Here is a 115,343-nt window from a genome sequence, read left to right on the forward strand (position 1 = left end):
TCTACTCGGACTCGCCTGTTTGATCATCTTGGCTGCGGCGGCTCCGGGGAGGCATTTTGAAACGATCAGTGAGTCGATCGGGTGCGGCTTGCGCCGACTCCCGCCGTCATCCCGACGGGCCGCGGGTGGGCGGCCGGCGGATTCCGTCCTTGAGGTAACGGGGGATCCGTCTGGTCGCGGCCCGGGACGCATAGGCCCGTCGGCGCGCACAGGAGCCCCTCCCACCTGCCGAGACTTCGATTTCTCCGCCCTGGAGCGACCCTCCGCAGGGTGCGCGTGGTCACCGCCCGACCGCTCGTGTACCGCCGGTCCCGGCCCCGGAGGCGAGGTCGGCGGAATCCAGGCCGAGCAGATCCCGTGAGGGGGCGTTGACAGGTGGCCGGTGTGACCTTAACGTGCTCTTGAATCGTTTCACAGTGGTTGGTCTTCCCGGGAGATACGTTGAGTGAGCCGACAGGGCACGAGTCGCGTACCGCGCGTGCCATAGCGACGCTGAAGCAGCAGGCGATAGAGACCCCTTCGTGGGCCTACGGCAACTCGGGTACGCGCTTCAAGGTGTTCGCGCAGCCGGGCGTGCCGCGTACGGCGCGGGAGAAGGTGGATGACGCCGCGAAGGTGCAGGAGTTCACCGGTGTAGCCCCCGTGGTCGCCCTGCACATTCCGTGGGACAAGCAGGACGGCATCGACGGCTACCGCGACCTCGCCACGTACGCGGGGGAGCGCGGGGTGCGGCTCGGCACCGTCAACGCGAACGTCTTCCAGGACGACGCCTACAAGCTCGGCTCGGTCACCAACCCCGATCCCGCCGTGCGACGCAAGGCGCTCGGTCACCTGATGGAGTGCGTCGAGATCATGGGCGCCACGGGGTCGCGCGACCTGAAGCTGTGGTTCTCGGACGGCACCAACTACCCGGGCCAGGACGACATCAGCGCCCGCCAGGGCCGCCTGGAGGAGGCCCTGCACGCCGTCTACGAGGCTCTGGGCGAGGAGCAGCGGCTCATCCTGGAGTACAAGCTCTTCGAGCCCGCCTTCTACGCGACCGACGTGCCGGACTGGGGCACCTCGTACGCGCACTGCCTCAAGCTCGGCGACAGGGCGAAGGTCTGTGTGGACACGGGCCACCACGCGCCGGGCACGAACATCGAGTTCATTGTCGCCTTCCTGCTGCGCGAGGGGAAGCTCGGCGCCTTCGACTTCAACTCCCGCTTCTACGCCGACGACGACCTGATGGCGGGCGCGGCCGACCCCTTCCAGCTCTTCCGCATCATGCACGAGGTGCAGGGCGGCGGCGGTCTGGAGGAGGACTCGGGGATCGCCTTCATGCTCGACCAGTGCCACAACATCGAGCAGAAGATCCCGGCCGTCATCCGTTCGGTCATGAACGTGCAGGAGGCGACCGCGAAGGCGCTCCTCGTGGACAGGGAGGCACTGAAGGCCGCGCAGCGGTCCGGTGACGTCCTGGCCGCGAACGCCGTGCTGATGGACGCGTACAACACCGATGTGCGTCCGCTTCTCGCCACGGTCCGCACCGAGATGGGCCTCGCTCCCGACCCGGTCGCCGCCTACCACGCCTCCGGTTGGCAGCAGCGGATCGAGGTCGAGCGCGTCGGCGGCGAGCAGGCCGGCTGGGGCGCCTGAGCCCCGTACGTCCCAGGGGCTCGCGCCGGTCCGGCACCGTACGCGTACCGGCGTGACGGGCGCCGGGCGTGGTGCATGCTCCCAGCCCGAGCCGCACCGGCCGGAGCACGCCACCCCGTCCCGTACGAGCCACAGGCCCGGCCGCCCGGGGTCACGGGCACGGCCCCCTTGCCGCCCGTCGGCGTCGATCCGATTCCGGCCGCACCCGTCCTCCACGACCTTTCACGAAGGAACTCCTCTCATGGCCTCCGCCACGCATCCCGAAGTCGCCGCTCTTCTCGACCGTGCCCACCGCCTCGGTGCCGATCCGCGCAACACCAACTACGCGGGGGGCAACGCCTCGGCCAAGGGTGTCGAGACCGACCCCGTGACCGGAAACCCCACGGAACTGATGTGGGTGAAGGGCTCAGGCGGTGACCTCGGCACTCTGACCGAGCAGGGTCTCGCCGTGCTGCGGCTGGACCGTCTGCGCGCTCTCTGCGAGGTGTATCCGGGGGCGGAGCGCGAGGACGAGATGGTCGCCGCGTTCGACTTCTGCCTGCACGGCAAGGGCGGGGCCGCCCCGTCCATCGACACCGCGATGCACGGTCTCGTGGACGCGGCGCACGTCGACCACCTGCACCCCGATTCCGGTATCGCGCTGGCGTGCGCGGCCGATGGTGAGCGGCTGACTGCTGACTGCTTCGGGGACAAGGTGGCGTGGGTGCCGTGGCGGCGTCCCGGGTTCCAGCTCGGCCTGGACATCGCGGCGATCAAGGAGGCCAACCCGCAGGCGGTCGGGGTCGTGCTCGGCGGTCACGGCATCACCGCGTGGGGTACGACCTCCCAGGAGTGCGAGCGCAATGCCCTCTGGATGATCCGCACCGCCGAGAACTACCTGGCGGAGAAGGGCAAGGCGGAGCCCTTCGGTTCCGCGATCGAGGGGTACGGGGCCCTGGCGGAGGCCGAGCGGCACGCCCGCGCCGCAGCCCTCGCCCCGGTCATTCGCGGGCTCGCTTCCACCGACCGTCCACAGGTCGGCCTCTACAGCGACAGCGAGCCGGTTCTCGACTTCCTCGCGCACGCCGGGCACCCGCGCCTCGCCGCGCTGGGCACCTCGTGTCCGGACCACTTCCTGCGCACCAAGGTCCGCCCCCTCGTCCTCGACCTCGCCCCCTCGGCACCGCTCGCCGACCAGGTCGCGCGCCTGAAGGAACTGCACGAGGAGTACCGGACGGAGTACCGCGCCTACTACGAGCGCCACGCCGCCCCCCAGTCGCCCGCGATGCGTGGTGCCGATCCGGCCATCGTCCTCGTTCCGGGCGTCGGCATGTTCTCCTTCGGCACGGACAGGCAGACCGCCCGGGTCGCGGGTGAGTTCTACGTGAACGCCATCAACGTCATGCGCGGCGCCGAGGCCGTCTCCTCCTACGCCCCCATCGAGGAGTCGGAGAAGTTCCGCATCGAGTACTGGGCCCTCGAAGAGGCCAAGCTCCGGCGGATGCCGAAGCCGAAGGCCCTCGCAGCCCGCGTCGCGCTCGTCACCGGCGGCGGTTCGGGCATCGGCAAGGCGATCGCGCACCGTCTGGTGGCCGAGGGCGCCTGCGTCGTCGTCGCCGACCTCAACGGTGAGAACGCCGCCGCCGTGGCGAAGGAACTGGGCGGACCGGACAAGGCCGTCGCGGTCACCGTGGACGTGACCGACGAGGACGGGATCATCGCGGCCTTCGAGCAGGCCGCACTCGCCTTCGGCGGTGTCGACCTCGTCGTCAACAACGCGGGCATCTCCATCTCCAAGCCGCTGCTGGAGACGACGGTGAAGGACTGGGACCTCCAGCACGACATCATGGCGCGCGGTTCCTTCCTCGTCTCGCGCGAGGCCGCCCGGGTGATGATCGCGCAGAACCTGGGCGGTGACATCGTCTACATCGCTTCGAAGAACTCGGTGTTCGCGGGGCCGAACAACATCGCGTACTCGGCGACCAAGGCCGACCAGGCCCACCAGGTGCGTCTGCTCGCCGCTGAGCTGGGGGGCCACGGGATCCGGGTCAATGGTGTCAACCCCGATGGTGTCGTGCGCGGTTCCGGCATCTTCGCCAACGGCTGGGGTGCTCAGCGCGCCGCGACGTACGGCGTGGAGGAGAGCAGGCTCGGCGAGTTCTACGCCCAGCGGACCCTGCTGAAGCGCGAGGTGCTCCCCGAGCACGTGGCCAACGCGGTCTACGCCCTCACCGGTGGCGAACTGAGCCACACCACCGGCCTGCACATCCCCGTCGATGCCGGCGTCGCCGCCGCCTTCCTGCGATGAGCGGCACCCCGGCTGCGTACGCCGCCGTGGACCTCGGCGCCTCCAGCGGGCGCGTCATGGTCGGCCGTGTCGGTCCCGGCACACTGGAACTGAGCGAGGCGCACCGCTTCCCCAACCGGCCCGTGCGCCTCCCGGAGGGGCTGCGCTGGGACATCCTCGCCCTGTACGCGGGCGTCCTCGACGGGCTGCGGGCGGCGGGCCAGGTGGACTCGGTGGGCATCGACAGCTGGGCCGTCGACCACGGGCTGCTCGACGCGGACGGCGTACTGCTCGGCAACCCGGTGCACTACCGCGACAGCCGCACCGACGGCGTCGCCGAGAAGCTGTGGGCCACGTTGCCGCCCGAGGAGCTCTACGCGGCGACCGGCCTCCAGTACGCGCCGTTCAACACGCTCTACCAACTGCTCGCGGCCCGCTCCACACGGCAGTACGCGAGCGCCGCGCGACTGCTGCTCCTGCCCGACCTGCTGACCCACTGGCTCACCGGCACCGAGGGCACCGAGCTGACCAACGCCTCCACCACCCAGCTCATCGACCCGCGCACCCGCGACTGGGCGCACGGGGTGGCCGAGCGGGCCGGGGTCGACCTCGGGCTCTTCGCCCCGCTGCGGCAGCCCGGCGACCCGGCCGGGCTGCTGCGGTCCGAGGTGCTGGAGGAGACCGGGCTCACCGGGCCGGTCCCCGTGACGACCGTCGCCTCGCACGACACGGCGTCCGCCGTCGTCGCCGTTCCCGCGGGCAATGAGCGCTTCGCCTACATCTGCACCGGCACCTGGTCGCTGGCCGGCCTCGAACTGACGGCGCCCGTGCTCACCGAGGACTCCCGCGCCGCCAACTTCACCAATGAACTCGGCATCGACGGCACCGTCCGCTACCTGCGCAACATCATGGGCCTGTGGCTCTTCCAGGAGTGCGTACGCGCCTGGGGCGATCCGGACCTCGGCGCACTCCTGCGCGGCGCCGCCGCCGTGCCGGGCCTCAGATCGGTCATCGACGCGGGCGACCCCGCCTTCCTCGCCCCCGGCCGGATGCCGGAACGCATCGCGGCCGCCTGCCGGGAGACGGGTCAGCCCGTACCCGGGACGCCTGCCGAGACCACGCGCTGCATCCTCGACTCCCTCGCGCTCGCCCACCGCAGGGCCGTCCAGGACGCGCAGCGCCTAGCCGGGCACCCCGTCGACGTCGTGCACATCGTCGGCGGCGGCACCCGCAACACCCTGCTGTGTCAGCTCACCGCCGACGCCTGCGGGCTCCCGGTGGTCGCGGGGCCGACGGAGGCCGCCGCGCTCGGCAACGTCCTCGTCCAGGCACGGGCACACGGAAAGGCCGGTGACCTCGCCGACATGCGCCGCCTGCTCGCCCGTACCCAGGCACCCACCCGCTACACGCCGCAGGGAGACACCGCGCGCTGGCGGGCGGCGGAAGCGAGATTCACCGAGCGCTGAAGCCCCGAGCAGCCCCGAGAAGCTCCGGGAGAACTCGCAAACGCCCTGCCCCGCACCGACGCCCGGCCTTCCTGGGCGCCCGGTGCGGGGCCGATCCCCGCCCCGCACCGATCCCCGCCCCGCACCGAACCCTCGTGCGGCCGGACGCCGCGCGCGACACCGGCCGGACCCGTACGGACATCTCAGGAGCAGCACCATGCCGGACACCCCAGGCGCCCCGCGGACCCCGGACACAGCCGGCCGCGAGGCCGAGGCCGACGCAGCCCGTGAGGCCGTCGTTCAGGCCGCGCTCGGCGAACTCGACCTCGACACCAAAGCGCGGCTGCTCGCCGGGCAGGACCTGTGGTCCCTGCCCGCCGTCGCGCACATAGGCCTCTCCTCGCTCGTCATGTCCGACGGGCCGATCGGAGTGCGCGGGGCGCGCTGGAGCGCGGACGACACCTCGATCGCGCTGCCCTCGCCCACGGCCCTCGCCGCGAGCTGGGACCCCGCCCTCGCGCGGCGCGCGGGCACACTGCTCGCGCAGGAGGCCCGCCGCAAGGGGGTGCACGTCCTGCTCGCGCCCACGGTGAACCTGCACCGCTCGCCGCTCGGCGGGCGGCACTTCGAGGCGTACAGCGAGGACCCCTACCTCACCGGTCGGATCGGGGCCGGGTACGTGAGCGGGGTGCAGGCGGGCGGGGTCGGCGCGACCGTGAAGCACTTCGTGGCCAACGACGCCGAGACCGAGCGCTTCACCGTCGACAACCTCGTCCCCGACCGGGCGCTGCGCGAGCTGTACCTGGCGCCCTTCGAGTTCATCGTGGGAGCGGCGCGCCCCTGGGCCCTGATGACGGCCTACAACGCCGTCAACGGCCCGACGATGACCGAGCACCACCGTCTCGTCAACGAAGTCCTGCGCGGCGAGTGGGGGTTCGACGGCGTCAACGTCTCCGACTGGCTCGCGGCGCGCTCCACCGTCGGCGGCATCACGGGCGGTCTCGACCTCGCGATGCCCGGCCCCGACACCGTCTACGGAGAAGCGCTCGCCGCCGCCGTCCGCACCGGTGAGGTGCCGGAGGCCACCGTCGACGCGGCCGTACGCAACGTGCTGCGGCTCGCCGCCCGCGTCGGGCTGCTCGCGGGGGCCGCCCCGGTGGTGCCCGCGAGCGCGCTCCCCGCAGAGGTCGACGGCGAGGCCCTCGCGCGCGAGATCGCCCGCCGCTCCTTCGTGCTCCTGCGTAACGAGAACGCGACGCTGCCCCTGCGCGACCCGGCCGGCATCGCCCTCATCGGCGCGGCGGCGCGGGATGCCCGGGTGCTCGGCGGCGGCTCGGCGACCGTCTTCCCGCCCCACGTCGTCTCCCCGCTCGACGGGCTCGTCGCGCAACTGCCCGCGGGCCGTGTCACGTACGCGATCGGCGCCGACCCGAGCGACGAACTCGCTCCGGCCGAGAAGGGGTTCGCGCTGCGTGCCCGGTGCCGCGACGCGGCGGGCGAGGTCATCGGCGAGGCCCGGCTGCCCAACGGACACCTGCAGTGGACCGACGACGACCTGCCCGAGGGCGTGACGCCCGAGCGGCTCCACAGCGTCGAGATCCTCGGTACCCTCACCCCGCGCGAGAGCGGTGAGCACCCCTTCGGGACCCGGGGGGCCGGAGGCCTCACCCTCACGGTGGCGGGTCAGGTCGTCTTCGACGGCGTACAGCCGCCCGAAGAGGAGACGGACGCCTTCGGCGCGGTCTTCGGGCCCCCGGTGGAGCGGGGTACGGTCGCGCTCACGCGCGGCGAGACCGTCGACGTCTCGCTGCGGTATGTGCTGCCCGAACGCACCAAGGGCCCGCTCTGGGGCGTCGTCTTCACTCTCGTGCACCTCGAACCGCGCCGGGACGCCGACGAGCTGATCGCCGAGGCCGTCGCCGTCGCACGTGCGGCCGAGGCTGCCGTGGTCGTCGTCGCCACGACCGACCGCGTCGAGTCCGAGGGCTTCGACCGCACCGATCTGCGCCTGCCCGGCCGTCAGGACGACCTCGTGCGCGCGGTCGCGGCCGTCAACCCCCGCACGGTCGTCGTGGTCAACTCCGGATCCCCGGTGGAGCTTCCCTGGCGCGAGGAGGCCGCGGCCGTGCTCGTGAGCTGGTTCCCCGGCCAGGAGGCAGGCGCCGCTCTCGCCGACGTGCTCCTCGGTGCCGAGGAGCCGGGCGGCCGGCTCCCCACCACCTGGGGCGGTCTCCAGGACGCGCCGGTCACCGACGTCACCCCGAAGAACGGTGAACTCCGCTACGACGAAGGGGTGTTCATCGGCTATCGGGCCTGGGACAAGGCCGGTGCCAGCCCCTCGTACCCCTTCGGCCACGGCCTCGGCTACACCTCCTGGGCCTACGAGTCCCTGGAGGTCGAGGGCACTTCGGTCACCGTCGGCGTCCGTAACACCGGTGCGCGCCCCGGACGCGAGGTCGTGCAGGTGTACCTCGCCCCGGCCGCGGCCGGGGCCGTCCCTCCGCGGCCCGCCCGCTGGCTCGCCGGTTTCGCCGGTGTGACGGCGGCCCCCGATGAGACCGCCCGGGTGACGATCGACCTTCCGGCCCGCGCCTTCGAGGTCTGGGACGAGGAGGGTGGCCGCTGGCGGCGGATGACGGGCCGCTACGAGGTACGGGTGGGACGCTCGATCGAGGACATCCGGCTCGGCGCACCGCTCACCGTCTGAGCGGGTGACCGGGTTGCCGTGCTCACCCCAAGGGCCTGTCCGACCTTGATCCGCCGGACAGGCCCTTTGGCCGCCGGCCCGGGGGTGAGCCGGCCGGGCGGCCGCCGCGGGGAGCGGCTGCCCGCGCCCGCGGGCACCACGCGGACCCGCCGCCGGCGCACCGGACGCCGTCCCGCTCTTGACCATGAGCGAGTGCCGGGCTCATAGTGTTCTGAATCCTTTCACTGACATCACGGCAAGCCGTGCAACTGCCTTTTCGTGCAGATCACTTCATTTCCCGCGTGGACTCGGTACTCCGAGTCTGAATCCATTCATGCACGTGGACGCACTCCCTTCCTCACCTCCCTGTCCCCGCACACCTGGAGCGTGATCATGACCGAGGGCACCACCGGCCCGAGCCACCGGCCGAGCCGTCGCACCGTCGTCAAGACCCTGACCGCGGGCGCCGCCGCCGCGGCGGCCACCGCCGTGACCGGCGGCCCCGCACGGGCGGCCGGTTCCCCGCCGCTCGATGTCAGGACGCTGAGCCCCTTCGACCTGTCCTTCTCGGCAGCGGCGACCTCCGTGCCGTACGCCGTCGTCCCACCCCGATTCCGCACCCTGGAAGAGGAGTTCACCCGCGACAGCCTGCACCGTTACGAGCAGCTGCACCCGGACGGCAGCCCCGCGCGGCTGAACGCCGGCCGGGGCGCCCTCAAGTCCACCGGCGCGAAGCCCTACTTCACCCTGCTGCGCTCCGCCACGGCGCAACGCGCCCCGTACTCCGCCGTCGTCGTCGATGTCCGAGCGATGACGGGCGGCACGAAGACGCACGACACCGTCCTCGTCGGACTCGCCCGCGACGCCGACCGCTACCTCATGGGCTGGTACAACAACGCCACCGGCACCGTCGGCGTCGACGTGAGCGTCGACGGCGAGGTGACCACGCTGGGCAGCATCCCGGCGAAGCTCGCCGCGCCCTTCCGGCTCGCCCTCTCGGTGACCGGGCCCGGCGCCGCCGTGCTGGCCGACGAGGGCGACGGCTGGCGGCACCTGACCGACGCCGTCGTCAGCGACCACCTCGACCTGCGCGGAATAGGCGGCAGTGCCGGCAACGCCGAGTTCGACGTCGCGACGGACGTGCCGAAGAACGGCACCCTGGGACAGCTGTTCACCGCGAAGGCGCCCTTCGTCAGCGTCGGCGGAATGTTCCCCACGCACCAGACGCGCGGCACCGAGGTCACCCTCTCGCTCCACCGCGACGGCCCCGGCGGCGAGCTGATCACCCGCTCGCGGCTCACCGACATCCCCGACAACAACTGGCAGTACCTGACCGTCGAGCAGCCGCTGCCCGCCGGGACGTACTACCTGGAGCAGTCAGAGGCCGTGGGCCCGGTCGCCTGGTGGACCAGCAGCACCGACCGCATCGACTGGGGCACCGCCTACCAGGACGGCGGGCCCGTCACCGGCGACCGCACCATCCGGCTGCTCTCCGCGCCCGCCGAACCGGCCTCCGGCCTCCTCGCCGCCTACCGCAACGCCTTCGGCGTACGCGCCGACGCCGGGACCATCGTGGTGGACCGGGTCGAGGCCGGATACTGGGGCCAGGCCGGGATCCGGGACCCCAATATCGTCACGTGGCCCGACGGCAGACCGTACATCGAGGACGGTGCGCTCTACCTCACCCTCAGCAACCACGGCCTCGCCGGCGGCATCCCCGCCGCACACCTCGGCGTCTTCCGGCTGCCGCTGCGTGCGAACGGCCGCCTGGAGGAGACCGGCAAGATCTTTCTGAACCGTTCCGGGCAGGTGTACGGCGACCACGCGGGACATGTCGTCTACGACCCGGAGCTCAAGGGCTTCCGCGTCTTCGCGGTCACCTTCGGCGACTACGACCTCTACAACAGAGCGGTCACCGAGTACGCCACCACGTCCCATGACGTCCTGCACGGCGTGAGCCTCCTCGCCCCGCGCGAAGTGGCCCGGGGCATCGACCCCTTCCCCCTCCACCACGAGGGCGCGTGGTGGCTCGCGCTCAGCGACTCGGGGACCACCACGACCTACCGCTTCGCCGACGACGCCTTCGCCGAGCCGGAACGCGTGGGCGCCAACGACAACGGCGGTGTCTACTACGAGGGCACCAAGCTGAGCCGTATCGGACGGGAGTGGTACGTCCTCACCAGCAGCTCCACCGACTACCGGGTCTACGACCTGCGGGCGGAACTGCTCGGCACGCTTCGCGCACCCCACCCGGACGGATGGATACCGCACGCCATGGTCCTGCCGCTCGCGCTGCCCGGAGACCGCACGCGGTACCTCCAGCTGAGCATGGACGGAGACGGGGACCCCGTCTCCGGGGCCTTCGGCCACTTCCGCGTGAACCTCTCCGACCAGACCGTGCGCGGACGGGAGTTCCCGGGCCGCTGAGGCCGGTACGTGCCGGGGCGGGCGTGGTCACCTCCCACGCCCGCCCCGTGCCACGATCCGTGTGCGGCGTCGTCCTCAGCGCCGCGTGCGCGTCGACTCCCGGACCACGAGTTCGGGCTGGAGCACGACCGAGCGGTGCTCGTGCCCGGCCGGCGGGTCCATCTCCGTCAGCAGCAGCTCCGCCGCCATCCGCCCCATCGTCACCGCCGGCCGGCGCACCGAGGTCAGGGGTACGGCGGCCGCTGCCGCGAACTCGATGTCGTCGTAGCCGATGATGGCCATGTCCCTCGGGACGTGGACGCCGGCCGCGAAGAGCACCTGGAGCAGTCCGAGGGCGAGCAGGTCGTTGGCGCAGAAGACGGCTGTGGGGCGCGGGTTGAGCCCCAGCAGCCTGGCGCCCGCGTCGCGCCCTGCCGCCACCGTCATGTGGTTCGTGGGGAGTTCGGTCATCGCGTCCGGCGGCAGCCCGGCATCGGCGAGCGCGGAGAGCAGCCCCGCGCGCCGGTCCTGTACCTGCTGGAGGTGCGGCGGCCCACTGACGTAGGCGACGGAGCGGTGCCCGGTGGAGACGAGGTGCCGGCCCGCGAGGGCGCCGCCCATGGTGTCGTCGACGGAGACGGAGGAAACCTCGCTCTCCTTGCCCACCCTGTCCACCAGGACGACGGGAATGCCCTGCTTGCGCAGCGCGTCCAGATCGGTCCACGAGGCATCGGCCGGCGTCAGCAGGACGCCGCATACCCGGTGTTCGGCGAACAGGGAGAGATAGCGTGCCTCCTCCCGCGGGCTCTGCGCGCTGTTGCAGACCATCGCGCCGAGACCCGCCGCCCGTGCCACATCCTCGGCGCCGTGCATGATGCCGGCGAAGAAGGGGTTGCCCGCGTCGAGCACGAGCAGAGCCATGATGCGGCTGCGCCCGGCCCGCAACTGGCGGGCCGACTCGCTGCGCACGTAGCCCAGACGCTTGATGACCACGCGGACCCGTTCCAGGGTCTCCGGTGACACCGACTCGGGACGGTTGATCGCGTTGGAGACCGTGCCGACCGACACCCCTGCCTCCTGGGCCACATCCTTGATTCCGGCCATGCGTCCTACGCTCTTCTTCGGGGGGCAGCCATCGCCCCATTCAAGCAGGTGTCCATGTGACAGCGGGCCGTCGGGACAGCGGAGTTGGGGAACCCCGCTGTCCCGACGGCCCGGTTCTCTATTCGATGCCGGAACCGACCACGCCCTTGATGTACCAGCGCTGGAACACCACGAAGATGACGAGGACGGGCAGCATGCTGATGACCGCCGCGGCCATGCCCACACTGGGCGAGACCATGTTGTACTGGCCGCGCGCGAGAGGGGCCAGCGCCACCGTCATCACCTGGTGCTCGCGGTCCGGGGCGATGACCTGCGGCCAGATGTACGTGTTCCACGCCGTCAGGAAGCTGATGGAGCAGTAGGCGGCGAGCGCGGGCTTTGCGAGGGGCAGGGCGATCTGAACGAGCACCCTGACCCAGCCGGCGCCGTCGAGCTTCGCCGCCTCGATCAGCCCCGGGGGGAGCGTCGCGAAGAACTGCCGGAAGAGCAGCATCGCGAAGGCCGTCTGCCCCGCGACCGGCAGGATCATCCCGGCGTAGGAGCCCACCAGGCCGAGACGGTCGACGATCACGTACAGCGGGATGAGCGTCATGTTCGTCGGCACGAACATCGGGACGATGATCACCGCCATCACCGCGCCCACCCAGCGGAACGGGATCTTCGCGAGGGCGAATCCGGCGGGGATGGTGATGAGGAGCTGGACGAGCAGGATGCCGATGCTGAACGCGAAGGAGTTGGCGATGACCCGCGCCGACAGGAAGTGGTACGCGTCGACGTAGTTGTGCCACACCGTCGTCGGCGGCAGGAGGTGCGGGGGGTACGCCCGGATGTCCTGCGCCGACATCAGTGAGGCCGACAGCAGGTAGAACAGGGGCAGGGCCATGATCAGCCCGCACAGGACGATCAGGGTGTAGCGGGTGGCCGCCGACCATTTGCTTCCGGTCATGACGACCTCCTGAGAATGCGGGCCCCGAGCCGGAACAGCAGGACGGCGAGACCGATGAGCACCAGCTGGAAGAGACAGAGCGCGCTGGCGTAGCCCATGTCCGAGTCACCGAAGGCGGTCTTGTACGCGTACAGGGCGAGGGTCTGGGTACGGTCGAGTGGCCCTCCGTCCGTCATGATCAACGAGACTTCGAAGGAGTTGCTCATGAAGTTGATCACCTGGAGGGTCGCCACCAGGACGGTCGTCGCCCGGACCATGGGCCAGGTGATGCTCCACAGCTGTCGCCAGCGGCCCGCTCCGTCCAGTGCCGCAGCCGCGTAGATGTCGTCGGGAATCCGCTGGAGACCGGCCAGGTAGAGGATCATCACCAGGGGCACGGCCAGCCAGATCATCATGACCGACATGGCGGGGAGCGCCCAGGTGGTGCTGGACAGCCAGGCCGGGCCGTCGACGCCGAACCAGCCCAGCACCTTGTTGGCGACACCGGCCCGTGGGTCGTACATGTAGGACCAGAGCACGGCGGCGACCGCCGACGAGGCGACCATGGGCGCGAAGTACAGGATGCGGAGCGGGCCGATACCCCGCATCCGGCTGTTGATCAGCACGGCGAGCACGAAGCCGACGAGGATCGTCGGGATCACGCCGAGCACGATGAACTCGATGGTGGTCCACAGGGCGGACCACATCGTCGGGTCCTTGAACAGCCGCGTGATGTTGTCCAGACCGGCCCACTCGGGCGTCCCGAACAGGTCCCACCGGAAGAAGCTCAGGCCGAGACCGATGAGCGCCGGGAGGATCACGAACAGGGTGAAGCCCACCATGCTCGGAGCCAGGAACAACGCCGCAGCCCAGGCGTCGCGGCGTTTTTGCTGGTTGCGCGGGCGGGTCCCCGTCGCGGCCGGCGCAGGGGTACGCACCGCCGGCTCCTTGTCCAATGCCGAAACCATTACTGCACCATTCTGTTTCCGCAGGGCTGCCTCGCCCTGGGGCGGCCGGGTCGCTCACGCCCCGGGGCGAGGCTGCTGCTCGTCACCGCGACTGGAGGGCCTGGTTGACGGTCTTCTCGGCGTCCTGGAAGGCGGACGTGACGGAGCGGTGCTCGATCTCGACCTGCTGGACGGCCTTCTTGACGCTGTCGCTGAGCGCCTTCTGCGCCTTCGCGGGCAGCGCGGGGAGCAGATAGGCGTCCTTCGCGGCGGTGGCGAAGGCATCCTCGTTCTTGGGCGGGGCGGGCAGTTCGCGCCAGGTGCCGTGGTCGAGGCCCTGCTGCGTCGGCGGGACGACCTGGCCGGTGGCCTGCGCGAGCTTCATGCCGCCGTCGTTCTTGTAGAACCAGGCGAGGAAGGCCCAGGCGCCCTCCTTGTTCTTGCTGGTCTTGCCGATCGACAGACCGTAGGAGCCACCGCCGACCGTGGACTTGCCGTTGATCTTCGGCATCGTCTGCGTGTCCCAGTCACCCTTGAGGGACTGCTTCATGGCCGGGACGACCGCGCGGACGGAGAAGGCCATCGCCGTCTGGCCGTTCTCGAACTTCGGCAGACTTCCCTGGTCGGCGGCGTACTTGGGAGCCGACGTGCCGTACGCGCCCAGAAGCATCTTCCAGGCCTCGATCGCCTTGGGCTGCCCGATACCGGACTTCTTGGTCTTCGGGTCGTAGACGCTCCCGCCGTAGGCATTGATGACCGGGTTGTAGACCGAGTTCTGGTCGCCGATACCCAGCGGGGGAGCGAGCGCCGCGAACTTGTCGCCGGAGCCCTTCTTGATCTTGTTCGCGACCCGGTAGAGGTCGTCCCAGGTCCAGTCGGGCTTCGGGTACTCGGTGACCCCGGCCTTCTGGAAGAGGTCCTTGTTGTAGAAGAGCGTCGTGGAGTCCGCGCTCACCGGGAGGCCGGTGATCTCGTCCGGGTCCTCGACGGGGCGGTACTGACCGAGGAACTGGGGGAGGAAGTCCTCGCCCTTGAGCCCGCCCTTGCCCTCCTTGAGCCACGGCCCCAGGTCCATCGTGATGTTGCCGTTGGCCAGCTGGTTGGCGGCGTAGTCGACATTCATGAGGACGTCGGGGACCTTGCCGCCGAGACGCTGGGTGACCAGCTGCTGGACGTACTGGGTCGAGTCGTCGGGCAGCGACTGCACCGAGATCTTCCGCTTGGGGAACTCCTTCTCGTACGCGGCCGCGTACTTCTTGAACTGCGGCACAAGGGCGTTCTGCACCGACAGGACGATCTTGCTCCCCTCGACGCTGCCACCGCCGCCCGACGAACCGCCGCAGGCGGCCGTCAGGGTGAGCAGGGCCGCACCGGCCCCTGCGAGCAGCATGCGCCGTTCCCGGCGTCCTCTTATTCCGGCCATCTCGCTGATCCTCTCTGTCCACGACTGTCGGCCCCGGCACGTGCGGAACCTGGAGAGCAGGTCATCATGACTGACGGTCCGCTCGCCGGAATCAGCGTCTGCGGAGACTCGTCGTGCGGCCGGCTCCACGCCATGGGTGGCGGGGCGGGCTGCGAATCCCTGAGTGAAAGCTTTCACTGACGATGCGACATTGTTTCACCGGTGTCAACACTTTCTTCGGTAAAAGCCCCCCGGTGTCGCCCATCGTGCCTGCAACGCAGCTCAGGACGGTCCGTCAGGTCGTTCGCCCGGGTGCTTCGCGAGGGTGGACGCGGGGTGTCCGGTGGGTGCGGGTCGACGCTCCACGAGGTCCATGGCGCCACGTGATTGAATTGTTTCATTCCGTGTCGGTGGCCGACTTCGCTGCCCTTGGGCCCCATCATGCGCCTGATGTCCTCAGTCGCCCGGCGGGGCGTCGAAGACGACGCGGGAGCGGTACCGGGCGGCCTCGGGACCGCGCGTGAAGACGTCCCGCACCGGGGCGAGGGTGACGCCGCCACGGCGGTACACGCCGTCCACCGCCGCCTCCGCCCCGCCGAACCACCGGGCGGCCCCGGCGTCCTCCTCCCGTGCTCCTTCGGCCCCCAGCAGCAGCGTCCCGTGGTGCAGGGCCACGGCCTCTCCGTCCCCCGCGTCCCGTACGCGCGGGCCCACCGGGAAGTCCACCGTCCAGCTGTCCCCGGCGGCCGGGACCGTGAGCAGCTCCCCGAGTGCGGGGCTGACGACGGGTCCGCGCGCAGTCCAGGTGGTGACCGTCCGTGTCGGGCCGGTCCAGGACGGCAGCGTGAAGACGATCCGCAACGGCTCCCGCAGCCCGGACTCCACGACGTCGAGCACGGTCCTGCCGCCGGTGGGGTACGTGGTGCGCTGCCGCAGCACCAGCGGACCCCCGGGCAGCGCCAGCCGGTGCGTCCCGTCGCGGTAGAGATCCACGCTCAGCGTGGTCACGCCGTCGGGCCCGGGGCCGGGCAGGCTGTAGCCGCGCTCGCGGAGTTCGGCGAGGCCGACCGCCCCGCGCATCGAGCAGCACCAGGCGGCGTCGGGGTGGTGGCCGGTGAGCCACGGCCGCCCGGGGCCGGTCGTGGTGTCGAGCCCGAAGCCGCCGTGCGCCTTCTGCGCGTGCCCGAGGCCGTTGTGCTCGATGGCGTGGGCGTCGTCGAGGTAGCGGGGCTCCCGAGTGGTGCGCCACAGGCCGAGCGCGAGGATCAGCGAGTCGGTCACGGCGCAGGGCTCGGTCCATGAGTCCGGGCGGCCGAACCAGTTCCAGGTGGCGTGATTGGCGGTCCTGCCGTGCGCGGCGTACAGCTCGTAGAGCTCGCGGGCGGCCTCCAGGGCTGACGCGGAACCACTCAGCTCGTGGAAGGCGTGCAGGCAGCGGGCGGCGGTGAGCGTGGCGTGCAGCTGGGCACGCGCTCCACGCAGGTCGTCACGCACGACGAGCGCCGCCAGCGTCTCGATCGCCGCGGCGAGGGTCAGGTCGCGGGTGTGCGCGTACGCGGCCACGAGGCCCTCCAGCGTGATGAAGACGCAGTACGTGTCGGAGGAGAGCAGCCAGCGGCCGGACCTCCCCACGACCATGCCGGACGCCTGCCCCTCGCTGTCGTCGCCCGGCCGGCGCCGGGGGTAGTCCGGGGCCCGGGTCGCGGCCGGGAGGAGCAGCCGGTACGCGATGTCCAGCGCGAGCACGCGCGAGTGGTCCTCGCCGGTGAGGCCGTGATGGGCGAGCAGCCCGGAGACGAGCCAGCCGTGCCCGGCGAGCTGCTGCTCGTCGACGGCCTCGCGGTGCACGGGCCCGAGGTGGCCATGCGCGTTGAGCACGCCCGGCAGGCCGTCCACCAGCTGCCTCAGCCGACGCGGCTCCTCGCCGGTGACCGAGGCGAGGCGGGACAGGGCGAGGATCAGCCGGCCCGGGTAGTCGCCCGGCCACGTTCCCGTCGCCCCGTCGCGCAGCACCGGCTCCGCGTCGTAGTCGGCGGCCTGGAGGCGGCGCAGGGAGGCGGCGATACGCGGGTCCCCGCGGTCGTCGGGCAGGACGGTCGCGAGCCGGGAGGGAAACCAGGGGATCATGGCGCGCTTTCTCTCGTGAGGGGAGTGGGTGCCGGTCGGTGAGACTGTGGCGCAGGTGCGGCAGGTGCGGCAGGTGCGGCAGGTGCGGCAGGTGCGGCGCGGGGGTGCGGCGGTCACAGCTGTACGGGCCGGCCCGGGACGGAGGAGCAGCTCAGGGGTTTACATGCCGGGTTTGGCGTGATGCCATGGCTGCGAATGCCTGGTGAATCGATTCAAGCGGTCATCAGATCGTGCCAGAACCGTCCACGGAGGACAACACCTCGATGTCCGTGCAGACTTACCCCCGTTCGCCCGAGCGGGCCGACGCGCCTGCCCCGGTCGCCCTGCGCGCCGAGGACCAGGCTCCCGCCGCCCCCGCGGCCACCCGCTTCGTCCCGGTCCTCACCTCCGCGAGGCCCACGCTGAGCTGGGTCGTTCCCCTGGTCCGGCGCGGCCAGCGGCAACGCGCCTACCAGGTACGCGCCTGGACCCCCGGAGGGGGCGGCGAAGAGGACCGCGTGCTGTGGGACTCCGGGCGGGTCGACAGCCACGAGAACGCCTACGTGTCCTGGAGCGGCGCCCCCCTGCGGCCCCTGTCCCGGGCGCTGTGGGCGGTCCGCGTGTGGGACGAGCGCGACACGGCGTCGGACTGGTCCGCGCCCAGCGCGCTGGAGACGGGCCCGCTCGGCGAGGACGACTGGGCGGCCGTCTGGATCGAGGTGCCCGCGCGCAGCGCCGCGCGCCACCGCTTCGCCCTGCCCGGTCCCTGCCTGCGCGCCCGGCTCCACCTCACCGCTCAGGGAGTGGTGCGCGCCCACCTCAACGGGGAGCCGGTGAACCCGGATTCCAGCGACCCCTCGCGCACCGAGCGGCACCTCGCCCTCTACCGCACCTACGACGTCACGGACCTGCTCACGGCCGGCGAGAACGTTCTCGCCCTCGTCGCGGGAACCGGCAAGCGCCGCGACCGGGAGGCCGCTCCCCGCCTCTTCGCGATGCTCGTCGCCGAGTACGCGGACGGCCGCACCCTGCGGATCGGCACCGGACCCGGCTGGCGCCACGGCCCGACGCCCGTCGTCACAGAGGACAACCACTACCTGGAGCACCACGACGGCACCGCCCGCCAGGACTGGGACGGCCTCGCCTGCGAGGACACCGACTGGCCCGCCTGCGCACCGGCCGGTCCCCCCGGCCTGCTCCCGCGCGTCCTGCCCGACCCGGGCCCCGCCCTGCGCGTCGTACGGGAACGGGAGGCCGCGGAGCTGGGGCGGCCCGTCCCCGGGGTGCGCGTCTTCGACGCCGGAGAGAACCTCGCCGGGCGCACCGTACTGACCCTCGACGGGGTCCCGGCCGGCACCGTCCTGGAAGCCGTGCACGGCGAACTCCTCGACGACGGGGGCCGCGTCTGCACCACCAATATCCGGCTGCCCAACGACACCGAGCGCGAACGCCAGGTCCTGCGCCACACCGCGAGTGGCGTGGACGGCGAACGGGCCGGGGTCTGGTTCGCGTTCCACGGCTTCCGCTACGTCGAGGTGCGCGGCGTCCCGGAGGACGCCGGGCTCTCCGTCACCGCCCGCGCCCTGCACAGCGACGCCCCGCGCACCGGAACCGTGACGGCGGACGAGCCGCTCGTCGAGCGGCTGACCGAGGCCGCGCTGCACACGCAGTGGAACAACCTGCACGCGCTCCCCGAGGACTGCCCCACCCGCGAGCAGCAGGGCTGGACCGGCGACGCCTCCGTGTCGGCCGCCGCCGCCGTCGCGCACCTCGACATGGCGGGCGCCTACCGCAAGTGGCTGCGCGACCTGCGCGAGGGCCAGCGCACGGACGGCGCCGTGCCCGCCATCGTGCCGCAGCTGGAGGACGAGGCGGCAGCGCCCGACCCGGTCTGGGGCTCGGCCTACAACGTCATCGTCCGCGAGCACTACCTGCGCTACGGCGACCTGGCGGTGGTCCGAGAGCACATCGGCCCGCTGCGCCGGTGGGCCGACCATCAGCTCTCCCTCGTCGGCCCGGAGGGGCTCGTCACCGAGGTCGAACTCTCCTACGGCTTCGACTGGCTCGCCCTGCGTCAGACCCCGCCGGTCTTCCTCCAGACCTGCGCCGTCATCGCCTCGCTGCGCGACCTGGCCGACCTGGAGGACGCCCTCGGCGAGAAGGCGCGGGCGGCGGAGCGCCTGGCAGCCGCCGACACCCTGGCCAAGACGGCCCGCGCGGCGCTGCGCGACCCGGTGACGGGCCGGTGGGCCAACGGCACGCAGGCTTCCGCCGCGCTCGCCCTCGCCACCGCGCTCGCCTCCGGCCCGGAGGAGGAGGCGGAACTGCTGGCCGAACTCGCCGCCGGGACACACGAGCAGGGCGACCGCGTCACCTCCGGCTTCTCCGCGACCCAGGCCGTCGTGCGGGCCCTCGCCGGCGGACCGGTGCGGCCGGGAGCCGCCGCCGCGCACTGGCGGCCGGGGGCCGGACAGGCGCTGCTCGCCGCGCTGCGCCAGCCCGCGTCACCGGGCATCGGCGCGATGCTCGCGCAGGGCCCCGGCACCCTGTGGGAGTGCTGGTGGATCGACGCGCAGAACACCGGGACCGGTTCGCTCGACCACATCGGGATGGGCGCGCCGTTCGCCGAGTGGGTGTGGCGCCGGCTCGTGGGGATCGAGCCCGATCTCGCGGGCCCCGGTTTCGCGCGCTTCACCGTCGCGCCCCGCCCCGTACCGGGCCTGAACCGGATCCGCGGCGAGGTCAGCACGGTGCGCGGCACGGTCGCGGCCGGCTGGGAGCGCGACGCCGGGACCGGCGGCCTGACCCTGCGCGTGACGGTGCCCGTGGGCTCGGAGGCCGTGGTGCGGGTGCCGGGCGGGGCCACCGGCCCGGTCCGCGTCGACGGGCTCGTCCTCGGTGCGGAACTGCACCCTCAGCTCGACGTCTTGGGCGCCGAAGGCCCCGACCTGTGCGTACTCGCCCCTTCCGGCGTCTACGAATTCGCCTGCGCGGCCCCCGGCGACGAGCCCGGCCCCCTGCTGGGCGCGGCGCCCGCCGCCCGCCCCGGCGTTCCCGTGCGGGTGCCGCTGGTGCCGGGTGTCCGCGCGGAGACGCTGAGCACGGGGATCACGCACGGCTGGACGGCACAACCGCTCACCCACGACGGCGAGGCCGGGGCCGTCCTCGTCACCGCCCCCGCGGACGCGGCCCCCGGCACGACCGCGCGGCTGACGGCCGGTGACGGTGTGACCGAAGCGGTACGGACCCTGCGGGTGGACGTGGGCGGGAGCTGGCTCTCGGGGGGTACGGGAGCCGGCGGCTGGTCGGCCGCCTCGGAGGGGGCGACGCTGGAGGAGCTGGAGGACATGGTGTGCCGGCCGGTCTTCCACGAGCCGGTGGCCGGGACGGCGCTGCTCGTCGGCGGTGCTCCCCGCGATCCGCGCGAGTGGCGCACCGCGCGGCTCGACCTGCCCGAGCCCGCGGACCTGACCGCGGCCCGTTTCGCTTACGCCTACGTCGACCAGTGCGTCCCGACGCCGCCCGGCAGCCTCTTCGGCAAGGCGGTGCTCCGGCTGATCTCCGCCGACGGCTCGGTGCGGGAGGGGCGGCTCGACCGGCCGCTGCCGGCGGGCTGGAACCGGGTCACGGCCGACCTCGGTGAGGACTGGCCGGGACGCTCCCGCGTGGTGGCCGTCGAGGTCGCCGTGCACCGCCCCGAGGCAGACCCCGCCCCGTTCCCGGTGAGCTTCCACCTGGGCCGGGTCGGCTGGACCTCGGCCCTGCGTACCTGGTGAGACGAGGACGCCGGGCGTGCGCGCGCCCGGCGTCCTTGGGGCGCCGCCGCTGAACGAACGGGAGCCCTTCCCGTACGGGACCTGCTGGTCCGTAAGGGAAGGGCTCCCGTCGTAGTCCGTGGGGAACCGCTCGCTGCCGGCCCCACGCCGCCGGTCACTCCTTGCCCGGCACCACCCGTCCTACCCGCTCCAGCACGGCTTCCCCCGCACCGGTGCCCGAGGCGAAGACAGCGAATCGCGCACCGGTGAAACCCTGGGTCACCTCGGCGGCGAGCAGCCGGGCGAGGCCCTGACCGACGGGGAAGCCGACCCCGCCGACGGTGGCGCGGAAGCGGTAGTGCGTCCCGTCCGCTTCGATGTCCAGGCGCACGGGCCCCTCGTCCGGCAGCGCGAAGACCTCGGTGGTGGCCAGGTCGTCGACCACGCGGTGCAGAACCGCCTCGCGCCGCCCGGCCCGGACACCTACCGCGAGCCGGTAGTGGTGGGCGGCGTCCGCGTACACCGCGACCCCGGCCGACGCCCCTTCGGGCAGCGTGCGCAGCGTGGCGCCGAACGCGTCCGCGAACTCCTGCTGGCGCCACAGGAGCGCGGCGGCGGGCCACTCGCCCTCGCCGGGCGCGAGCGCGGGCAGCGTCAGCCGGTCCAGCAGGCCGGGTGCGCGGTCCTGGTCGCCGAGTACGGCCACGAGGCCCTGCGGGGGCGGCCCTGCGACGGTGGCCCAGCCGGCGGTCCACACGGTCTCGCGGAAGGAGCGCGGAGCTCGCGCGGCCCGTCCGCCGCCGGGCAGCGGCCGGGGCAGCTCCATGTCGAGCTCCACCGTGCCGTCCCTGCCGATGACCGGCCAGCCGTCGTCGGTCCACTCCACCGGTGCGAGGAAGGTCTCGCGGCCCAGCTGGTGGTGGGCGGCGAAACCGTCGTGCCGGGTGCCGAGGAACAGCGCCCACCAGGAGCCGTCGGGTGCGTCGACGAGTTCGGCGTGCCCGGTCGACTGGACGGGGTGCCCGACACGGTGGCGGTGCGTGAGGACGGGGTTGTGCGGCGCCGGGGTGAAGGGACCCCACGGAGAGCGCGAGCGGGCGCAGGTCTGCATGTGACCGCGCCCGGTGCCGCCCTCCGCGCTGAACAGGTAGTACCAGTCGTCGATCTTGTACAGGTGGGGACCCTCGATGTCGTTGGAGCAGAAGCCGGACCAGTCCGTGGTGAGTTCGCGCAGCGGGCCGCTCATGACGCCCGTCGCGGGGTCGATCTCGCTCTGGACCACGGGCCCGAGCCGCCCGTCCGGGAGCGGGTCGAGCGTGCGCCGGGTGTAGTAGCAGGTGCCGTCGGCGAAGGTCAGTGAGGGATCGAAGCCCTCCCGGTCCACCCACGCCGCGTCCGACCACTCGCCCGCCGGGTCCTCGGCGCCGACCACGAAGTTGCCCTGCTCGTCGGCGACGTTGGTGCATGCCAGGTGGAAGCGCTTGCCGTCGTGGCGCAGGGTCGGCGCGTACAGGTTCAGCGGGCCGGGGCGGCCGTCGCGCCGGTACTGCGCGGGCCGGGTGACCGCGTAGCCGATGACACGCCAGTGGACGAGGTCACGGGAGTGCCGGATGGGGATGCCCGGCCAGAAGTCCATGGTGGACGTGGCGAGGTAGTAGTCCTCGCCGACCCTGCACACCGAGGGGTCGGCGGCGATGCCGCGCACCACCGGATTGCTCAGGCGCGCGGGGAGCGCAGTCCGGCGCGCGGTCTCCTGGACGTGAGGCATTGCGGCTCCTGATGAGGTCGAGGTGGGGCGGGCGGCGCCACGCATGTGACGTGCGGGGGAAGGAAAGGGCGGGCCGCCCCGTCACGCCATCGTGAAGCGGTAGCTGCCCGAAGAGATCGCGGCGACCGCCGCGTACTCCGCCGGTCCGTCGAGCACCCGTACCCCCGGCGCCTCGGCGAGCGGGCGGCCGGACTCGGTGATCCGCCCCGCCGCGCCGGGCAGTGCGGGGAGACGGACCTCGGCGGTGACCCCGGGCGGCAGCGTGATGGAGAGGTCCCAAGCTTCCTTCTCCCTCCGCCAGTCGACGGTGATCGTCCCGTCATCGGTGCGCAGGGAGGTCGTGGCCCACGTGAGGCCCTCGGGTGGGCGAGGCGCGACGAGGGCCCGGCGGTAGCCGTCCGCCACCGGGGCGAGTCCGCCGACGTTCCGGTAGATCCAGTCGCCGACCGCCCCGTAGGCGTAGTGGTTGAAGGACGTCATCGAGGCGTCGGCGAAGCCCGTCGAGTCGGACCAGGAGTTCCAGCGCTCCCAGATCGTCGTGGCCCCGGTGGAGACCGGGTACAGCCAGGACGGGTAGGTGTCCTGGAGCAGCAGCCGGTGCGCCACGTCGGCGCGGCCCGCGTCGGTGAGCGCGTCGAGCAGCCATGGCGTGCCGAGGAAGCCGGTCGTGAGGTGGAAGCCGCGCGCGGCGACCTCGTCGGCGAGCCGGTCCGCGGCGGACCGGACCTCGTGCGCGTCGAGCAGACCGAGGTGCAGCGCGAGCACGTAAGCGGTCTGGGTGGGCGGGTGCAGGACGCCGCCCCCGCCCACCCAGCGTTCCCGGAAGGCGGTGCGCACCCGTTCGTACGCCCGCGTCCACTCCCGCTCCCGCTCCGTCTCGCCCAGCGCGGCGGCGAGGTACGCGGCGGTACGGGCCGCGTGCGCGTAGTAGGCGGTGGCGACGAGATCCTTCGGGGTGTCGCTCAGAGCGAGCCAGTCGCCCCAGGCATCGGCGGGCCGCAGCCCGTCCTCGCTGTGCGCCGCGAGGTAGTCGAGCCAGTCCGCGACGGACTCCAGCGCCTCGCGCGCCCCGCGCCGGTCGGCGTAGCGCTCCAGCAGCGCGGCCGGCACGGTCACCGCAGCGTCGCCCCAGCCCGCCGCGCCCGCCGCGCCGGCCCGCTCCTCCTCCGGCGCCGCGCGCCGGAACATGTCGGGCACGGTGTGCGGGACGCCCCCGTCCGGGTGCTGGGCGCCGCGCAGTTCCCGCAGCCAGCCGCGCAGGAAGCCCCGGATGTCGTAGTGGAACGCGGCGGTCGGCGCGAAGACCTGGATGTCGCCGGTCCAGCCCATGCGCTCGTCGCGCTGCGGGCAGTCCGTCGGCACGGAGAGGAAGTTGCCCTCCAGCGAGCGACGGATGTTGTGGTGCAGCGTGGTCAGCCCCTCGTGCGAGCAGGCGAAGCTGCCTGTCGCGGGCATGTCGGCCCACAGCGCGACGGCGGTGACGGAGGTCAGTTGCGCCGTCCCGCCGCCGGGAAGGTGCCGCGGCGCCCGGCTGACCGTTCGCGTTCGCGTCTCGCGGTCCTCCGCACCCTTTCCGCCCCCGGCCTCCGGGGGCAGCACGCTGATCTCGCAGTAGCGGAAGCCGTGCGTCGTGAAGCGCGGCTCCCACACCTCGCCCTCCGGCGTGCCGCGCAGCACGTACTCGTCGGTCGCGCGCGCCGTGCGCAGGTTGTCGGTGTACAGGGCGCCGTCGTGCCGCAGCGCCTCGGCGTGCCGCAACAGGACGCGGGTACCGGCCGGGCCCCGCACGCCGATCCGGACCCTGCCGGACACGTTCTCGCCGAAGTCGGCGAGCGTCGCGGTACCGCGTGTCTCCTGACGTACGGGCGGCAGTTCGCGCTGGGCGCGTACGGGCGGCGCGAGTGAGGCGAGCACGCGGAGCCCCTCGGGAGCGGCGGCGGCCACGGCCGGATGCCAGGCTCCGGCGTCGAAGTCCGGCGTGTCCCAGCCGGGGGCCTCCCGCCGTGCGTCGTACACCTCACCGTTCTGCAGGTCGGCGTAGCGGACGGGGCCGTCGCTCGCACGCCACGAGCCGTCCGCCGTCGTGCGCAGGCGCGTCGTGCTCCCGTCCGTGTGCTCGACGACGAGGAGCGCCCGCAGGGCCCGTGCGGAGCCGTAGTGCTGCTTGCCGAAGATGCAGAGGTTGCCCGCGTACCAGCCGTCCGCCAGTACGGCACCCCACGTGTTGGGACCGGTCCTGAGCAGACCGGTGACGTCGTGGGTGCGGTAGGCGACACGGTGGTCGTAGTCGGTCCAGCCGGGGGCCAGCTCCTCGTCGCCGACGCGTGCGCCGTTGAGCCGCAGCTCGTGGATACCCAGCGAGGTCGCGTAGAGCCGGGCCCGCCGCACCCCGGCCCGCAATGTGAAGTCCTGCCGGAGGAAGGGGCTCGGGCGGTACGACCCGGGGGCGCGGCCGTGCGGGGCGTCGCCGTTGCGTCCGACGGCCAGGGCGCGCGGCCACACCCTGTCGTCACCGTCGTCGAAGGCGGGCGCGGCCCAGTCGTCCGGGACCTGCGCCTCGTGCGGGAAGCCGCGGGCGCGCCAGGAGTCATCGCTCGCGACGGCGTGCGGTACGGCGGGGCCCGGCCGGGTGCGCGGGGTGCCGTCGGTGAGCGCCGCGAGCAGGTGCGGCGGCTCGAAGCCGTCACCGCTCACCCGTACCGCGAGGACGTGCCCGCCTCCGTGGTGTTCCGCCAGTGCGGCCGCGAGGGCCGGGGAAGGCAGTCCGTCGTGCGGTACGCGGACACCGTTGACCGTCGCGTCGACCGTACCCGGAGCCGCGACGAGCAGGCGGGCGGCCGCGGGCACGGCGCCGGCCCTGGCCGCGAAGCGGGCTCGGAATACGGTGACCAGGACGTCCTGCCCGCCCACCGCCCGGATGCGGTACAGATCGTGCTCCCCGTCGACCGTGTCCAGGTCGGGCAGCGGCGCCCACCCTTCCTCACCCGGCGCGGTGATCCACTCCGCGTCGAACGCCTCGGTGGCGTCGGGGAGGCCGGGCGCGAGCCCGGTCTCGAAGAAGGCCGGCTCGCTCCACCCGGAACGCGCGCCCTCCTCGTCCGCGACGCGCACCCGCCAGCTGTAGCGGGTGCACGGGACCAGGGCAGAGCCCTCGTAGGGGATGTCGGCCGTCCGTTCGGAGCGCTGCCAGCCGCTGTCCCACACGCTGTCGCGCGCGTCGTCTTCCACCCGCAGCCGGTAGGCGCTCTGGGCGCGGCCCCGGCCGGTGGCGGCGAGCCGCCAGCCGAAGAGCGGGGCGGCCTCGTCGAGGCCGATCGGCCCGGTGCGCCGCTCGGTGGTGAGGGCGAGGGGACGCAGCGGCTCGTGGGCCTCGGCAGGGGCGGTGGCCGGCTCGTTCACGTGGTGGCTCCTGAGGACTTTCCCGCTGATTGAAACTATTCAATTCGCTAGGACCCTAGAGGCGATGCGGGTTGTGGTCAATAGGAGGGACGAGAAGCATTAACGCGCACGTGGAAGACGTACTGGAGGGGTGGGGGGTGGCACCTCCCGTAACCTTCTCACTCATTAAAACCTTTCAATTCCTGGGTCCTGACCGCTACGCTCGGCTCCGGCCGCCGACCGCGCGCCGAGCCGGGGGCGAGCCCGCCCCGGGGCCGCGGCGCGCACATGCCGGGCGGCCGCCCCCTCACCCGCAGGAGGGCCCGCAGGTGCCGGCCCCCGCCCGAACCGGAGGACCAGCCCCATGACCGATCACGATGACGCGAGCCGCTGGCGGGACCTCGACGACCAGGTCCGCCAATGGTGGGACGAGGATCTCGTCACCGCCGACGAGAGCGAGGTCAGGGCAGACCCCAACGCCCTGTACCTCCCCGAGCCGTACGCCTCCGGCGGCGGGCGCGTCGGTCCGCCCTGGTACCGGTCGATGTTCGCCTGGGACACATGGTTCAGCAACCTCGCCCTGCTCGTACACGAACGCACCGACCTCGTGCGCGCCCACGTCGTCAACTACGTGTCGATGGTGGAACGCTTCGGCTTCATGCCCAACGCCAACCAGGTGGCCCTGCGAACCCGCTCCCAGACTCCCGTCTTCCCGGACGGCATCCTGCGCCTCGTCCGCGCGACGGGGGACACCGCCCTGCTGCACCGCGCCTACGCGGCCATGGTCACCGAGTACACCGGCTACTGGTGTGCCGAGCACCACCGCACCCCGAGCGGTCTGGCCACCAACGCCGACCTCGGCGACCCGCAACTCGACCCGCGCCTGGCGGCCGAGGCGGAGACCGGCCTCGACTGGACGCCGCTCTACGACGGCGACGTCCGCCGCGTCGCCCCGCTGCTCACCAACTGCGCCCTCGTCCGCTACGCCGAGGTGCTCGCCGAGTGCGCCGCTCTGCTCGGCAAGGAGGCCGACGCCGCCGAGTGGCGCGCTCGGGCGCAGGAGCGCGCGGCGCTGATCCGCGAACTGTGCTGGGACGAGGAGGAGGGCTTCTTCTTCGACTACGACCACGTGGCCGGGCGCCGCCTGCCGCACTGGAGTCTGTGCGGCTTCTGGCCGCTGTGGGCGGGCGTCGCCACGCCCGAGCAGGCACGCAGGGCGGCCACCGCGCTCGACCGCTTCCGTACCCCGTACGGGCTCACCACCACCGACCGCGCGCTTCCCAGCCCGCACCCCGGCATGGCCGACGGTGACGTGCAGTGGATGCACCCGGCGGGGTGGGCGCCGCTGATCATCATGACGGCCTGGGGCCTGGACCGGTACGGGCTCGCCGAGCGGGCCCGGGAGGCGTCCGAGGGATTCGTCGCGCTGATGGTGCGCCACTTCGAGGAGACCGGGGAGCTGTACGAGAAGTACAACGTGGTCTCCGGCGGCCTCGCGCTGCCCAACGAGCGCTACGGCACCATCCGGCTCCATGGCTGGACCTCGGCCGCAGCCGTCCTGCTCGGGCGGCTCGTGCACGAGGGGACCCCGCTGGACACCCTCCTCATGGAGAGCGAGAGCAGGCTGCGCGCGAGCGCCGGGGCGGGGGAGGGATGAGCGGGGCGGTGGGCGAGTAGGGGGTGCGCGCGGACGGTCCGTGTGTACGCGCACGGGCCGTCCGCGGGTCCTGCGCCGCACGTCCCGCGCACCCCGCGCCCCTCGCACGACGAGGCGCCCGGCCCCTCCACGGGGCCGGGCGCCCGGCCGTTCGGGCCCGGATCAGAGATCAGAGATCAGGGGTAGCGCAGGTCGAGCTTGACGTTCGGGAACTCCGCGCCCGCCCGGTACTGGTCGATCAGGTCGCGCGTCAGGTCCAGGTAGTAGTAGCCCCAGCCGTCGGAGTTCTTCCCCTTCAGGCGGGTCACGACGGTCGGTTCGATGTCGTTGCTGGCGGCCGTGCTGAACTGGTCGGGCGCGCCGAACTCGTTCCAGGCACAGATCTGCACGAACTCCGGCTCCCAGTCGAAGACCCCGGTGAACTGCGAGACGTAGGTGGCCCCGTGCTCGCGCGAGTCGGCGTCCCAGGTGTCGTAGCTGCCGGGGCCGTGATTGCCCGCGCTCGCAGGGACGACCGCCACCTGCTCGGCGCTCTGCTGGAAGACGCGGTCGACGCCGCACCAGCCGAGGTTGGCCGGGAAGTCGTTGTTGTTGACGACCTCGAAGACGACCTCGCGGCCGAGGAGTTCGCGCACGTTCCACTGCCGTACGTGGAAGCCACCGGGCTCGCCGGGCGGAGAGGCGTGCCGGAGCACCTCGCCGGTCTTCGCGTCGCTGAGCAGGAAGGCGTTGCGGCCGTCGAGGCTCGGCAGCTTGTCGTACGCGGCCATGTCGGTGCCGATCGCGTTGAACGACAGCACCGGCTCGGTGATCCGGAACGGCGGGCTCGTGAGCCTGCCCTTGGCCTGCTGCTCGCCGTCCGTCGGCCGGATGGAGACGCAGCGCACCTCGACCTGGTTGTCGAAGGACGGGCCGGTGGGCACCTTGTCGACCCGCCAGGGGCCCTGTGCCTTCCAGCCGTCCAGGCCCGCGTCACCGAACCGGAAGTCCGCGACGACCTTCTCCGGCCCGTTGGCGAAGGGCACGCGGTCCTTCCAGCTCCACTGCCCGCCCGGGTTGAGGACGATCTCGCGGAAAGCGCCCTGCCAGCGCAGCGTGAAGTAGTCGTCGTTCCAGTCCGGCGGCATCTTCAGATTGGCGCCGGTGAAGACGTTGAGCAGCGGCTTGCCCTCGTGCTTGAGCCACAGGTCCGGGTACTTCGCGATGCGCTTCTTGACTTCCTCGATCTGCGCGAGGAAGTGCTCGGTCCCGGCCTTGCCGTCGTCCATGCCGAGCAGCAGCGTCAGCTGCGGGCGCTTCTTGAGCTTGGCGTAGACGGAGAGCAGGGCATCGGTGCCCTTGATGATCTGGGCGGCGGTGTCGTTGGTCCAGTTGCCGCCGAGGTTGTTGGACCAGTCGAGGAGCAGGTAGTCGATACCGGCCCAGGTCAGCCACTCGGCGTGCCGCTTGATGACCTTCTCGTCCAGCGAACTGTAATGACCGAGCAGCGGCTTGGCCTCGGGCGTCTGCCACTGGCCGACCCCGGGCATGAACCACGTCTGGTAGCCCATGCCGATCTTGGTGCGCTTGCGGGCGCCGGCTGCCCGGTCCCGCGTGCGCGCGGCCGTCCGCGCCGTGCGGTCACGGCCGGGGGCCCCCGGAGCGGCGGGACCGGCAGCCTGCGCGGGGGATGCCCCCGCAACGGCGGCGGCGGCAAGAGCGGCGGCACCGCCACCGGCCAGCAGCCCGCGTCGGCTCGGGCCGCCGGCCGGGGTGCGGGAGGGCGGGGACATGGGTGCGTCGTGCGTGGACAAGATGTCCTCCTGGCTAAGGCACAACAAGCACAGGCGACAACGCGTACGTGTCTGCCTCAAGGTGCTTGAAAGGATTCAACGCACTATGGCGCGGGCTGGTGCACCGGTCAAGAGGCAGGACGCCCTGATATTTGGGCTAGTGCGGCGGTGCGAGAGGGTTGTTGCTCCGGCAGTGTGCAGGGGGATCTAATATCGTTTCACTGCGTCGTCGGTGACGACCCCGGATGCGGTAGGGCGACCCGGCCGCGCCTCGGACCGTGCCCTGTGCGGTCGGTCGCTTCGGCTCGGGCATGACCTGCTGGCGGCGACTGCGGGACCGGAACGAGACCGGTGTCCGGCAGCAGTTGCGTGAAGCGCTGCCGGCCGAACCCAAAGCGGCGGCCCGTCTCGAATGGTCACGGGCTGTGGCCGACTCCAGCCACGTGCGAGCGACCGAAGGGAGGCCGCGGTGTGGAACTGGCCGGTATCCGTGGCCCGGTACCCGTCGAAATTCCAGCCGATGACATTGAGGATTGAGGAAGGGGCCATGCCCGGTTCGCGGGCTCCTGGAGCGGTCCGCCGGCAGGACCTCGACCGTGGTGTCGGCCCGGCCGGCGGCGATGAACCGGATGATGCGGCCGGCCGGGGTACGGGCGTCAGATGGTGGCGGTGTCGATCACGAAGCGGTAGCGCACGTCGCTGGCGAGCACTCGCTCGTACGCCTCGTTGATCTGGTCGGCGCGGATCAGCTCGATCTCGGCGCCGAGGGAGTGCCGCGCGCAGAAGTCGAGCATCTCCTGCGTCTCACGGATGCCGCCGATGCCGGAGCCCGCAAGGGTCTTCCGGCCTCCGATGACGGAGAACAGGTTCAGCGAGACCGGCTCCTCCGGCGCCCCCACGTTGACCATCGCGCCGTCCGTCTTGAGGAGCGCGAGGTACGTGTCCAGCGGCAGCGGCGCGGAGACCGTGGAGATGATCAGGTCGAACGAGCCCTTGAGCTGCTCGAACGTCTTCGGGTCGCTGGTCGCGAAGTAGTGGTCCGCGCCCAGCTTCAGCCCGTCGGCCTCCTTGCGCAGCGTCTGGCTGAGCACGGTCACCTCGGCGCCGAGCGCGTGCGCGATCTTGACGCCCATGTGCCCGAGACCGCCGAGGCCGACGATCGCGACCTTCTTGCCGGGACCGGCGTTCCAGTGGGCGAGCGGGGAGTACGTGGTGATTCCGGCGCAGAGCAGCGGAGCGGCCTCGTCGAGGGCGATGCCCTCTGGTATGCGCAGGGTGTAGTTCTCGTCGACCACCACGTGGGTGGAGTACCCGCCGTAGGTGGGCTCGCCGTCCTTGCCGATGGCGTTGTACGTGCCGACGTTGCCCTCGGAGCAGTACTGCTCAAGGCCGGCCTCGCAGTTCTCGCACTCGCGGCACGAGTCGACCATGCAGCCGACGCCGACCCGGTCGCCGACGGCGAACCTCGTCACGCCCGGACCTACCTCGGCGACCAGGCCTGCGATCTCGTGGCCGGGAACCATCGGGAAGATGCCCTCGCCCCAGCCGTTACGGGCCTGGTGGATGTCCGAGTGGCAGATCCCTGCGTACTTGATGTCGATCAGGACGTCGTGCTCGCCGACCGGGCGGCGCGGCACGGTCGTGCGCTCCAGCGGGGCCTTGGGGGTGGGGGCGGCGTATGCGGCGACGGTGGTGACAGTCATCCGGGAATGATCTCCTCAAAGGTGGGGTGGTCCTTCAACTGTGCCTCATGCCCCGACAAACACCCAGGTCCCCGCTGTGCCTACGTCTGCTGTGCGTACTACTGGCAGGGTCACGGTGGGCACCACGCCGTACCCGGATACTGGAAGACATGGACCAGCGCGCCGAACTCAGCGAATTCCTCCGTATCCGGCGGGCCCGGCTCAAGCCCGAGGACGTGGGTCTGCCCAACGTGGGACGGACCCGGCGGGTACCGGGGCTGCGGCGCGAGGAGCTGGCCCAGCTCGCCGGCGTGTCCGTGGCCTACTACACACGTCTGGAACAGGGGAACAGCGGGAACGTCTCCGGTGAGGTGCTGGACGCGATCGCCCGTGCGCTGCGGCTGTCGGACACCGAGCACGCTCACCTCACGCATCTGGCGAGCCCGAAGACGAAGAAGAAGCGCGCCGCCGCCCGCCCGCAGCGGCTGCGGGCGGAGCTCCAGTACCTGATCGATGCCATGGACAGCGTGCCCGCGTACGTGGTGGGGCGGCGGATGGAGATCCTGGCGTCGAACCGGATGGCGCGGGCGTTGCTCGGTGACGAGACGACGCTCCCGCCCGAGGAGCGGAACATGGCCCGGATCGTGTTCCTCGACCCGAACTCGCGAGATCTGTACGTGGACTGGGAGTGCAAGGCCGTCGAGTTGGTGAGCGCGCTGCGGCTGTGCGCGGGCTGCTGGCCCGACGATCCGCTGCTCTCGGCTCTGGTGGGAGAGCTCTCGGTGAAGAGCGAGGAGTTCAGGACCCTGTGGGCCGCGCACACGGTCCGGGAGAAGGGGCACGGCACGAAGCGGCTGCACCATCCACTGGTGGGCGACCTCACCCTGTCCTACGAGACGCTGAAGCTGCCGGCCGACCAGGACATGTCGCTGGTCACCTTCCATGCCGCGCCCGGCTCGGCCTCCGAGGAGTCGATGCGGCTGCTCGGCAGCTGGGGCCTCGACACCGGCACCCGGCCGGCGAACCGCTGACCGGGCCCCGTGGCCCCTCCCTCTGCGCCGCCGCCCGTTGCCGCGCAGTGGGAGTTCTCCAGCCGACCCTCGGTACGGATGGACGTGTCGGCCAGGCGTGCTCAGCCCTTCATGCCGGAGAAGGCGATGCCCTGGATGAACTGGCGCTGCATCGCGACGAACACGACGATCACCGGGAGAGTCGCCAGGAGGGAGCCGGCCATCAGTACCGGGTACTCGGTCAGGTGGGCGCCCTGGAGCGAGGCCAGGCCGGCCGACAACGGCATCTTGGCCGGGTCGGTGTTCACGATCAGCGGCCACATCAGGTCGTTCCAGGACCACAGGAACGTGAGGATGCCCAGCGCCAGCAGCCCGGGGCGGGCCAGCGGCAGGGCGACGCGCCAGAAGACGGTGAACGGATTGGCACCGTCCAGGCGTGCCGCCTCCTCCAGCTCCTCCGGCAGCCCCATGAAGAACTGGCGCAGCAGGAAGGTGCCGAAGGCGGAGAACATGCCGGGCACCACGAGAGCCTGCATGGAGTCCAGCCAGCCCAGGTTCTGCATGATCTGGTACTGCGGGAGCAGGAAGAGCTGTCCGGGCACCATCAGCACGGCGAGGAAGGCCAGGAAGATCGCCCCGCGCCCGGGGAAGCGGATCCGGGCGAAGGCGTAGGCCGCCATCGAGCAGAGCAGTAGCTGGGCCGCGGTGCGCAGCAGCGCCATCACGACGGTGTTGATGAACTGCCGGCCGAAGGGGACCCCGTCGAAGACCTTCTTGTAGTTCGACCAGTCCCAGTGCGCGGGCAGGATCGTCGGCGGCACCTGCACGGACTCACCGAAGCTCTTGAAGGAGGTGAGCAGCTCCCACACCAGGGGGAACACGGTGATGACCGCGCCGAGGGTGAGCAGGACGTGGGCGGGCCACATCCTGCCTTCGCGGCTCGCCCGCCGCGTCGGCTTACGCGCAGCGTCACGCACAGGCGCCTCACGCATAGTGGACCCACCTCTTCTGCAACCGGAACTGGACGGCGGTCAGCGCCATGATCAGGACGAACAGCACGCAGACGATGGCCGCGCCGTAGCCGCGCTGGTTGTCGAAGAACGCCTTCTGGAAGAAGAGCATCACGACGGTCTGGCCCTCGCCGTAGGCGGGGTTCTGGAGCGAGTTCGTCGTATTGGCGCCGATGATCAGGTACACCAGGTCGAAGACCTGCAGGGACTGGATGATCGAGAGCACGGTGGTGAAGAACAGGGTGGGGCTCAGCAGCGGCAGGGTGACCGAGAAGAACTGCCGCACCCGTCCCGCGCCGTCGAGTGCCGCCGCCTCGTAGTAGTCGCCGGGGATGCTCTGGAGGCCGGCGAGCAGCAGGATCATGTTGTAGCCGACGGTCATCCACACGCCGACGACCGCTACCGCGAAGCGGATGGTGTGCGGGTCGGACACCCAGTAGGTGCCGTCGATGCCGATCGAGGACAGTGCGTGGTTGAGGATGCCGGCGTCGCCGTTGTAGAGCCAGCGCCAGACCACCGCGACGGCGGCGGGCATCGTGACCACCGGCAGGAAGTAGAGCGTGCGGTACACGCCGGTGCCGCGCAGGCCCTTGATGTTGAGCAGCACGGCGAGCGCCATCGACAGCGGGATGCCGAGCAGCACCAGCCCGGTGTAGATGCCCGTGTTGCCCAGCGAGTGCCAGAACTCCGGGTCGCCCACCAGCGTGCGGTAGTTGGACAGGCCGATCCAGGTGGTCCCGCCGAAGGCGCCCCACTCGGTGAAGCTGTAGTAGAGCGTCTGCACCACCGGCCACAGGTAGAAGACCGCGAGGCCGAGGCCGGCCGGGGCGATCAGGGCGTAGCCCCACCACTTGTCCCGGTTCCTGAAGCGGCGCTCGCGCCGGCGCAGCTCCCGCTGGTCCAGGACCTCCGGCCCGGAGCGCTGCGCCGGTACGGCGGACCGCGTACGCACATCGAGGCTCATCAGGACCGGCCCTTCCTCTCCTGGGCGAGCAGCTGGTTCATCGCATCGGTCAGGGAGCCGGTGGCGCCCTTGAGGGTCGCGTCGCCGCTCCACGCCTTGGCGAGCCACATCTGTTCCTTGTGCTGCCAGGCGGCACTGTTGGCGGAGCCGGGGAAGGGCACCGCGTAGTCGAGCGCGTCCAGGTGCACCTGGAGGTCGAAGCGCGGCATTCCGGCCGCCCACGGCTTCGCGGTGCCGTTGCGGGCCGGGATGGCGGTGCCGTACTTGCCCTGGAGCAGTGAGGCCCGCTCCCCGCCGAGGAACCGCACGAACTCCCGGGCCAGCTCGGGCTGCGGGGTCCGGGCGTAGACGACGTTGGCCAGGCCGTGCAGGACGGTGGCACGGCGGCGGCCCTTGGGCATCGGCGCGACGTCCACCTTGGCCCGCAGCTCGGGGTCGGCGTAGAACGTCGCCGCGTTGTAGGACGCCTCGTAGGTCATGGCCAGCGTTCCCGACTGGAACATCTGGGTGGGGTCCGTGTCGGTCATCTGCTGCAGGGACGGGGCGGCGCGGTAGCGGTGGATCAGGTCGATCCACAGCTGCAGCCCCTCCCGCGTGCGGTCGTCGGAGTAGCCGGAGCGCTCCTTGTCCTGGGATATGACCCAGCCGCCGGCCTGGGGTATCGAGTTGTAGTAGTTCTCCTGTGCGCGGACCGGGGCCCCGACGCCGTAGATCCCGCGCTTGCGGTCGGTGAGCCGCTGGGCGGTGGCGATCAGGTCCTGCCAGGTCCAGGAGGCGTCCGGGTAGTCGGCCTTGGCCCGGTCGAAGATCTCCTTGTTGAACCACAACGCGACCGTGTCGAAGTCCTTGGGGGCGCCGTACTGGGTGCCCTTCCAGCGGTAGAGGGAAACCAGGTCGGCCGGAAAGTCGGCGGGGCGCAGCACGGCGTCGGACCCCTCGGTCTCCAGCGGGAGAAGCTGCCCGGCATCGGCGTAGAGGCCGAAGTTGGGCCCGTTCATCCAGAAGACGTCCGGTGCGGCGCCGCCGGTGCACGCCGTGCGCAGTTTGGTCCAGTACGTCCCGTTGGGGGTGAGCTGCACATCGACGGTGACCCCCGGCCGCGTGCGCTCGAACTCCCGCGCCGCCCGGTTCATGGCCGGCACCTGGTAGACGTCCCAGACGCCGTAGGTGAGATGGCCGCGCCGGGAGCCGCTGCCCGAGGAGGGCGAGGGTGACGAGGAGGAACTGCAGCCGGACGCGAGCGGGGCCGCCGCGAGCGTCGTGGCGGCAGCCGCCGTGAGGAGGGAACGTCTGCGCACGCGGAGCCTTCCTGGGGTGGGGGGCCGCAGCCTCACCGCGCGGGAGAAGCCATGGGAACCGACACGGTCCGTTCCGTGGGGGCCGCTGCCCTAAAACCGGAACGCCCAGACGCTATTTGCTCAAAGTTGTTGGGTCAAGGGTGTTTTGAATCATCTTTGCGCACTCCTCGATCCTCTATGAGCACCTTTCGCGGCATCGGAGCCGCGGCAAGGGCATCCGTGGAGGGTGGCGGGAAATGATGATCTCCGTTCATAGTTGTAGATACGGAGCCGTCCCCGGCAGTATCAGCAAGGTTGAATGCTCAGGTGGTGAACTGGGCACGGATGTACGACTGCTACGGGGACGTCGACCGCGTCCCCGAGCTCTTGGTGCGGCTTGAGCGCGAGGATGATGCAGAGGCATGGGATGAGCTGGGGCACCGGCTGATCCTCGAAAACGACATGGTGTTCCCCGCCAGTTTCGCCGCCCTGCCGCGTCTGGTGTGTCTGGCGTCGCGGAGTGCGTCGGCGCGTGAGCTGGCTGGGGCGATCGTCCGGCGCGCCGCAGGGGGCCACGGCTGCGATGACCTGCTGGCGGGCTGTGTCGAAGCGCTCACGGAGTTCCGCGAGCTGCTGGATCTGCAGCTGCGGTCACGCCCGGACGACTACCTCGCTGTCTTCCGGGACCTGCTCGCGGTCGAGAGCCTCTACCACTGGAGTGCGGTCCTTGGGGACTTCTCGGATGACTTCTACCAGGTCGCCTGCCCCCACTGCGCTGCAGAGGTGACGATCGCCATCGGCGGCTACGGACACTATTCAGCGATCCGGGACTGGAACCTGGGCGACGTGGACCGACGGGACCTGAGGCCGGTGTCCCCCGAGACCCTATGCGGCCCCGGCCGTTGGATGTACGAGACCGCCGTCCGGGACGGGGAGGCGGCGCTCGCCGACGGATTGACCCATCTCCTCGGACATGCGGAATGCCCACGCTGTGCCAGCGTCTTCAACATCGCCGACGAGTACGCGTCTTCCCACCGTCCTCCCATGTGAGCGGCGTGCCGGAAGCGACCGGTTCCGCGGAGTGCGAGGCGGAGTGCGCGGTCGTTGTCCGGGCCGCGACCCGTGGCACGGGCCCGGAGATGCGGCTCGTGGCAGCGGCAGCCAGCAACGGAGAGGTCATCGCCCTCGATGTGCAAGGGCGCCACGTGGAGGCTGAGGCGCTGGTCCGTAAGGCCCTGGCACGCGCGTCCACGGCACCGGACCCCGCTACGTCCGTCTCAGATCGGCCTGCACCAGATCGTGGTCCGAGTACGGGGTGAGATGCACGTCCTGCGTGAGCGGGGCGAAGCCGCGCAGGAAGATGTAGTCGAACTTGCTGCGCCAATCGGTGGTCGGCTCGCACGCACCGGTCGCCGAGGGACCGCACGCACGGTCCGCGTCCGAGGCCAGGCCCCACATCCCGGTGAGTTCGGCGGCATCCGGCACCGCGTTGAAGTCACCGAGAACGATGGTGCGGTCATGGCGGGCGACCGCCTTCGCCAGTACGGCGGTCTGCTTCGCGCGGAATGACTCCTGCCTCCGCTCGGCCAGGTGCGTGTTGAAGACCCGGACGGGCCGGCCGTCCACGAGGGTGGTGACGGCCAGGTACCCGCGGTCCTCGGAACCCCCCTCGGGGTACTCCACGTTGACCTTGTCGGTCATCGGGGCGGCCGAGAGGATCGCCTGGCCGAAGCCCCCCGGGCTCCACGGCACTCCGCCGCAGCGGCTCCAACTCCGCAGAACCGATCCGTACTCGACGTGGTAGACCAGCCCGTACATGTACTGCAGATGGTCCCGGATCCTCTCGACATCACCCACGCACGCCTCTTGCAGGCCGATGACCTGAGGCGCGTACGTGGCGATCTCCGCCGCCCGGCCGATGTTCTGGCCGCTGCCCCTGCAGGGATTGCAGATGTTCCACGTCATGACACGGCCCGGCACGACCGCCTCGGGGGCGTCGGCCGGCAGCGGATTGGCGATGTGGGCACTGTTCGGTGCACTGGGGCCGACGAGGAGCACGCAGGCCGCGATCAGCGCACCCGCGAGCCGGCGCGCGCCGGTTCCGGTCACCCTTGCCTCCTTGACGCAGAGACCCACGTCATCATGTGAGGTCTTCCCGCCCGAGGTTATGCGACGGGCCATATGCGGCACATGAGGTGACTGGATCTCATGGCGGCATCACATCGGACGGTGCCGGACGCCGGCACCGTCCGTCCAGCCTCGCCACGATTGGTCACGAGACTTGACGGGACCAGTCCGCCGGCCGTCACCGCGTGACGTATCGCTGTGTCAACAGGTAGCGACAGCCAGGCTGACCACGTAGTTCTCCTCGACCATCTCATTGGGGAAGACCTCGGCCAGGACGTCACGCTCCTTGGCCATGAAGGTGGTCGTCGCTTCCTTGCCGAGAACGAGGAAGTCGGAGTAGCTGGCGAGGTTGGCGAGATGCATGTCGAGAGGAACGCTCCGTTTCCATGGCAGATGCCGGTGAACGAAGCCGAGCTCGGCCGGTAGTCCGCGGAACCGGGCCGTGGGGTCGTGAGGGCTGTCGTCGGCACCGAAGAGCCGGCGCAAGCGCGCGTCCTGGCCGGCGATCCACGGAACGGTGCTGTCCGAGTCGTTCCACCAGAGAGCGAGTGCACCACCGGTGCGCAGAACCCGGAGAGCTTCCGGAACGGATCGGCGCTGGTCGGTCCAGTGCCAGGCTTGGGCATAGGTGAGGACGTCGATGGAGGCGGAGGCCAGCGGCAGGTTGTCGCCGTCCCCGATCACGAGGGGGACGTCGGGCAGGCCGAGACGGAACTGCGAGGCCATCCCCGGTCCGGGCTCGACAGCGATGACGTTCGCGCCGCGGTCCCGGAGAAGCATCGTCGCCAGTCCGGTGCCGGCCCCGATGTCGGCGACGCGGGCACCCTGCAAGGGGAAGCCGGCGAGTTCCTCGACCGCGTTGAGCAATTCGGACGGGTACGAAGGACGGTTCGCAGCGTAGTCGGCGGCAGCCGCGTCGAACGAGCGAGCCTGCGAAGTGATGGGCATATGAACATTGTTGACGGTTGCAGGTACTGGCGCCGTACTTTCGTGCCGTTCTCCGAACGCGTTTCGGGAGGGCAGCCCCCGGTAGCGGATGATCGCCGGCATGCGGCTCAGCCGACTCGCCAAGCTGCCGATCGTCCTGATCCGGGTGGTGGGGCCGGGAGGGAGCCTCGCCGGTGGCTCCCTCCCGGCGTACCGGGCAGGATGGTCAGCGGGTGACCATGAGCTTGCGGACTCCGTAGTTGGTGCCGGTGAAGTCCATGGGAACCTCCTCCAGCGGGGTGGCGAGGCGGAGGTTCGGGAAGCGCTGGAAGAGCTTGGGCAGGACGGTCCTGAGTTCGGCGCGGGCGACGTTCTGGCCGAGGCAGGCGTGGACGCCGTAGCCGAAGCCCATGTGGCGGGCCATCTTGCGGTCGATGTCGAGGGTGTCGGGGTCCTGGAAGGCGCGCGGGTCGCGGTTGGCGGCGTTCATCGCGACGACGACGAGGTCACCCTTTTTGACCTGGGCGCCTGCGAGTTCGAGGTCCTCCTTGGCGACACGGCCCAGGCCGAACTGGACGATGGTGAGGTAGCGCATCAGCTCCTCGACCGTGGTGCCGGTCTTCTCTGGGTGGGCCAGCATCTGTTCGCGCTGCTCGTGGTGGGTGAGCAGGGTGAGGGTGGACAGGCCCATCATGGCGGCCGTGGTGTCGTGTCCGGCGAACAGCAGCAGCACGCCGAGCCCGATGAGCTGCTTCTCGGTCAGGGCCGCGTCCTCGCCGTCGGTCTTGTTGATGAGCTCGGCGAGGATGCCGTCGGTGGCGCCGGTACGGCGCTTGTCGGCGACGAGCCGGGTGATGTAGTCGATGAGCCAGTGGGCGCCCTTGTCGCGTTCCTCGCGGCTCTTGGCCATGTCCATGAGGTCGACGGTGGCCTCGTGGAAGCCGTCACGGTCCTCGTAGGGGACGCCGAGCAGCTCGCAGATCACCAGGCAGGGGATGGGCAGGGCCATGGCCTGGACGAAGTCGAACGTCTCGGGGCCCGCGGCGATGGCGTCCAGGTGCTCGTCGATGATCCTGTCGAGGTAGGGCTGGAGCTTGTTCTGGACGGCTTTGGGGGTGAAGCGGGCGGTGAGCAGGCGGCGGTAGGCACCGTGCTCGGGCTCATCCATCATCACGAAGCCGGCGTCGAAAGGAGCGTCCTCGCCCGCCTCGGAGACCTCGCCCTCCGGGGTGTCGTGGCGCGGGCGCCTGGCGCTGAGCCGCGGGTCGGTGAAGACCTGGCTGCCTTCCTCGAAGCGGGTGACGAGCCAGCCGGTCGAGCCGTTGGGAAAGCGGACCTTGACGATGGGCTGGTTCTCACGCAGCCCGGTGTACTCGGCAGGCGGGTCGAGAGGGGCCGCGGCTTCGCGGGTGACGGGCTGGTCGACGAGGGGCTCGGTCATTTCTGCTCCTGTGCGGTGGGGGGCTGCGCGGCGGCGTGCGCGTCGATCGCGGCGGTGACGCCGGTGTGGGTGGCGGTGGCCTTGCACCAGCCGGTGTAGACGGCCAGGTGCAGGACGGTCTCGCGCAGCTGGTCGGCGGTCAGTTCGCCGTTGGTCAGGGCGCCGTTGGCGATGATCTGGACGAGTTCCGGCCGGCCGACGGTGGCGGCGACGCCGAGGGTCAGCAGTCGGCGGTCGCGGACGGACAGGCCCTCGCGGCCCCAGACCTGTGCGAAGAGGTAGTCGACGGTCTCGGTGGTGAAGGGGTCGCCGCCGCCTTGGACCGCGGTGCTGAAGCCGGGGCCGTACGCCTGGTCCATCATGTGCAGGCCGTAGGCGTGGACATCGTCCTTGGGGGGCGCCGGGGCCGGGGCCGGTTCGGCGTCCAGTTGGAGAGTGCGGCGGGCCTGAGTACGTACCGCCTCGACGAGGGGGGTCTGGACACCGAGGGCGGCGGCGAGGTCCCGGGCGGCATCGAGGTCCTTGGTCATCAGGGGTTCGACCTGCCGCCCGACGGCCTCGGGCAGGACGCCGTCGGTGTCCTGCATGCGCAGCAGTTGCAGCAGGGTGCGCCCCTCGGGGTCGGCCGCCTCGATGACCTCGGCGAGGCGGGCAGGGTCCACCCCGGCGGCGCGGGCCAGTGCGGAGGCTTCGGCGACCGTGCGCCAACTGCCGTAGGTGACAACGTTGCGGGCGATCTTGGTGGCCATGCCCGCGCCGGGCGGGCCGCAGTGCACCACCTTCTTCGCCCAGTCGGCGAGGACGGGCCCTGCCGCGTCCACGGTGCGCTGTTCTCCGCCGAGGATGGCGACCATGCCGTTCTCGGCGGCCTTGTCGCCCGGGGTCACCCCGCAGTCGAGGAAGCCCACGCCCTGTTCGGCGCAGAGCGCGGCCAGTTCGTGGACGACGGGCAGGGCGACGGTGGCGAGCAGGACGATCGTCAGTCCCGGCCGGGCCGCCCGCAGCAGGCCGTCCTCACCGCCGATGACCTCGCGTGCCTGATCGGCGTTGACCACCGCGACCATCACGACGTCGGACACCCTGGCCACCTCGGCGGGCGACCCGAGTGGTTCGGGCACACCGGCCAGGTCCGCGGCGGCGTCGTCGCGGACGTCGTGGACCGCGGGGACGCGTCCGCTGCGGGCCAGGCTGACGGCCACACCGCCGCCGATCATTCCCAGGCCGATCACGCCGGCCCGGAGGGTGTCGCTCATGCTGCACTCCCGGTGAGAAGAGGGGCCGCCGCGGCGACCTGGGCCCGGTAGCCGCGCAGGGCTCGGGCCATGTTGATGCCGACCGCCGCGCAGGTCCGGCCGTTCCTGCCGTAGAGCGCGACCAACTTGCGCCCGGCCGTGCTGCCTTCGACGACGCGGACCTCGTCGGCGCCCCGGGTCCGGCCGTAGATCTGGATCTTCAGGTCGTACTGGTCGGACCACACGTAGGGCACCGGGTCGAAAGGCGTGGCACGCTCCGGGCCGGCCAGGATGTTGCGGGCGACGGCCAGGCCCTGCTCGGCGGCGTTCGTGCGGTGCTCGATACGCCAGGGCTCACCGGTGCGGGCGTTGAGCCAGCAGGCGACATCGCCCGCCGCCCACACTCCGGAGCCGGCATACAGGGTGGCGTCGCACTCCACCCCGTTACCGACCGGAACGCCGCTGCCGGTGAGCCACTCGGTGTTGGGCCGGGCCCCGATGCCGACCAGGACGGCGTCCGCGGCGAGGGTGCGGCCGTCGGCGAGGCGCACCCCGCTCGCCCGCCCGCCGTCGGTGAGGACCTCATCGACGAGGACCCCGCTGTCGATCCGTACGCCGTGCTCATGGTGGACGGTGCGCAGCAGGGCGCCCAGTTCGTCGCCGAGGGCGTCGCCCATGGGCTGGGCGGTGTCGGTGACGAGGGTGACCTCGCAGCCCAGGCCGCAGGCCACGGCGGCAGCCTCGGCGCCGACGAAGCCACCGCCGACCACGACCAGGCGCGGCCTGGTGGCGAGGCCCTCGCGCAGCGCGACCGCGTCCTCCAGGGTGCGCAGTACGTGCACGCCGCGCACCGATTCGGTGCCCGGCAGCCGACGTGCCCGGGTGCCGGTGGCCACCACCAGGGCGTCGTAGCCGACAAGGCTTCCGTCGGCCACGGTGATCTCCCTCGTCCGGGTGTCCAGGGCGACGGCCGGTGAGCCCAGTCGCAGCTCCAGGCCGAGGGCCGCGATGTCGTCCTTGCCGCGCAGGCGGAGCCGGTCGGTGTCCCACGTGCCGGACAGCAGCTGCTTCGACAGCGGCGGCCGGTCGTAGGGGAGATGCGCCTCCTCGCCGATCAGCGTGAGCGACCCGGTGTAGCCCTCGCGCCGCAGTCCTTCAACGACGCTCAGTCCGGCGGCGGAAGCGCCGACCACGGCGATCCGCGACGGAGCGGCGGGCGCGGCACTCACACCCGTACCTGGATCACGGCGGCCGGGCAGGCCGCCGCGGCCTGGACCACGTTCTCGGTCTGCCCGGCCGGCGGGTTGTCGTCGAGGAGGACCACGACGCCGTCCTCGTCACGCTGGTCGAAGACCTCCGGCGCCGCCAGCACGCACTGTCCGGCACCGCAGCACTTGTCGAAGTCGATGGAGATGTCCATGGGGGGATTCACTTCCGTCCAGCCCGCGGTAACGGGCGACGCGGGTCAGGCACCATATGGTTGCCCTAAGCACCTAACTTAGTTCAGCGGCGACTGTACTCCTGCGGATGCGGGGCAGCAACCAGCCCTATGGGCAGGGTTGTTGAAGGAGTGAAGGATGTGTGCCCGTGGGGTGCCCGGATGTGCCGACCGGAGTCGGTTCCCCTCACCGCCGGGTGGCTGTCGCGACTACTGCGGGCCGTTCGGCTCCGGACGGCTCCTGATTTCCCTGATCCGGCGCGACGCCTCGGTCTCGGATTCGCTTCCGGCGAGGAAAGGGGCGCCCTGGGCGCCGGCGACGAGCGAGTCGACCAGCCCGTCGGCGAGTTGCAGGACCAGCCCTTCCGAGGACTCGTCACGGTGGAGGCTGTGGTGCAGCGACACCATGCCGTGCAGACCGGCCCACAGCGTCTGCGCGGCCTGTTCCACCGGCAGGGACAGTCCGGCCCCGTCCACCGCGCACGCGTGCAGACCGGCGCGGAGGCCGGCCGAGATGCGGCGGGCGGGGTGGCCCCCGATCCTGCTCGGGTCCGCCGCCGGCTGGTGCACCTCGAACATGAGCCGGTAGTGGCCCGGACTGCTCATGGCGAACCGGCAGTACGCGTGGGCCTGCGCCCGGACCCGGCTCCGCGGATCCGCGTCGTCGTCGGCGCGGGCGGCGGCGGCCATCTGGGCGGCCAGTTCGCCGTATCGGTCCTCCAGCGCCGCCCACACCAGCTCCGTCTTGTCGCTGAAGTGCAGGTAGATGCTCGGTGCGGAGATGCCCACCTCTTTGGCGACCGCGCGCATGGTCAGCCGGTCGGAGCTGCCCCATTCGCCGAGCAGCCGCTGGACCGCGGCCACGATCTCCCGGCGCCGCCGCGAGCCCTGCCCGTCCCGCTGACCGCCATCGGCCGGCTGTGTCTCCATGGAGTGCACTTCCCTTCCGGCTACAGGTTAAAGGGCCGCCCAGCGGGCCCCGCCCTCAGGACGCGGCACGGCGGGTCGTCCACCGAGGCCGACGGCGGCGCACCATGTCCTGATCGTCGGCGAGAAGTACGCGAATCATCACGACCGGCCATTCTTCCAGCCGGGGACCACGACACCATCCGCTCCGCCCGCAGATCCGGTCGCGCTCCGGCAGCGTGCCGCGCCCCGTCCACCTGGCCGGTGTCCTGACAAGGCCGGACAGTAGAGTTCGGGTGCGTCAGCCCCCGAACACCGAGGTATCGTCCGTGACTCCCGAACCCGCCGCGCCCCCCGTTCCGCCGCCCGTGAGCGTCGTGGGGATCGGAGCCGACGGATGGTCCGGGCTGCCCGACGCGTCGCGCTCCGCACTCATCGGCGCGCAGGTCCTGATCGGCGGTGAGCGTCAGCTCGGCCTGCTCCCGCCGCAGTGCGCGGGACGGCGCGTGGCCTGGCCCTCGCCGCTGCGGCCCGCGGTTCCCGGCCTGCTCGCCGCGCACGCCGGGAGCAGGATCGCGGTGCTGGCCAGCGGTGACCCGATGTTCTACGGGATCGGCCGGGCCCTCACCGAAGTGCTCGGCGCCGATGGGCTGCGGGTTCTGCCGCACCCCTCCTCCGTGTCCTACGCCTGCGCCCGGCTCTGCTGGCCCCTGGAGGACACCGAGGTCGTCACGCTGGTCGGCAGGCCCGCCGCCCGGCTCGCGGCCGCCCTGCACGACGGCCGCCGGCTGCTGGTCCTCAGCGCGGACGCGGGCACCCCCGCCGTGGTCGCCGCACTGCTGCGGGAACACGGCTTCGGGCCGAGCACGCTGCGCGTCCTGGAACAGCTCGGCGGCGAGAGCGAAGCGAGCACCGACGGCACCGCGGACACCTGGGCGCACCCGCCGGGCGACCCGCTGAACGTGATCGCCGTCGAATGCCGCCGGGCCCCCGGCACCCCGCACCTCGGCGCCGCCCCCGGCCTGCCCGACGACGCGTACGAGCACGACGGCCAGCTGACCAAGCGCCACATCCGGGCCGCGACCCTCGGCGCGCTCGCACCGGCACCGGGCGAGCTGCTCTGGGACGTCGGCGGCGGCTCCGGGTCCGTGGCGATCGAGTGGATGCGCGTCCACCCCTCGTGCCGCGCGATCAGCGTGGAGCGTGACCCCGTGCGGGCGGAGCGCATCACGCGCAACGCCGGACGGCTCGGGGTGCCCGCCCTGCGCGTGGTCAGCTGCGGGGCCCCCGACGGGCTGGCCGGACTGCCCGTGCCCGACGCCGTGTTCATCGGTGGCGGGCTGACCGTGCCCGGCCTGCTCGACGCCTGCTGGGAAGCGCTGCCGGACGGTGGCCGGCTGGTCGCCAACACCGTCACGCTGGAGTCGGAGGCGGTGCTCACCGAGTGGTACCGCCGGCACGGGGGCGAGCTGGTCCGCCTCGCCGTCGCGCACGCCGTGCCGGTCGGCGGCTTCACCGGCTGGCGGCAGGCCATGCCGGTGACCCAGTGGTCGGTTCGCAAGGCCTCGGCCGGTACGAGCGCGGAATCCGCGGCGCACACCCGTACAGAGAATTCAGGACATTCAGGAGACAACAGATGACCGTGTACTTCATCGGCGCGGGTCCGGGCGCGGCCGACCTGATCACCGTGCGCGGCGCGCGGACGCTCGCCGCCTGCGGGGTGTGCCTGTACGCGGGCAGCCTGGTGCCCGCCGAACTCCTCGCGGAATGCCCCCCGGACGCCAGGCTGGTGGACACCGCGCAGCTCGACATCGACCGGATCACGGCCGAGCTGATCGGCGCGCACGAGGCCGGTCACGACGTGGCGCGGCTGCACTCGGGCGACCCCTCGGTGTTCAGCGCGGTCAACGAGCAGATGCGGCGCCTCGACGAGGCGGGCGTGCCCTATGAGGTGATCCCGGGCGTGCCCGCGTTCGCGGCCGCCGCGGCGGCGCTCAAGCGGGAGCTGACCGTCCCCACGGTCGGCCAGACCGTCATCCTCACCCGGATCGCCAACCGGGCCACGGCGATGCCCGAGGGGGAGGACCTCGCGACGCTGGGCCGCAGCGGGGCCCTGATCGTCCTGCACCTGGCCGCCAGGTACGTGGACCGGGTCGTCGAGGAACTGCTGCCGCACTACGGGGCCGACTGCCCCACCGCCGTCGTCGCCCTCGCCTCCCGCCCCGACGAGCTCATCCTGCGCGGACCTCTCGACGGCATCGCGGAACAGGTGAAGGCGGCGGGCGTGATCCGTACCGCCGTCATCATGGTCGGCCGCACGCTCGGCGCCGACCAGTTCCGCGACAGCCACCTCTACTCGCCCGGACGCGACCGGCACGCCTGCTGACGGCGCCCCGCGCCCCCTGCGGGCGGCCGGTCAGCGGACGCTGCTGCGCCCGACGACCGTGCCCGCCCGGTCGATGCAGATGACGTCGACGGCGACCGGCGAGCCGCGCAGTACCGTCAGCGCCTCGTCCCGGGCGGCCACCGCCACCAGGTCCCCGAGGGGGACACCGGCCGCCTGGCAGGACCGGAGCGCCGCGAGACCCGTGTTCGCGGTGGCCACCTCGGCGGCCAGGGCCTCGTCCGCGCCGCCCCGCCGGGCCAGCCCGGCCAGGAAGGGCTTGTCGACCTGGGAACGGGCCGAGTGCAGATCGAGGTGGCCGGCGGCGAGCTTCGACAGCTTGGCGAACCCGCCGCAGATGGTCAGCCGGTCCACGGGATGGCGGCGCACGTACTTCAGCACGGCGCCCGCGAAGTCCCCCATGTCGAGCAGGGCGATCTCCGGCAGCCCGTACTCGGCCACCACGGTCTTCTCGGACGTCGAACCCGTGCAGCCCGCCACATGGGTGTGGCCGGCCGCGCGGGCCACGTCCACGCCCCGGCGGATCGAGTCGATCCACGCCGAGCAGGAGTACGGCACCACGACACCGGTCGTGCCCAGGATCGACAGGCCGCCCAGGATGCCCAGGCGCGGGTTCCAGGTCGAGCGGGCGATCTCCTCGCCGTGGTCCACGGACACGGTGACCTCGACGTCCCCCGTCCCCCGGTGCGCCTCTGCGACCCGCGCGAGGTGGTCGCGGATCATCTGGCGGGGCACGGGGTTGATGGCGGGCTCGCCCACGTCGAGCGGCAGGCCGGGCAGGGTGACCGTGCCCACGCCGGGCCCCGCCCTGAACACCACACCGGAGCCCGGCGGCAGCCGCCGGACGGTGACGCGTACGAGAGCGCCGTGGGTGACGTCCGGGTCGTCCCCGGCGTCCTTGACCACACCGGCTGTCGCCCGCCCGCCGGCCAGCTCCTCCACCGCCAGCGCGAACGCCGGGGTCTGGCCCCGGGGGAGGGTGATGGTCACCGGGTCGGGGAAGTCGCCGGTCAGCAGGGCGGTGTACGCGGCCGTGGCCGCCGCGGTCGCGCAGGCACCGGTCGTCCAGCCGGGCCGCAGACCGGTGTGTTTGAGTTGGGCGCTGCGCCCGCCCTTCGCCTCACCCACGGATGGACCTCATGCACGTACTCGTACTCGGCGGGACCACGGAGGCCCGTCGCCTCGCCGAGCTGCTGGTGGCGGCACTGCCCGAGGACGCCCGGGTGACCAGCTCGCTCGCGGGGCGCGTGGCCAGTCCCAGGCTCCCGCCGGGCGAGGTGCGCGTCGGCGGGTTCGGCGGCGCCGACGGCCTTGCCGCGTGGCTGTGTACGCACCAGGTGGACGCGCTCATCGACGCCACCCATCCTTTCGCCGGGACGATCAGTTTCAACGCGGCGACAGCCGCCTCGGCTGCCCATGTTCCCCTGCTGGCGCTGCGCCGGCCCGGCTGGGTGCCCGGCCGTGGCGACGACTGGCACCCGGTCGGCTCCCTGGAGGAGGCCGCACGCGCACTGCCCGCGCTGGGGCGGCGGGTGTTCCTCACCACGGGACGCATGGGACTGGCCGCCTTCGCCGGGCTGGACGGGCTGTGGTTCCTGATGCGCTCGGTGGATGCCCCCGAGCCCCCGCATCCCGCCCGGATGGAGGTGCTCCTCGAACGGGGCCCGTTCAGCCTCGACGGGGAGCGGGAGCTGATCCGCCGGCACCGCGTCGACGTCCTCGTCACGAAGGACAGCGGCGGCGCCGCCACCGCCCCCAAGCTCGCCGCCGCCCGCGAGGCGGGCATCCCGGTGGTCGTGGTGCGCCGGCCACCGGTTCCCGAGGGGGTCGCGGTGGCCGGTACCCCGGAGCGGGCCCTCGACTGGCTGCGCGGGGGGCCCGGGGCTCAGCCCTCCGGGTAGCGGCGCGGCGTCCAGACGATCTGGCGCCCGTCACCGCGCCGCACCCAGCGCGTCTGCGAGGACCCGACGATCAGGATCGTGCGCATGTCGACCTCGGCCGGGTCGAGATCGGCCAGCCGCACCGTGCGTACGCTCTCGGCCGGTCCGCCGACGTCCCGGCCGAGCACCACCGGGGTGTCCGGTGAGCGGTGCTCCAGGAGGAGGTCGCGCGCCTTGCCGACCTGCCAGGTCCGGCTGCGTGAGCCGGGGTTGTACAGCGCGAGCACCAGGTCCGCACAGGCCGCGGCGCGCAACCGCTCCGCGATGACCTCCCACGGCTTGAGCCGGTCGGAGAGCGAGATCGTGGCGTAGTCGTGGCCCAGCGGCGCCCCCGCCCGTGCGGCCGCCGCGTTGGCCGCCGTCACGCCCGGCAGCACCCGTACCGGCACGTCCGCGTACCGGTCCTGGGAGGCCGTCTCCAGGACGGCCGTCGCCATGGCGAAGACCCCGGGGTCTCCGCCGGACACCACTGCCACGCGCCGCCCGCGACGCGCCAGGTCCAGGGCGAATTCGGCGCGCTCCGACTCGACCTTGTTGTCCGAGCCGTGCCGGGACTGCCCCGGCCGGACCGGTACCCGGTCCAGATAGGTGGTGTAGCCCACCACGTCGTCGGCGGCGGCCAGCGCCCCGCGCGTCTCGGGCGTCAGCCACAGCGGTCCGGCGGGCCCGGTGCCGACCACGGCGACCTCACCGCCGCCCGGAGTGCCCTCGGGACGCGGCGCGTCGATCCTGCTGGGCAGCACCGCGACCGCGAAGTACGGTACGGAGCCGGCCTCGATTTCGGCCAGCTCGCCCGTGCGCTCCCCGGCCATCGTGGCGCGTTCCACGTAACGGGCCTCCGGCAGCCGCCCCGACGCCTCGAAGGCGCGGCGCACCGCGGGGAACGTCCGGCCCAGCTTCATCACCACGGCGGTGTCCGTGGCGGCCAGCCGGGCGGTCAGCTCCTCCTCCGGCAGGGTGCCGGGCAGGATGGTCAGCACCTCCTCGCCCTCGACGAGCGGGGTGCCGAGCCGGGCGGCCGCCGCGCTGACCGAGGTGACACCGGGGATCACCTCGGTGGGGTAGCGGTCGGCGAGCCGCTTGTGCATATGCATGTACGAGCCGTAGAAGAGCGGATCGCCCTCGGCGAGCACGGCGACCGTGCGCCCCGCGTCGAGGTGGACCGCGAGCCGGGCCGCCGCCTCGGCGTAGAAGTCGTCCAGCGCGCCCCGGTAGCCGCCCGGATGGTCCGTGGTCTCCGTCGTGACGGGGTAGACCAGGGCCTCTTCGATGTGGTCGGGGCGGATGTACCCGGCCGCGATGGACCGGGCGATCGACCGTCCGTGCCGGGCGCTGTGATAGGCGACGACATCGGCCTCCGCGATGACCTGCACGGCGCGTACGGTCATCAGGGCCGGATCGCCGGGGCCCAGCCCGACTCCGTACAGCCGGCCGTTCTTCTGCTCGCTCACGCTTACTCTTCCTCGCTGGCGATCGCGTTGAGGGCGGCGGCCGCCATGGCGCTGCCGCCCCGCCGGCCGCGCACGATCAGATGGTCGAGCCCGGACGCGTGTGCGGCCAGGGCGTCCTTGGACTCGGCCGCGCCGATGAAGCCGACCGGCACACCGATGACGGCGGCGGGGCGCGGCGCGCCCTCCTCGATCAGTTCGAGCAGCCGGAACAGGGCGGTGGGCGCGTTGCCGACGGCGACGACCGCGCCGTCCAGCCGGTCGCGCCACAGCTCCAGGGCGGCCGCGCTGCGGGTGGTGCCGAGTTCCGCCGCGAGAGCGGGCACCGCCGGGTCCGACAGGGTGCACACGACCTCGTTGCCGGCGGGCAGCCGCTTGCGGGTGACCCCGCTGGCGACCATGGCCACGTCGCACAGGATGGGCGCGCCGGCCCGCAGCGCCTCGCGGGCACGGGCCACCACGTCGGGGGTGAAGGCCAGATCGCGTACGAGGTCGACCATGCCGCAGGCGTGGATCATCCGGACCGCCACCTGGCTCACATCGGCGGGCAGTCCCGACAGATCGGCCTCCGCGCGGATCGTGGCGAAGGACTGGCGATAGATGGCCGGTCCGTCCTTCTCGTACTGGTGCACAGTGCTGTCGCTCTCTTCATCGGGCGTGGAAAGGGTGGGCGTGGAAAGGGTCGGTCGGGTACGGGAACGGCCGGCCGGTGTGGAGCGGCCGGTGGGGGAAGGTCAGGTGCCGGGGCGCGGGGCGGGGCGCTGCCCGTCCGGGCCGCCCCGGGCCGCGGCCACCGCTGCCGCGAGCGCGGCCGGGCTGTCGGGGACGGCCAGTGGGGCGTGCCGTTCACCGTCGCGCACCAGGGAGACCCGGTAGCCGTCCGGGGCGGCGACGACGTCGACCCACGCGCCCCGCGGATGACCGCACCGGCGTTCGCACCCCGACCAGTACACCGGCAGCGCGCCCACGGGCCCCAGGGCCGCTGTCGCCCCGGCCCGGACATCGGCGAGGGACTTGGCGCAGCCGGGACGCCCGATGCAGGCCCCCACCCCGGTCCAGGGGGAGCGGGGCCCGGAGATCAGGCCGGCGGACCCCAGGGCCGCCAGCTCCGCCGCGGCCCGTTCGCGCTCCACGCCCGGTACGACGACGCCGCGCCAAGGGGTCAGCCGCAGTTCGCCGCCGCCACCCTCCCGTTGCCGGGCGGCGCGGGTCAGCGCCCGCCACTGTTCCGCGCCGATGCGGCCCAGGGGGACGCCGACGCACAGCGCGACCGTCTCGTACGGGCCGTCCACGACGCCGGGAACGGGAGCCGCGGACCGCGCGGGGTGTGTGGGGCCGGTGGTGCGCGTGGCTCGGATTCCGGCCTGTCGCAACCGCCGGACCACCTGGTCCAGGAGGATCCCGCCGTCCGTGCGCAGGTCCGTCACCCGCCAGACGCCGGAGCCGCGTGCGACGTCCAGGAAGGTCTCGGCGGCGATCAACGCGGCCCGCGGAGCGTGCGCACCGGGTATCCGCAGTACGGATTCGGCCGGGCCGATCCGCAGAGCCGCGTCCCCGTCGGCCCGCGCCAGCAGCGTCACATCGGCGCCGAGCGGATCCACATCGCCGCGGCCGTCGTCGAGCGCGAACAGGAACCGGCCCGACAGTTCCGTCGTCAGGTCACTCGCGCACACCAGCTCGTCCAACGCCGACAGCCACGGGCGGACGTCCCGCTGTCCCAGGCCGTCGAGCCCGGAGAGCGGGGAGGCCACGATATTGCGGACGCGCTCGTGGCGCTCCGAGGGCAGCAGCCCCGACTCACCCATGCGGGAGGCCAGTTCGCCGCCGCAGTCGGGGCGCAGACCGCGCAGCTGCACATTGCCGCGCGAAGTGAGATGCAGCTCACCATCGCCGAGCCGCTCCGCCAACTCCCCCAGCACGTCCGCCTGCGCCGTGCTCAGTACCCCCCCGGGGATCCGGACCCGGGCCAGCGCACCGTCGTCCGCCCGGTGCAGCCGCAGCGTGCCGGGGCAGGCGTCACCGCGGTCACGGACGGACGCGGCTCCTGTGGGCACGGGCAAAGTGGCTGGCGGGGGCATGGCGGCGAGCATACCGACCATCTCATCAGATCCGTATGCCTCCCAGTTCTTGACCGCCCCTTACTATGCCTAGTGCCGCGTCAGCACGGGAAAACCCTGGCCGAGGCGGTACAGGCGGGCCAGCCGGCCCGTCGTCGCCACCGACGGCGACAAGGGGAGGAAGCCCGGTGCGATTCCGGCGCGGTCCCGCCACTGTGATCCCGGCCCCACCGGCCGGGTGAGTCAGGAACTCCCTTCCCCGTGCCACTCGGCCCGTCCGAGCAGGGGAGTCCCATTCCGACACCGCCCGGGGCGTGGATACCCCGAGGAAGGCCAGACGCCGCATGATCCTGCTCCTGTCGACGTCAGACACCGACCTGCTCAGCGCCCGCGCCTGTGAGGGCCCGGTCGCCTACCGCTACGCGAACCCCTCCCGGCTCCCGCTCCAGGACCTCCCGCAGCTCCTGGACGGCACAGAGCTGGTCGTCGTACGCCTGCTCGGCGGGGTCCGCGCCTGGCAGGACGGCCTCGACCAGGTGCTTGCCACCGGCCGCCCCGTCGTCGTCCTCACCGGGGAACAGGCCCCCGACGCCCAGCTGATGGCCGCCTCCACCGTCCCGATCGGCATCGCCGCGGAGGCCCACGCCTATCTGGCGCACGGCGGCCCCGGCAACCTGGAGCAGCTCGCCCGCTTCCTCTCCGACACCGTCCTGCTCACCGGCCACGGCTTCGAACCGCCCGCCCCGGCACCCTCCTGGGGCCCGCTGGAGCGCACGCCCCGCGCGACGGACGGCCCCACCATCGCGGTGCTCTACTACCGCGCCCACCACATGAGCGGCAACACCGCGTTCATCGACGCCCTGTGCGGCGCCGTCGAGGACGCCGGCGGCCGCGCCCTGCCGCTGTTCGTCGCCTCGCTGCGCACACCGGAGCCCGAGCTGATCGACGCCCTGCGGGCCGCCGACGCGATCGTGACCACGGTGCTCGCCGCGGGCGGTACCCGGCCCGCGGAGGCGTCGGCCGGCGGTGACGACGAGTCCTGGGACGCCGGCGCCCTCACCGGCCTCGACGTGCCCATCCTCCAGGCGCTCTGCCTCACCTCCTCCCGGTCCGACTGGGAGGACAACGACGAGGGCGTCTCGCCGCTGGACGCCGCGAGCCAGATCGCCGTCCCCGAGTTCGACGGCCGTCTGATCACCGTCCCGTTCTCGTTCAAGGAGATCGACGAGGACGGCCTCCCCGCGTACGTGGCCGACGCCGAGCGCGCCGCCCGGGTCGCCGGGACCGCGGTGCGCCACGCGCGCCTCCGCCACATCCCGAACGCCGACAAACGCCTCGCCCTGGTGCTGTCCGCGTACCCGACCAAGCACTCCCGGATCGGCAACGCCGTCGGACTCGACACCCCGGCGAGCGCCGTCGCCGTGCTGCGCCGACTCCGCGCCGAGGGGTACGACTTCGGTGACGAGGAGGTGCCGGGGCTCGCCTCCGGTGACGGCGACGAGCTGATCTACGCGCTGATCGAGGCGGGCGGTCACGACCAGGAGTGGCTGACGGAGGAGCAGTTGGCCCGCAACCCGGTCCGCATCCCGGCCGCCGACTACCGGCGCTGGTACGCGACGCTGCCGGCCGGACTCCGCGCGGCCGTCGAGGAGCACTGGGGCCCCGCTCCGGGCGAGATGTTCGTGGACCGCTCGCGCAACCCCGAGGGCGATATCGTCCTGGCCGCCCTGCGCCGGGGCAATCTGCTCATCCTCATCCAGCCGCCGCGCGGCTTCGGCGAGAACCCGATCGCGATCTACCACGACCCCGACCTGCCGCCCTCGCACCACTACCTGGCCGCCTACCGCTGGATCGCGGCCGCCGCGGACGACAACGGCTTCGGCGCCGACGCGATGATCCACCTGGGCAAGCACGGCAACCTGGAGTGGCTGCCCGGGAAGAACGCCGGGCTGTCCGCCGCGTGCGGGCCCGACGCGGCGCTGGGTGATCTCCCGCTCGTCTACCCGTTCCTGGTCAACGACCCGGGCGAGGGCACGCAGGCCAAGCGCCGCGTCCACGCCACCCTGGTGGACCACCTCGTACCGCCGATGGCCCGCGCGGAGAGCTACGGCGACGTGGCCCGGCTGGAACAGCTGCTGGACGAGCACGCCCAGATCGCGGCGATGGACCCGGCGAAGCTCCCGGCCATCAGGGCCCAGATCTGGACCCTGATCCAGGCCGCGAAGCTCGACCACGACCTGGGTCTCGAAGACCGTCCGGAGGACGAGGGCTTCGACGAGTTCATCATGCATCTCGACGGCTGGCTCTGTGAGATCAAGGACGCCCAGATCCGCGACGGACTGCACGTCCTGGGCGGCGCGCCCGCCGGCGCCGACCGGGTCAACCTGGTCCTGGCGATCCTGCGCGCCCGCCAGATCTGGGGCGGCACCACCTCCCTGCCCGGCCTGCGCGAGGCGCTCGGCCTCGACGAGTCGGCGGCCACCCGCACCACCGCCGACGAGGTGGAGGAGCAGGCCCGCACCCTGGTCCAGGCGATGGAGGACGCGCACTGGGCGCCGCAGGCCGTTGCCGGGGTCGCCGCCGGACACCCCGGTTCCGTCGCCGACATCCTCGACTTCGCGGCCCGCGAGGTCGTGCCCCGGCTGGCGGCCACCACCGACGAACTCGACCACACCGTGCACGCGCTGAACGGCGGCTTCGTTCCCGCCGGCCCCTCCGGCTCCCCGCTCCGCGGACTGGTCAACGTCCTGCCGACGGGCCGCAACTTCTACTCCGTCGACCCCAAGGCGGTGCCCTCCCGGCTGGCCTGGGAGACCGGACAGGCGCTGGCCGACTCGCTGCTGGAGCGCTACCGGACCGACAACGGCGACTGGCCCACCTCGGTCGGCCTGTCCCTGTGGGGCACCAGCGCGATGCGTACCGCCGGCGACGACGTCGCGGAGGCCTTCGCGCTGCTCGGCGTCCGCCCGGTCTGGGACGACGCCTCGCGCCGGGTCACCGGCCTGGAGGCGATCCCGGCCGCCGAACTGGGGCGCCCGCGCATCGATGTGACGCTCCGCATCAGCGGCTTCTTCCGCGACGCGTTCCCGCACACCATCGGCCTCCTGGACGACGCGGTCCGCCTCGCGGCCTCGCTGGAGGAGCCCGCCGAGCAGAACTACGTACGGGCGCACACCCAGGCGGACCTGGCCGCCCACGGCGACGAACGCCGCGCCACCACCCGTATCTTCGGCTCCCGCCCCGGCACCTACGGCGCCGGACTGCTCCAGCTCATCGACTCGCGGGACTGGCGTACGGACGCGGACCTGGCAGAGGTCTACACCGTCTGGGGCGGCTACGCCTACGGCCGCGAACTCGACGGGCGCCCGGCCCGCGAGGAGATGGAGACGGCGTACAAGCGCATCGAGGTCGCGGCCAAGAACACCGACACCCGCGAGCACGACATCGCGGACTCGGACGACTACTTCCAGTACCACGGCGGCATGGTGGCCACCGTGCGCGCGCTCAAGGGCACCGCCCCCGCGGCGTACATCGGGGACTCCACCCGGCCGGAGACCGTCCGGACCCGCACCCTGGTCGAGGAGACCTCGCGCGTCTTCCGGGCCCGCGTCGTCAACCCCAAGTGGATCGAGGCGATGCGCCGCCACGGCTACAAGGGCGCCTTCGAGCTGGCCGCCACCGTCGACTACCTCTTCGGCTACGACGCCACGACGGGGGTGGTCGCCGACTGGATGTACGACAAGCTCACCGAGACCTACGTCCTGGACCCGGAGAACCGCGAGTTCCTCCAGCGGGCCAACCCCTGGGCCCTCCACGGCATCGCGGAACGCCTCCTGGAGGCCGAGTCGCGCGGGATGTGGGAGAAGCCCGACCCGGAGATCCTCGCCGGTCTGCGGCAGGTCTTCCTGGAGACCGAGGGTGACCTGGAGGGCGAGGACTGAGCAACCGGCCGCACCGGCCGCCGGATGTCAGGAGGGCCCCACCGCTGCGCGACGCTGACTCTGTCGGGGATCTTGAGGATCCCCGGCGGGGCAGCATGATCAACGGGCATGCTCGACTCTGTCCAAGGACCAATGCAGTTGTCGAGGTGCCCGTTGTCGCTCCACGCCCGTTCTGGTGAGCAAGTCCCTTCTCTGACCGTGCAGATGGCGCGGGCGAGCAATCCGGGTGGTACGACGGCGATGTGGGTGAGAGACCGCCTGGGCGGGCTGTGGCGTGACGAGGACTTCGCGGACTGGTATCCGCGTGACGGCCGCCCCGGGCTCTCGCCCGCTCAGCTGGCCACCGTGTGTGTGCTGCAGTTCCTGCTCGGTCTGTCGGACCGGCAGGCCGCCGAGGCGGTTCGCTGCCGCATCGATTTCAAGTACGCGCTGGCCATGGAGCTGAACGATCCCGGATTCCACCACAGCGTGCTGGGCGACTTCCGCGAGCGTCTCACCGAGGACGACCGCGCCGACCGTCTCCTTGACCTCACGCTTGCGCGCCTGAAGGAGGCCGGTCTCGTGCGCGAGCGCACCACTCAGCGCACGGACTCCACCCACGTCCTGGCCGCGGTGCGCGACCTGACCCGGCTGGAACTGGTCACCGAGGCCGTCCGCGCCGCCCTGGAAGAGCTGGCCGGCACCGCTCCGCACCTGCTGGCCGACCTGGTAGACGAGGAGTGGGGGCGTCGTTACGGCCGCCCGGTCCGCCTGGGCAAGAACCCCACCCGCCCCAAGACCAGGATCCTCGCCACCGGTGGTGACGCCGTCCGGCTGCTGGAGCACGTCGCAGAGCATGCGGCGGATCGCCTGTCCGGGCCCCGGGCCCAGGCCCTGCGGCAGATCATGGTGCAGAACTACTACCGCGACGGGGCCGGCCGTCTGCGCTGGCGCACCGCCGATGACGGCGGGCTGCCGCCCTCAGCGGTCGCGGTCGTCTCGCCCTACGACCCGACGGCCCGTTACGCGCGCCGCGGACACGTCACCCGTTGGAAAGGGTTCGTCGCGCATCTCACCGAGACCTGTGATCCTGAAGGCGTCAACGTGATCACGGATGTGGCCACCACCGACGCCACCGGCTACGACGCGAAGGCTCTGCCCGGTATCCACACCCGGCTGGGGCGTCGCGGGCTGCTGCCCGCCGAGCATCTGGTCGACGGCGGCTACACCTCCCTGGTCCATCTCGAACAGGCGGCCCGGGAACACCAGGTCACGGTCACCGGACCACTGCCGGTCAACACCACCCGCCAGAACCGCAGGAACAACGGCTTCGGCCGCGACGACTTCCACATCGACTTCGACCGCCGACAGGTCACCTGCCCGCAGGGCGAGACCAGCGCGGGATGGCACGGCCCCTACCCGACCTCCTCACCCACCGCAGCACCTCTGATCGTGGCACGGTTCACCAAGAGCCAGTGCCGTCCCTGCCCGGTCCGCACCCGCTGCACGACCACCGCCGACAGCGCCCGGAGCGTGGGCTTTCCCCCGCGAGAACTCCGTGACCTGCAACTCCGAGTCCGCGCCGAGCAGCAGACACCCGAATGGCAGGCCCGCTACGCGGTCCGCTCCGGAGTGGAAGGCACCATCAACGAGCTCGCCCACGGACACGGCATGCGCCGCTGTCGCTACCGGGGACAGCACAAAGCCCACTTACAGCACGTGTTCACAGCCATCGCCGCAAACATCGAGCGCCTCAGCCGGCGGCCGCCGACCGGAGAACCACCTCCGTCCCGGCCGCCGACCGCATTCCAGAACTACCTGGACCAGCACGGAATCACCCGGCCGAGGTCTTGGCGGTCCGCCAGAGACTGAGCAGACCGCCAAGATCCCCGACAGAGTCAGCGTCCTGCGCGGGTGGGGCCCTTCCTCCTCACAGGACGCCGAAGGCGCCTTCCACGGCTTCGCACGTGGCGTCCAGTTCGTCCTCCGTGACAGCCGCGGCGACGAACCAGCAGGCCATGCCGTAGGCGTTGGTGTGGATTCCGCGTTTGAGGAGTTCGTGGCGGTACGCGTCGTAGCGGGCCTGGTCGGTCAGCTGGAGGTCGCGGTACTGCCGGGTCGGTGCGCCGTCAGCGGTGAACACCGTCTGGAACATGGCGCCCACGCCCTGCACCGAGCAGGGGATGTGCCGGTCATGGGCGGCCCGGCGAATCGTCTCCATGATGCGGCGACCGCTCTTGTCGATCCGTTCGGTGACCTCCGGCCGGTTCAGCTGCCGGAGGGTCACCAGGGCGGCGGTCGCGCACAGCGGTGAGGCGTTGTAGGTTCCGCCGTGCTTGACCTGCCCCTGTGCCAGGGGTTCCATCACGTGCCGCAGTCCGGCGAAGGCCGCGATCGGGACGCCGCCGCCCAGGGCCTTGGAGAAGACGGCGATGTCCGGCACGACCCCGAACATCGTCTGGGCTCCCCCGGGACCGGTCCGGAATCCGGTACAGACCTCGTCGAAGACGAGCACGATCTCGCGGCGCGTGCACTCCTCGCGCAGCAGGTCCAGGAATCCCGGCTCGGGCATGGTGCAGGCGTTGTTGGCGACGATGGGCTCGCAGATGACAGCGGCGAACTCCCCGCGATGGGCGTCCAGGACGGCGCGGAGCGCGGCGGGATCGTTCCACGGGCTGACGACCACGTCGTTGACGACCCCCGCCGGAATGCCGGGGGAGTGGGGCACGGGGTACGGGGTGGCGTAGGGGCCGGCCTCGGAGGCGGAGGGGCGGTTGGATATCGCCAGGCTGTCGGTCCAGCCGTGGTAGTGGCCCTCGAACTTGAGGATCTTCGAGCGGCCGGTGTACCCGCGGGCGGCGCGCACCGCTCCTTGCACCGCTTCGCTCCCCGAGTTGGCGAAGCGGACGAGCTCGGCACACGGCACCATGTCGCAGATCAACTCGGCGAGTTCCACCTCGGTGGTGTTGCAGGTGCCGAACATCGTGCCGGTGTGCAGGACCGCGGTGAGCGCCTCGGCGAGCTGCGGACTGGCGTGTCCCAGTACCGCGCTGCCGTAGGAGATCAGGTAGTCGAGGTACTCGTTGCCGTCGACGTCCCGGATGCGCGCACCGGCCCCCTCGGCCATGTAGAGCGGATAGGGGTGCGGGCCGGTCGATGTCAGCCGGGAGGAGGAACTGATGCCACCGGCCAGTGATGCCTGAGCACGGGCGAACCAGGCCCGGCTGCCGTCGGACCCGCCCAACGCCGTTATATGGCCATTCATGTGCGGCTCCTGTTTGGTAGATGGGTGCTCGGGCACGCTCGGAGAGCCCTTCATGCGGAGAGTTCCTGAGGAGAGGTCGGGTGGGTCGTGGCTGGGAGAACGGCTGTCGTCACGGGCGCCGGAAGCGGGATCGGGCGGGCGTGCGCGCTGGGTCTGCTGGAGGACGGCTGGACGGTGATCCTGGTGGGCCGGCGCGAGGAGCCGCTGGGGGAGACCGTGATGCTCACCCCCGCCGACGGTCGTGCCCGCGCGGTCCCGTTCTCCGCCGACATCACCGACCCCGTGGCCGTGGACAGGCTGTTCGGACATGTCGTGGACCGGTTCGGGCGGCTGGACGTGCTGTTCAACAACGCCGCCGACACCATGCCGTACACCCCGACCGAGGACGTGGGCGTCGAGGAATGGCACCGCGTCATGGACTCCATCGCCACCGGTACCTTCCTATGCTCCCGCGCGGCCTTCCGCGTGATGAAGGAGCAGACACCGTGCGGCGGACGGATCATCAACAACGGCGCACCCTCCGCCCAGGCCCCCCGGCCCGACTCCATCGCGTTCACCGCCGCCAAGCACGCGGTGGCCGGGATGACCCGCTCGCTGTCCCTGGACGGCCGGCGCTACGACATCTCCTGCGGCCAGATCGACATCGGCAACGTCACCCCGCAGGACAGGCCCCAGCCGGCCGTCCTGCAGGCCGACGGGTCACGTCGGGTGGAACCCACCATGGACGTGCGGCACGTCGTCGACCTGGTGCGAGCCATGGCCTGCCTGCCTCTCGGAGTGAACATCCAGTCCGTCCTGGTCATGCCCAGCGCCATGCCCTACGTGGGCCGGGGATAGCCCGGCCACGTACGCCTCGAACCAGTTGCCGGGCTCCAGGTGCCCGGCCATGGACCAGGCGAGCATGCGATGCAGCCCGTCCAGGTGGATCAGTCCCTCGCGGACCGCGAGGGACTCGTAGTCACGCCCCCGCACGGCCCGGGTGGTCAGGAACAGGGCGAGGCGATCAGCCGTGCCCTGACGGTCGAGTTTGGACGCGCACAACGGATTGGTACGCGCGTACGAGCTGTTGAGCGAGGTGAGCCGGTCCACCGCCTCGGCCACGGTCAGGCCGGTCCTGGGGATGAGTTCCACCTCGCCGTCCTCGCCCAGGTGCCAGGGCAGCACCACGTTCCGGACCTCCGGCCCTTCCAGCAGGACCCGGTGCCAACGGCCCCGCTGCTCCAGCTCGGCGTTGCGGATGTGCCCCTCGGCCTCGTCATTCGAATTGGCCTGGTCGGACGGGTCGAAGGGGTGCTCCTTCTCGAAGAGCTCCATGATCGCCTCGAACCGCACTGCTTCCAGAACTCTCATCGGCTGTGCCTCTCCGCCCTTTCGTACTCGCTGAAGTGTCTCTCCGCGAAGAGCTCCGGCCACCCCGCTCCCAGACCACGCGACCGGGCCACTGCCAGTACCTGTCGCCAGTAGGGCTTGACCGGTGGCCACAGTGCCCCTGTGCGGCAGTAGGAGCCGTCGATCATGTAACGCGGGCCGCTGTCCGCATGGGGCGCGGCTGCCGCCCGACGGGTGTGGAAGAGCGCCGAGTGGAGTACGACGGTCGTCCCTGGAGGCACATCGTCGATGACCACTTCACCCGGGAGCGTGTCCGTGCCCAGGTGGCTGCGGGCGTCCTTCTCGGCGATCTCCAGGTGCGAGCCCGGCAGCACTGCCAGGCCACCCAGTTCCGGCTGAATTCCGCCTATATAATGTAACGCGTGGATCATGGGTAAGTGCCTTTTTTCCTGCGGCTGTTGCTCGTAATCGTGATGCCAGCTCTTGCCGGCTCCGCCGGCCGTTCTCCGGTCGCTGTGCAGGTGGTGGAACACGAAGGATTCGCCGAGTAGCGCGGGGCTGCTGAGCAGGTCCAGCAGCGGCGGATGGACCGCGAGCTCACCGTGCGCCTCAAGGTCCAGCTCGACCATGCGGGGCGGCTCGGCCTCCGCACGCAGACAGGCGTCGATGGACTTCTGACGCCACCCCGCCTCCACCCACTCGTCCACCTCCGGCACGAGACGCTCGACAAGCGTGCCGGGCAGGAAGCCGGGCAGTACCAGGAATCCCTCCTTGGTGAAGCCTTCCGCCTGGGCCTCGATGGTGCGGGTATCTCTCACGTGCTGGAACCCCCCGGTTCACTCGGCTGTTGCCGCACGGATGCCGCTGCGGGCGGCGTCTTTCTGTCCCAGGTTCATGCGAGTCATACCGAAGGCGTGGCTATATGGCCAAAAGTGGGTGGCTCGGCAGGGCCATTGCCGCATGTTCGACGGTGAACGGCGCCGGGTGTCATGGCGGCACGCACGGGGCGTGCCCCGGCGGATGCGAGCCAATGATCGAAGAGGCCCGTGATCGAGCGCCCAACTCCGTTGTCAGTGCCTCCCCATAGAGTTCAGTTATCACTCGGGGAGCTTCGGAGAAGGAGCAGAAACGTGTCCGCCAACAGGATTCAGCACAAGGTGAATCACGTCGCGCTGGTCGTCGACTGTTCAGGTTCCATGCGTCCGCACCAGGGCCAGCTCATTCGTGTCGTGGACGAGTTCGTGGCCGGCCTGAAGGCCGAATCGGACAGCCTCGGCCATGAGACCCGGATCAGTCTCTATTCCTTCGATCACAGGGTGGAGAACCTCGTCTGGGACATGGACGTGAAGCATCTGCCGTCCATGCGCGGTCTGTACAGGGTCAACAACGGCGCCACGGCCCTTATCGAGGCCTCCTTGAAGTCCCTGGACGATCTGGGCCATATCTGGGAGGAGTACGGGGAGCACAGCTTCCTGCAGATCGTGGTGACGGACGGCGAGGAGAACGCCTCCGGCGGCGACCGGCGGCACGACGGCGACATGGCCGTCCTCGGGCCCTGGCTCGACAGGATCGCGGCGAAGATGGGCGGGCTCCCGGGCCACTGGACGTCCGCGATCCTGGTGCCGAACTCGCTGGCGAAGCGCACCGCTCAGAACTACGGCTTCCCCGCGGGGAACATCGCCATCTGGGACGCGGACTCCCAGGAGGGCGTCGAGGAGGCGATCGGCACCGTGCGCGCCGCCGCCACCAGCTTCCTGCGGGGCCGCGAGCAGGGCGTGCGCGGCACAAAGAATCTGTTCGCCGTGGGGCAGGACATATCCGTTGACGAGGTACGGGCGAATCTCGAACCGATACCGGCCGACAAATACCGGCTCCTGAAGGTCGACAAGGAGATCGAGATCCGGCCCTTCGTCGATTCGCATCCGGGTGTGACCTACGAACGCGGCTCGTGCTACTACCAATTGGGTGCCCGGGTCCAGGTTCAGCCCGACAAGGAAGTCGTCGTGGTCGAGAAGGACACCGATCGCGCCTATACGGGTGACGCGGCGCGCAGTCTCCTCTTCGGCACGGGTATCCACGGGACGGTCTCGGTGAAGGCGGGGAACAATCCCGAGCTGGAGGTCTATGTGCAGAGCCGCTCCGTGAACAGGAAGCTCAAGCCGAAGACGCGTCTGCTCATCATGCTCTGAGGTCGTCATGCTCTGAGATTCTCGTTCGGCTCATGCGGTTCAGAGTCTGAGAAATACCCCGGGGGGTATCACTGTTACAGTGAAAGGAAGATACCCCCCGGGGTACATCGCTATGGAGGGAGACGGCCGTGTTCTTCGTGGACACCCTGGAGACCGAGGGACTGGGCAACCGCAGCTATCTCGCGGGCGGGGCGGCGGTGGCGGTGGCCGTCGACCCGCCGCGCGATGTGGAACGGGTCCTGGCGGCGGCTGCCGGGCGCGGGGTGCGGATCGGGTACGTGGTGGAGACGCACATACACAACGACTACGTGACCGGCGGCCTGGAGCTCGCCCGGCTGACGGGTGCGCGGTATCTGGTGCCCGCGTCGGCCCGGGTCTCCTTCGACCGGGTGCCGGTCGAGGACGGCGACAGCTTCGCCGTCGACACCGGCCTCGATCTGCGGGCGCTGGCCACTCCCGGTCACACCCCGCACCACACCGCCTACGTGCTGGCCGAGGACGGACGGGAGGTGGCCGCGTTCACCGGCGGGTCGCTGCTGATCGGCACGGTGGGCCGTCCCGATCTGGTCGAGCCGAGGCTGACCGAGCAGCTGGCCCGCTCCCAGCACGCCTCCGCCCACCGGCTGGCCGGGGAACTCCACGACGACGTGCGGGTGCTGCCCACCCATGGCTTCGGCAGCTTCTGCTCCGCCTCCCCGGCCGGGGGCGATGCCACCACCATCGGCAAGGAGCGGGCCGGGAACGACGCCCTGAACCAGGACGTCGACGCCTTTGTGGCGCAGATGCTCGCCGGGCTGGAGGACGTGCCCGCCTACTACGCGCACATGGGCCCGGTGAACGCGGAAGGGCCAGGCCCGGTGGACCTGACCCCGCCCCGGACGGCCGACGGCGAGGAGATCGCGCAGCGCCTGGCCGCCGGGGAGTGGGTGGTCGACCTGCGCAGTCGTACCGCGTTCTCCCGGGGCCATGTCGCCGGGACGTTCAACTTCGAGGCCGGGGGCAAGCTCGCCACCTATCTGGCCTGGCTGATCCCGTGGGGCAAGCCCGTCACCCTCCTCGCCGCATCCGCCGGTCAGCTCGCGAAGGCCCAGCGGGAGCTGGTGCGGGTCGGCATCGAGCGACCGGCTGCCGCCGCCACGGGCGAGCCGTCCTCCTGGCTGCGGACGGGGCAGGACCTGCGCTCCTTCCCCCGCGCGGACTTCGCCGCCCTGAAGCAGGCGCTCGACGGTGGTGAGGACGTCGTGGTGCTCGATGTGCGCAGGGACTCCGAGCGGGCCGGTGAGTACGTACGGGGATCGGTGCACGTTCCCCTGCACGAGCTGCGCGAGCGCGCCGCCGAGGTTCCGGCCGGAGTGGTGTGGGTGCACTGCGCGGGCGGGATGCGTGCCGCGATCGCCGCGTCCCTGCTCGACGCCGAAGGCCGTGAGGTGGTCGCCGTCGACGACGGTTTCGACGCCGCCCGGAGCGCCGGTCTGACCGTGGCGTACGCACCGGCTTGACCCGCGTGCGTACGCACGGCGGCCGTGCGTCGCCAGGCGCGGGGCCGTGCGCCGTCAGGCCAGGGAGAGGAACAGTTTCTCCAGGCGGGCCCGCATCTGGTCCCGGTCCCCGGCCGCCTGGCCGCCGTCGGCCATGCATTGCTGGAGGCCTGTCGCGATGATCGCGAACCCGGCCCGGTCGAGGGCGCGGGAGACCGCGGCCAGCTGCGTGATCACGTCCTCGCAGTCCCGGCCGTCCTCGATCATCTTGACGATCCCGGCGATCTGCCCCTGGGCCCGCTTCAGCCGGTTGAGCACCGACTTCAGCTCGGCGGCCGCCATGTCCAGCTCCACGATTCCTCCTCCGTCAGCAAGCCAAATACCCCTAGGGGTATCCTACCGTGTCCAGGGCCACCGGCCCGGCCCGCACAGAAACGGAAACACCGCATATGACCGCCCCCGCCTCCACCCCCGCCCCTGCCGCAGTCCTCCCCGCCCAGGCGGCGGCCCGGCTCGGCCAGTTCGCCGTCATCGACGTCCGCACCCCCGGCGAATACGCCTCCGGACATCTTCCCGGCGCCCACAACATCCCCCTGGACCGGATACGTGCGGCACTTCCCGCGCTGAGTGCCGCCGCTGCCCGCGGCGACCTGCTGATGGTCTGCGCCTCCGGCAGCCGCTCCGCCACCGCCTGCGGCGAACTGGCCGCGGCCGGTATCGCCGCGGCCACCCTCACCGGAGGCACCACCGCCTGGGCGGAGCAGGGTCACGCTCTCGACCGGCCCGCAGACGCCTCCCGGGTCTGGGCCATGGAACGCCAGGTCCGGCTCGCCGCCGGGTCCCTCGTCGTCCTCGGTCTCGCCGTCGGCACCCGCTACCGCCGCGGCCGCGCCCTCTCGGCCGCCGTCGGCGGCGGCCTGGTCTTCTCCGCCCTCACCAACACCTGCGGCATGGCCGCCGTCCTCGCCCGGCTGCCGCACAACCGTCCCTGCCACACCGACCTCGACGCCACCCTCGCCGCGCTGCACCAGCGTTAGCCGAGGAGCCGAGGAGCCGAGGAGCCGAGGAGCCGACGCAGTCAGGTCGGCCCGGAGCTTCGACTCCGTGCGTACGGGCACCCGGTGCGCGCCCGCCGGCACGGCGCATGCCGGACACCGGAGTCGCCAGAGGCGGGGGGCCGCCGGACCGCCCCCCGCCCAGGTGTGCCGTCGGAGGGGCAGCGCCCCCGGCGCCCCCGGTCAGGCGGTGGCCGGCCGCAGCCGGACGGGCAGGGTCTGGTGGCCGTTGCTGATGAGGGAGTGCAGCGGCTTCAGCTCGGCCGCCGGCACGGCGAGTTCGAGGTCGGGGAAGCGCTCGAACAGCAGGCGCAGGGACGCGGCGATCTCCATACGGGCGAGCGGGGCACCGAGGCAGAAGTGCACGCCGTGCCCGAAGGCGAGGTGCTCGGAGGACGGCCGGGTGATGTCGAAGCGGTCGGCGGACTCGCCGTGCCAGTCGGGGTGGCGGTTGGCTGCCGCGTAGGAGACGAGGATCGCCTCGCCGGCCCGGATGACCTGTCCGTCGGGCAGCGGCAGGTCCTCCAGCGCGCAGCGCAGCGGGAGGTGCTTGACGGCGGGCTCGTACCGCAGGGTCTCCTCGACGACATCGCTCCAGTTGGCCCGGCCGGCACGGATGTGGGCGAGCTGCTCGGGGTCGGTGAGCAGGGCCGTGATGCCGTGGTCGATCCCGTTGACCGTCGTCTCGTACCCGGCGCTGATCATCAGCAGCAGCGTGTCGCGCAGTTCGTCGTCGTCCATCGCGCCGCCGTCGCCCTCGGTGTCCCGGGCGGCGATGAGGAGCGAGGTCATGTCGTCGCCCGGTGTGGCGCGCTTGGTGTCGATCAGTTCGTCGAGCAGCTTGTACAGGGCGGCCGTGTTCGCGGCGGCCTCGTCGGCGGCGAGCGCGGTGGAGAAGACTCCGTCGACCACGCTGCGGAAGCCCTGGCGATGGTCGTCGGGGACGCCCATGAGCCGCCCGATCACGGCGATCGGCAGGGGATAGGCAAGCTCCTCGCGGAGGTCGACGCTCTCCCCGGCCGGCCTGGACCCGATGGAGTCGAGGAGGGCCGTGACGATCGCCTCGACGGTGGCCTCCATGGTCTGGACCCGGCGGGCGCTGAACGCCGGGGCGACCATGCGCCTGAGCCGCCGGTGGTCACCGCCGTACGCGGTGAACATGTTGTTCACCGCGATCCACAGGGCCAGGGGCCAGGTGGAGACGGCGTCGGCGAAGCCGGGCCAGTGGGCGCGGGTGTCCTTGGAGACCCGCGCGTCCGTCAGGAGTTCCTTGAGGAGAGCGGGGTCGGTGACGGACCAGGCGGTGACCCCGAGGATGTCGACACGGGTGGCCGGTCCGCGGGAGCGCAGGGCCTCGTGTTCGGCGTGGTGGTCCGCCGCGGAGGGGTCCAGCACGAGGATCGGGTGTTCGGGCACGGGTGCTCCTCAGCGAGTGGCAGGGAAGACGACAGGGAGTGATTCCAGGGCACGGTGGAAGGGGCCGGGCCGCCAGCGCACCTCGTCGGCGGGTACCGCGAGGTCCATTTCCGGGAAGGCGTCGGCGAGGAAGGTGATGGCCGTCTCGGCGATGAGGTAGGCGTGGGAGCGGGCCGGACAGGTGTGCGGTCCGGTGCTCCAGGACAGATGGGCCCGGTTGCCGACGAAGGCTTCCGGCGGGAGTCCGCCCGTGAGCGCCGGGTCGTTGTTGCAGGCGGCCATGGAGATGACGACCGGCTGGTGGGCCGGCAGCAGGGTGCCGTCCACGTCCGCGTCGTAACGCGGATAGCTGATGCAGTAGTTCGCCATGGGCGGGTCCGTGTACAGGACGGTGTCGAGGGCGTCGCGGATCGTGGACTCGGCGGAGTGCAGCGTGGCCGAGAACTCCTCGTCCGTGAGGATCTTCCACCAGGTGTTGACGATGAGGTTGGTCAGCGGTTCGATGCCGGCGCCGTACAGGGTGACGATCTGGTGGCCCATCTCCTCGTCACTCAGCCCCGCGGGGTGAGCTATCAGACGGGACGTCACATCGTCCGCCGGATGCTGCCTGCGCAGGCTCACGAGGTCGGTGACCGCCTGCCCGAGGATCTCGTTGCCCCGGGCGGCGTCGGTGGTCTCGAAGATGCGCGACATGCCGTCGGCGATCCGGGCGCCGATCTCGTCGGGGCAGCCCAGCATCGAGCTCAGGACGCGGAAGGCGATCGGGAAGGCGTACTGAGTGGCGAGATCCGCACGGCCGGTGGCGCCGAAGCCGGTCACGGCGTCCGCGGCGACCCTCTCCACCAGGGCCCGCAGTTCGTGCTGGTCGGTCGCGTCGATACTGGCGGTGTTGGCCGAGCGGTAGCGGGAGTGCTCGGTGCCACCGCTGCGCAGGGCGTTGGGCCGCCACTCCATCATCGGCCGCACCGGGCACGACGCCGGCACCGTCTGCTCCCACACCCGGGGATCGGCGGGGAAGCGCAGCGGATCGTTGAGGATGCCGCGCGCCTGGAAGTAGCCGATCACCAGGGTGGCGGGGATTCCGGGGGACAGCTCGACCGGCACGAACGGGCCGAAGGTGCTGCGCATCCGCTCGTACGCGCCGTGCGGGTCGGCGGCGAACTCGGGTCCGTACAGGGGGAACCGGGCCGACCCGGACAGTGGCTCGGTGCTGACGGGATTCATCGCAGGGGCTCCAGGGGCTCCAGGGGCTCCGGTGGTGCGGCTGGTCGTTGCTCCACAAGGTGGTCCATCAGGGCGACGAGTGCGTGGAGCGAAGAGGTGCGGTCGCGGGCGTCGCAGGTGATGAGCGGGGTGGCGGCGTCCAGGGCGAGGGCCTGGCGGAGTTCGCCCAGGTCGTAGGCGGGGGCCCCGGGGAAGGTGTTGATGGCGACGGCGTAGGGGATGGACTGGGCCTCCAGCAGGCCCAGCGCGCCGTGGCAGGCGTCGAGGTCGCGCGTGTCGGCCAGGACCAGGCATCCGAGCGCGCCTTCGGCCATGTCCTCCCAGAGCAGGTGGAAGCGCTCCTGCCCGGGCAGCCCGAACAGATAGAGGGCCAGACGGCCGGCGGCCAGATGAATGCGGCCGAAGTCCATGCCCACGGTCGTCGTGGCCTTCGCGGGCGTCCCGCTGAGGTCGTCCACATCCGCGCTGTCGATGGTGATGGGCTCTTCCATCCGCAGCGGAGTCACCTCGGACACGCTGCCGATGAGGGTCGTCTTGCCCACGCCGAAGCCCCCGGCGACCACGATCTTGGCGGACTCGGTCACCGCGGCCGGTACATAGGTGACGTCTGTGTCAGACCAGGTCTCGGAGGCCATCGCGCACCCTTCGCAGGAGATCGGATTCGGGTCGGTCGGGTTCGGCCGCGACCGGGCTGGTCAGATGGCCGGTGTCCATCAGGGTGGAGACGAGGATGCGCACCGTGGAGGGCGGCATCTGCAACGCGGCGGCGATGTCCGCGACGGCGAGGCCGCCGTGGCCGCCGGCGAACAGGCTCATTAACCTCTGTGCGTCGGGGACAAGGGTGTTCGTCGGGCCGGTCGCGGCGATGACCACGCTCTCCAGGCGCACGTCCTGTCGCGGACGGACCCGTCCTCCGGTGCGTACGTACGGCCTGACCAGATCCGCGTCACGCCGCGGCCCGCTCATGCCGCGGAGCCGCCGTCCGTCTGTGACGGAACCCGTTCCGCGGTGCCCAGCTGCCTGCCCACCTTCACCGCGAGCTGCGCCATCTCGCGGCTGATCAGACCCACGTCCGCGTGCGGGCCGGTGGTACAGACCGACAGCATCGTGTTGTCCCCGGCAGCCGTCGTCAGGCCTATGTTGTCGATGCACTCGATCATCTGCTGGCGGACCCCGCCACCACCGGTGAAGTCGTCCCACGCCTTTCCGGCGGCTCGCATCGCGGCCGTCAGCGCGGCGAACTTCTCGCCCTCCTCCTGGCTCATCGTTCTCGTGCGTGCCTTCAACAGGCCGTCGCTGCTCATCAGTACGGCGAAGCGGACGCCCTCGATCTCACCGAGGTGCTCGTCCAGCAGCCAGCCAAGGGAGTTGATGGTGGTCGACATGGTCAACGTCCTTCGGTCTCGGGGGGAGTGCTCGGTGTGTCGCGGACGCTGCGGGCACCGTTCAGCCAGGCGGTGGCCACCTCGGGCCGACCGGGTTCCACGGGCACCGCGGTGGCGGCGTGGCGGCGGGAGGGCGGCGCGGACCGCCGGCGGACCGTGAGTCCGCTCACCGTGGTCGAGGGCTCCGCCCGCTCCGGTTCGGCAGCCTGCCCCGGGGCGGCGGCAGGGGCCGGAACCGGCGCCTCGGCGGTCTCCGGCCGGACGACGGCGGCCGGCGCGGCCGGAGGGGCCGGAGGGGCCGGTGCGGCAACCGGAGCGGGGGCCTGCCGGCGACGGGACGCGGGCGGGGTGGCCGGGACGGCGGGCTGCGGGGCGGGAGGTGTGGTGAGCAGCTTCTGCGGCAGGACGATGAAGGCGCGGGTACCGCCGTACACGTTGGGGGCCGTCACCTCGACGCGGTATCCGTAGGACGCGGCGAGGGCACCGGCCACGCGCAGGCCGGTCTGCGGGTAGGCACCCAGTTTCGTGATGTCGTCCCGCTCCTCGCTGGACATCACCCGGCGGGCCCACTCCAGCCGCTCGTCCTCCATGCGCAGCCCCGCGTCGTCCACGATCAGGAAGACCGCGTCGTTGCCGTGCTCGAGGGAGACGTGCACCCGGGTGTTCGGCGCCGAATAGCGCAGGGCGTTGTCCAGCAGAATCGCCAGTGTGTGGATGACCGCTTCCACGGCCCGGCCCTCCACCCCGAAGGTGTTCACGTCCGCGTGCTGCACTCGCTGGAAGCCCTCGACCCGGCCCATCGCGGAGCGCACGATCTCGCCGAGCGCGGTCACCGGATGACGCCGTGAGAGCTTGTCGCCCGCCAGCACCGCGTACCCGCTGGCCGTCAGCAGCATTTGCTGGGCCAGGTGGTCGATCTCGACCAGGGTCTCGTACGCGTCGTCCGAGACGTGCTGACGTACGCCGGCACTGACCTTGGTGCCCAGCTTCGACGCCCGGTGGACCGTGCCCGCGGCGAAGGACCGCACCGCCGCCCGTGCGACGTCGACGGCCTCCTTGCGTGCATGAGCGACCTGTTCGTCGGCTTCGCGGCGGGCCAGGGCCACTTGTTCCTCGGCCGTTCTCCCCGCCACCTTGACGGCGAAGGAGAACTGTCCGGCCAGCGCTCCGACGGCCTCGGCGACGGGGCTGCCCGCCAGCTGAGGCGGAACGGTCACGCCGATACCGCCGGCCGGGCCCGCCCCGGCCCCGCCGGCGGGGGCCGGGACGGCGGTGGTCGCCAGGTGCCTCACGAAGTGCTCGGTCATCTGCATCTGCTGGGTGAGGCGCTCGGCGTGCTCGTGCAGTTGCCCGGCCCGTTGCTCGGCCCGGCGTGCCGCGCGGCGGAACCGGACCGCCAGCACCGATCCGGCTACCGCCAGCAGCGCGAGAACCAGTGTCAGCGCGAGCATCGGACCCCCGAGATCGTGACGGAAACGGCTGCCTGGCCGGAGCCCCGGCGGCGGAGCCGACCGGTCCGGACGGCGTCACGGACGGGCACTCCGGTCTGCGCGTCGCCGGTCAGGAGGTGCTGCTCGATACACGGGAGATGGCGTTTCATGATGTCCGTACTCCGTAGTGCCGGGATTACCGGATCTGTGGGCAGGGGCCGTCGGGACGGCCCGCGGGTGGCACGGTGCCGGCGCACGGCTCGGTGGCCGGCTTCCTCGCACGCGCGGTCGTCGTGAGCCTCCCGGGCTCCGCACCCCGAGAATCCAGGGGCCGCGGACAGGGAGCGGCGGGAGGCCTGGCGTGGCGTGACCGTGCGGCGGTCGGGGGCATCACAATCTCCGCGGGGTGCGATCAGCCGGCGTCCGGCGGGCGGCAGAGCGAGCCCTCAGGACCTCACAGCGATGAGCCGCTGCGCGGTTGCTCGTAGGGTGGCCCATCGCGGAAGTCCTTGGGGTGGAGGCAATCGACACCAGTTCACTCGAACGGGTTCCAAGTGGCCTGTGTTTCTACCGAGGTTTCTGCCGAGTTGGAGTATGGCCCTGGATCTCTCTCCGTGTAACGCTCGCCGCGTAAGTGTCCGCATGAGCGTTGCGTACACGGGCGCGGCGGCAGCGAAATCCCGGTGCCGCACTGTAACTTCCTTGTGGCTGATACGCGTTGGCGGGTAATCCGGGGCGGCATGTCCAAGGGGGTAGTGCCATGACCGAAGGGCTGACGGTGCCGGCCGGGGCTGCGGAGCCCTCCGGCGGAATGGGCCCGATAACGCGGCGGCGTCAGCTGGGCGTTCGACTGCTCGCCCTGCGCGATACATGCGGACTGTCGGCCGAGGAGGCCGGCGAGCGGGCCGGGGTGTCGAAGGCGACCGTCAGCCGGTACGAGCGGGCCAAGGGGAACGTGCGGTGGAACCAGGTCGACCAGCTCTGCCGCGCGTACGGGGCCTCGGACAAGGAGCGTCATCTCCTCGTCGAACTGGCCAAGAACAGCAGGGACAACGAGGTCTGGTGGATTCCGTTCGCCGGGATGCTGCCCGATCAGATGCGGATGCTGCTGGCCCTGGAGAACGAGGCGCCGTGGATCAGCCACCACACCGTGGGTGTGGTGCCCGGCCTGCTCCAGACACTGGGGTACGCCCAGGAGATCAGAGCCACCCCGGGGAACGCCCTTCCGTCACAGGAGTTGCAGGAGTTCCTGAGGATGCGCATGCTGCGTCAGCGGATTCTGGACCGTGCGGCGCCACCGGTGTACCACGTCATCCTGGACGAAGCGGTTGTCCGGCGCAGGGTCGGGAGCGGTCAGGTCATGTCCGCTCAGCTCGACCATCTGCTCGCCCGGGGGCGGGAACCGAGCATCAGCATCCAGGTACTGCCGTTCTCGGCCGGGGCGTACAGCGCCGCCCTCAGCACGTTCATCGTCTTCGGCGGCCCGGACCCGTCCCTGGACGTCGTCTTTCTGGAGAATCAGACCGGCTCCTTGTTCCTGGAGGAACCCCCGGCGCTGAAGTGCTACACCGACGCCATGGCCTTCCTGCGCCAGGAGGCACTGGACACGACCACCTCCGCCGAACTGATCGCCGAGGCGAGCAGGACGCACCTGCGAAACCGGAAGTAACGGGGAATTGCGCATGGCACGACAGATCCGGCCCGAGTTCTTCAAGAGCAGCTACAGCGCCAATGCCAACGGCGAGTGCGTCGAGTGCGCGGAACGGCGGTACGCGTTCCTCGTGCGCGACTCGAAGACCGCCGACGGCGCGGTCCTCAGCTTCACGCACCCGGCGTGGCGGGAGTTCACCGCGTCCCTGCGCGGCGACGGCACCGAACCCCGCTGACCTGCCACCGACCCGACCCGACCCGACCGGCTGGGCGGAGCAGGCAGTCAACGCCCTTACCGGATGCGGCCGTTCGCCCCGCTCCTGCCGAGAACACCTTGTGCGGTCGCCTGGCTACAGTATTCAGTCCGAGGAGGACATGGCCGGGGCAGAGAGCAGCGTCGGCCGATGATGATGCAGACAGTCCGCAGCCGCGACAGCTGTCCGCATCAAGGCGCCGATGGAAGAGGAAATGCCGCAGAAGCCGAAGTCCCTGGACGACACCAAGTCCGCACGCGCCTGGTGGGGCAAGGAGCTCCGCAACTGGCGCAACGTCAGATCGCTGTCCTCGAAGGGGCTGGGGAAGAGAGTCCACCTCAGCGGCACGATGATCGAGCGCATCGAGAAGAACGAGCGCCTGTGCGACGCCGGGCTGGCCCGAAGGCTCGACGACGCCCTGGATGCCGGTGGGGCGCTGCGGCGGCTGTGGCGTCTGGTCGAGGAAGAGGCGGCCGGGCAGTCCGGTGATGCGGACAGTCCAGCTCCGGCCCGGCTGTCGGCAGGGAAGGCCGCACAGGCCACGTGGGGGCTCGACGGACTTCCCCCGGGCCTCATCGATCCGGGACGTGCCGACCCTCCCGCTGTCGTACGCCCCGACGACATCGCTCAGATACTCGACGCTGCCACGGTCATCGCCGAGTGGGACAACCTCTACGGGGGCGCCGGCATCGTGCGCAGCTCCCTTTACGGCCAACTGCTCTGGGCGCGGGGCCTGCTCGCAGCCCAGTGCCCGCCCGCACTCGAAGCGGACCTGTTCGCCGCGGTCGGACGCCTGGCCATCGTGATGGGGGCGAGCGCCTTCGACGCGTACGAGCACGAGGACGCGACCCGGCTCCTGCGCTTCGGCCGCCGGTGCGCCGAACGGGCCGATGACTGGCACCTGAGGGCAGCCGCACTCAACTGGCTTGCCCGGCAGTCCATTTGGTGCGGCATGCCGGACGAAGGACTCACCCACGCGGAGGACGGGCTGGTGCGCGCCGACCGCCTCACGCCCCGCGAACAGGCGATGCTGCACAACGCCCGTGCCAGGGCCTGGGCGAAGATGGGGCGCCCCGGCCAGGCCCTGGCGGCCATCGGCCGGTCCGACGAGGTCTTCGGCCCGGCCAAGGGGGACGAGGACGCGGTCTGGATGAGCTTCTACGACGATGCCCAGCATCACGGCGACACCGGGCACGCCGCCTTCGATCTGGCGCTGCTCTCCGGGCAGTCGCCCGCGGTGGCGGTGGCCAGACTCACGAAGGCGGTTGACGGGTACGCCGACGCCTATGTGCGCTCGCGCGCGCTCTCCGGCACGAAGCTCGCCACCCTGATCATGGCGACCGGGGACCCGGAGGAGGCGTTACCGGTGGCTCACCGGGCCCTGGACGAGGTGGGACGCCTCCGGTCCAGCCGTGCGGTCGAGGACGTGATGAACCTGTCGAAGGAGTGCCGGCGGTATGCCGACGACGCGGAAGTCGCCGCGCTGCGCGAACGGATCGCGTCCGCCGTGCGTTTATGACCGCCCCGCACACCACGCCGGGTGCGCGCGGCTCACCTGCCTACGGCCCCTGGAATAGGATTCCGTCCGTGCCCTGCCCAAGGACTGTCCCGTGGCGAATCGGCACAACGAGCCCGGATGCTTATGGATTTTCGACCGGTCGAGTCGAGGCGGCAGAGCCCACGAACCGCGACCGGAAAGCCAAGTGAGTGGAGAACCAGTCATGCGTGGAGGCAGCGTAGCCGTGGTCGGCGGCAGCATAGCGGGGTGTGCCACGGCCCTGGCCGCATCGCGCGGGGGCGCCGGAAAGGTCACCGTCTTCGAGCGCGCGGATGCCGAACTCCGGGACCGCGGCGTGGGCATCGCCCTGCACAGCGACCGCTACGACGAGCTGAGGGAAGCCGGCTACGTGGCCCCCGAGATGCCCTGGGCACCGCTGGACCGGCGCGTGTGGAGCGCGCGCGACGGCGACGCGGAGCACGGACGGGTCATCGGCGAGCAGCCGTTTCCCTTCCGCGCCTACAACTGGGGCTCCCTGTGGAGCGAGCTGCGCCGACGGGTCCCCGAGGGCGTCACGTACCACTCCGGTGCCGTGGTCACCGGTGTGGAGCCGGACGATGACGGGGTGACGCTGCGTCTGGCCGACGGGTACGAGGAGCACTTCGACCTCGTGATCGGCGCCGACGGCTACCGTTCCGTCGTCCGCGAGGCCATGTTCCCCGGCATCACGCCCTCGTACGCCGGGTACATCGGCTGGCGCGGCACCTCGTCCGATGTCGAGGGCCTGCCCTCGGACGGGCGGTCCGCGCACAACGTCGTCTTCCCCGGCGGCCACTGCATGATCTACCGCATCCCGGACGGTGACGGCGGGTACCGGCTCAACTGGGTGCTCTACACCGTGCCCCCACAGGTCGACGGTCTCCACCCCGACCTGCGGACCCCGACCTCGCTTCCGCCGGGCAGGCTCAACGCGGAACTCACCGCACACCTGCGCGCACTTGTGGCGGAGAACTTTCCCTCGTACTGGGCGGCCAGAGTCCTGCGCACCCCCGCCGAGACCACCTTCATACAGCCGATCTACGACCTGGAGGTCCCGCACTACATCTCCGGGCGGATGGCGCTCGTCGGCGACGCGGCGAGCGTGGCCCGGCCGCACATCGGCGGCGGCAGCGTGAAGGCGCTCCAGGACGCCACCGCGCTGGAGGCCGCCTGGGTGGCGGGTGAGAGCTGGAAGGAGGTCCTGGCGCGGTACGACGCCGGCCGCGGCGCGGTCGGGGCCGCCATGGTCGCGCTCGCCCGCCGCATGGGCAGTGCCCAGGTCGAGAACACTCCGGACTGGTCGGCCATGGAGCAGCCGGAGTTCGACGGGTGGTGGCAGGACCAGAACAGCGGCTCCGACCGGCGCAGCGGCTTCGGCGGCCACAGCCTGAAGGTCAAGTAGGACCAAGCACGGCGGGGGCGGTGGCCGTAACCGGTCATCGCCCCCGCCGTGTCGTGCGCTCAGCGCCCCGTCGGCGCGAGTTCGAGCGCGGCGTGCAGGGCGGAGGCGTCGGTACGGGCGTCCGCGCCGTCCTGCCGCAGCGCCACCCGCCCAGAGGTCAGCACCGTGAGCGTGTCGGCGCACTCGGCCGCCCGGTCCGGACTCGGGGACACCAGCAGGACGGCGATGCCCTCGGCGGCCAGCGTGGTCACCAGTTCGTGGACCTGGCGGACGAGGGCGGGCGCGAGGCCCTCGGTCGGCTCGTCGAGCAGCAGCACGCTGGGGGAGCCGAGCAGCGCGCGGGCCAGGGCCAGCATCTGCTGCTCGCCGCCGGACAGATCCGCCCCCCGGTTGCCCCGGCGCTCGCCCAGCCTGGGCAGCAGCTCCAGGACCCGCGCGGGCGTCCACACACTGGGGCGCCCGGTGTCGCCCCGGCGCGGCGGCCGGTGGGACAGCCGCAGGTGCTCGGCGACGGTGAGGCCCGCGAAGACCCGGCGGCCCTGCGGGACGAGCCCGATCCCGGCGCGCGCGATCCGGTGCGCGGGCTGCCCCGTCACGTCCCGGCCGCCGAGCCGTACCGTCCCCGCGTCGGGGCGCATCAGTCCGGCGACGGTGTGCACGAGGGTGGTCTTGCCCGCGCCGTTGTGGCCGACGACGGCGTGGACCGTACCGGCGGGGACCGACAGGTCGAGGCCGTGGAGGACGGTGCCGCCCTGGTAGCCGGCGGTCAGGCCGGTGATTTCGAGCATCGTGGGCCGGTCATCCTCTCGCGTCGGTGGTGGGCGGGCCGGCGGCGGGTTCGGCACCTGAGATGGCGCCGGTGGTGTGGTAGGCGTCGCGGACCTCGGGGTGGGCGAGCGCCTCCCGGGTCGGGCCGGTGACCAGGACCCGCCCGGCGGCCAGCACGGTGACCGACGTGGCGAGTTGGGCGACGACCTCGACATGGTGCTCGACCAGGATGATCGCCATGCTGTCCGGCAGACCGCCGAGGATGGCGAGCAGCCGGCCGATGTCGCCGTCGGTCAGCCCGGCCGCCGGCTCGTCCAGCAGCAGCAGCCGGGGCTCGCCGGCCAGCGCGGCGGCGAGGTCCAGCATGCGCCGCTGGCCGTGCGAGAGCGTGGCGGCCGGCCGGTGGGCGAGGTCCGCGAGCCCGACCGTCTCCAGATGGCGGGCCGCGGACTCCTCGTGCAGCCGGTAGCGCGAGGGGCTGCGCCAGGCGCCCCGGCGCTCGGGGTGGTGCGGCCAGCCCGCCAGGACGACGTTGTCCAGCACCGTCAGTTCGGAGATCACCGACGGCTGCTGGAAGCTGCGGGCGATCCCGAGCCGGCTGCGCTTCGCGGTGGCCGTCCGGGTGATGTCCGTGCCGTTCAGCGCGATGGCGCCCCGGTCGGGCCGGTCAGTGCCCGCGATCAGGTTGAGCAGCGTGGTCTTCCCGGCGCCGTTGGGGCCGATGACGGCGTGCCGGGCACCCGCGGGGAGCCGCAGGCTGACGTCGTCGACGGCGGTGAGGCTGCCGTACCGGCGGGTGAGGTGGTCGAGGTCCAGCACGGGCGGTGCCGGTGCCCCGGCGTGCGCGGGCGTCATGGGGCGGCCTTCCCGGTGGACAGGGGCAGGGGTGCGGCCGGGCGCGGGGTGCCGCGCAGACCGGCCAGACCGCGCGGCAGCAGATACACGGCGGCGATGAACAGCGCCCCGAGGAGCAGCGGTCCGTGTCCGGGCCAGGAACCGGCGACCCAGTCCCGGGTGAAGACGATGAGTCCGGCGCCCAGCAGGGCGCCGATGACGGACGTCGTGCCGCCGATGACGGCCGCCAGCAGTGCGAACGCGGCGATCTCGAAGCCGACGTCGGCGGGGGAGAGGTACTGCTGCACGCTGACCATCAGCGAGCCGCCGACCCCGGCCAGCGCACCGGCGCAGATGTGCGCCACCAGCAGATAGCGCCCCACCGGATGCCCGGAGGCACGCATCCGCGCCTCCGCGCCCCGGGTGCCGGTCAGCAGCTTCCCGGCCGGGGAGCGCAGCACCAGCAGGGTGACGGCGACGGCGACGACCGCGACGACGAGCGCGTAGGTGTAGAGCTCGCTCTCGTCGGCCATCTCCTCGCCGCCCCACAGCGCCCGGGTGGCGGGGAAGCCGACGAGGCCGTCGGCGCCACCGGTGACGGACTTGAACTGGTTGATGACCGCACTGGCCAGCTCACCGACCGCGAGCGTGATCATCAGCACGGTGGTGCCGCGGGCCCGGATCACGGCGGGTCCGGTCACCGCGGAGAACACGGCGGCCGCGAGCGCCGAAAGGACGATCTGGACCGGGCCCACCGTCCAGCCGGCGTCCGCCAGATTGGCGGTGGCGTACGCGCCGACGGCGAACGGCGCGGTCTGCCCGAGCGTGGGCAGCCCCGCGTAGCCGGTCAGGATCGTGACACTGACCGCGAGGAGCCCGAGGGCCAGGGCGGAGCCGGCCAGCGAGATGCTGTACGAGTCGAGCAGCCCCGGCAGCGCGATCAGCACCACGAGCAGGACGAGCAGCGGGGCCGCCCGGCGCCACGCGGCCCCGCGCACCCACGCCCCGAACCCGCCGGACGGCTGTGCGGGAACCTCCTGCGCAGGGGCCTCATGGGGACGTGCTCCGAGGCGCTTCCCCAGCCGCTCCGTGAGGAGGCGGCGGAGCCGGGTCACCGGGTCCGCCGACTGGCCCTCTGAGCCGTGCGCCGCCGCCGGTTCCGCGAAGCGGGAGCGGAACACCAGCACCGCCGCCATCGCGGCGAACAGCAGATACGGCGCCAGCTCCGGCAGCACCGAGACGCCCAGTGTCTGGACCTCGCCCACGGCGACCGCCGCCGCGAGCGTGGCCCACAGGGAGCGGAGCCCGCCCAGGACCACCACGACGAGGGAGAGCATCAGCACGTTCTCGGACGTGCCGGGGCCGGGCCCGATGATGGGTGCCCCGAGCACTCCCGCGGCACCGGCCAGCGCCCCCGCCGCCGCGAGGACGCCGGTGTGCACCGCCCGGGGGTTGTGGCCGGTGGCCGCGAGCATCTGCGGATCGTCGGCGGAGGCCCGTACCGCCGCCCCCACGCGGGTGCGGGTGAGCACCCAGGTACCGGACCCCGCCAGCAGCACGGCCATCACGATGAAGCCGAGCCGGTAGGCGGGGTAGCGGTGGCCCAGCAGGTGGACCGAGGTGTCGAGCGCCCCGGGGACGCGTACCGGCAGCTCGTCCGCGCCGAAGAGCTGGATGAGCAGATCACCGCCGACCAGGGCGATCCCGAAGGTCAGCAGTGCCTGAGCGAGATGCCCGCGCCGGGCGAGCGGAACCGTCGCGGCGGACAGCCCCGCCCCGGCGAGGGCGGCCGCGGCGGTACCCGCGGCCAGCCCGAGGACGAGGCCGCCCCAGGTTCCGTCGCTCAGCTCGGCGCCCGTGTAGGCGCCGATCGCGTACAGCGTGCCGTGCGACAGGTTCAGCACGCCGGCCGTGCCGAACGCGAGACTCAGGCCGGCGGCGACCACGAACAGCAGCAGCCCGTAGGCCACGCCGTCCACCGCCGGCACGAGGTGGGCATCGAGAAGCTCCATATCAGCCGCCGAGCGTCGCCAGGTCCTGGACCATGACGTTGGCCAGCTGGTTGCCGTCGGGACGCACCTGGCGCAGGTACCAGCTCTGCACCGGGGAGTGCGCCTTCTCGCCGAACTCCCAGGCGCCGCGCGGGCTGTCGATCTGGCCCAGTCCCGCGATGGCCGTGTTGATGGTCTCCGGCGTCACGTCGCCCTTCTTCGCGGCGTCGGCGATCGCCTTGTCCAGCACGGCGGCCGCGTCGTACGACGACATCGCGTACGTAGTCGGCTGGGAGTCGTGCGCGGCCGTCCAGTCGGCGGCGAACTTGCGGTTGGCCGTGTTGTCGAGGTCGGGGGCGTAGTTCAGGACCGAGTAGATGTCCTTGGCCGCGTCGCCCTGCGCCTGGAGCACGCTGCCCTCGGTGACGAAGGCCGTGTACAGCGGCAGGTCGGCGACGTCGGACTGCGCGTACTGCTTGGCGAAGTCGATAGCGGCCTTGCCGGCGTAGAAGGAGTAGACCGCCTTCGCGTCCGTCTTGGCGATGTCGGCGAAGTACGGCATGAAGTTCGTGGTCTTCGGGAACGGCGTCCAGGTCGTCTTGCCGTTCGGGTTGGCGAGCTTGCCCTTGATGCGCTTGAACTCGTCCGTGAAGCCGCGCAGTTCGTCGTACCCGCCCTGGTAGTCCGGGCCGATCGCGTATACCGGGCCGTTCACCTTCTCCTTGACGTACGGGGCGATGGCCTTGCCCGGCTCGTCGGACATGAAGCTCGTCGTCCAGACGTACTTGAGGTCCTTGACCGGCGGGCGGGCGTTCGACCCGAGGAAGGGGATCTTGGCCTGGTTGACCAACGGCATCACCGCGGCGACCGAGCCACCGCTGACGAGGCCCGTCAGCACGTCGACCTTGTCCTTCTTGACCAGCTTGGTGGCGGCGGGGACGGCGGTGGGCGGACCGTCGCCCTCGTCCGCGACGATCAGCTCGACCTTGCGGCCGCCGAGCTTGTTGCCGTGCGTCTTCAGGTACAGCTCGAAGCCGGCGCGCAGGTCGGTACCGACCGGCTTGTAGGTGCCGGACAGGGAGGCCACCAGGCCGACCTTCACGGTCTCGTCGCCGGTGCCGCTGTCGCTGCTGCACCCGGTGACGGCTGCCAGCCCGAGGGCGAGGGCGGCAGCGCCCACCGGCCGGATTCTGCGGGGGCGTGGACGGGATATGTCGAAGAACATGAGGGCTCTCATCGGGGGAGTAATGGGCGGAACGGGGTGACCCGGCCGCCGAGCGGAGCGGACGGACGGGCCGGTGGCGGTCGGGGGACCGCCGGCACTCAGTGGGTGGGCGAGATGCCCGGGGTACGGACGTGGGGAGACAGCGCGTCGCCGACCTGGTTGATCAGTTCGGACATCATGTAGCTGACCTCGCCGATGTCCGCGTCCCTGGTGGTGGTCACCAGGAGCGAGGCGCCGCTGGAGACGGCCATCGAGAACATGTAGCCGCCCTCCATCGCGGTGAGGCTGTGCTCGACGGGGTCGGTGTTCGTCAACTGGGCCGCGGCGGAGAGCAGGTTGACGACCCCGGAGGCGATGGCCGCCAGCCGGTCGGCATCGTCACGCTCCACACCGGTGTAGGCCAGCGCGAGTCCGTCCACGGACACGGCTATCGCCTGGGTGACCTCCGGAATGCGTCCGGCGAAGTCGCTCAGGATCCAGCTCAGGTCGGTGGGTGAGGTCATTTCTTGGTCCGTTCGGTGTTGTCGTCGGTGGCGGAACGCCCACGGGTGTTCGAGCTCCGATTGATCCCCTGGGCGTAGGCCGCGAGGACGTCGGAGACCTGCCGGGAGTCCCGGCGGCGGGGCGACGGGCGCGGTGCGGAGGCGCCGGACCGCTGATCGGTGCCGCCCCGCTTGCCCAGGGTGGGCCACTGCTGGGGCGTGTTGCGCTGCCTCAGGGGCAGGCCCGAGGAGCTGACTCCGGCCACGCGTGAGACGGGTTCGTCCTGCACGGGATGCGGAGCCGCGGTGGTGGCGCGCTCCCGCCCGCCGGTGACGGAGCCAGCGCCGACGGGCCGGGCCGGCCGCCCGGTCACTTCGCCCGGCTGCCTGCGGACGGACTGTCCGTGTGCGGAGACGGGACGGGGCGCCTCGTAGCGGACATCGTTGCCACGTTCCTCGCCGGGCGCGCCCGGCGGGGTCTCCTGCGGGATCTCGGTCAGTACGTTGGCCGGCAGGGTGACCTCGGCGATGGTGCCGGGGCCGGAGGAGTCACGCAGTTCGACCGCGATGCCGTGGCGTGCGGAGAGCCGGGCCACCACGTGCAGACCCATGGAGCGGACGTCTCCGATTCCGGCCTTCGGCTCGCGCAGCGCGGCATTGTGGACGGCGCGGCGTTCGGGCGGGATCCCCACTCCCTCGTCGACGATCTGCACGACGACCCGGTCCCACAGCCGCCATACGGCGACCCCGACCTGTGCGTCGGGAGGCGAGAACCGGGTGGCGTTGTCGAGGAGTTCCGCCAGGATGTGTGCCACGTCGTGCACGGCACGGGCGGCGATGCCGATGCCCGATTCGATGACACCGAGGGACACGCGGTCGAAGCGCTCGATCTGCTGGGCCGCCGCAACGATGACCGTGGAGCAGCCGATGTCGGACGAACGCACCCGGGCGTTGCCGTAACCACCCAGTACCAGAAGGTTGTTGGTGTTGCGCTCCATGCGGATGGCGAGGTGGTCGAGGGCGAACAGCGTCTGCATGCGGTCGGGGTCGGCCTCGTCGCGCTGCACCGTGTCGAGCTCGGACACCATGACACTGGTCAGCTGAGCTCCCCGTCGGGCGACACGGACCAGCGTCTCGGCGAACTGCTCGTGCACCCGGGCCTGTTGGGCGGCCAGCCGGACGGCCTCGTGGTGGACGGCGTTGAACGCCTCGCCCACCTCGCCGATCTCGTCCCCGCCCGTCGTCCCGACCGGGTTGCCCGACCGCTCCGCGACCTCTTCGGGTGTGGAGGCGCTCAGCCCGCCCGGCTGGGACAACTCGCGCATCACGGCGGGGAGTCCGGTGTGGGCGACCTCGTGCGCGGCGTTACGCAGATCGCGCAGCCGGCGGATCATGACGCGCCCGAGGCGGACGGCGAGGACGACGGCACCCACGAGGGTCAGCAGCACCAGGGCGACCTCGGCGCCCGCGGTCCACATGAGGCTGGTGCGCTCCTCTGAGACCGTCACGATGACGGATGCGTCGATCCTCTTCTCCACGGAGCGCAGCAGCCTCTGACGGTCGTCGGAGGCCTTCTGCCACTCCTGCGCGGTGACGTCGATGCTCCTGCTGGTGCCCGTACGCCCGATCGTGTCCTCCAGTTGCCGGGCCGCCAGCGCCTTCGGGCCGGAGAGAGTGCGCTCCAGCCAGGTCCGCCACTCGGCGGGACCGAGGCCGAACATGACACCGGTCGACTCCGTGTAGCCCAGCCGGCCGGCGTCGAAAGTCCGCTGCGAGGCGATGGTGAAACCGCCCGCGGCCTGCGCTCTCGCCACGGTGACCTGCTGTTGAGCCGTGTGTTCCGCGGCCTCGGACAGGGCGGCTGCGGCGCGGATGCGGTCCGCGATGTCGGCGTCGACTCCGTCGGCCAGCGCGATGCCGTCGCGGTAGCCGTTGAGGTCGGCGATGACGATCCGGTAGCCGAAGGCGAGCGCGGAGATGGTGCTGCTGCCCGAGCGCACCTGGGCACGCAGGGCCGGCAGCTCTTCCGTGAAGCGCTGGATGCGGGTCAGTGCGGTCTGCGCGCTGCCGGGTACCTCGGACAGCGGGGAGGTTCTGCTGTTGAAGGCGGCGATGCTCTTGTCGGTCGCGTTGGAACTCGCGAGGAAGGCGTCGGGAGTTCCCTGCTTGGAGACCAGCGCGGTGGCGGTGGCTCGCTCGCGCTGTAGCTGATAGGTCAGATCACCTGCGGCGGCGGCGACATCGACCATCTTCGTCAGCCGGTAGGCCTGGAGTGCCTGGCTGGTCGCGGGTGCGAGGGCGAGAACCGAGAAGGTGACCGCAACCGTGAGGGGTGCGCTGACGAGCAGGACAAGACGACGATTGATTTTCACTGCACGGCTCCATCACCGGAACCGGCGCTGAGTATCGGTGACACACAGATACCTGTTAACGGGGTGTGGGGGGAGTCTGTACGGACATGGGTGCATCGTGTGCACAGTTGCAGATGGGACAGGAGGGGCGGACGGGACCCCGGTGGCGCGGCCTGATCCTATGCCGTGCCACGGAACTACCGATGCGTAGATCGGTGAAACTTTGTGTGCAGACAGCGATGTTGATGCGGTCCGACTCGATCAATATCGCTCAAAGGGCGAGATCCGCGAGGGTAAGCGGAATCTCGCGACTTCCCCAGTCGGAACACCGTGACCAGCGTGGAGTGCGCCGACGACGAGTAGTTGTATCCCTTTACGGAATGAGCGTGTGCCGCATCTCGCCCGGCGTCGCGTCGCCCGGGCAAGGTTCGGGGTCGTCGTTGCGGAATGGTTAGATCCGATGAGCGATGACGACGGTTTCGGACAGCCCCTCCGTCCGTCGGCGCCTGTGGCGATCGGCGTCCGGCGCGGGTGTAGTCGCCGGAGTGCAAGTCTCTTACGGCAAAGGTTCGGTGTGGGTGCGACAGGTTCCGTCACGAATCGTGGGCGATGCCGTGTGCGCCTGGAGTGACCCTGCTGAGCGGGTGTGCTTGAGCGGTTGTGGCCGATCGCAACGGGCTCGCCGCCCCGGTGGGGCGGGGGCGGCGGAGCCCGGTGGGGCGGGGGCGGCGGAGCCCGGTGGGGCGGGGGCGGCCCTACGGCTTGCGGCCCACCGCCACGTATCCCGCGCTGATGATGTCGTCCTGGCCCGGGACCGGTTCGCCGAGCTCGGGGTGCCATGCCTCGGCTGCCACGATGCCGGGCTCGACGATCTCCAGTCCGTCGAAGAAGGCGGCGAACTGCTGACGGTTGCGCGGGGCCAGCGTGAGGGTGTTGGCCTTGTACATCTCGTCGACCTTCCGGGCCTCCTCCGGGTGGAAGTCGGCGGTGAGGTGCGAGATCACCATGTGGCTGCCCGGCGCCAGCACGTCGCAGAGCCTGCTGGTCAGCTCGTAGGCGCCGTCCTCGTCGCTCACGAAGTGCAGCAGTGAGATCAGTGAGAGCGCGACCGGCTTGCTGAAGTCCAGCGTCTTGCCTGCGTGTTCGAGAATGGCTTCCACGTCGCGCGCGTCGGCCTGCACGTAGTCGATCGCGCCCTGCGGGGTGCCGCTCAGCAGGGCTTCGGCGTGGGCCAGCACGATCGGGTCGTTGTCGCAGTAGACGACCCGGGTGGCGGGCTCGGAACTCTGGGCCACCTGATGCAGGTTCGGCTCGGTGGGTATGCCCGTACCGATGTCGAGGAACTGCCGGATGCCCTGGCTCGAGAGCCAGCGGGTGGCGCGGTGCATGAAGGCCCGGTTCACCTTCGCCATCACCGGGATGCTCGGTTCGAGTGCGAGCATCTGGCGTCCCATCGCCTCGTCCACCGGGTAGTTGTCCTTGCCGCCGAGGAACCAGTCGTACATCCGCGCGGGGTGCGGCTTGCTGGTGTCGATGTGCAGGGAGGTGGCGTCGTTCCCCGGTACGGACATGGTGAACTCCAGAGTGCGTGAGGCGTTGGGTGATCAGCTGGCCCCAAGAATAGGCAACGCGCGCGCCAGGAAAGCCCAGTTCATCCGCGCACCCGGTCCCATCGCCGCACGGGGAATGGTTACCGCAGCGTAACTTACTGACGGGTTACCCTCGGTAAGTTCCGCTGCTAGCTTGCGCTCACCCGTATATCGGAGCAGAGCGAGGAGTGAGCTGTGAGCCGCAAGAACACCCGTTCGCGTTCCACCTTCAGGACCGCGGAGCCGGATACATCGGTTACATCGGCTGTGTCGGTTACGTCGGTTGCGTCCCAAGGCCGGCCGCGACGTGCCGGCGCCGCACGAGCGCTGGCCGTCGCCGTGACGGCGACCGCCTGCGCGATCACGTGCGCCGTACCCGCCACGGCCGCCGAGGGGGCGGAGCCCGTGGTGTCCCGGGGTGTGACGATCCCCGACTTCTACACCCCGCCCACCGAACTCCCCCCGGCGAACGGCGCGTTGATCCGCCATGAGCCGCTCCCTCTGGGGCTGAGCATTCCGGGCCTCGACGGCCGCCCGATGCCCGGCACGGCCACCCGGCTGATGTACAGGTCGACCGACTCCAACGGGCAGCCGGTCGCGGTGACCGGCGCCTACATCGAGCCGTCCGCCGCCTGGAAGCGCGGAGGCCCCCGGCCGCTGGTGGCGGTGGCCGCCGGCACGATGGGCCAGGGCGACCAGTGCGCGCCCTCGATGGCGCTCCAGTACCCGCTGACCCTGAACGGCGAGACGGTGTCGGTCGGTTACGAGGCCCTGGCCATCTACCGGCTGCTCGCCGCCGGTACCGCGGTCGTCGTCACCGACTACGTCGGACTCGGCGCGACCGACCGGCTGCACACCTACGTCAACCGGGTCGACGAGGGACACGCACTGCTGGACGCGGCCCGCGCCGCGCACGCCGTGCCAGGCGCGTCCATCACGACCGGCTCGCGCACGGGTCTGTACGGATACAGCCAGGGCGGCGGGGCCAGCGCCTCGGCCGCCGAGCTGCAGCCCTCCTACGCGCCCGACGTCGAACTGTCCGGCACCTATTCGGGGGCGCCGCCCGCAGATCTGACCGCCGTCATGAAGGGCATCGACGGCAGCGCCCTCGCCGGTGCGCTGGCCTGGTCGATCAACGGCTTCGCCCAGTCCGACACCGACGTCCGGGACGTCGTCGAGGCCAACATCAACGCCGCGGGCAAGGCGGCGCTGAAGGACGCCTCGACCATGTGCGTGGGCGACGCGATCCTCGGCTACGGCTTCGCCAAGAGCAACAAGTGGACCAACAGCGGCGCGTCCATAGGTGACGTCATCGCTGCCGAGCCCCGCGCGCGGGCCGCCCTCGACAAGCAGCGCATCGGCACCCTCAAGCCGGCCGGACCGGTGCGCCTGGCGACCGGCGTCCAGGACGACATCGTCCCGCACGGACAGGCCCGGCAACTGGCCGTGGACTGGTGCCGCAAGGGCGCCGACGTCACCTACGACGCCATCATCCTGCCCAACCTGGGCGACAAGCTCCTCACCAACCACGTGGTGCCGCTCATCACCGACCAGGGCGACGCGATCTCATGGCTGACCGACCGGCTCGCGGGCCGGCCGGCCACGTCCAACTGCTGGAGCATGCCGATCCAGCCCTGACCCGGCCCGTCCGTCCCGGGGCGGCGTCGCGGGTCAGTACGCATCCCGTTCCGCCGCCTCCGCGACGCGCTTGATGTGCGCCAGCCGCCGGTCCGGGGTGCTGTTGCCCTCGCCCGGCTCCACCCCCGGGAACGCCCTGGCCCAGCGGTACGCCAGATACGTCGGCGGCTCGACCTTCTCCACCCGTACCGGGAAATCGCCGTACTCGGAGTTCTTCAGGGTTGCACGTAAAGCCTCGGGGGCAACCGGCGGGTTGCGCGTTGCTGTGTCGAAAGCCCGTTGTCCCGGCGGGGCGATGGGCGCGATCATGGGCCCGTCCCGCCCATCACTTGTCTCGTGAGGAGTCGCGCATGTCAGTGCCGGCCGACCCGACGGTGCTCCACCCGATGCCCGGCCAGCCACGCGTCGTGCAGCTCAGACCACTGGTGAAGTCCCCGCTGATCGAGGTGGGGGAGTACTCGTACTATGACGACCCGGACGAGCCCACCGCGTTCGAGACGCGCAATGTGCTCTACCACTACGGCCCGGAGAAGCTGGTCATCGGCAGGTTCTGCGCGCTCGGCACCGGGGTGCGGTTCATCATGAACGGTGCCAACCACCGTATGGACGGCCCCTCCACCTTCCCGTTCCCGACCATGGGCGGATCGTGGACGGACCACTTCGACCTGCTGACCGGACTGCCGGGCCGGGGCGACACCGTCGTCGGCAATGACGTCTGGTTCGGGCACAGCGCCACCGTGCTGCCCGGGGTGCGCATCGGGCACGGCGCGATCATCGGCAGCGGCTCCGTGGTCACCAAGGACGTGCCCGACTACGGGATCGTCGGCGGCAACCCGGCGCGTCTCCTGCGGACCCGCTACAGCGAACGGGACATCGCCCGGCTGCTCGCGGTGGCCTGGTGGGACTGGCCGGCGGAGCACATCACCGAGCACGTGCGGACGCTGATGTCGGGCAGTGTCGACGAACTGGAGGCCGCGGCCCCGCCCGTGTGACATCCGGAGCGTTCCCTCTGTCGCGCCACCGTTGCGCGGCGGCGGACCGCGGCACGCGGAATACTCGTGTGCGGGGGCCGGGGGCCGGGGGCCGGGGGCCGGGGGCCGGGGGCGCGGGCTAGGGTTTGCGTCATGCACATTGTTCAGATCTACGGCTGACGCCGACGGGGCAGTGCCCCGCCCGCGTCCGGCATGACCGTTGCGCGCGTCCACGACCCGGCAGATCCGCCGGGGTGGCCGACGCGCCGGTCTGTCGTGTCCATTCCGCCGTAGACCCGAAATGAGTGATCCTCCATGTCCCGTCCCCGTCCCCATTCCCGCGCCCACATCGCGATGGTCGGTGTCTCCGCCGTCAGCCACGTGCTGCCGAGCCTTGAGGTCATCCGCGAACTGGTGGCCCGCGGCCACCGGGTGACCTACGCCAACGCCCCGATGGTGGCCGACCGGATCAAGGCCACCGGAGCAGAGCTGGTCCCGTGCGCGACCGTACTGCCGGCCGACAACATCTGGCCCGACGACCCCATCGCCGCGATGAGCCTCTTCTTCGAAGACTCCGTCCAGGCCCTCCCACAGCTGCGGGCCTTCTACGACGAGGACCCCGCGGACCTCTATCTGTACGACATCGGCGCGTACGCCGCGCGTGCGCTGGCCGAATCGCAGAACCGCCCCCTCATGCAACTGTCCCCGGCCATCGTCGGCTGGGAGGGCTACGGAGAGGACGTGGCGGCGCAGCTCTGGAAGCTTCCCGGCGCCGACGCGTACCGGGCGGGGTTCAGCCGGTGGCTCGCCGAGTGCGGTGCCACCACCACCGACATGGACGTCTTCTGCAGCCGCCCCGCGAACACCCTCGCCCTGATCCCCCGGGCGATGCAGCCGCACGGCGACGACGTCGACACGGACACGGTGACGTTCGTCGGCTCGTGCACCGGCCCGCGTGACGGCGAGCAGACCTGGACCCGGCCCGCGGACGCGGAGCGGGTCCTGCTGGTCTCGCTCGGTTCGGCGTACACCGACCGGCCCGAGTTCTACCGCCAGTGCCTGGCCGCGTACGGCGACCTGCCGGGCTGGCACGTGGTGCTCCAGGTCGGCAGGCACACCGACCGGCGCGAGCTCGGTGACATCCCGTCCAACGTCGAAGTGCACTCCTGGGTGCCCCAGCCGTCGATCCTGGAGCAGGCCGATGCCTTCGTGACCCACGCGGGCATGGGCGGCAGTTCCGAGGGGCTCTTCGCCGGCGTCCCGATGATCGCCGTCCCCCAGGGCGTCGATCAGTTCATGAACGCCGACCGGCTCGTGGAGCTCGGCGTGGCCCGCCGTATCGACACGGAGGACGCCACGGCCGACGCGCTGCGGACCGCCCTCGTCGAGCTGGTCGACGATCCGGTGGTCGCGCGTCGTTCGGCGCGGCTGCGCGCGGAGGTGAGGTCCGAGGGCGGCACCATGAGGGCCGCGGACCTCATCGAGGAGCTGCTGGCCTGAACTCCCGGACGCACGCGGTGGGGTGACGAGCGGCGCCCCGCCGCTCGTCGTCGTCGGGCGGTCAGCCCGGGGCCTTGCGGCTGAGGGCCTCCCATGCCTCGTAGAGCCCGGTCCTGGCCCGGTTCAGTTCCTGGACCTGGTCATAGGACTGGGCGCCTACGACGAGCCGTCGGGGCGGGTCCGGCAGCGCGGCCAGCTCCATGAGCACGGGCGCGGCCGTGGCCGGGGGCGGTCCGGTCTCGTCGCCCCACATCTCGGACAGCTCGGCGCGCAGGGCTTCGTAGTGCGGGAGGGCCTCGGTCATCGTGGTGCCCTGGGTGAACAGGCCGGTGTCGTAGCCGCCCATCTCCACGACGGTGACCTTGATGCCGAACCGCTCGACCTCCATCGCCAGCGCCTCGCTGACCGAACTGAGCGCCGCCTTGCCCGCACCGTAGAAACCGACCGACGCCATGCCGCCGCCGGCCCCCATCGAGGTGATCTGCAGGATGCGGCCGGAGCCCTGTGCTCGCAGATGGGGCAGGACGGCCTGGGTGACCCAGACGGCACCGAAGAGGTTGACGTCCAGATGCGCCCGGATCTGTTCCTCCGTGGCTTCCTCCACCATTCCGTAGAGCATGCCGCCGGCGTTGTTGACCACGACGTCGAGCCGGCCGAAGGCCGCGGCCGCGAGGTCCGCTGCGTCGAACACGGCCCTGCGGTCGGAGACGTCCAGCGGCAACCGGACGAGAGTGTCCGGGTACGCCTCGGCCAGGGCCGTGAGCGGTTCGACGTCGCGGGCCGAGGCCACGACACGGTCCCCGGCGGCCAGGGCCGCCTCAGTGAACGCTCTGCCCAGGCCCCGTGAAGCGCCGGTGATGAACCAGACTTTGGCGGTCGTCATCGAATCCCATCCGTCGAAGCGAGACGGTGCGTCTCGTCTCGGTAGAGTGTGCAGGCTTCCCATGACCTTGTCAACACGAACCGGTCCGTCTCGTTGAGGTGGTACCTTGCCCCCATGTCCCAGTCCATACAGCCGGACCGCTCCCGGCGAAGCGAACATTCGCGGCGGGCGATCCTCGAGGCGACCCGCGCGCTGGTCTCCGAGGTCGGGTACGGCAAGGTGGCGATCGAGACCATCGCCGCTCGGGCCGGTGTCGGCAAGCAGACGATCTACCGCTGGTGGCCGTCCAAGGGTGCGGTGATCTTCGATGCCTTTCTGGCGCTCAGTGAGGGCGCCGAGGGGCAGGGCGCGGCGCTGCCGGACACCGGCGACATCGAGGCCGACCTGCGCGCGGTCATGCGGACGACGGCGGCCGAGTTCGCCGACCCGGAGTTCGAGAAGCCGGTCCGGGCGCTCAACAACGAGATCAGCAACGACCCCGAGCTCGCCGCGCAGTACCGCGAGAAGCTGGCCGGGCCGGTGGACGAGGCCAAGAAGGAGCGGCTGCGCAGCGCGCAACGGGCCGGTCAGCTGGCCGCCGACGCCGATCTCGACCTGGTCCTGGAGGTGCTCTACGCGCCGCTGTTCCAGCGCTGGCTGCATCGCTCGGGCCCGCTGACCGACGAGTACGCCGACGCGCTCGTCGATGTCGCGCTCAGGGCCTTCCGGCCGTGAGCGCGTTCGAAGACAGAGCTGCGGGGCCGCGCGGTGTGTTCACCGTGCGGCCCCGGGCCGTTGGACTGTGGTGCGGGTGAGGGGTCAGCCCTTGCGGGCGGTGACCTCGTCGGTCAGCTGCGGCACGACGTTGAAGAGGTCACCCACCACGCCGTAGTCGACGAGGTCGAAGATCGGCGCCTCCGCGTCCTTGTTGATCGCGACGATCGTCTTCGACGTCTGCATCCCGGCCCGGTGCTGGATCGCACCCGAGATACCCGACGCGATGTACAGCTGCGGCGAGACGGACTTACCGGTCTGGCCGACCTGGTTGGTGTGCGGGTACCAGCCCGCGTCCACCGCCGCCCGTGAGGCACCGACCGCCGCACCCAGCGAGTCCGCGAGCGCCTCGATCACCGCGAAGTTCTCCGCACCGTTGACACCCCGGCCACCCGAGACCACGATCGCGGCCTCCGTCAGCTCCGGACGCCCCGTCGACTCACGCGGGGTCCGGGAGACGACCTTCGTACCCGTGGCCTGCGCCGAGAACGACACCGTCAGGGCCTCGACGGCACCGGCCGCCGCAGCCGCCTCGACCGGGGCCGAGTTCGGCTTGACCGTGACAACCGGGACACCCCTGGAAACACGGGACCTGGTGGTGTACGAGGCGGCGAACGCGGCCTGCGTGGCAACCGGGCCCTGATCCCCGGCCTCCAGATCGACGGCGTCGGTGATGACGCCCGACCCGATCCGGACCGCGAGACGGGCCGCGATCTCCTTGGCCTCCGCCGAGGACGGCAGCAGCACCGCGGCCGGCGACACCGCGTCGAAGGCGGCCTGCAGCGCGTCCACCTTCGGCACGACCAGGTAGTCGGCGAACTCCGAGGCATCCGCCGTCAGCACCTTGACCGCACCGTGCTCGGCGAGCGTGGCGGCGGTGTCCGCGGCACCCCGGCCCAGGGCGACAGCGACGGGCTCACCGATACGCCGGGCGAGCGTCAGCAGCTCCAGCGTGGGCTTGCGGACGGCACCGTCCACATGGTCGACATAGACAAGAACTTCAGTCATGGGTCTTCAATCTCCTGCGTGTACGAGAGAGGCGGGGGAGGCGAGGGGGACAGCCGGAACTCAGATGAACTTCTGGCCGGCCAGGAACTCCGCCAGCGCCTTGCCGCCCTCGCCCTCGTCCTTCACGATCGTGCCCGCGGTACGGGCCGGACGCGCATCCGCGGAATCGACCACGGTCCAGGAACCGCCCAGACCCACCTCACCGGCCTCGATCCCCAGATCATCCAGATCCAGCGACTCGACCGGCTTCTTCTTCGCCGCCATGATCCCCTTGAACGACGGATACCGCGCCTCGCCCGACTGGTCGGTCACCGACACCACCGCCGGCAACGACGCCTCCAACTGCTCAGAGGCCGTGTCACCGTCCCGACGACCCCGCACGACACCGCCCTCGACCGACACCTCCGACAGCAGCGTCACCTGCGGCACCCCCAGCCGCTCCGCGAGCAGCGCCGGAACCACACCCATCGTGCCGTCCGTCGACGCCATCCCCGCGATCACCAGGTCGTAACCGGTCTTCTCGACCGCCTTCGCCAGCACCAACGACGTACCGATCACATCCGTGCCGTGCAGATCGTCGTCCTCGACGTGAACAGCCTTGTCCGCACCCATCGACAACGCCTTGCGCAACGCGTCCTTGGCATCCTCCGGACCCACCGTCAACACGGTGACCTCCGCGTCATCGACCCCGGCCGCGATCTGCAACGCCTGCTCGACCGCGTACTCATCCAGCTCCGACAACAGCCCGTCGACATCCTCACGATCCAACGTCAGGTCATCGGCGAAATGCCGGTCACCGGTCGCGTCGGGCACGTACTTCACACAGACAACGATCCTCAAGCTCACGCCGGCTCTCCTCACTGATGCGGTTCGTGATCCGACTCTATGGCACTCAGTACCCTGAGTAAAGGTACGCAGTGCCGGACGGCTGCTTCTGGTGCTACGTTTCCGCCATGACCGATGACCGCGGACCGGCCAAGAAGCCGCCCATGCGTGACGTGCTCGCGGAGGCTGCCTTCGGGCTCTTCATGGAGCGCGGGTTCGAGCGGACCACGGTGGACGACATCGTCGCCAGGGCGGGGGTCGGGCGGCGGTCCTTCTTCCGCTACTTCCCGTCGAAGGAGGACGCGGTCTTCCCCGATCACGAGCGGTGCCTCGCGGACATGACCGCGTTCCTGGAGGCAGCCGGTGACGGCGATCCGGTGGACACGGTGTGCGACGCGGCCCGGCTCGTCCTGCGGATGTACGCGGTGAACCCGGAGTTCTCCGTGCAGCGTTACCGGCTCACCCGGGAGGTGCCCGGTCTGCGCACCTATGAACTCTCCGTCGTACGCCGCTACGAACGGACCCTCGCCGGCTACCTGGAGCGGCGCGGCGACGGCACCAGGGAGGCCGCGCTGCGCGCCGAGGTGATCGCCGCCTCCGTGGTCGCGGCGCACAACAACGGCCTCCGGTCCTGGCTGCGTTCGGGCGGGCAGGGCGATGCGGGCGCCGAGGTGGACCGGGCGCTCGAACTCGTCCGCACGGTGTGGGGACAGGCGTCCGCACGGCCCGCCGCGACCACTGCCGAGGACGAGGTGATCGTGATGGTCGCCGCGAAGGGCGCCCCCATGTGGCGCGTGGTGCAGCGCATCGAATCCGCTCTCGGCCAGGACTGAGCGGCCGACGGGGCGACGCTTCGGCAAGTTTCGGCACTCAGTACCTTTACGTGCTGGCACTAAGTGCCATACGGTGCCGGTGTGCCGTCGCCGGCGGTGCGGCGCACCCAGTCGAGCGCGGGAGGCCGAGACGTGTTCAGTACCGGAACCGATGTGGGGCGGACGGCCTGCGACCCGGCGGATCCGCATACCGTGGAGGGGCTGGTCTACCAGCTGTGCCGATGGTGCGGCACCGCCTCGTTCCGCAAACTGCTGTGCCCCGTCTGCGCGTCGAGCGATCTCGAACCGGAACGGAGCGACGGTCACGGCGTCGTCGTACGGTCCAGCGTCGTGAACCGCTATTCGCGGGTGATGCGGAACGAGTCGCTGGTCCGCTTCCCGGAGGGATTTGTGTACCGGTGCCGGATCGTGGGAGCGGCGCCCCACCTGGTGAGCGTCGGTGACCGGGTCCGGCCCGTGGGCGGCACGACCTCGGAGGCGGGCGAGGTGGTCCTCGAACTCTGCGACCCGCCCCTCACGGCGGGCTGGTACTGACGCCGCGGCGGCCCGGCAGGCCCCGTTTCACTCGACCCGCAGAACGTGTTTGCCGCGTACGCCGCCCGCTTCGAGGGCGCGGTGGGCGTCCGCGATGTCCGCGAGGGGGCGGACGGTGTCCACGACATGGCGGATGCTGCCGTCCTCGGCGTACCGGGCCAGCCGGGTGAGCAGCCCGGTGTCCGGGTTGCCGCTGAAGAACCGCACGCGCCCGGAGCCGTGGCGGATCGAGGTGAGGAGGTAGGAGAGCGAGCGGAGGGTGTTCTCGATGTCGAAGGACACGGCCACCATGCGCCCGCCCGGGGCCAACAGCCGCCGGAAGTCGCGGTGCCGGGTGCCGACCGTGTCCAGGACGACGTCGAAGGCGCCCAGTTCCGCGGGGCCGGTCGTCCGGTAGTCGAAGGCCTCGTCGGCTCCCAGGCCGCGGACGAAGCCGAGGTTCTTCGCCCCCGCGAGAGCGGTGACACGGGCGCCGAGCAACTTGCCGACCTGGACCCCGATGCTGCCGACCCCGCCACTGCCTCCGCGTACCAGAAGCCGCTCACCGGGTCTGAGGGCGGCCTTGTCGGTCAGCGCGGTCAGGCTCGTCGTGCCGCCTGCCAGCAGGGAGACGGCCTGTTCGGGCGTCAGGTTCTCCGGGGCGGGCGAGATGTTCCGGGTGGTGACGGCGACGTACTCCGCCGCGCTGCCCAGCCGCCGCGGCAGCACACCCCACACGCGTTCGCCCGCGCGCACCCCGGTCACGGACGGACCCAGCGCGGCGATCTCGCCCGCGAAGTCGATCCCGGTGCGCTGGGGGAAACGACGCCCCGTCACCAGGCGTACCTTTCCGGCCCGGCCGTACAGCTCACCGCCGTTCACCCCGACCGCCCGGACGCGGACCAGCACCTCGCCGGGCTTGACGTCCGGCACGGGCACCTTGCCCACGTACAGCACCTCCGGAGGGCCGTACCGGTCGTAGAGGGCCGCGCGCATCTCGTCCACGTGTCCTGTCCTGCTCTGCCTCGGGAACCGTAAGCGGAATCATGTTTCCGCTTCCTTCTCCTCGAAGCTAACAGGCTAAGTGGATGGTGCCTTCCACTTACCGTAAAGTGAGAGACATGCCTGCTCAGCCCTCTCGGAAGCGCCCCTCCGCGGCCGGTGAAGCCTCGGCGTCCGCCGCCCCGGCCGGTCTGCGGGCCGACGCCCGGCACAACCGTGACCGCATCCTCGAAGCCGCCCGGGAGGCCTACGCGGCCCAGGGCATCGACGTGCCGGTCACCACGATCGCCCGGCGGGCCGGTGTCGGGGTCGCCACGCTCTACCGGCGCTTCCCCACGCGCGCCGCCCTCGTCACGGAGGCCTTCTCCGAGCAGCTCGCCGTGTGCGTCGCGGCCCTCGACTCGGCGCTGCGAGACCCCGACCCCTGGCGCGGCTTCTGCTCGCTCATCGAGAAGGTGTGCGCGATGCAGGCCACCGACCGGGGATTCACCGCCGCGTTCCTCTCCCGGTTCCCCGACGCCGTGGACCTCGACGGCGAGCGGGTCCGCGCGGAGGAGGGAATCGCCCGACTGGTGCGGCGCGCGCAGGAGTCGGGGCAGCTCCGCGCCGACTTCGACCCCAGCGACGTCACGCTCCTGCTGCTGGCGAACAACGGCGTCGCCGGGGACTCACCGGAGATCTCGGCGGCCGCGTCCCGGCGCCTGACCGGCTATCTGCTCCAGTCCTTCCGGGCCGGGCACGCCGCGCCCCTCCCGCCGCCCGCCCCGCTGGAACTGAACCGCATCCACCGGCTCCCGACAGGTCCGTGACTCGGCCGGCCCGCTCATCCGCCTGTGCCGACCGCCCGAACCGGCCGGGTGAACACGGTCTTACTGGCCCCGTACAGGTTCGTCGGCCATACTGCCCGCCGTGGAGCAGCGCATAGATCCGAACACTCAGCCCGCGTACGCCGCAGGGACAGACCCGGCGTACATCCCTGGTCTCACGGCCCCCCGAGCCACCGGAAAGGCGGACGAGGAGCCGGAGCGGACCGAGGAGCCCGCACCAGAGGACGCCGTGCCCGAGGACGCCGCGCCCGCCGAGGCGGAGGCCGCGTCCGAGGGCGCGGAATCCGGCGGCGAGGCCGTCGCAGAGGCGGCGGACGACGAGGAGGACGAGGACGAGAAGGCGAACACGGACGAGGACGGTCCCGCGTTCGAGGTGAGCGACCGCCGCGGCTCGATCACCGCGGACCGTGCGGGCATCCGGTTCACGCTGGACGACCAGGAGGCCGACTTCCGCTGGGACGAGATCGGCGCGGTGGAGCTGAAGCCGGCCCGGTTCGGCCGCCGGTTCACGATCACGGTCCACATGTCGAGCATGCGGTGGTTCAACGCCGAGGTCGAGGCGGCGGCCAGGAGCAGCCTCAAGGAGTGGACGGAAGGCTTCGACGCGGTCCTGGACGCCTACTTCGAGGAGTCCTGACCGGCGGCGGCCGACGCGGAGTCCTGACCGGTGCCTGACGCGGAGTCCTGACCGGTGGCCGGCGCGGCCGGGCCCGTACCGGGACGCGGGCCGGGGCCGAGGAGCGCGCGGCGGATGTGCGGCCAGGCGGCCGCTCCGAGCGCCGCGTCGGCCGCCGGTGAGCCGCCGTGCCGGAAGGTGCCGGACGCGGGCACGGCCCCCTCGCCGGGCAGCCGCGGCCGGTGTCCCGCGTCGGCGCGGGTGACCAGCCGGACGGGGAGGCCTGCCGCCCGCCGCCGGGCGGCCAGTTCCCGCGCGTACCGGAGCGAGGGCCACATCAGGTCGTCCCCGCCCGCGACCAGCACGAGTTCGGTGGCGGACCTCTCGACCGGGATGGCCGCGGCGGGAACCCGGTCCGGGCGGGCCCGCACGCTCTGTTCGTACCAGCCGAGGACCGAGACCGGGGCGCCCGCCGGCTCGGAGGCCGTCCAGCCGGTGTCGTAGGGAACGAACGGCAGCGGCTGCCCGCGCCAGGTCCAGGAGGACCGGTGGGGCGTCGTCGAACCGTCCCGGCCGGGGCCGATGTTCGCCCAGGTCAGCGAGGTGGGGGAGAGCGCCACCACGGCGTCGATGCCGGGCTGGAGCACGGACAGGTGCAGTGCGGCCTCCGCGCCCTTGGAGACGCCCAGGACACTGATGCGGCGGGCCCCCTCCGCGCGGAGCCGGTCGAGCGCGGAGGCGAAGGTCTCCAGCGGGACTTCGCAGATGCCCGGCGGCTGTCCGGGGCCGCCGAACCAGCGGATCGAGAGGGCGGCCAAGCCCTCCCGGGCCAGCAGCCGGCACCGCTCGTCCTCGATCCGCCCGCTGGACCCGGAGAGCACGAGCACCCCGGCGTCGCCGCCGTGCGCGGGCGCGGCGCGGAAACCCGTCCAGGCATCCGCGCCGCGCCCGCCCGCGGCATCCGCGCCGCCCTCGACGATGTCAGGCACAGGCACAGGCACAGGCCTAGGCGTCGGCCAGCACCACGGAACGGGTGAGGTGGCGCGGGCTGTCCGGGTCGAGGCCGCGGGCGGCGGCGCGGGCGATGGCCAGGCGCTGGACGCGGACCAGTTCGGCCAGCGGGTCCAGACCGCTCTCCACCCAGCGGGCGCCGGTCTCCTCGACCTGCTCGCGCAGGCCCTCGGGGGCGGTGCCGAACATCCAGGTCGCGGTGCCCGTGGTGGCGATGCTGATGGGGCCGTGGCGGTACTCCATCGCGGCGTACGCCTCCGTCCAGGACAGCGAGGCCTCCTTCATCTTCAGCGCGGCCTCGTTGGCGAGACCGGCCGTCCAGCCGCGGCCGAGGAAGGTGAACTGGGTGCAGTCCAGCAGCCCTTCGGGCAGCGGTTCGGCCAGCGCGGTCTCCGCGTCGCGGACCACGGCGTCGGTGTGCAGACCGAGGTGGGCACGGAGCAGGGTCAGCAGCGTGGTCGCGAAGCGGGTCTGCACGACGGACTGCTCATCGGCGAAGTCGAGCACCACGACCGCGTCCGCGGATGTCATCACCGGGGTCTGCGGGTCACCGGTGATGGCCACTGTCGGGGTGACGCCGCGCAGCCGGTCGAGGAGTTCGAGCACCTCGGTCGTGGTGCCGGAACGGGTGAGGGCCACGACCCGGTCGTAGCGGCGGCCGAACGGGAACTCCGAGGCGGCGAAGGCATCGGTCTCGCCCTGGCCGGAGTCCTCACGGAGCGAGGCGTATGCCTGAGCCATGTAGAACGAGGTGCCGCAGCCGACCACGGCGATGCGCTCGCCGGACGCGGGCAGTACGGCCGCCTGGCTCTGCGCCAGATCCGCGGCGCGACGCCAGCAGTCCGGCTGACTGGCTGTCTCGATCTCGACAAATGACACTTTTGCACTCCGTACTGGTGATGGGATGCTCGTAAACGCACGGTATACGGGATGTGCAAGCATTATCAAGCATTTTTCTTGCAGGTGACTTGACTCGCGAGGGCCTTGTGCGACGCTTGCGCGAGCCCGGTGATTGGTGCCCAAGGGGATGGGCGCACGCGGCCGGACCTGTGAGGAGAGTGCACGTGTCCAGGGATACCCGGTGGAACTCACTGCTGGAGCTCGTAGGCAAGCATGGCCGGGTGGACGTCGAGGACGCCGCGAAGGTGCTGGATGTCTCGGCGGCGACCATCCGCCGAGATCTGGACCAGCTCGCCGACCAGCAGCTGCTCACCCGTACGCGGGGCGGCGCGGTCGCGCACGGGGTCAGTTACGAGCTGGCGCTGCGGTACAAGACGGGGCGCAACGCCCCGGAGAAGCAGGCCATCGGCCGCGCCGTGGCCGAACTGGTCGCGGTCGGTGAAGTGGTGGGGCTGACCGGCGGCACCACCATCACCGAGGTGGCCCGCGCGCTCGCCGTCCGCTCCGACCTGGTGGGGGACGCCGCCGCGGGGGCGGCCGGGCAGCCGACCCTGACCGTGGTCACCAACGCCCTCAACATCGCCAACGAGCTGGTGATCCGGCCGCAGATAAAGATCGTGGTGACCGGCGGGGTGGCCAGGCCCCAGTCGTACGAGCTGACGGGCCCGCTGGCCAGTGGCGTACTCGGTGAGATCACGCTGGATGTCGCTGTGCTGGGGGTCAACGCCATCGACACCGAACGCGGCGCGTACGTCCACCACGAGGGCGAGGCCAGCATCAACCGGCTGCTCGCCCAGCAGGCCCAGCGGGTGGTGGTGGCGGCCGACTCCTCGAAGATCGGCAAGCGGGCCTTCGCCCGGGTCTTCGACCTCGGGCTGATCGACTTCCTGGTCACCGACAAGGGCATCCCGGCCGAGGCGACGGCCCGTTTCACGGAGGCCGGCGTCACCGTCATCGCCGTCTGAACCTTCTGTACCGAGCTGAACGAGTCGGCCGAACGGCGGGCCGCCCCACCCGAAGGGTGCGGGCGGCCCGCCGTTTCGCGTGCCCTGGACCGCGTCCGGCAGTGCTGGAACATGCGCTTACGCGTGCTTGATCGATCACAACCAAGCATGCAGAGACCGGATTTGAGGGGTTGGCAGCGTCGGCTGCGGTCGCTTCACGACCACCTTGTGCCTCTTCTGTGCATATTTCGATCCGCCGGGTGTGCCGGCACGCTGCATGTTGTGGCTTTTGGATGTCAATAGATGTTCGTTACCTCTGTGAAATGAACAACTCTTGCCATTCGGGTGCGCTGTCGTGAACTATGTGCCTGTCGCCGTGAAGGAGCAGCGGCCGTGCCCCTCACGGGAAGCGGCCCGCCTCCACGTATGCGGGACGTTCTCTCGTTCCATCAGCCCTGGAGGTGCCTGTGACGATGGCAGATGTGCCGGTCACAGCAGCGCGGCAGTCCGTGCCGCAGCCCCGCGACCCGGACGGCGCCGACCTGCCCACCGGGAAGAAGCCCAAGAAGAACCGAATACGGCAGCCGCTCCGGCACCGGCTGAAACGGGACAAAGCGCTTCTGCTCTTCTGCTTGCCCGGTGTTCTGTACTTTGCGCTCTTCTTCTACTTGCCGCTCGCGGGCAACGTCATCGCCTTCCAGGACTACCAGCCGTTCCTGGGCTTCAAGCAGAGCCCGTTCGTCGGGCTCTCGAACTTCACCGCGCTGCTGGCCGAACCGGATTTCTGGAGTGCGGTCTCCAACACGCTCCAGATCACCGCGATCCAGCTGGTGCTGTACTTCCCGGCACCGATCGCCCTGGCCCTGCTGCTCAACTCGCTGATCAGCGAGAAGATCAAGCGGTTCATCCAGACCGTCGTGTACCTCCCGCACTTCCTGTCCTGGGTCGTCGTGGTGGCCATGTTCAAGCAGGTGCTCGGCGGCGCGGGTTCGGTCACCACGCTGCTGATGGAGCACGGCGTCAGCATCGGCAACGTGATGACGGACCCCGGCACCTTCAAGCTGCTGATCACCGCCCAGGCCATCTGGAAGGACACCGGCTGGGGCACGATCATCTTCCTGGCGTCCATCGCCTCGATCGACATGGGCCAGTACGAGTCCGCCGCGATGGACGGCGCCGGCTGGCTCCGCCGGATCTGGCACATCACCCTGCCGGGCATCCGGCCGGTGATCCTGATGCTGCTGATCCTGCGGCTCGGCGACATCCTCTCGGTCGGCTTCGAGCAGATCATCCTGCAGCGTGACGCCGTCGGCCCGGACGCCTCCGAAGTCATGGACACCTATGTGTACTTCCACGGAGTCGTGGACGGCGACTGGGGCATGAGCACCGCCGCCGGCCTGATGAAGGGCGTCATCGGATTCGCCCTCATCCTCGCCGCCAACAAGCTCGCCCACCGCTTCGGCGAGCAGGGAGTCTACCGATGAGCCAGCAGTCCGTCGCGACCCGGCTGCGCAGTGCCAGGTTCGGCCCACGGCCCGGCGGGGGCCTGCGCGTCTCCAACGGCAGGCCGCCGTGGATGGAGCGCCCCCACTGGTACGGACAGGGCGCCAAGGGTCTGGCCCTGATCGTCCTCACCGTGATCGTGCTCTACCCGTTCGTCCTCGCCATCGGCACCAGCCTGGCCGGCCGCGAGGAGCTGAACGCCAACGGCGGTTACGTACTGCTGCCGCATCACCCGACGCTGGAGGCCTACCGGGTCGTCCTGTCCGGCGGGGTCGTCACGCAGGCCGCGCTCGTCTCCATCGGGATCACGCTGGTCGGCACCGCGCTCAGCCTGGCGTGCACGGTGATGATCGCCTACGGGACCTCGCGCCCAGGCACGGTCCTCGCCAAGCCGATCCTGCTGCTGGTGCTGGGCACGTTCCTCTTCGCCCCCGGCATCATCCCGACGTACCTGGCGGTCCAGCAGTTCAAGATGCTGGACACCTACGCGGCGCTGATCCTTCCGGTGCTGCTCAACGCGTTCAACATCGTGGTGGTCCGCTCCTTCTTCCAGAGCATCCCGGAGGAGCTGTACGACGCGGCCCGGATCGACGGCGCCGGTGAGGTCACGGTCCTCTTCCGGATCGTCCTCCCGCTGTCCAAGGCGGTCCTCGCCGTGGTCGGACTGTTCTACGCGGTCGGGTACTGGAACAGCTTCTTCAACGCGGTGCTCTACCTCAACGACTCCGGCAAGTTCCCCATCCAGGTGATCCTGCGCAGCTACGTGCTCAACGGGCAGAGCATCAACGCGTCGGCCATGGGCGTCCACTCGATTCCGCCCTCGACGTCCTTGCAGATGGCCGTGCTGATCATCGCCATCGTGCCCATCTTCTGCGTGTACCCCTTCCTGCAGAAATTCTTCGTCAAGGGCGTTCTCACCGGGGCGATCAAGGGCTGATCCGCCCACCGCCTTCGTCGCCGCCACGCACTTCACACCTTTCAAGGAGCCCCATGTCCACCAACTTGTCCAGGCGCGGATTCATGGGCGCCGCGGGAATCGCCGGCCTGACCGTGGCCGGGCTGTCGACCCTGAGCGCCTGCGGCAGCGGTGCCACGGTCAGCAAGGGCGGTTCCAAGGCGTCGGCCAAGCTCAAGCTGCCGACGTACGCGGCCGTGCAGACCGCCCCCGCGGACCTGGCGGGCAACGCGGCCGGTCTGGACGCCACGTACCTGCGCTACCCCAAGGCCCTCACCAAGTCGGTGGCCAAGGCGCCCGGTGACGGCAGCCGCATCACGGCCCTCACCGAGACGTTCACCACGCCCGCACCGCCGCAGGGCAAGAACGCCTACTGGCAGGAGCTGAACAAGCGCCTCGGGGCGCGGTTCGACATGACGATCGTCGTGGACCAGGGCGTCGACGCCTACCTCCAGAAGTTCAACGCCATGATGGCCGGCGGCGACATACCCGACCTGGTCTGGTTCCCGCCGAACCAGGGCATCCAGCGGGTGCCCGAACTGCTGGACGCCAAGTTCCACGACCTCACCCCCTACCTCTCGGGCGACGCGGTGAAGGACTACCCGAACCTGGCGAACCTGCCGACCACCGCCTGGAAGACCGCCGTGGTCAACGGCAAGATCCGTGGCGTCACCGTGGCCTACGGATCGATGGGCCAGGTCTACGTCGTCAACCAGGACTTCTGGAAGCCGGTCGGCGGCGCCGAGTTCAGCAGCGCGGAGGACTTCCTCGCCAAGGGCAAGGAGCTCCTGGACGCCAAGCGCAACAAGTACGTCCTGGAGCCGGAGTACGTGAACCACACCGGCATGTTCGGCCAGTGGTTCGGCGCGCCCAGCGGCTGGCGCCTGGAGGGCGGCAAGCTGGTCCACATGTACGAGACGGAGGAGTACCAGGAGGCGGTGGCGTTCGCCGTCAAGGTGGCCAAGGCCGGTCTCTTCTGGCCCGACCCCAACCTCTCCACGACCATGGAGAAGATGGCGCAGGGCAGCCTCGGCGCCTATGTGCAGTCCTTCCCCAGCTTCCTGGTGGACGCCAAGACGTACGACTTCCCGTTCGGCGTCATCGTCCCCTTCGCCGCCAAGGCCGGAGCGAAGCCGAGGTACAGCATGGGTTACGGCTCCGTCGGCTACACCGCCATCAACAAGAAGGCCGACGCCAAGCGCGTGAAGATGCTGCTGGGCGTCATGGACTACCTGGCCGCCCCCTTCGGTACGGAGGAGCGCCTCTTCCTCGACAACGGCATCGAGGGCACGCACTTCACGCGTACGGCCAAGGGCGACGTCAAGCTCACCGCCAAGGGGAGCTCGGAGGCGGTGACCACGGCGATGCCGCTGGCCTTCCTCGCCGCGGGCCCCGAGTACATCTACCTGCCCGGACAGCCGGAGCTGGCCGGAAAGATCCACGGCTGGCAGCAGGAGCTCCTCAAGATCAGCCAGACGAACCCGACGAGCGGCCACTTCTCCGACACGTCCACCAGCAAGAGCCCCTCGCTCACCACCGCGATGGCCGACTGCCAGAAGGACATCATCGCGGGCCGCAAGCCGATCTCCGCCTACAAGGAGCAGCTGCGCGAGTGGCGCTCCGGCGGCGGTGACAAGATGCGTGCCGAGTTCGAGGCCTCGCTCGCCGGCAAGTAGCCAGGGGCCGGGGAAGCCGGTCCTCGTCCGCACCACCCGCACCACCCGTACAGACAGAGAAGGGACCCCCGTGTCAGACCTGCGACTCGGCGTCATCGGACTCGGCCTGCGCCGTTCCATCGCGATGTCCGCCCACCACCCCGGACAGGGTTCGGCGATCACCGCCGTCTGCGACCTCGACCCCGAGGTGCGCAGCCGCGAGGCCGAGCGCTTCGGTACGGATGTCGCGGTCGAGGACTACAAGCTGCTCCTCGGCCGGGACGACATCGACGCGGTCATCATCGCCACCCCGGACGACACCCACGAGGCCATCGCCATCGACGCGCTGCGGGCGGGCAAGGCCGTCTTCGTCGAGAAGCCGCTCGGGATCACCGTCGAGAGCTGCGACAACGTCCTGCGTGCCGCGTACGAGACCGGGACCCGGCTCTACGTCGGCCACAACATGCGGCACATGGGTGTCGTGCGGCTGATGCGCGACATCATCGCCCGCGGCGACATCGGTGAGCCCAAGGCCGTCTGGGTACGTCACTTCGTCGGCTACGGCGGCGACTACTACTTCAAGGACTGGCACGCCGACCGGACCCGGACCACCGGTCTGCTGCTCCAGAAGGCCGCGCACGACATCGACGTGCTGCACTGGCTGGCCGGCGGCTACACCCGGCGCGTCAACGCGCTGGGCGACCTGCTGGTCTACGGCGACCTGCCGCGGCGCGAGCCGGACACCCCGCGCCCGGACAACTGGCTGCGCGAGTTCGACTGGCCGCCGACCGCCCGCAAGGACCTGCACCACATCGTGGACGTCGAGGACGTCTCCGTGATGAACATGCAGCTCGACAACGGCGTGGTCGCCGCCTACCAGCAGTGCCACTTCACCCCGGACTACTGGCGCAACTACACCGTCATCGGCACCGAAGGACGGCTGGAGAACTTCGGCGACAGCCCCGGTGACGAGGTCAAGGTCTGGAACACCGGCCCCAGCGGCTACCGCGCGGACGCCGACATCACCTACCGGGTGCCGGAGGCGAAGGGCTCGCACGGCGGCGGTGACAGCCGGATCATGGAGGAGTTCTGCCGCTTCGCGCGCGACGGGGGCGTCACCGACACCTCGCCGGTCGCCGCCCGGATGAGCGTCGCCGCCGGTGTGCTCGCGACCCGCTCGCTGCGTGAGGGCGGTGCGCCGTACGACGTGCCCGCCCTCGACCCCGAGCTGATCGCGTACTTCGAACGCGGTCAGGTCCGCTCCTGAGGATCTGAGGCGTCCGGGCGCTGTCTCGATGTCCCCGGCGGCGACACCGGTAACGGGACCGCGCTCAGGCTGTGGGACTGCGGTGGCGGCGCCAACCAGCAGTGGAACGTGCCGGCCGTTCCTTGGGCCGTATCGCGCCACCGGGCCCCCGTCAGATCGCTTCCAGCGGTCCTGCCGGGGGCCCGGTGGCGTCTGTTTTGAGTCATGCTCGGTGGGTAATCGGCCTCTTCCGGTTTGACGGCGGCTCACTGCGTAATGGCGAAGAAGTAATCATCGGCCAGGGGATACGGCCGTTTCATCCGGATAATCCCGTAAGGCGGACGGTTTCGCCGCTCTCGGACGGTCACCGATGAGCCGTTCCGGGCGGAATGAAACGGCGATTTCAAGCCAGTGAATGGCTGCTGTGTCCGAGTTCGAACGCGCGACCGGAAACCGGTCGGCATAATCGCGTCCATGTCGATCACGGGTGGGCGCGTCGTTGACCTGGGCCGGGGCCTGCACGCCTGGCTCCCGCCGAGGCGGGGCTGGGGGCTGGCCAACTGCGGCCTGCTCGGCTCGCCCCGGGGCGCGCTCTGGATCGACACCCCGTACGACCCGGTACTGGCGGGACAGTTCCTGGCCGAGAGCACGAAACTGCTGCCCGCTGGCGTCACCGTCGACCGGGTGATCGTCACGCACGCCAACGGCGACCACTTCTGGGGCGCGGGCGTGCTTCCCGACGCGGAGATCATCGCGACCCGCGAGGCCCGGGACCACATCCACTACGAGCCCACCCCGAAGCAGCAGCACGCCCTGGTCAACGGCAGCGACCCGGCGGGGCCGCTCGGCGCCTACCTCGGCCGCCACTTCGGCCTGTTCGACTGGTCCGAGACCGAACCGGTCCGGCCGACCACCTACTTCACCGGCGAGCTCGAACTGACCCTGGGGGAGTACCCGGTCCGGATCACCGCCCTGCCGTCCGCCCACACCACCGGTGATCTGATGGTCCATCTGCCGGCCCAGGGCGCCGTGTTCAGCGGCGACATCATCTTCTCCTCGACACCCGGGCAGCCGGGCGACCACCCGATCCACTGGGCGGGCCCGCTGAGCAACGTGATCGCCGCCTGCGAACAGGTGCTGGCCACCGGAGCCGAGACGATCGTGCCGGGCCACGGACCGGTCCTCGACCGGGCCGGGGTACGCGACCACATCGCCTATCTGGAGTACATACGGGAGCGGGCCCACGCCCTCCACGCCGCCGGGGTGCCCGCACCGGAGGCGGCCCGCCGGGTGATCGGCGAGGGCCGCCACCCCGAACTCGGTCTCCCCGAGCGGCTGGTCGTGACCATCGGCAGCGAGTACCGGCAGCTCGACGGCTCGGAAATGCCGGGCGTGCTCCAAGTGATGACAGAGGTGGCCGTGCTCGCCCGGGAAGTGGAGCGGGGAGCGGAACAGCAAGCGGAGCAGACCCGTGAGCCCGCGGGTGCGGTGGAGTGAGCACCCGGCCCGCCGCACAGGCCGGGCCACCCTCCCGGCCCCCGGGCCGGGCCGACCGTCCGGTCCTCCACCGCCGCCCCGGCCGGAGAACCGGCCCGACGACAGAAACGCGGTAACGGCATGGGATGGATCGTGGCGGTGATCGCCGTCGTGGCCGCCGTGGCGGCGACGACGCGCTCGTACGGGTCCGCCCGCTCGGAACAGCTCGCCATGGCCCACGCCGAGCTGACCGAACGGCAGATGAAGGCCGCGGAGGCGCGCACCGCCGCGCTCGTCGACGAGATCCGGCAGCTGGCCCACAGGCGCATCCCGGCCGCCGCGGTCGCCCTCTCGCACTCCAGCGCCCAGGTCCCCGGACTGCGGGAGGCCGCCGAGGTGGACGGCGAGGCCGCCCGGCTGCTCACCGAGGCCGTACAGGCCGCCAGGACCGCCGTCATCGAGGAACGGCAGCGCGTCGACGCCGCCGCCCGTGCGGCGATGCGCGGCACCTCGGCCAAGATCCAGTCGCTGCTCAACCAGTCCCAGCAACTGCTGCACGAGCTCCAGCACGAGTACGACGACCCGCGCATCCTGCAACTGGACTTCCGCAACGAACTGGCCCTGCGCCGGACCCAGTCCACCGCCGTGCTCTGCGACGCCTGGCCCGGCCTGGCCCGGCAGAACTCACCGCTCGTCGAGATCGTGCTCGGGGCCCAGTCCCGCGTCGCCGGCTACGAGCGCATCAAGGTGGCCAACCACCTGCGCGAGGAACGGATCGCGCTCGCGGCCAGGGCCGCGGAACCCCTCGCGATCGCCCTCGCCGAACTGCTCGCCAACGCCACCGCGTACTCCCACCCCGACACCGATGTGACGGTGACACTCCAGCAGAGCGGTGGCCGGGGCGCGTTCCTGGTCGTCGACGACGCGGGCATCGGCATGGACGAGGACGCGCTCGACCGGGCCCGCGCCCTGCTGGCCGGCCCCTCCGAGGTGCTCCTGACCGAGCTGGGCGACCCGCCGCAGACCGGCTTCGCGGTCGTCGGCCGGCTCGTGACGCAGTACGGCTTCCACTGCCACATCGAGGCCTCGCCGTTCGGCGGCATGCGGACCATCCTGCGCGTCCCCGCACATCTGCTGACCGTGCTGAAGGAGGACCGGACCCTCTCCGCCCTGGCACCGGCCCCCGTATCCGCGCAGGCCGCGCAGGCCGAGGAGGCCGCCGCCGCGCCCGCGCAGGAACCGCCGAGGGCGGATCCCGTCGCGGAACCGGCCGGACTGCCCAGCAGGCGCCGGCGCGCACCCCGGCCGGCCGCGGCCCCGGCCCCCGCCGCCGTCCCGGCCGCCGGACAGGTGCCCCGTACACCGGAGCAGGCGGAGTCTTCCTGGGCGGCCCTCCAGCAAGGCACCCTCAACGGCAGGAGCGTCGCCGGGCGGGCCCCCGCACCGGAATCGGACGGCCACGACCACCTGGGCGACCAGGACGACCAAGGAGACGACGAGACGTGAGCGCCCCCAGCCACACCACCGGCGACCTCGCATGGGTGCTGACCCCGCTGCTGGAGCTGCCCGGAGTCCAGCACGCCGTGGTCGCCACCGGTGACGGCCTCATCGAGGGCGCCTCACCCGGCCTCGACCGGGCGTCCGGCGAACGGGTCGCCGCGATGACGGCCACGCTGCACGCCGCGGCGCGCGCCTTCACCACGGCGTTCACCGACGTCGAGGGACCGAAACTGGCCCAGACGGTCGTCGAATCCGATCTGGGCTTCGCCGTCGTCGTACCGGCGGGGAACAACACCACGCTCGCCCTCTTCGCCGAACCCGGCGCCAAACTCGGTGACATCGCCTACCAGATGCAGGTGCAGGTCACCGCGCTGACCCGGGCGATGCACGCGCCCGCCCGCCAACCGGACACCGCCGCCCGGCCATGAGCTCCGGACCGGGACGCCGCCTGATCCCCGCCTATCTGGTCACCGGCGGCCGGTCCCGGCCCGCCGGCCCCGCGCTCGACCGGCTCGCCGTGCTCGTCCGCACCGATACGGCCCTGCCCCCGGACACCGGCTCTGAACAGCGCAGGCTGTGCGAACTGCTGGCACCGGGCGCCCTCACCGTCGTCGAGTGCGCGGCCCATCTGGACCTGCCGGTCAGCGCCACCGTATTCCTGGCCACGGACCTCGCGGCCGCCGGACTTCTGCTCACGCGACCGCCGATACCCAGTGCCGGGGAGATCGACCGGTCGCTCGTCGAGAGGCTGCTCGTTGGACTCCGCTCCCTCCACTGACCGGACCGGCGTCGGCTATCTGCCGACAGCCGCCCGGACCCTGATGAAGATCGTCGTCACGGGTCCCTTCGGCGTGGGCAAGACGACCCTGATCCGTACGCTCTCCGAAATAGCCACCCTCCATACGGAGGAGGCGATGACCCAGTCCAGCACCCTGCTCGACGACACCGCCGGGCTCCCCGACAAGACCACCACCACGGTCGCCATCGACTTCGGACGTCTCACCGTCCTGGACGACCTGGTGCTCTACCTGTTCGGCACACCCGGCCAGCAGCGGTTCCTGCCGCTGTGGGAGGACATCGCGCGGGGCGCGCTCGGCGCGCTCGTCCTGGTCGACACCCGGCGGCTCGGCGACTCCTTCGCGGTCATGGACATGGTGGAGGAGCAGGGGCTGCCGTACGCCGTCGCGGTCAACCGCTTCCCCGACGCGCCCGCCCACAGCGACGAGGTGCTGCGCAAACACCTCGACCTCGCCCCCGGGACCCCGCTGATCCAGTGCGACGCCCGGGAACGGCGCGGCAGCATCGACGCCCTGATCGCGCTGGCCGAACACGTGCTGACCCGACTGCCGCGACCCGAGGACCCGTCATGACCCTGTTCGCACAGCCGCCGCAGCCCGTTGCGCTGTACGGCCCCGACTTCGCGGCCGACCCGCACGGCCACTACCGCAGGCTGCGCGAGGACGGCCCCCTGGCACAGGTCCGGATCGCGCCCGGCGTGGAGGCGATGCTGGTCACGGACTATCAGGCGGCCGTCGACCTGCTGCGCGACACCCACACCTTCAGCAAGGACCCCCGCGACTGGCAGGCGACGGTCCCGCCCGACTCGCCGGTGCTGCCCGTGCTCAGCCACCGTCCCACCGCGCTGTTCAGCGACGGCGAGGAGCACGCCCGCTACCGCGAAGCCATCAACGACAGCCTCGCGCTGATCGAACCGCACATCCTGCGGGCGGAGGTGGCCGGGGCCGCCCAGCAGCTCATCGGGGAGTTCGCGGCCACCGGCACCGGCGACCTCATCGCCCAGTACGCCCGACGGCTCCCGCTGCACGTCTTCATCACCTGGTTCGGCGTCGCACCCGACGACGGTGAACGGATCATCGACGGCATCGGCGGCATGATGAACTCGGCCCAGGGCGCCGCCGAGGCGTACGCCGACCTCATCGACGTCGTCACCCGGCTCGTCGCCGACCGGCGCGCCCGTCCGCGCCGCGATCTGACCTCGTACCTGCTCGCACATCCGGCCCGTCTCGACAACGACGAGACGGTCCGGCAGATAACCCTGGTGATGAGCGCGGGCCACGACCCCACGACCAACCTCATCGGCAACTCCATCCTGCACATGCTCACCGACGAGCGGTACGCGGGCTCGCTGCACGGGGGAGCGATGACCGCGCACGAGGCGATCAACGAGGTCCTGTGGCAGGAACCGCCGATCGCCAACCTGGCCGCGCACTACCCGCGCCACGACACCGAGTTCCACGGGGTGCGGCTGCACGCCGGACAGCTGGTCCTGGTCTCCTTCGGCGCCGCCAACACCCAGTCCGCCGTGGTCACACCGGAAGAAGGGGTCCGTTCCGGGGCCAGCGCCCACCTCGCCTGGTCGGCGGGGCCGCACCGGTGCCCCGCGAAGCAGCCCGCGCTGCTCATCGCGATGACCGCGATCGAACAGTTCACCAGCCAGCTGTGCGACGCGGAACTCACCGTTCCGGTGAGCGAACTGCTGTGGCGGCCCGGCCCGTTCCACCGGGCCCTGGCACACCTTCCGGTTCGCTTCACACCGCTGGACACGACACCCGCCGCCGGCCCGGACGCGGGCTCCGCGACCGTCTCCGGCAGCACTCCGAAGGTGTCGATCGGGTCCTGAACCGTGTCGCTGGTAGGCCGAACGGGTGAGGGGCGAGAGAATTGCCCGATGAACAGTGAGCGCAGCCGGCGCAACGCCGACCGATGCACAGACGGAGTGGTCCGGTGAGCAGGTACGACAGGTATGACGTCACCGACGAGCAGTGGGAGGGACTGGCCCAGGTCGTACCACTGCGCAGCCGCAACGAGTGGCCCTCCCGGGTGGACCACCGGACGGTCCCGGAGGAGCGGGAGAGCGCCGAGCAGCGGCGCATGGTGGTGCTGCGGGTCCAGGTCTTCGCGGACGCGCGCGAGGTGGCCGAGTACCTGGTCGGGCAGGTTCCGGTGCTGCTCGACCTGACCGGCGCGGAACCCGATGTGGCCAAGCGGATCCTGGACTTCACCAGCGGTGTCGTCTTCGGTCTCGGGAGTGGGATGCACCGGGTGGACCGGAACGTCTTCCTGCTGTCGCCCATCGGCATGGAGGTCGAGGGCGTGACGGCGGCGGGTGTGCCGGGAGCCTGAAACGTGGTGAGGTCTACCCCGTTGGGCGGTGTGCCATGCGGGCGGGGGAGGCGGTTCCTTCGATGGAAGGACGAGCGCTCCGGCGGAACGGTTCGGCGGGCAGGCGGGTGCATACGGTCCTTGGCATGACCGCACCCAGCCTCCGTGCCGTTCCGCCCTGCGCGGGTCCTTCACAGTCACCCGGCGCCGACTCCGCCCGTTGGTCCAAGCGTTGTGCCGGACCCGTCGTGACCGAGTTGCGGCTCTCCGCCTTCGCGGCGCACGTGGGCACGGTCCTGCCGCTGGCCCCGCTCACCCTCCTCAGTGGTACGTCGAGTGTGCTGCGGGCCTACGAGGCGCTGTCCCGGCTGGCCGCCGGGGCGCCGCTCGACGAGGTCTTCCCCGACCCGGCGGGGTGCGTGCCCGAAGGGGCCGGGGCCGACCGGCAGGGGCGGCGCTGCTTCCGGATCGGGTGCACGGCGGACGGCCCGGCCGGCCCGGTCCGGCTCGAACTCGCCATCCAGGCCGAGCCCTCCCTGCGGATCGTCGGGGAGCGGCTGACCCTGGCCGGGGTGACCCTGCTCAGCACCGTGCTGCGCGATCCGGGGCAGTCGACGCTCCAGGCGGCCTGGCACACCGCCGACGAGCTTCCGGTGACACGGGAACGGCTGCCGGACGACCGGCTCGGCACGGCGCTGCTGCCGTTGCGGGTCGCGGGCCGGACGCCGGGCCAGCTACAGGTGCTGGCCGCCGCCGAACAGCTGGTCGTCGCTCTGCGCCCGGCCTTCGTCTGCGAACCGCGGCCTCATCGGATGCGGACACCGGTGCCGCCGGGCGAGGGCCGGCTCCGCCGCGACTGCGGGAACCTCGCGGCGGTTCTGCACGCCGCGTACAACGGGCAGGGGCGCGCGCGTGGACGTGGGCGCGGCGATGGGGCCGGACACGGGGGCAGTTACGGGACCGGTTACGGGGACGGGTACGCGTCCGGGCGCCGTCATGCCCGGCTGGTCGCGCTGGCGGACGCCGGATGCGCGCGCCCGGTGACCGGGCTCCGCGTCGAGCGGCTCGCGGACGGGCGGGTCCGCACGGTCCTGGCCAGGGGCGACGGACCCGGCACCCCGCTGGAACGGCTCGGTGACGGCGAACTGCGTTACCTGGCACTGGGCGTGGCCCTGCTCATGGGCCCTGGGACGGACCCGGCGGATGCCGGCTCCGAGGTGCCGGCGGCCCTGCAGACCCGAACGGTGCTGACCGACGGGTTCGACCGCGATCTGGACGGGCGGCAGAGCCGGGAGCTGCTGACCGAGGCGGCCTCGGCGGTGGCCGGTGGCCGGGTCCGGCTGCTCGGCACGGTGACGGAGGCGGGTGCCGCACGGGCCCGCGGGACGGCCGGAGCGACGGTGGTAGACCTGGAACCGTGACAGAACTCGACGTACCCGCCCTGCAACGACGGCTCGCCGCCTTCGCGGCCGCACGCGACTGGGAGCAGTACCACACCCCGAAGAACCTGGCTTCGGCGCTGAGCGTCGAGGCATCCGAACTCATGGAGATCTTCCAGTGGCTGACGCCGGAGCAGTCGGCCCGCGTGATGGAGGAGCCCGGTTCCGCGCACCGGGTGTCGGACGAGGTCGCTGATGTCCTCGCCTATCTGCTGCAGTTCTGCGCGGTGCTGGACATCGATCCGCTCGCGGCGCTGGCGGCCAAGATCGAGCGGAATGAGGCGCGCTTCCCGGCCACGAAGGGTTCGGATACGGCCGTTCGTCACTCTTCGGAGTGATCAACTTATTCACAGTCGACAAGGTGTCCACAGATTTCCGAAATCCTCTGGCTTTTCGGTACCACCGCCCTCACTGTGGGTAATGGAAGAGGTGAGCGGGTTTTCGTACCGAACGGGGGCAACACATGGAAGCGGAGCGGTTGGTAGCGGTCATCAGGCAGGCGCTGGCCCGGAGCAGGGGCACGCCGGACATCATCGCCGAGGCCTGGCAGGCCCAGGCCCTGGCGCAGGCGGTCGGAAGCAGGCTGGCGGCGAGCGGCCCCAAGGAGTTACGGGGCGAGGCGGGAGGCCTCAGCGAGATCGGCGGAAGAAGCAACGGGGCACTGGACCACCCGGCGGCGCGGGCCGGGGTGGCCAGGGCGGCGCAGCTCTCCGAGGTGGCTGACCCGCGCGCCGCGCTGACGGGCCTCGGCGCGCTCCTGGGGGAGGTGGGGATCGCCCTGGTCGGGGTGGCGTGCGAGACGGATGAACAGGGCCTGTACTGGCAGTGCATGGAGGCGATCGACGCCGCCGACGAGTCGACGGACCGGGTCCACGGAATGCTCCGGCTCCTCGACGAACGCGACCGTGAGCGCCGGGAGGATCTGGAGCGCAGCAGGGAGCGGGATGGCCCCCACGGAGTGCTGCACGGACCGGCGGGCCCGGCTGCCGGACGGCCCTGAGCCGTCCCCTGCGCCCGGGGCGATCGGGACACCGCGACGGCGGAGCGGCGGCGAAAGGGAGCGGGAGAAGGCCGGGCGGAGTCCGGGGGTGCAGGATGGATCCATGGATCTTCGAATCTTCACCGAGCCCCAGCAAGGGGCGAGCTACGACACCCTGCTCACCGTCGCCAAGGCGACCGAGGACCTCGGCTTCGACGCCTTCTACCGTTCCGACCACTATCTGCGCATGGGCGGGGGAGACGGCCTCCCCGGACCGACGGACGCCTGGATCACCCTCGCCGGGCTGGCGCGCGAGACCAAGCGGATCCGCCTCGGCACGCTGATGACGGCGGGGACGTTCCGGCTCCCCGGCGTGCTCGCCATCCAGGTGGCACAGGTCGACCAGATGTCCGGCGGCCGTGTCGAACTGGGCCTGGGCGCAGGCTGGTTCGAGGATGAGCACAAGGCGTACGGCATCCCGTTCCCGCAGGAGAAGTTCGGCCGGCTGGAGGAGCAGCTGGCGATCATCACCGGGCTGTGGTCGACCGAGGTCGGCAAGACGTTCAGTTACGACGGCACGTACTACCAGCTCACCGACTCGCCCGCACTGCCCAAGCCGGCGCAGGCCAAGGTGCCGGTACTGATCGGCGGGCACGGCGCGAAGCGCACGCCGAGGCTCGCAGCCACATACGCCGACGAGTTCAATATCCCCTTCGCCGGTCTGGAGGACAGCGACCAGCAGTTCGGCCGGGTCAGGGAAGCGGCCGCGGCGGCGGGCCGGGGGCCGGACGATCTGGTGTACTCCAACGCCCTGGTCGTCTGTGTCGGCAAGGACGATGCCGAGGTCGCGCGCCGCGCCGCCGTCATCGGGCGGGACGTGTCGGAGCTCAAGGCGAACGGCCTGGCGGGCTCGCCCGCCGAAGTGGTCGACAAGATCGGCCGGTTCGAGGCCATCGGGGCTTCGAGGATCTACCTCCAGGTGCTGGACCTCGACGACCTGGACCACCTGGAACTGATCTCGTCGCAGGTCCAGTCCCAGCTCACCTGAGACCGGGAGGAGCACCCATGCAGCCCGCCCGTGATCCCGGCCGTGACGCTCGCGATCCTGGCCGTGACGCCTACGCCTCCGGCCGGCGGCCGTTCGCCGGGACGCCGTCCCGGCCCCTCGCGGACGCCCTCGCTGCGGGGACGGTCCTGCTCGACGGCGGCCTCTCCAACCAACTGGAGTCGCAGGGCTGCGATCTGTCGGACGCGCTGTGGTCCGCCCGGCTGCTCGCCGACGGGCCCGAGCAGATCGAACAGGCGCACACGGCATATGTGCGGGCGGGTGCGCAGGTGCTGATCACCGCCAGCTACCAGGCGAGTTTCGAAGGGTTCGGGCGGCGCGGTACCGGGCGGGCGGAGGCGGCCGCGCTGTTCGCCCGCAGTGTGGAGCTGGCCCGGCGGGCTGCGGCTTCGGTGGAGCGGGATGTGTGGGTCGCCGCCTCGGTCGGCCCGTACGGGGCGGTGACGGCGGACGGCGCGGAGTACCGGGGCCGGTACGGGCTCTCGGTCCGGGAGCTGGAACGTTTCCACCGCCCCCGGATCGAGGCGCTGGCCGCCGCCGGCCCCGACGCGCTGGCACTGGAGACGGTGCCGGACACGGATGAGGCGCAGGCGCTCCTGCGGGTCGCGGAGGAGTCCGGGCTGCCGGTCTGGCTCTCCTACACCGTGGCGCGGGGGGAGACCAGGGCGGGACAGCCGCTGGAGGATGCGTTCGCCCTCGCGGCGGGGTACGAACGGGTGGTGGCGGTCGGGGTGAACTGCTGCGATCCGGCCGACGCGGACCTCGCGGTGCGGACGGCGGCGGAGGTGACCGGCAAGCCGGTCGTGGTCTACCCGAACAGCGGGGAGCACTGGGATGCCGGGGGACGGGGATGGACCGGAGGCGCCACGTTCGATTCCGGCCGGGTCCTTGCCTGGCGGGTGGCGGGGGCCCGGCTGGTCGGAGGCTGCTGCCGAGTCGGCCCCGACACCATCGCGGAGCTGGCCGCGCTGCTCGCCCCACGGGCGGCGAACCGTCTGGAAGGAGGGCGGGAAGAACCGGAGCCGGGCTGAAATTGCCTGGTGGGAGGGAGCGAACCGGACCATACTCGGACGCGTGTTCCTGACGATCAGCACAACCGGCAACCCGGAGCGTCCCGCCACCGATCTCGGATTCCTGCTGCACAAGCACCCCGAGAAGGCGCAGACGTATTCCACCTCCCACGGCACCGCGCACGTCTTCTATCCCGAGGCGTCGGCGGAGCGCTGCACGGCGGCGCTGCTGCTGGAGGTGGACCCCGTGGCGCTCGTGCGCAAGGGCAAGGGCAAGGGCCGGGTCGGTGCCCCCGACGCGGCACTCGCCCAGTACGTCAACGACCGCCCGTACGCGGCCTCCTCGCTGCTGTCCGTCGCGATGAGCACCGTCTTCAAGTCCGCGCTGAGCGGGACCTGCCGGGCGATGCCCGAGCGGGCCGAGGAGACGCTGCCGCTGCGGATCGAGGTGCCCGCACTGCCGGCCCGTGGTGGTGCCGAGCTGGTGCGGGGGCTCTTCGGCCCGCTCGGCTGGTCGCGGGTGGACGCGGTGGCCGTACCGCTGGACGAGCGGTTCCCCGAGTGGGGGGACTCACGGTACGTACAGCTCGTGCTGGAGGGCGAGTTGCGGCTGGCGGACGCGCTGCGGCAGCTGTACGTCCTGCTGCCGGTGCTCGACGACGCGAAGCACTACTGGGTGTCGCCGGACGAGGTGGACAAGCTGCTGCGCGCCGGTGAGGGCTGGCTGGCCGATCACCCCGAGCAGAAGCTGATCACCAGCCGTTATCTGGCCCGGCGCTGGGGGCTGACCAGGCAGGCGATGGAGCGGCTGGAGCTGGTTCGGCTCGCGGAGTCGGACGACCTCGACGTCGAGAGCGTCGACAACGCGGTCGACGAGACGGCCGACACGGAGGAGCGGCCGGTGCCGCTCGCGGAGCAGCGGCGGACCGCGATCCTGGCCGCGCTGAGCGGCGCCGGAGCGAGCCGGGTGCTCGACCTGGGCTGCGGGCAGGGCCAGTTGGTGCAGGCGCTGCTGAAGGACGTGCGTTTCACGGAGATCGTCGGGGTCGACGTCTCGATGCGCGCCCTCACCGTCGCCTCGCGCCGGCTGAAGCTGGACCGGATGGGGGAGCGGCAGGCCGCTCGCGTGACGCTTCAGCAGGGCTCGCTCACGTACACGGACAAGCGGCTCAAGGGTTACGACGCGGCGGTGCTCAGCGAAGTCATCGAACATCTCGACCTGCCGCGGCTGCCCGCGCTGGAGTACGCGGTGTTCGGCTCGGCCCGGCCCCGCAC

General features: G+C 71.4%; 94 protein-coding genes, 3 pseudogenes and 1 riboswitch (1 of these 98 running past the window's edge). Of the genes and pseudogenes, 50 read left to right on the plus strand and 47 right to left on the minus strand.

Going from position 1 to position 115,343, the window contains the following annotated elements:
• Positions 1-441: 441 nt before the first annotated feature.
• From rhaI to OG892_RS30860, 5 genes are all read left to right on the plus strand, one after another.
• Positions 442-1,638, plus strand: coding sequence for an L-rhamnose isomerase (rhaI, locus tag OG892_RS30840; protein ID WP_371630779.1), 1,197 nt, complete (start codon positions 442-444; stop codon positions 1,636-1,638).
• A gap of 241 nt (positions 1,639-1,879) precedes the next feature.
• Positions 1,880-3,925 carry a bifunctional aldolase/short-chain dehydrogenase gene (locus tag OG892_RS30845; RefSeq protein WP_371630780.1) on the plus strand — a complete coding sequence of 682 codons (2,046 nt, stop codon included), beginning with the start codon at positions 1,880-1,882 and terminating at the stop codon, positions 3,923-3,925.
• Complete coding sequence (locus OG892_RS30850) at positions 3,922-5,370, plus strand: rhamnulokinase family protein (RefSeq protein WP_371630781.1); 1,449 nt, start codon at positions 3,922-3,924, stop codon at positions 5,368-5,370. Before OG892_RS30845 ends, OG892_RS30850 begins: the two co-directional genes overlap by 4 nt.
• Before the next feature lie 196 nt (positions 5,371-5,566).
• Positions 5,567-8,056 carry a glycoside hydrolase family 3 protein gene (locus tag OG892_RS30855; protein WP_073737643.1) on the plus strand — a complete coding sequence of 830 codons (2,490 nt, stop codon included), beginning with the start codon at positions 5,567-5,569 and terminating at the stop codon, positions 8,054-8,056.
• Positions 8,057-8,428: 372 nt separating this feature from the next.
• Positions 8,429-10,462 carry a hypothetical protein gene (locus OG892_RS30860; protein WP_073737642.1) on the plus strand — a complete coding sequence of 678 codons (2,034 nt, stop codon included), beginning with the start codon at positions 8,429-8,431 and terminating at the stop codon, positions 10,460-10,462.
• A 75-nt stretch (positions 10,463-10,537) separates the two neighbouring features.
• Here OG892_RS30860 and OG892_RS30865 read toward each other — a convergent pair whose 3' ends face one another.
• The 5 genes from OG892_RS30865 to OG892_RS30885 form a co-directional block, all read right to left on the minus strand.
• Positions 10,538-11,545, minus strand: a complete 1,008-nt coding sequence (locus OG892_RS30865) for a LacI family DNA-binding transcriptional regulator (RefSeq protein WP_073737641.1) — start codon at positions 11,543-11,545, stop codon at positions 10,538-10,540.
• A gap of 118 nt (positions 11,546-11,663) precedes the next feature.
• Positions 11,664-12,491 (minus strand): carbohydrate ABC transporter permease, encoded by an 828-nt coding sequence (locus OG892_RS30870; protein ID WP_073737640.1) that lies wholly within the window; start codon positions 12,489-12,491, stop codon positions 11,664-11,666.
• A complete protein-coding gene (locus OG892_RS30875; protein WP_073737639.1) occupies positions 12,488-13,408 on the minus strand; it encodes a carbohydrate ABC transporter permease in 921 nt (306 codons plus the stop codon). The genes OG892_RS30870 and OG892_RS30875 overlap by 4 nt, the downstream gene beginning before the upstream one ends.
• A gap of 112 nt (positions 13,409-13,520) precedes the next feature.
• A complete protein-coding gene (locus OG892_RS30880; protein WP_073737638.1) occupies positions 13,521-14,807 on the minus strand; it encodes a sugar ABC transporter substrate-binding protein in 1,287 nt (428 codons plus the stop codon).
• A gap of 468 nt (positions 14,808-15,275) precedes the next feature.
• Positions 15,276-16,946, minus strand: coding sequence for a hypothetical protein (locus tag OG892_RS30885; protein WP_371630782.1), 1,671 nt, complete (start codon positions 16,944-16,946; stop codon positions 15,276-15,278).
• Between the two features lie 263 nt (positions 16,947-17,209).
• On the opposite strand from OG892_RS30885, the gene OG892_RS30890 reads away from it, so the two are divergent.
• Complete coding sequence (locus OG892_RS30890) at positions 17,210-20,701, plus strand: family 78 glycoside hydrolase catalytic domain (protein ID WP_371630783.1); 3,492 nt, start codon at positions 17,210-17,212, stop codon at positions 20,699-20,701.
• Positions 20,702-20,855: 154 nt separating this feature from the next.
• On the opposite strand, the gene OG892_RS30895 is transcribed toward OG892_RS30890, so the two are convergent.
• Positions 20,856-22,448: a family 43 glycosylhydrolase gene (locus tag OG892_RS30895; RefSeq protein ID WP_328865037.1), complete on the minus strand. Its 1,593-nt coding sequence runs from the start codon at positions 22,446-22,448 to the stop codon at positions 20,856-20,858.
• An 81-nt stretch (positions 22,449-22,529) separates the two neighbouring features.
• Positions 22,530-25,847, minus strand: coding sequence for a family 78 glycoside hydrolase catalytic domain (locus tag OG892_RS30900; RefSeq protein WP_371630784.1), 3,318 nt, complete (start codon positions 25,845-25,847; stop codon positions 22,530-22,532).
• A 343-nt stretch (positions 25,848-26,190) separates the two neighbouring features.
• Between OG892_RS30900 and OG892_RS30905 the strand changes: the two genes are divergently transcribed.
• Positions 26,191-27,483 (plus strand): trehalase family glycosidase, encoded by a 1,293-nt coding sequence (locus OG892_RS30905; RefSeq protein ID WP_073737633.1) that lies wholly within the window; start codon positions 26,191-26,193, stop codon positions 27,481-27,483.
• Between the two features lie 176 nt (positions 27,484-27,659).
• On the opposite strand, the gene OG892_RS30910 is transcribed toward OG892_RS30905, so the two are convergent.
• Complete coding sequence (locus tag OG892_RS30910; RefSeq protein WP_371630785.1) at positions 27,660-29,276, minus strand: hypothetical protein; 1,617 nt, start codon at positions 29,274-29,276, stop codon at positions 27,660-27,662.
• Between the two features lie 278 nt (positions 29,277-29,554).
• Here OG892_RS30910 and OG892_RS30915 point away from each other — a divergent pair.
• A pseudogene (locus tag OG892_RS30915) lies at positions 29,555-29,719 on the plus strand (IS5/IS1182 family transposase); the annotation flags it as partial.
• Between the two features lie 192 nt (positions 29,720-29,911).
• On the opposite strand, the gene OG892_RS30920 reads toward OG892_RS30915, so the two are convergent.
• Positions 29,912-30,958 (minus strand): NAD(P)-dependent alcohol dehydrogenase, encoded by a 1,047-nt coding sequence (locus tag OG892_RS30920; protein ID WP_371630786.1) that lies wholly within the window; start codon positions 30,956-30,958, stop codon positions 29,912-29,914.
• A gap of 149 nt (positions 30,959-31,107) precedes the next feature.
• Here OG892_RS30920 and OG892_RS30925 point away from each other — a divergent pair, with 149 nt between their 5' ends.
• Positions 31,108-31,968 carry a helix-turn-helix transcriptional regulator gene (locus OG892_RS30925; protein WP_371630787.1) on the plus strand — a complete coding sequence of 287 codons (861 nt, stop codon included), beginning with the start codon at positions 31,108-31,110 and terminating at the stop codon, positions 31,966-31,968.
• 101 nt (positions 31,969-32,069) lie between these two features.
• On the opposite strand, the gene OG892_RS30930 is transcribed toward OG892_RS30925, so the two are convergent.
• From OG892_RS30930 to OG892_RS30940, 3 genes are read right to left on the minus strand one after another with little or no spacing between them, the layout of a single operon-like run.
• Positions 32,070-32,939: a carbohydrate ABC transporter permease gene (locus OG892_RS30930; RefSeq protein WP_371630788.1), complete on the minus strand. Its 870-nt coding sequence runs from the start codon at positions 32,937-32,939 to the stop codon at positions 32,070-32,072.
• The gene (locus tag OG892_RS30935; RefSeq protein WP_363222965.1) at positions 32,932-33,921 is read right to left on the minus strand and encodes a sugar ABC transporter permease; all 990 of its coding nucleotides are present in this window, start codon (positions 33,919-33,921) and stop codon (positions 32,932-32,934) included. The genes OG892_RS30930 and OG892_RS30935 overlap by 8 nt, the downstream gene beginning before the upstream one ends.
• Positions 33,921-35,219, minus strand: a complete 1,299-nt coding sequence (locus tag OG892_RS30940) for a sugar ABC transporter substrate-binding protein (protein ID WP_073737628.1) — start codon at positions 35,217-35,219, stop codon at positions 33,921-33,923. Before OG892_RS30940 ends, OG892_RS30935 begins: the two co-directional genes overlap by 1 nt.
• A gap of 306 nt (positions 35,220-35,525) precedes the next feature.
• Between OG892_RS30940 and OG892_RS30945 the strand changes: the two genes are divergently transcribed.
• Positions 35,526-36,248, plus strand: a complete 723-nt coding sequence (locus tag OG892_RS30945; protein WP_371630789.1) for a hypothetical protein — start codon at positions 35,526-35,528, stop codon at positions 36,246-36,248.
• A 216-nt stretch (positions 36,249-36,464) separates the two neighbouring features.
• Here the strand turns inward: OG892_RS30945 and OG892_RS30950 are convergent, their stop codons facing one another.
• The 7 genes from OG892_RS30950 to OG892_RS30980 all read right to left on the minus strand — a co-directional run bounded on the left by OG892_RS30950 (position 36,465) and on the right by OG892_RS30980 (position 43,293).
• On the minus strand, positions 36,465-37,307 hold the full coding sequence (locus tag OG892_RS30950) for an endonuclease/exonuclease/phosphatase family protein (RefSeq protein ID WP_371630790.1): 843 nt from the start codon (positions 37,305-37,307) through the stop codon (positions 36,465-36,467).
• 219 nt (positions 37,308-37,526) lie between these two features.
• The gene (locus OG892_RS30955) at positions 37,527-38,273 is read right to left on the minus strand and encodes a class I SAM-dependent methyltransferase (RefSeq protein WP_371630791.1); all 747 of its coding nucleotides are present in this window, start codon (positions 38,271-38,273) and stop codon (positions 37,527-37,529) included.
• A gap of 205 nt (positions 38,274-38,478) precedes the next feature.
• Positions 38,479-39,693 (minus strand): cytochrome P450, encoded by a 1,215-nt coding sequence (locus OG892_RS30960; RefSeq protein WP_371630792.1) that lies wholly within the window; start codon positions 39,691-39,693, stop codon positions 38,479-38,481.
• Positions 39,690-40,946 carry an NAD(P)-binding domain-containing protein gene (locus OG892_RS30965; RefSeq protein WP_371630793.1) on the minus strand — a complete coding sequence of 419 codons (1,257 nt, stop codon included), beginning with the start codon at positions 40,944-40,946 and terminating at the stop codon, positions 39,690-39,692. Before OG892_RS30965 ends, OG892_RS30960 begins: the two co-directional genes overlap by 4 nt.
• Positions 40,943-42,154, minus strand: coding sequence for an NAD(P)/FAD-dependent oxidoreductase (locus OG892_RS30970; RefSeq protein WP_371630794.1), 1,212 nt, complete (start codon positions 42,152-42,154; stop codon positions 40,943-40,945). Before OG892_RS30970 ends, OG892_RS30965 begins: the two co-directional genes overlap by 4 nt.
• A complete protein-coding gene (locus OG892_RS30975; protein WP_073737616.1) occupies positions 42,151-42,345 on the minus strand; it encodes a ferredoxin in 195 nt (64 codons plus the stop codon). Before OG892_RS30975 ends, OG892_RS30970 begins: the two co-directional genes overlap by 4 nt.
• Before the next feature lie 228 nt (positions 42,346-42,573).
• Positions 42,574-43,293, minus strand: coding sequence for a TetR/AcrR family transcriptional regulator (locus tag OG892_RS30980; RefSeq protein WP_073737615.1), 720 nt, complete (start codon positions 43,291-43,293; stop codon positions 42,574-42,576).
• A 305-nt stretch (positions 43,294-43,598) separates the two neighbouring features.
• Here OG892_RS30980 and cbiE point away from each other — a divergent pair, with 305 nt between their 5' ends.
• Together cbiE and cobM are read left to right on the plus strand one after the other, a co-directional pair.
• Positions 43,599-44,909, plus strand: coding sequence for a precorrin-6y C5,15-methyltransferase (decarboxylating) subunit CbiE (gene cbiE / locus OG892_RS30985; protein ID WP_371630795.1), 1,311 nt, complete (start codon positions 43,599-43,601; stop codon positions 44,907-44,909).
• Positions 44,906-45,655, plus strand: a complete 750-nt coding sequence (cobM, locus tag OG892_RS30990; RefSeq protein ID WP_073737612.1) for a precorrin-4 C(11)-methyltransferase — start codon at positions 44,906-44,908, stop codon at positions 45,653-45,655. The genes cbiE and cobM overlap by 4 nt, the downstream gene beginning before the upstream one ends.
• A 30-nt stretch (positions 45,656-45,685) precedes the next feature.
• On the opposite strand, the gene OG892_RS30995 is transcribed toward cobM, so the two are convergent.
• Positions 45,686-46,801 carry a cobalt-precorrin-5B (C(1))-methyltransferase gene (locus OG892_RS30995; RefSeq protein ID WP_073737611.1) on the minus strand — a complete coding sequence of 372 codons (1,116 nt, stop codon included), beginning with the start codon at positions 46,799-46,801 and terminating at the stop codon, positions 45,686-45,688.
• Between the two features lie 11 nt (positions 46,802-46,812).
• On the opposite strand from OG892_RS30995, the gene OG892_RS31000 reads away from it, so the two are divergent.
• The gene (locus OG892_RS31000) at positions 46,813-47,574 is read left to right on the plus strand and encodes a cobalt-precorrin-6A reductase (RefSeq protein WP_073737610.1); all 762 of its coding nucleotides are present in this window, start codon (positions 46,813-46,815) and stop codon (positions 47,572-47,574) included.
• On the opposite strand, the gene OG892_RS31005 is transcribed toward OG892_RS31000, so the two are convergent.
• From OG892_RS31005 to cobG, 3 genes are all read right to left on the minus strand, one after another.
• Entirely contained in the window at positions 47,559-49,064 is a 1,506-nt protein-coding gene (locus tag OG892_RS31005; RefSeq protein ID WP_371630796.1) for a precorrin-2 C(20)-methyltransferase, read from the minus strand. The genes OG892_RS31000 and OG892_RS31005 overlap by 16 nt on opposite strands.
• A 2-nt stretch (positions 49,065-49,066) precedes the next feature.
• Entirely contained in the window at positions 49,067-49,693 is a 627-nt protein-coding gene (locus OG892_RS31010) for a precorrin-8X methylmutase (protein WP_371630797.1), read from the minus strand.
• A gap of 102 nt (positions 49,694-49,795) precedes the next feature.
• Complete coding sequence (gene cobG / locus OG892_RS31015) at positions 49,796-51,151, minus strand: precorrin-3B synthase (RefSeq protein ID WP_371631722.1); 1,356 nt, start codon at positions 51,149-51,151, stop codon at positions 49,796-49,798.
• Between the two features lie 144 nt (positions 51,152-51,295).
• Positions 51,296-51,371: riboswitch (cobalamin riboswitch) on the plus strand.
• Positions 51,372-51,462: 91 nt separating this feature from the next.
• Between cobG and cobN the strand changes: the two genes are divergently transcribed.
• Together cobN and OG892_RS31025 are read left to right on the plus strand one after the other, a co-directional pair.
• A complete protein-coding gene (cobN, locus tag OG892_RS31020) occupies positions 51,463-55,059 on the plus strand; it encodes a cobaltochelatase subunit CobN (protein ID WP_073737606.1) in 3,597 nt (1,198 codons plus the stop codon).
• Positions 55,060-55,299: 240 nt separating this feature from the next.
• The gene (locus OG892_RS31025) at positions 55,300-56,910 is read left to right on the plus strand and encodes an IS1182 family transposase (protein WP_371628901.1); all 1,611 of its coding nucleotides are present in this window, start codon (positions 55,300-55,302) and stop codon (positions 56,908-56,910) included.
• A 58-nt stretch (positions 56,911-56,968) separates the two neighbouring features.
• On the opposite strand, the gene OG892_RS31030 is transcribed toward OG892_RS31025, so the two are convergent.
• Positions 56,969-58,303: an aspartate aminotransferase family protein gene (locus OG892_RS31030; RefSeq protein WP_328695345.1), complete on the minus strand. Its 1,335-nt coding sequence runs from the start codon at positions 58,301-58,303 to the stop codon at positions 56,969-56,971.
• Between the two features lie 87 nt (positions 58,304-58,390).
• Here OG892_RS31030 and OG892_RS31035 point away from each other — a divergent pair, with 87 nt between their 5' ends.
• Complete coding sequence (locus OG892_RS31035) at positions 58,391-59,140, plus strand: SDR family oxidoreductase (protein WP_328865024.1); 750 nt, start codon at positions 58,391-58,393, stop codon at positions 59,138-59,140.
• A gap of 42 nt (positions 59,141-59,182) precedes the next feature.
• Here the strand turns inward: OG892_RS31035 and OG892_RS31040 are convergent.
• Together OG892_RS31040 and OG892_RS31045 are read right to left on the minus strand one after the other, a co-directional pair.
• Positions 59,183-59,653: pseudogene (locus OG892_RS31040) on the minus strand (DUF6309 family protein); the annotation flags it as partial.
• Positions 59,650-60,450 (minus strand): phytanoyl-CoA dioxygenase family protein, encoded by an 801-nt coding sequence (locus OG892_RS31045; protein WP_328865023.1) that lies wholly within the window; start codon positions 60,448-60,450, stop codon positions 59,650-59,652. The pseudogene OG892_RS31040 and the gene OG892_RS31045, both read right to left, overlap by 4 nt.
• 312 nt (positions 60,451-60,762) lie before the next feature.
• On the opposite strand from OG892_RS31045, the gene OG892_RS31050 reads away from it, so the two are divergent.
• Together OG892_RS31050 and OG892_RS31055 are read left to right on the plus strand one after the other, a co-directional pair.
• Positions 60,763-61,821 (plus strand): vWA domain-containing protein, encoded by a 1,059-nt coding sequence (locus OG892_RS31050; RefSeq protein WP_073737605.1) that lies wholly within the window; start codon positions 60,763-60,765, stop codon positions 61,819-61,821.
• Between the two features lie 128 nt (positions 61,822-61,949).
• Positions 61,950-63,320 (plus strand): rhodanese-like domain-containing protein, encoded by a 1,371-nt coding sequence (locus tag OG892_RS31055; RefSeq protein ID WP_371630798.1) that lies wholly within the window; start codon positions 61,950-61,952, stop codon positions 63,318-63,320.
• A 54-nt stretch (positions 63,321-63,374) separates the two neighbouring features.
• Here the strand turns inward: OG892_RS31055 and OG892_RS31060 are convergent, their stop codons facing one another.
• Complete coding sequence (locus OG892_RS31060; protein ID WP_073737603.1) at positions 63,375-63,653, minus strand: metal-sensitive transcriptional regulator; 279 nt, start codon at positions 63,651-63,653, stop codon at positions 63,375-63,377.
• A gap of 95 nt (positions 63,654-63,748) precedes the next feature.
• On the opposite strand from OG892_RS31060, the gene OG892_RS31065 reads away from it, so the two are divergent.
• Positions 63,749-64,336: a rhodanese-like domain-containing protein gene (locus OG892_RS31065; RefSeq protein WP_371630799.1), complete on the plus strand. Its 588-nt coding sequence runs from the start codon at positions 63,749-63,751 to the stop codon at positions 64,334-64,336.
• A gap of 201 nt (positions 64,337-64,537) precedes the next feature.
• On the opposite strand, the gene OG892_RS31070 is transcribed toward OG892_RS31065, so the two are convergent.
• From OG892_RS31070 to OG892_RS31095, 6 genes are read right to left on the minus strand one after another with little or no spacing between them, the layout of a single operon-like run.
• Entirely contained in the window at positions 64,538-65,770 is a 1,233-nt protein-coding gene (locus OG892_RS31070; RefSeq protein ID WP_371630800.1) for a cytochrome P450, read from the minus strand.
• 9 nt (positions 65,771-65,779) lie between these two features.
• Positions 65,780-66,994, minus strand: a complete 1,215-nt coding sequence (locus tag OG892_RS31075) for a cytochrome P450 (RefSeq protein ID WP_073737600.1) — start codon at positions 66,992-66,994, stop codon at positions 65,780-65,782.
• Positions 66,991-67,629 carry an ATP/GTP-binding protein gene (locus OG892_RS31080; RefSeq protein ID WP_371630801.1) on the minus strand — a complete coding sequence of 213 codons (639 nt, stop codon included), beginning with the start codon at positions 67,627-67,629 and terminating at the stop codon, positions 66,991-66,993. The genes OG892_RS31075 and OG892_RS31080 overlap by 4 nt, the downstream gene beginning before the upstream one ends.
• Positions 67,607-67,960 carry a DUF742 domain-containing protein gene (locus tag OG892_RS31085; RefSeq protein ID WP_073737598.1) on the minus strand — a complete coding sequence of 118 codons (354 nt, stop codon included), beginning with the start codon at positions 67,958-67,960 and terminating at the stop codon, positions 67,607-67,609. Before OG892_RS31085 ends, OG892_RS31080 begins: the two co-directional genes overlap by 23 nt.
• Positions 67,957-68,379 carry a roadblock/LC7 domain-containing protein gene (locus tag OG892_RS31090; RefSeq protein WP_073737597.1) on the minus strand — a complete coding sequence of 141 codons (423 nt, stop codon included), beginning with the start codon at positions 68,377-68,379 and terminating at the stop codon, positions 67,957-67,959. Before OG892_RS31090 ends, OG892_RS31085 begins: the two co-directional genes overlap by 4 nt.
• 2 nt (positions 68,380-68,381) lie before the next feature.
• Positions 68,382-69,830: an ATP-binding protein gene (locus OG892_RS31095; RefSeq protein ID WP_371630802.1), complete on the minus strand. Its 1,449-nt coding sequence runs from the start codon at positions 69,828-69,830 to the stop codon at positions 68,382-68,384.
• A 739-nt stretch (positions 69,831-70,569) separates the two neighbouring features.
• Here OG892_RS31095 and OG892_RS31100 point away from each other — a divergent pair.
• From OG892_RS31100 to OG892_RS31115, 4 genes are all read left to right on the plus strand, one after another.
• Positions 70,570-71,478: a helix-turn-helix transcriptional regulator gene (locus tag OG892_RS31100; protein WP_328865017.1), complete on the plus strand. Its 909-nt coding sequence runs from the start codon at positions 70,570-70,572 to the stop codon at positions 71,476-71,478.
• A gap of 13 nt (positions 71,479-71,491) precedes the next feature.
• The gene (locus OG892_RS31105) at positions 71,492-71,695 is read left to right on the plus strand and encodes a DUF397 domain-containing protein (RefSeq protein WP_073737595.1); all 204 of its coding nucleotides are present in this window, start codon (positions 71,492-71,494) and stop codon (positions 71,693-71,695) included.
• Positions 71,696-71,927: 232 nt separating this feature from the next.
• Complete coding sequence (locus tag OG892_RS31110; RefSeq protein ID WP_371630803.1) at positions 71,928-73,232, plus strand: helix-turn-helix domain-containing protein; 1,305 nt, start codon at positions 71,928-71,930, stop codon at positions 73,230-73,232.
• A 202-nt stretch (positions 73,233-73,434) separates the two neighbouring features.
• Positions 73,435-74,652 (plus strand): FAD-dependent monooxygenase, encoded by a 1,218-nt coding sequence (locus OG892_RS31115; RefSeq protein ID WP_371630804.1) that lies wholly within the window; start codon positions 73,435-73,437, stop codon positions 74,650-74,652.
• A 59-nt stretch (positions 74,653-74,711) separates the two neighbouring features.
• Here the strand turns inward: OG892_RS31115 and OG892_RS31120 are convergent, their stop codons facing one another.
• The 7 genes from OG892_RS31120 to OG892_RS31150 all read right to left on the minus strand — a co-directional run bounded on the left by OG892_RS31120 (position 74,712) and on the right by OG892_RS31150 (position 83,874).
• On the minus strand, positions 74,712-75,440 hold the full coding sequence (locus OG892_RS31120; protein ID WP_371630805.1) for an ABC transporter ATP-binding protein: 729 nt from the start codon (positions 75,438-75,440) through the stop codon (positions 74,712-74,714).
• A gap of 10 nt (positions 75,441-75,450) precedes the next feature.
• A complete protein-coding gene (locus OG892_RS31125) occupies positions 75,451-76,275 on the minus strand; it encodes an ABC transporter ATP-binding protein (protein ID WP_371630806.1) in 825 nt (274 codons plus the stop codon).
• Positions 76,272-78,266 carry an ABC transporter permease gene (locus OG892_RS31130; protein ID WP_371630807.1) on the minus strand — a complete coding sequence of 665 codons (1,995 nt, stop codon included), beginning with the start codon at positions 78,264-78,266 and terminating at the stop codon, positions 76,272-76,274. Before OG892_RS31130 ends, OG892_RS31125 begins: the two co-directional genes overlap by 4 nt.
• A 1-nt stretch (position 78,267) precedes the next feature.
• Positions 78,268-79,470 carry an ABC transporter substrate-binding protein gene (locus tag OG892_RS31135; protein ID WP_073737589.1) on the minus strand — a complete coding sequence of 401 codons (1,203 nt, stop codon included), beginning with the start codon at positions 79,468-79,470 and terminating at the stop codon, positions 78,268-78,270.
• Between the two features lie 98 nt (positions 79,471-79,568).
• Positions 79,569-79,973: a roadblock/LC7 domain-containing protein gene (locus OG892_RS31140; RefSeq protein ID WP_073737588.1), complete on the minus strand. Its 405-nt coding sequence runs from the start codon at positions 79,971-79,973 to the stop codon at positions 79,569-79,571.
• Positions 79,970-82,324 carry a nitrate- and nitrite sensing domain-containing protein gene (locus OG892_RS31145; protein WP_371630808.1) on the minus strand — a complete coding sequence of 785 codons (2,355 nt, stop codon included), beginning with the start codon at positions 82,322-82,324 and terminating at the stop codon, positions 79,970-79,972. The genes OG892_RS31140 and OG892_RS31145 overlap by 4 nt, the downstream gene beginning before the upstream one ends.
• A 734-nt stretch (positions 82,325-83,058) precedes the next feature.
• Positions 83,059-83,874, minus strand: a complete 816-nt coding sequence (locus OG892_RS31150; protein WP_073737586.1) for an SAM-dependent methyltransferase — start codon at positions 83,872-83,874, stop codon at positions 83,059-83,061.
• 285 nt (positions 83,875-84,159) lie between these two features.
• On the opposite strand from OG892_RS31150, the gene OG892_RS31155 reads away from it, so the two are divergent.
• On the plus strand, positions 84,160-85,530 hold the full coding sequence (locus tag OG892_RS31155; protein ID WP_073737585.1) for a lipase family protein: 1,371 nt from the start codon (positions 84,160-84,162) through the stop codon (positions 85,528-85,530).
• Between the two features lie 33 nt (positions 85,531-85,563).
• On the opposite strand, the gene OG892_RS31160 is transcribed toward OG892_RS31155, so the two are convergent.
• A complete protein-coding gene (locus tag OG892_RS31160) occupies positions 85,564-85,839 on the minus strand; it encodes a hypothetical protein (RefSeq protein WP_242436811.1) in 276 nt (91 codons plus the stop codon).
• A 41-nt stretch (positions 85,840-85,880) separates the two neighbouring features.
• Here OG892_RS31160 and OG892_RS31165 point away from each other — a divergent pair, with 41 nt between their 5' ends.
• Both OG892_RS31165 and OG892_RS31170 read left to right on the plus strand, forming a co-directional pair.
• Positions 85,881-86,522: a CatB-related O-acetyltransferase gene (locus OG892_RS31165; RefSeq protein ID WP_371630809.1), complete on the plus strand. Its 642-nt coding sequence runs from the start codon at positions 85,881-85,883 to the stop codon at positions 86,520-86,522.
• A gap of 294 nt (positions 86,523-86,816) precedes the next feature.
• Positions 86,817-88,001 carry a macrolide family glycosyltransferase gene (locus tag OG892_RS31170; RefSeq protein WP_328865011.1) on the plus strand — a complete coding sequence of 395 codons (1,185 nt, stop codon included), beginning with the start codon at positions 86,817-86,819 and terminating at the stop codon, positions 87,999-88,001.
• Positions 88,002-88,062: 61 nt separating this feature from the next.
• Here OG892_RS31170 and OG892_RS31175 read toward each other — a convergent pair whose 3' ends face one another.
• Positions 88,063-88,884, minus strand: coding sequence for an SDR family NAD(P)-dependent oxidoreductase (locus tag OG892_RS31175; protein ID WP_371630810.1), 822 nt, complete (start codon positions 88,882-88,884; stop codon positions 88,063-88,065).
• A 114-nt stretch (positions 88,885-88,998) separates the two neighbouring features.
• Between OG892_RS31175 and OG892_RS31180 the strand changes: the two genes are divergently transcribed.
• Positions 88,999-89,598 carry a TetR/AcrR family transcriptional regulator gene (locus tag OG892_RS31180; protein WP_371630811.1) on the plus strand — a complete coding sequence of 200 codons (600 nt, stop codon included), beginning with the start codon at positions 88,999-89,001 and terminating at the stop codon, positions 89,596-89,598.
• Between the two features lie 84 nt (positions 89,599-89,682).
• On the opposite strand, the gene OG892_RS31185 is transcribed toward OG892_RS31180, so the two are convergent.
• Both OG892_RS31185 and OG892_RS31190 read right to left on the minus strand, forming a co-directional pair.
• Positions 89,683-90,645, minus strand: a complete 963-nt coding sequence (locus tag OG892_RS31185; protein ID WP_327335428.1) for an electron transfer flavoprotein subunit alpha/FixB family protein — start codon at positions 90,643-90,645, stop codon at positions 89,683-89,685.
• A gap of 60 nt (positions 90,646-90,705) precedes the next feature.
• On the minus strand, positions 90,706-91,491 hold the full coding sequence (locus OG892_RS31190) for an electron transfer flavoprotein subunit beta (protein ID WP_371630812.1): 786 nt from the start codon (positions 91,489-91,491) through the stop codon (positions 90,706-90,708).
• 107 nt (positions 91,492-91,598) lie between these two features.
• On the opposite strand from OG892_RS31190, the gene OG892_RS31195 reads away from it, so the two are divergent.
• Together OG892_RS31195 and OG892_RS31200 are read left to right on the plus strand one after the other, a co-directional pair.
• A complete protein-coding gene (locus OG892_RS31195; protein WP_073735181.1) occupies positions 91,599-92,303 on the plus strand; it encodes a TetR family transcriptional regulator in 705 nt (234 codons plus the stop codon).
• 132 nt (positions 92,304-92,435) lie between these two features.
• On the plus strand, positions 92,436-92,837 hold the full coding sequence (locus tag OG892_RS31200) for a Zn-ribbon domain-containing OB-fold protein (protein WP_073734763.1): 402 nt from the start codon (positions 92,436-92,438) through the stop codon (positions 92,835-92,837).
• Between the two features lie 27 nt (positions 92,838-92,864).
• Here the strand turns inward: OG892_RS31200 and OG892_RS31205 are convergent, their stop codons facing one another.
• Complete coding sequence (locus tag OG892_RS31205; RefSeq protein ID WP_371631723.1) at positions 92,865-93,812, minus strand: NAD(P)-dependent alcohol dehydrogenase; 948 nt, start codon at positions 93,810-93,812, stop codon at positions 92,865-92,867.
• Positions 93,813-93,937: 125 nt separating this feature from the next.
• Here OG892_RS31205 and OG892_RS31210 point away from each other — a divergent pair, with 125 nt between their 5' ends.
• The gene (locus OG892_RS31210; RefSeq protein ID WP_371630813.1) at positions 93,938-94,627 is read left to right on the plus strand and encodes a TetR/AcrR family transcriptional regulator; all 690 of its coding nucleotides are present in this window, start codon (positions 93,938-93,940) and stop codon (positions 94,625-94,627) included.
• Positions 94,628-94,727: 100 nt separating this feature from the next.
• Positions 94,728-95,282, plus strand: a complete 555-nt coding sequence (locus tag OG892_RS31215; RefSeq protein WP_371630814.1) for a hypothetical protein — start codon at positions 94,728-94,730, stop codon at positions 95,280-95,282.
• Here OG892_RS31215 and OG892_RS31220 read toward each other — a convergent pair.
• Both OG892_RS31220 and OG892_RS31225 read right to left on the minus strand, forming a co-directional pair.
• Positions 95,264-96,256, minus strand: coding sequence for an acyl-CoA thioester hydrolase/BAAT C-terminal domain-containing protein (locus OG892_RS31220; RefSeq protein ID WP_371630815.1), 993 nt, complete (start codon positions 96,254-96,256; stop codon positions 95,264-95,266). The two genes, OG892_RS31215 and OG892_RS31220, sit on opposite strands and share 19 nt — an antisense overlap.
• A 10-nt stretch (positions 96,257-96,266) precedes the next feature.
• Complete coding sequence (locus OG892_RS31225; RefSeq protein WP_371630816.1) at positions 96,267-97,151, minus strand: SIS domain-containing protein; 885 nt, start codon at positions 97,149-97,151, stop codon at positions 96,267-96,269.
• Positions 97,152-97,336: 185 nt separating this feature from the next.
• Here OG892_RS31225 and OG892_RS31230 point away from each other — a divergent pair, with 185 nt between their 5' ends.
• The 19 genes and pseudogenes from OG892_RS31230 to OG892_RS31320 form a co-directional block, all read left to right on the plus strand.
• On the plus strand, positions 97,337-98,137 hold the full coding sequence (locus tag OG892_RS31230) for a DeoR/GlpR family DNA-binding transcription regulator (RefSeq protein WP_073734769.1): 801 nt from the start codon (positions 97,337-97,339) through the stop codon (positions 98,135-98,137).
• A 452-nt stretch (positions 98,138-98,589) separates the two neighbouring features.
• The gene (locus OG892_RS31235) at positions 98,590-99,600 is read left to right on the plus strand and encodes an ABC transporter permease (protein WP_371630817.1); all 1,011 of its coding nucleotides are present in this window, start codon (positions 98,590-98,592) and stop codon (positions 99,598-99,600) included.
• Complete coding sequence (locus OG892_RS31240) at positions 99,597-100,556, plus strand: carbohydrate ABC transporter permease (RefSeq protein ID WP_079193352.1); 960 nt, start codon at positions 99,597-99,599, stop codon at positions 100,554-100,556. Before OG892_RS31235 ends, OG892_RS31240 begins: the two co-directional genes overlap by 4 nt.
• Positions 100,557-100,609: 53 nt before the next feature.
• A complete protein-coding gene (locus tag OG892_RS31245) occupies positions 100,610-102,250 on the plus strand; it encodes a twin-arginine translocation signal domain-containing protein (protein WP_073734770.1) in 1,641 nt (546 codons plus the stop codon).
• 70 nt (positions 102,251-102,320) lie between these two features.
• Positions 102,321-103,496 carry a Gfo/Idh/MocA family protein gene (locus OG892_RS31250; protein WP_073734771.1) on the plus strand — a complete coding sequence of 392 codons (1,176 nt, stop codon included), beginning with the start codon at positions 102,321-102,323 and terminating at the stop codon, positions 103,494-103,496.
• An 18-nt stretch (positions 103,497-103,514) separates the two neighbouring features.
• Positions 103,515-103,697: pseudogene (locus OG892_RS31255) on the plus strand (RICIN domain-containing protein); the annotation flags it as partial.
• A gap of 252 nt (positions 103,698-103,949) precedes the next feature.
• Positions 103,950-104,972 carry an MBL fold metallo-hydrolase gene (locus OG892_RS31260; RefSeq protein WP_371630818.1) on the plus strand — a complete coding sequence of 341 codons (1,023 nt, stop codon included), beginning with the start codon at positions 103,950-103,952 and terminating at the stop codon, positions 104,970-104,972.
• A gap of 120 nt (positions 104,973-105,092) precedes the next feature.
• The gene (locus OG892_RS31265) at positions 105,093-106,457 is read left to right on the plus strand and encodes an ATP-binding protein (RefSeq protein WP_328865004.1); all 1,365 of its coding nucleotides are present in this window, start codon (positions 105,093-105,095) and stop codon (positions 106,455-106,457) included.
• Positions 106,454-106,879, plus strand: coding sequence for a roadblock/LC7 domain-containing protein (locus OG892_RS31270; protein WP_073734774.1), 426 nt, complete (start codon positions 106,454-106,456; stop codon positions 106,877-106,879). Before OG892_RS31265 ends, OG892_RS31270 begins: the two co-directional genes overlap by 4 nt.
• Positions 106,876-107,229, plus strand: a complete 354-nt coding sequence (locus OG892_RS31275; RefSeq protein WP_073734775.1) for a DUF742 domain-containing protein — start codon at positions 106,876-106,878, stop codon at positions 107,227-107,229. The genes OG892_RS31270 and OG892_RS31275 overlap by 4 nt, the downstream gene beginning before the upstream one ends.
• Positions 107,207-107,821 (plus strand): ATP/GTP-binding protein, encoded by a 615-nt coding sequence (locus tag OG892_RS31280; protein ID WP_073734776.1) that lies wholly within the window; start codon positions 107,207-107,209, stop codon positions 107,819-107,821. The genes OG892_RS31275 and OG892_RS31280 overlap by 23 nt, the downstream gene beginning before the upstream one ends.
• Positions 107,818-109,092: a cytochrome P450 gene (locus tag OG892_RS31285; RefSeq protein ID WP_371630819.1), complete on the plus strand. Its 1,275-nt coding sequence runs from the start codon at positions 107,818-107,820 to the stop codon at positions 109,090-109,092. The genes OG892_RS31280 and OG892_RS31285 overlap by 4 nt, the downstream gene beginning before the upstream one ends.
• Positions 109,093-109,175: 83 nt before the next feature.
• Positions 109,176-109,595: a cell division protein SepF gene (locus OG892_RS31290; RefSeq protein WP_199884366.1), complete on the plus strand. Its 420-nt coding sequence runs from the start codon at positions 109,176-109,178 to the stop codon at positions 109,593-109,595.
• Between the two features lie 125 nt (positions 109,596-109,720).
• Positions 109,721-110,995 (plus strand): ATP-binding protein, encoded by a 1,275-nt coding sequence (locus OG892_RS31295; protein ID WP_371630820.1) that lies wholly within the window; start codon positions 109,721-109,723, stop codon positions 110,993-110,995.
• Complete coding sequence (locus OG892_RS31300) at positions 110,992-111,351, plus strand: nucleotide pyrophosphohydrolase (protein WP_073734780.1); 360 nt, start codon at positions 110,992-110,994, stop codon at positions 111,349-111,351. The genes OG892_RS31295 and OG892_RS31300 overlap by 4 nt, the downstream gene beginning before the upstream one ends.
• 125 nt (positions 111,352-111,476) lie before the next feature.
• Complete coding sequence (locus tag OG892_RS31305) at positions 111,477-112,013, plus strand: DUF6099 family protein (protein WP_073734781.1); 537 nt, start codon at positions 111,477-111,479, stop codon at positions 112,011-112,013.
• 103 nt (positions 112,014-112,116) lie between these two features.
• Positions 112,117-113,040 carry an LLM class F420-dependent oxidoreductase gene (locus OG892_RS31310; protein ID WP_371630821.1) on the plus strand — a complete coding sequence of 308 codons (924 nt, stop codon included), beginning with the start codon at positions 112,117-112,119 and terminating at the stop codon, positions 113,038-113,040.
• Positions 113,041-113,057: 17 nt separating this feature from the next.
• Positions 113,058-114,089, plus strand: a complete 1,032-nt coding sequence (gene mmuM / locus OG892_RS31315; protein ID WP_371630822.1) for a homocysteine S-methyltransferase — start codon at positions 113,058-113,060, stop codon at positions 114,087-114,089.
• Positions 114,090-114,132: 43 nt separating this feature from the next.
• Positions 114,133-115,343: the 5' portion of a 3' terminal RNA ribose 2'-O-methyltransferase Hen1 gene (locus OG892_RS31320; protein WP_371630823.1), read on the plus strand. It continues 265 nt past the right edge of the window; 1,211 of the gene's 1,476 nt are visible here — the first part of the coding sequence; its start codon is at positions 114,133-114,135; the stop codon falls past the right edge of the window.

It is taken from the genome of Streptomyces sp. NBC_00341 (assembly GCF_041435055.1).
Classification (GTDB): domain Bacteria; phylum Actinomycetota; class Actinomycetes; order Streptomycetales; family Streptomycetaceae; genus Streptomyces.

What these genes read in the sequence shown, in the direction of transcription:
- OG892_RS31120 (WP_371630805.1), bottom strand. Translation starts at nt 75,440, where the DNA reads ATGCTCGAAATCACCGGCCTGACCGCCGGCTACCAGGGCGGCACCGTC.
- OG892_RS31275 (WP_073734775.1), top strand. Translation starts at nt 106,876, where the DNA reads ATGAGCTCCGGACCGGGACGCCGCCTGATCCCCGCCTATCTGGTCACC.
- OG892_RS31185 (WP_327335428.1), bottom strand. Translation starts at nt 90,645, where the DNA reads ATGACTGAAGTTCTTGTCTATGTCGACCATGTGGACGGTGCCGTCCGC.
- OG892_RS31095 (WP_371630802.1), bottom strand. Translation starts at nt 69,830, where the DNA reads ATGCTCGCGCTGACACTGGTTCTCGCGCTGCTGGCGGTAGCCGGATCG.
- OG892_RS30960 (WP_371630792.1), bottom strand. Translation starts at nt 39,693, where the DNA reads ATGACCGAGCCCCTCGTCGACCAGCCCGTCACCCGCGAAGCCGCGGCC.
- OG892_RS31125 (WP_371630806.1), bottom strand. Translation starts at nt 76,275, where the DNA reads ATGACGCCCGCGCACGCCGGGGCACCGGCACCGCCCGTGCTGGACCTC.
- OG892_RS30905 (WP_073737633.1), top strand. Translation starts at nt 26,191, where the DNA reads ATGACCGATCACGATGACGCGAGCCGCTGGCGGGACCTCGACGACCAG.
- OG892_RS31085 (WP_073737598.1), bottom strand. Translation starts at nt 67,960, where the DNA reads ATGAGCGGGCCGCGGCGTGACGCGGATCTGGTCAGGCCGTACGTACGC.
- OG892_RS30880 (WP_073737638.1), bottom strand. Translation starts at nt 14,807, where the DNA reads ATGCTGCTCGCAGGGGCCGGTGCGGCCCTGCTCACCCTGACGGCCGCC.
- OG892_RS31135 (WP_073737589.1), bottom strand. Translation starts at nt 79,470, where the DNA reads ATGTTCTTCGACATATCCCGTCCACGCCCCCGCAGAATCCGGCCGGTG.
- OG892_RS31245 (WP_073734770.1), top strand. Translation starts at nt 100,610, where the DNA reads ATGTCCACCAACTTGTCCAGGCGCGGATTCATGGGCGCCGCGGGAATC.
- OG892_RS31025 (WP_371628901.1), top strand. Translation starts at nt 55,300, where the DNA reads ATGTGGGTGAGAGACCGCCTGGGCGGGCTGTGGCGTGACGAGGACTTC.
- OG892_RS31240 (WP_079193352.1), top strand. Translation starts at nt 99,597, where the DNA reads ATGAGCCAGCAGTCCGTCGCGACCCGGCTGCGCAGTGCCAGGTTCGGC.
- OG892_RS31205 (WP_371631723.1), bottom strand. Translation starts at nt 93,812, where the DNA reads ATGCGCGCGGCCCTCTACGACCGGTACGGCCCTCCGGAGGTGCTGTAC.
- OG892_RS30870 (WP_073737640.1), bottom strand. Translation starts at nt 12,491, where the DNA reads ATGACCGGAAGCAAATGGTCGGCGGCCACCCGCTACACCCTGATCGTC.
- OG892_RS31100 (WP_328865017.1), top strand. Translation starts at nt 70,570, where the DNA reads ATGACCGAAGGGCTGACGGTGCCGGCCGGGGCTGCGGAGCCCTCCGGC.
- OG892_RS31030 (WP_328695345.1), bottom strand. Translation starts at nt 58,303, where the DNA reads ATGAATGGCCATATAACGGCGTTGGGCGGGTCCGACGGCAGCCGGGCC.
- OG892_RS31165 (WP_371630809.1), top strand. Translation starts at nt 85,881, where the DNA reads ATGTCAGTGCCGGCCGACCCGACGGTGCTCCACCCGATGCCCGGCCAG.
- OG892_RS30860 (WP_073737642.1), top strand. Translation starts at nt 8,429, where the DNA reads ATGACCGAGGGCACCACCGGCCCGAGCCACCGGCCGAGCCGTCGCACC.
- OG892_RS31115 (WP_371630804.1), top strand. Translation starts at nt 73,435, where the DNA reads ATGCGTGGAGGCAGCGTAGCCGTGGTCGGCGGCAGCATAGCGGGGTGT.
- OG892_RS30885 (WP_371630782.1), bottom strand. Translation starts at nt 16,946, where the DNA reads ATGATCCCCTGGTTTCCCTCCCGGCTCGCGACCGTCCTGCCCGACGAC.
- OG892_RS31195 (WP_073735181.1), top strand. Translation starts at nt 91,599, where the DNA reads ATGACCGATGACCGCGGACCGGCCAAGAAGCCGCCCATGCGTGACGTG.
- OG892_RS31075 (WP_073737600.1), bottom strand. Translation starts at nt 66,994, where the DNA reads ATGAATCCCGTCAGCACCGAGCCACTGTCCGGGTCGGCCCGGTTCCCC.
- OG892_RS30965 (WP_371630793.1), bottom strand. Translation starts at nt 40,946, where the DNA reads ATGAGCGACACCCTCCGGGCCGGCGTGATCGGCCTGGGAATGATCGGC.
- OG892_RS31235 (WP_371630817.1), top strand. Translation starts at nt 98,590, where the DNA reads ATGGCAGATGTGCCGGTCACAGCAGCGCGGCAGTCCGTGCCGCAGCCC.
- OG892_RS31310 (WP_371630821.1), top strand. Translation starts at nt 112,117, where the DNA reads ATGGATCTTCGAATCTTCACCGAGCCCCAGCAAGGGGCGAGCTACGAC.
- OG892_RS31065 (WP_371630799.1), top strand. Translation starts at nt 63,749, where the DNA reads ATGACCGCCCCCGCCTCCACCCCCGCCCCTGCCGCAGTCCTCCCCGCC.
- OG892_RS31160 (WP_242436811.1), bottom strand. Translation starts at nt 85,839, where the DNA reads ATGATCGCGCCCATCGCCCCGCCGGGACAACGGGCTTTCGACACAGCA.
- OG892_RS31285 (WP_371630819.1), top strand. Translation starts at nt 107,818, where the DNA reads ATGACCCTGTTCGCACAGCCGCCGCAGCCCGTTGCGCTGTACGGCCCC.
- OG892_RS31180 (WP_371630811.1), top strand. Translation starts at nt 88,999, where the DNA reads ATGTCCCAGTCCATACAGCCGGACCGCTCCCGGCGAAGCGAACATTCG.
- OG892_RS31130 (WP_371630807.1), bottom strand. Translation starts at nt 78,266, where the DNA reads ATGGAGCTTCTCGATGCCCACCTCGTGCCGGCGGTGGACGGCGTGGCC.
- OG892_RS31105 (WP_073737595.1), top strand. Translation starts at nt 71,492, where the DNA reads ATGGCACGACAGATCCGGCCCGAGTTCTTCAAGAGCAGCTACAGCGCC.
- OG892_RS30890 (WP_371630783.1), top strand. Translation starts at nt 17,210, where the DNA reads ATGTCCGTGCAGACTTACCCCCGTTCGCCCGAGCGGGCCGACGCGCCT.
- OG892_RS31260 (WP_371630818.1), top strand. Translation starts at nt 103,950, where the DNA reads ATGTCGATCACGGGTGGGCGCGTCGTTGACCTGGGCCGGGGCCTGCAC.
- cobG (WP_371631722.1), bottom strand. Translation starts at nt 51,151, where the DNA reads ATGCTCGCCGCCATGCCCCCGCCAGCCACTTTGCCCGTGCCCACAGGA.
- OG892_RS30935 (WP_363222965.1), bottom strand. Translation starts at nt 33,921, where the DNA reads ATGAGCCTCGATGTGCGTACGCGGTCCGCCGTACCGGCGCAGCGCTCC.
- OG892_RS30980 (WP_073737615.1), bottom strand. Translation starts at nt 43,293, where the DNA reads ATGGAGACACAGCCGGCCGATGGCGGTCAGCGGGACGGGCAGGGCTCG.
- OG892_RS31080 (WP_371630801.1), bottom strand. Translation starts at nt 67,629, where the DNA reads ATGGCCTCCGAGACCTGGTCTGACACAGACGTCACCTATGTACCGGCC.
- OG892_RS30930 (WP_371630788.1), bottom strand. Translation starts at nt 32,939, where the DNA reads ATGCGTGAGGCGCCTGTGCGTGACGCTGCGCGTAAGCCGACGCGGCGG.
- OG892_RS31150 (WP_073737586.1), bottom strand. Translation starts at nt 83,874, where the DNA reads ATGTCCGTACCGGGGAACGACGCCACCTCCCTGCACATCGACACCAGC.
- OG892_RS30850 (WP_371630781.1), top strand. Translation starts at nt 3,922, where the DNA reads ATGAGCGGCACCCCGGCTGCGTACGCCGCCGTGGACCTCGGCGCCTCC.
- OG892_RS30895 (WP_328865037.1), bottom strand. Translation starts at nt 22,448, where the DNA reads ATGCCTCACGTCCAGGAGACCGCGCGCCGGACTGCGCTCCCCGCGCGC.
- OG892_RS31000 (WP_073737610.1), top strand. Translation starts at nt 46,813, where the DNA reads ATGCACGTACTCGTACTCGGCGGGACCACGGAGGCCCGTCGCCTCGCC.
- OG892_RS31210 (WP_371630813.1), top strand. Translation starts at nt 93,938, where the DNA reads ATGCCTGCTCAGCCCTCTCGGAAGCGCCCCTCCGCGGCCGGTGAAGCC.
- mmuM (WP_371630822.1), top strand. Translation starts at nt 113,058, where the DNA reads ATGCAGCCCGCCCGTGATCCCGGCCGTGACGCTCGCGATCCTGGCCGT.
- OG892_RS30955 (WP_371630791.1), bottom strand. Translation starts at nt 38,273, where the DNA reads ATGCCCATCACTTCGCAGGCTCGCTCGTTCGACGCGGCTGCCGCCGAC.
- OG892_RS30920 (WP_371630786.1), bottom strand. Translation starts at nt 30,958, where the DNA reads ATGACTGTCACCACCGTCGCCGCATACGCCGCCCCCACCCCCAAGGCC.
- OG892_RS31305 (WP_073734781.1), top strand. Translation starts at nt 111,477, where the DNA reads ATGGAAGCGGAGCGGTTGGTAGCGGTCATCAGGCAGGCGCTGGCCCGG.
- OG892_RS31140 (WP_073737588.1), bottom strand. Translation starts at nt 79,973, where the DNA reads ATGACCTCACCCACCGACCTGAGCTGGATCCTGAGCGACTTCGCCGGA.
- OG892_RS30925 (WP_371630787.1), top strand. Translation starts at nt 31,108, where the DNA reads ATGGACCAGCGCGCCGAACTCAGCGAATTCCTCCGTATCCGGCGGGCC.
- cobN (WP_073737606.1), top strand. Translation starts at nt 51,463, where the DNA reads ATGATCCTGCTCCTGTCGACGTCAGACACCGACCTGCTCAGCGCCCGC.
- OG892_RS31110 (WP_371630803.1), top strand. Translation starts at nt 71,928, where the DNA reads ATGCCGCAGAAGCCGAAGTCCCTGGACGACACCAAGTCCGCACGCGCC.
- OG892_RS31090 (WP_073737597.1), bottom strand. Translation starts at nt 68,379, where the DNA reads ATGTCGACCACCATCAACTCCCTTGGCTGGCTGCTGGACGAGCACCTC.
- OG892_RS31170 (WP_328865011.1), top strand. Translation starts at nt 86,817, where the DNA reads ATGTCCCGTCCCCGTCCCCATTCCCGCGCCCACATCGCGATGGTCGGT.
- OG892_RS30855 (WP_073737643.1), top strand. Translation starts at nt 5,567, where the DNA reads ATGCCGGACACCCCAGGCGCCCCGCGGACCCCGGACACAGCCGGCCGC.
- cobM (WP_073737612.1), top strand. Translation starts at nt 44,906, where the DNA reads ATGACCGTGTACTTCATCGGCGCGGGTCCGGGCGCGGCCGACCTGATC.
- OG892_RS31265 (WP_328865004.1), top strand. Translation starts at nt 105,093, where the DNA reads ATGGGATGGATCGTGGCGGTGATCGCCGTCGTGGCCGCCGTGGCGGCG.
- OG892_RS30845 (WP_371630780.1), top strand. Translation starts at nt 1,880, where the DNA reads ATGGCCTCCGCCACGCATCCCGAAGTCGCCGCTCTTCTCGACCGTGCC.
- OG892_RS31175 (WP_371630810.1), bottom strand. Translation starts at nt 88,884, where the DNA reads ATGACGACCGCCAAAGTCTGGTTCATCACCGGCGCTTCACGGGGCCTG.
- OG892_RS30865 (WP_073737641.1), bottom strand. Translation starts at nt 11,545, where the DNA reads ATGGCCGGAATCAAGGATGTGGCCCAGGAGGCAGGGGTGTCGGTCGGC.
- OG892_RS31290 (WP_199884366.1), top strand. Translation starts at nt 109,176, where the DNA reads ATGCACAGACGGAGTGGTCCGGTGAGCAGGTACGACAGGTATGACGTC.
- OG892_RS30975 (WP_073737616.1), bottom strand. Translation starts at nt 42,345, where the DNA reads ATGGACATCTCCATCGACTTCGACAAGTGCTGCGGTGCCGGACAGTGC.
- OG892_RS31295 (WP_371630820.1), top strand. Translation starts at nt 109,721, where the DNA reads ATGACCGCACCCAGCCTCCGTGCCGTTCCGCCCTGCGCGGGTCCTTCA.